Annotated in this window: 124 protein-coding genes, 1 tRNA gene, 4 pseudogenes, 1 riboswitch and 1 other annotated feature (2 of these 131 running past the window's edge); of the genes and pseudogenes, 24 read left to right on the plus strand and 105 right to left on the minus strand. The window is 43.3% G+C overall.

Translation table 11 applies throughout. The features are described from left to right. Positions 1–366, minus strand: the start of a protein-coding gene (locus SC79_RS06840; RefSeq protein WP_039074422.1) for a sigma-54 interaction domain-containing protein. Its footprint begins 1,713 nt before the window's first position; the window shows 366 of its 2,079 coding nt (coding positions 1–366); the start codon lies at positions 364–366; its stop codon lies off the left edge, out of view. 151 nt (positions 367–517) lie between these two features. On the opposite strand from SC79_RS06840, the gene SC79_RS06845 reads away from it, so the two are divergent. Beyond that, the gene (locus SC79_RS06845) at positions 518–754 is read left to right on the plus strand and encodes a DUF2627 domain-containing protein (protein ID WP_039074423.1); all 237 of its coding nucleotides are present in this window, start codon (positions 518–520) and stop codon (positions 752–754) included. Positions 755–997: 243 nt separating this feature from the next. Here SC79_RS06845 and prpB read toward each other — a convergent pair whose 3' ends face one another. The 7 genes from prpB to SC79_RS06880 form a co-directional block, all read right to left on the minus strand. After that, positions 998–1,903 (minus strand): methylisocitrate lyase, encoded by a 906-nt coding sequence (prpB, locus tag SC79_RS06850; RefSeq protein WP_039074424.1) that lies wholly within the window; start codon positions 1,901–1,903, stop codon positions 998–1,000. A gap of 15 nt (positions 1,904–1,918) precedes the next feature. Then, positions 1,919–3,337, minus strand: a complete 1,419-nt coding sequence (locus SC79_RS06855) for a bifunctional 2-methylcitrate dehydratase/aconitate hydratase (RefSeq protein WP_082022590.1) — start codon at positions 3,335–3,337, stop codon at positions 1,919–1,921. 21 nt (positions 3,338–3,358) lie between these two features. After that, complete coding sequence (mmgD, locus tag SC79_RS06860) at positions 3,359–4,477, minus strand: citrate synthase (RefSeq protein ID WP_039074554.1); 1,119 nt, start codon at positions 4,475–4,477, stop codon at positions 3,359–3,361. 35 nt (positions 4,478–4,512) lie between these two features. Continuing rightward, positions 4,513–5,652 (minus strand): acyl-CoA dehydrogenase, encoded by a 1,140-nt coding sequence (locus tag SC79_RS06865; RefSeq protein ID WP_039074426.1) that lies wholly within the window; start codon positions 5,650–5,652, stop codon positions 4,513–4,515. A gap of 27 nt (positions 5,653–5,679) precedes the next feature. Next, the gene (locus SC79_RS06870) at positions 5,680–6,540 is read right to left on the minus strand and encodes a 3-hydroxybutyryl-CoA dehydrogenase (RefSeq protein ID WP_039074427.1); all 861 of its coding nucleotides are present in this window, start codon (positions 6,538–6,540) and stop codon (positions 5,680–5,682) included. 25 nt (positions 6,541–6,565) lie between these two features. Continuing rightward, a complete protein-coding gene (locus tag SC79_RS06875; RefSeq protein WP_039074428.1) occupies positions 6,566–7,747 on the minus strand; it encodes an acetyl-CoA C-acetyltransferase in 1,182 nt (393 codons plus the stop codon). A gap of 128 nt (positions 7,748–7,875) precedes the next feature. Next, positions 7,876–8,607 carry a glycerophosphodiester phosphodiesterase gene (locus SC79_RS06880; protein WP_039074429.1) on the minus strand — a complete coding sequence of 244 codons (732 nt, stop codon included), beginning with the start codon at positions 8,605–8,607 and terminating at the stop codon, positions 7,876–7,878. 492 nt (positions 8,608–9,099) lie between these two features. On the opposite strand from SC79_RS06880, the gene SC79_RS06890 reads away from it, so the two are divergent. Continuing rightward, positions 9,100–10,218 carry an NADH-dependent flavin oxidoreductase gene (locus tag SC79_RS06890; protein WP_039074431.1) on the plus strand — a complete coding sequence of 373 codons (1,119 nt, stop codon included), beginning with the start codon at positions 9,100–9,102 and terminating at the stop codon, positions 10,216–10,218. A gap of 529 nt (positions 10,219–10,747) precedes the next feature. On the opposite strand, the gene spo0A is transcribed toward SC79_RS06890, so the two are convergent. The 27 genes and pseudogenes from spo0A to SC79_RS07030 all read right to left on the minus strand — a co-directional run bounded on the left by spo0A (position 10,748) and on the right by SC79_RS07030 (position 33,564). Further along, complete coding sequence (spo0A, locus tag SC79_RS06900; RefSeq protein WP_039074432.1) at positions 10,748–11,551, minus strand: sporulation transcription factor Spo0A; 804 nt, start codon at positions 11,549–11,551, stop codon at positions 10,748–10,750. A 276-nt stretch (positions 11,552–11,827) separates the two neighbouring features. Further along, the gene (gene spoIVB / locus SC79_RS06905) at positions 11,828–13,108 is read right to left on the minus strand and encodes a SpoIVB peptidase (RefSeq protein ID WP_010328296.1); all 1,281 of its coding nucleotides are present in this window, start codon (positions 13,106–13,108) and stop codon (positions 11,828–11,830) included. A gap of 174 nt (positions 13,109–13,282) precedes the next feature. Further along, the gene (recN, locus tag SC79_RS06910) at positions 13,283–15,013 is read right to left on the minus strand and encodes a DNA repair protein RecN (protein WP_039074433.1); all 1,731 of its coding nucleotides are present in this window, start codon (positions 15,011–15,013) and stop codon (positions 13,283–13,285) included. Between the two features lie 34 nt (positions 15,014–15,047). Further along, positions 15,048–15,497: an arginine repressor ArgR gene (gene argR, locus SC79_RS06915; protein WP_010328294.1), complete on the minus strand. Its 450-nt coding sequence runs from the start codon at positions 15,495–15,497 to the stop codon at positions 15,048–15,050. 96 nt (positions 15,498–15,593) lie between these two features. Continuing rightward, positions 15,594–16,438, minus strand: a pseudogene (locus tag SC79_RS06920) (TlyA family RNA methyltransferase). Further along, positions 16,435–18,336 (minus strand): 1-deoxy-D-xylulose-5-phosphate synthase, encoded by a 1,902-nt coding sequence (dxs, locus tag SC79_RS06925; protein ID WP_039074435.1) that lies wholly within the window; start codon positions 18,334–18,336, stop codon positions 16,435–16,437. Before dxs ends, SC79_RS06920 begins: the two are co-directional and overlap by 4 nt. A 180-nt stretch (positions 18,337–18,516) precedes the next feature. Then, on the minus strand, positions 18,517–19,407 hold the full coding sequence (locus tag SC79_RS06930) for a polyprenyl synthetase family protein (RefSeq protein ID WP_039074436.1): 891 nt from the start codon (positions 19,405–19,407) through the stop codon (positions 18,517–18,519). Further along, entirely contained in the window at positions 19,397–19,651 is a 255-nt protein-coding gene (locus SC79_RS06935; RefSeq protein WP_039074437.1) for an exodeoxyribonuclease VII small subunit, read from the minus strand. Before SC79_RS06935 ends, SC79_RS06930 begins: the two co-directional genes overlap by 11 nt. Beyond that, positions 19,648–20,994 carry an exodeoxyribonuclease VII large subunit gene (xseA, locus tag SC79_RS06940; RefSeq protein ID WP_039074438.1) on the minus strand — a complete coding sequence of 449 codons (1,347 nt, stop codon included), beginning with the start codon at positions 20,992–20,994 and terminating at the stop codon, positions 19,648–19,650. Before xseA ends, SC79_RS06935 begins: the two co-directional genes overlap by 4 nt. Before the next feature lie 137 nt (positions 20,995–21,131). Beyond that, entirely contained in the window at positions 21,132–21,983 is an 852-nt protein-coding gene (gene folD / locus SC79_RS06945; RefSeq protein WP_039074439.1) for a bifunctional methylenetetrahydrofolate dehydrogenase/methenyltetrahydrofolate cyclohydrolase FolD, read from the minus strand. Between the two features lie 11 nt (positions 21,984–21,994). Then, complete coding sequence (gene nusB, locus SC79_RS06950; RefSeq protein WP_039074440.1) at positions 21,995–22,390, minus strand: transcription antitermination factor NusB; 396 nt, start codon at positions 22,388–22,390, stop codon at positions 21,995–21,997. 264 nt (positions 22,391–22,654) lie between these two features. Next, positions 22,655–23,062, minus strand: a complete 408-nt coding sequence (gene yqhY / locus SC79_RS06955; RefSeq protein WP_010328286.1) for a fatty acid biosynthesis protein YqhY — start codon at positions 23,060–23,062, stop codon at positions 22,655–22,657. A gap of 20 nt (positions 23,063–23,082) precedes the next feature. After that, entirely contained in the window at positions 23,083–24,435 is a 1,353-nt protein-coding gene (gene accC / locus SC79_RS06960) for an acetyl-CoA carboxylase biotin carboxylase subunit (protein WP_010328285.1), read from the minus strand. Positions 24,436–24,446: 11 nt separating this feature from the next. Continuing rightward, the gene (gene accB / locus SC79_RS06965) at positions 24,447–24,929 is read right to left on the minus strand and encodes an acetyl-CoA carboxylase biotin carboxyl carrier protein (RefSeq protein WP_039074441.1); all 483 of its coding nucleotides are present in this window, start codon (positions 24,927–24,929) and stop codon (positions 24,447–24,449) included. 155 nt (positions 24,930–25,084) lie between these two features. After that, complete coding sequence (gene spoIIIAH, locus SC79_RS06970) at positions 25,085–25,747, minus strand: stage III sporulation ratchet engulfment protein SpoIIIAH (protein WP_039074442.1); 663 nt, start codon at positions 25,745–25,747, stop codon at positions 25,085–25,087. After that, positions 25,748–26,437 (minus strand): stage III sporulation protein AG, encoded by a 690-nt coding sequence (gene spoIIIAG / locus SC79_RS06975; RefSeq protein WP_039074443.1) that lies wholly within the window; start codon positions 26,435–26,437, stop codon positions 25,748–25,750. Beyond that, the gene (spoIIIAF, locus tag SC79_RS06980; RefSeq protein ID WP_039074444.1) at positions 26,430–27,050 is read right to left on the minus strand and encodes a stage III sporulation protein AF; all 621 of its coding nucleotides are present in this window, start codon (positions 27,048–27,050) and stop codon (positions 26,430–26,432) included. The genes spoIIIAG and spoIIIAF overlap by 8 nt, the downstream gene beginning before the upstream one ends. Before the next feature lie 13 nt (positions 27,051–27,063). Next, on the minus strand, positions 27,064–28,263 hold the full coding sequence (spoIIIAE, locus tag SC79_RS06985; RefSeq protein ID WP_039074445.1) for a stage III sporulation protein AE: 1,200 nt from the start codon (positions 28,261–28,263) through the stop codon (positions 27,064–27,066). An 18-nt stretch (positions 28,264–28,281) separates the two neighbouring features. Beyond that, positions 28,282–28,683: a stage III sporulation protein AD gene (spoIIIAD, locus tag SC79_RS06990; protein ID WP_003230228.1), complete on the minus strand. Its 402-nt coding sequence runs from the start codon at positions 28,681–28,683 to the stop codon at positions 28,282–28,284. 6 nt (positions 28,684–28,689) lie between these two features. Further along, positions 28,690–28,896 carry a stage III sporulation protein AC gene (gene spoIIIAC / locus SC79_RS06995; protein WP_003153142.1) on the minus strand — a complete coding sequence of 69 codons (207 nt, stop codon included), beginning with the start codon at positions 28,894–28,896 and terminating at the stop codon, positions 28,690–28,692. A 22-nt stretch (positions 28,897–28,918) separates the two neighbouring features. Continuing rightward, on the minus strand, positions 28,919–29,434 hold the full coding sequence (gene spoIIIAB, locus SC79_RS07000; protein WP_039074446.1) for a stage III sporulation protein SpoIIIAB: 516 nt from the start codon (positions 29,432–29,434) through the stop codon (positions 28,919–28,921). Continuing rightward, entirely contained in the window at positions 29,428–30,351 is a 924-nt protein-coding gene (gene spoIIIAA, locus SC79_RS07005; protein WP_039074447.1) for a stage III sporulation protein AA, read from the minus strand. Before spoIIIAA ends, spoIIIAB begins: the two co-directional genes overlap by 7 nt. Before the next feature lie 75 nt (positions 30,352–30,426). Further along, positions 30,427–30,708, minus strand: a complete 282-nt coding sequence (locus SC79_RS07010) for a YqhV family protein (RefSeq protein ID WP_010328278.1) — start codon at positions 30,706–30,708, stop codon at positions 30,427–30,429. 141 nt (positions 30,709–30,849) lie between these two features. Further along, entirely contained in the window at positions 30,850–31,407 is a 558-nt protein-coding gene (gene efp / locus SC79_RS07015; protein WP_010328277.1) for an elongation factor P, read from the minus strand. Positions 31,408–31,431: 24 nt separating this feature from the next. Next, positions 31,432–32,493, minus strand: coding sequence for an aminopeptidase PapA (gene papA / locus SC79_RS07020; protein ID WP_039074448.1), 1,062 nt, complete (start codon positions 32,491–32,493; stop codon positions 31,432–31,434). A gap of 2 nt (positions 32,494–32,495) precedes the next feature. Then, on the minus strand, positions 32,496–32,936 hold the full coding sequence (aroQ, locus tag SC79_RS07025; protein WP_039074449.1) for a type II 3-dehydroquinate dehydratase: 441 nt from the start codon (positions 32,934–32,936) through the stop codon (positions 32,496–32,498). A gap of 88 nt (positions 32,937–33,024) precedes the next feature. Continuing rightward, positions 33,025–33,564, minus strand: coding sequence for a YqhR family membrane protein (locus SC79_RS07030; RefSeq protein WP_082022592.1), 540 nt, complete (start codon positions 33,562–33,564; stop codon positions 33,025–33,027). A 224-nt stretch (positions 33,565–33,788) separates the two neighbouring features. On the opposite strand from SC79_RS07030, the gene SC79_RS07035 reads away from it, so the two are divergent. Together SC79_RS07035 and SC79_RS07040 are read left to right on the plus strand one after the other, a co-directional pair. After that, positions 33,789–34,745, plus strand: coding sequence for a DUF1385 domain-containing protein (locus tag SC79_RS07035; RefSeq protein ID WP_010328273.1), 957 nt, complete (start codon positions 33,789–33,791; stop codon positions 34,743–34,745). A 39-nt stretch (positions 34,746–34,784) separates the two neighbouring features. Next, positions 34,785–35,195 carry an SA1362 family protein gene (locus SC79_RS07040; protein ID WP_039074450.1) on the plus strand — a complete coding sequence of 137 codons (411 nt, stop codon included), beginning with the start codon at positions 34,785–34,787 and terminating at the stop codon, positions 35,193–35,195. Here the strand turns inward: SC79_RS07040 and SC79_RS07045 are convergent. The 3 genes and pseudogenes from SC79_RS07045 to lipM all read right to left on the minus strand — a co-directional run bounded on the left by SC79_RS07045 (position 35,175) and on the right by lipM (position 37,539). Then, positions 35,175–36,050 carry a patatin-like phospholipase family protein gene (locus SC79_RS07045; protein ID WP_039074451.1) on the minus strand — a complete coding sequence of 292 codons (876 nt, stop codon included), beginning with the start codon at positions 36,048–36,050 and terminating at the stop codon, positions 35,175–35,177. The genes SC79_RS07040 and SC79_RS07045 overlap by 21 nt on opposite strands. 125 nt (positions 36,051–36,175) lie before the next feature. Then, positions 36,176–36,604: a transcriptional regulator MntR gene (gene mntR, locus SC79_RS07050; RefSeq protein ID WP_039074452.1), complete on the minus strand. Its 429-nt coding sequence runs from the start codon at positions 36,602–36,604 to the stop codon at positions 36,176–36,178. Between the two features lie 99 nt (positions 36,605–36,703). Continuing rightward, positions 36,704–37,539 (minus strand): annotated as a pseudogene (gene lipM / locus SC79_RS07055) (octanoyltransferase LipM). Positions 37,540–37,728: 189 nt separating this feature from the next. Here lipM and SC79_RS07060 point away from each other — a divergent pair. After that, the gene (locus tag SC79_RS07060) at positions 37,729–38,109 is read left to right on the plus strand and encodes a rhodanese-like domain-containing protein (RefSeq protein ID WP_010328268.1); all 381 of its coding nucleotides are present in this window, start codon (positions 37,729–37,731) and stop codon (positions 38,107–38,109) included. Positions 38,110–38,507: 398 nt separating this feature from the next. Here SC79_RS07060 and SC79_RS07070 read toward each other — a convergent pair whose 3' ends face one another. The 4 genes from SC79_RS07070 to SC79_RS07085 form a co-directional block, all read right to left on the minus strand. Continuing rightward, positions 38,508–39,713, minus strand: a complete 1,206-nt coding sequence (locus SC79_RS07070) for an MFS transporter (protein WP_039074454.1) — start codon at positions 39,711–39,713, stop codon at positions 38,508–38,510. A gap of 82 nt (positions 39,714–39,795) precedes the next feature. Further along, a complete protein-coding gene (locus SC79_RS07075) occupies positions 39,796–40,836 on the minus strand; it encodes a Gfo/Idh/MocA family protein (RefSeq protein ID WP_039074455.1) in 1,041 nt (346 codons plus the stop codon). Positions 40,837–40,852: 16 nt separating this feature from the next. Further along, positions 40,853–41,698, minus strand: a complete 846-nt coding sequence (locus tag SC79_RS07080) for an HAD-IIB family hydrolase (RefSeq protein ID WP_039074456.1) — start codon at positions 41,696–41,698, stop codon at positions 40,853–40,855. Then, positions 41,670–42,995 carry a DegT/DnrJ/EryC1/StrS family aminotransferase gene (locus SC79_RS07085; protein WP_039074457.1) on the minus strand — a complete coding sequence of 442 codons (1,326 nt, stop codon included), beginning with the start codon at positions 42,993–42,995 and terminating at the stop codon, positions 41,670–41,672. Before SC79_RS07085 ends, SC79_RS07080 begins: the two co-directional genes overlap by 29 nt. Positions 42,996–43,098: 103 nt before the next feature. On the opposite strand from SC79_RS07085, the gene SC79_RS07090 reads away from it, so the two are divergent. Beyond that, positions 43,099–44,088, plus strand: a complete 990-nt coding sequence (locus SC79_RS07090) for a LacI family DNA-binding transcriptional regulator (RefSeq protein ID WP_039074458.1) — start codon at positions 43,099–43,101, stop codon at positions 44,086–44,088. A gap of 435 nt (positions 44,089–44,523) precedes the next feature. On the opposite strand, the gene gcvPB is transcribed toward SC79_RS07090, so the two are convergent. The 3 genes from gcvPB to gcvT are packed head-to-tail and all read right to left on the minus strand — an operon-like array spanning position 44,524 to position 48,436. Beyond that, on the minus strand, positions 44,524–45,978 hold the full coding sequence (gene gcvPB / locus SC79_RS07095; protein ID WP_039074459.1) for an aminomethyl-transferring glycine dehydrogenase subunit GcvPB: 1,455 nt from the start codon (positions 45,976–45,978) through the stop codon (positions 44,524–44,526). Beyond that, positions 45,971–47,317, minus strand: a complete 1,347-nt coding sequence (gcvPA, locus tag SC79_RS07100) for an aminomethyl-transferring glycine dehydrogenase subunit GcvPA (protein ID WP_039074460.1) — start codon at positions 47,315–47,317, stop codon at positions 45,971–45,973. The genes gcvPB and gcvPA overlap by 8 nt, the downstream gene beginning before the upstream one ends. Positions 47,318–47,347: 30 nt before the next feature. Further along, positions 47,348–48,436: a glycine cleavage system aminomethyltransferase GcvT gene (gene gcvT / locus SC79_RS07105; protein WP_039074461.1), complete on the minus strand. Its 1,089-nt coding sequence runs from the start codon at positions 48,434–48,436 to the stop codon at positions 47,348–47,350. Positions 48,437–48,608: 172 nt separating this feature from the next. Beyond that, positions 48,609–48,710, minus strand: a riboswitch (glycine riboswitch). A 168-nt stretch (positions 48,711–48,878) separates the two neighbouring features. Here gcvT and SC79_RS07110 point away from each other — a divergent pair. The 4 genes from SC79_RS07110 (at position 48,879) to sinR (ending at position 52,092) form a co-directional block, all read left to right on the plus strand. After that, complete coding sequence (locus SC79_RS07110; protein ID WP_039074462.1) at positions 48,879–50,552, plus strand: DEAD/DEAH box helicase; 1,674 nt, start codon at positions 48,879–48,881, stop codon at positions 50,550–50,552. A gap of 20 nt (positions 50,553–50,572) precedes the next feature. Further along, positions 50,573–51,367: a YqhG family protein gene (locus SC79_RS07115; protein WP_039074463.1), complete on the plus strand. Its 795-nt coding sequence runs from the start codon at positions 50,573–50,575 to the stop codon at positions 51,365–51,367. A gap of 182 nt (positions 51,368–51,549) precedes the next feature. After that, positions 51,550–51,723, plus strand: a complete 174-nt coding sequence (gene sinI / locus SC79_RS07120; RefSeq protein WP_039074464.1) for an anti-repressor SinI — start codon at positions 51,550–51,552, stop codon at positions 51,721–51,723. A 33-nt stretch (positions 51,724–51,756) separates the two neighbouring features. Then, the gene (gene sinR / locus SC79_RS07125) at positions 51,757–52,092 is read left to right on the plus strand and encodes a transcriptional regulator SinR (protein ID WP_003226345.1); all 336 of its coding nucleotides are present in this window, start codon (positions 51,757–51,759) and stop codon (positions 52,090–52,092) included. 84 nt (positions 52,093–52,176) lie between these two features. Here the strand turns inward: sinR and tasA are convergent, their stop codons facing one another. The 3 genes from tasA to tapA form a co-directional block, all read right to left on the minus strand. Beyond that, complete coding sequence (tasA, locus tag SC79_RS07130; RefSeq protein ID WP_010328256.1) at positions 52,177–52,962, minus strand: biofilm matrix protein TasA; 786 nt, start codon at positions 52,960–52,962, stop codon at positions 52,177–52,179. Positions 52,963–53,024: 62 nt separating this feature from the next. Beyond that, a complete protein-coding gene (gene sipW, locus SC79_RS07135; RefSeq protein WP_082022606.1) occupies positions 53,025–53,597 on the minus strand; it encodes a signal peptidase I SipW in 573 nt (190 codons plus the stop codon). Continuing rightward, complete coding sequence (gene tapA / locus SC79_RS07140) at positions 53,581–54,342, minus strand: amyloid fiber anchoring/assembly protein TapA (RefSeq protein WP_039074465.1); 762 nt, start codon at positions 54,340–54,342, stop codon at positions 53,581–53,583. Before tapA ends, sipW begins: the two co-directional genes overlap by 17 nt. A gap of 268 nt (positions 54,343–54,610) precedes the next feature. Between tapA and SC79_RS07145 the strand changes: the two genes are divergently transcribed. Next, on the plus strand, positions 54,611–54,937 hold the full coding sequence (locus tag SC79_RS07145) for a YqzG/YhdC family protein (RefSeq protein ID WP_026014435.1): 327 nt from the start codon (positions 54,611–54,613) through the stop codon (positions 54,935–54,937). A 43-nt stretch (positions 54,938–54,980) separates the two neighbouring features. Here the strand turns inward: SC79_RS07145 and SC79_RS07150 are convergent, their stop codons facing one another. The 10 genes from SC79_RS07150 to SC79_RS07195 all read right to left on the minus strand — a co-directional run bounded on the left by SC79_RS07150 (position 54,981) and on the right by SC79_RS07195 (position 60,809). Continuing rightward, positions 54,981–55,160, minus strand: coding sequence for a YqzE family protein (locus SC79_RS07150; protein ID WP_039074466.1), 180 nt, complete (start codon positions 55,158–55,160; stop codon positions 54,981–54,983). Positions 55,161–55,231: 71 nt separating this feature from the next. After that, the gene (comGG, locus tag SC79_RS07155) at positions 55,232–55,606 is read right to left on the minus strand and encodes a competence type IV pilus minor pilin ComGG (protein WP_039074467.1); all 375 of its coding nucleotides are present in this window, start codon (positions 55,604–55,606) and stop codon (positions 55,232–55,234) included. Then, on the minus strand, positions 55,607–55,990 hold the full coding sequence (gene comGF / locus SC79_RS07160) for a competence type IV pilus minor pilin ComGF (protein WP_039074468.1): 384 nt from the start codon (positions 55,988–55,990) through the stop codon (positions 55,607–55,609). A 25-nt stretch (positions 55,991–56,015) separates the two neighbouring features. Further along, positions 56,016–56,363, minus strand: a complete 348-nt coding sequence (comGE, locus tag SC79_RS07165) for a competence type IV pilus minor pilin ComGE (RefSeq protein ID WP_039074469.1) — start codon at positions 56,361–56,363, stop codon at positions 56,016–56,018. Continuing rightward, a complete protein-coding gene (comGD, locus tag SC79_RS07170) occupies positions 56,347–56,775 on the minus strand; it encodes a competence type IV pilus minor pilin ComGD (RefSeq protein WP_039074470.1) in 429 nt (142 codons plus the stop codon). The genes comGE and comGD overlap by 17 nt, the downstream gene beginning before the upstream one ends. Further along, positions 56,765–57,061: a comG operon protein ComGC gene (gene comGC, locus SC79_RS07175; protein ID WP_014114400.1), complete on the minus strand. Its 297-nt coding sequence runs from the start codon at positions 57,059–57,061 to the stop codon at positions 56,765–56,767. Before comGC ends, comGD begins: the two co-directional genes overlap by 11 nt. 13 nt (positions 57,062–57,074) lie before the next feature. Continuing rightward, the gene (gene comGB, locus SC79_RS07180; protein ID WP_039074471.1) at positions 57,075–58,112 is read right to left on the minus strand and encodes a competence type IV pilus assembly protein ComGB; all 1,038 of its coding nucleotides are present in this window, start codon (positions 58,110–58,112) and stop codon (positions 57,075–57,077) included. Next, complete coding sequence (comGA, locus tag SC79_RS07185) at positions 58,099–59,169, minus strand: competence protein ComGA (RefSeq protein WP_039074472.1); 1,071 nt, start codon at positions 59,167–59,169, stop codon at positions 58,099–58,101. Before comGA ends, comGB begins: the two co-directional genes overlap by 14 nt. Positions 59,170–59,380: 211 nt before the next feature. Continuing rightward, complete coding sequence (locus SC79_RS07190; protein ID WP_039074473.1) at positions 59,381–59,791, minus strand: CBS domain-containing protein; 411 nt, start codon at positions 59,789–59,791, stop codon at positions 59,381–59,383. A 64-nt stretch (positions 59,792–59,855) separates the two neighbouring features. Continuing rightward, positions 59,856–60,809, minus strand: a complete 954-nt coding sequence (locus SC79_RS07195; RefSeq protein WP_039074474.1) for a magnesium transporter CorA family protein — start codon at positions 60,807–60,809, stop codon at positions 59,856–59,858. Positions 60,810–60,951: 142 nt separating this feature from the next. Between SC79_RS07195 and SC79_RS07200 the strand changes: the two genes are divergently transcribed. Further along, positions 60,952–62,280 (plus strand): hemolysin family protein, encoded by a 1,329-nt coding sequence (locus SC79_RS07200; protein ID WP_039074475.1) that lies wholly within the window; start codon positions 60,952–60,954, stop codon positions 62,278–62,280. A gap of 58 nt (positions 62,281–62,338) precedes the next feature. Here SC79_RS07200 and SC79_RS07205 read toward each other — a convergent pair whose 3' ends face one another. Further along, positions 62,339–63,175 carry an STAS domain-containing protein gene (locus SC79_RS07205; protein WP_039074476.1) on the minus strand — a complete coding sequence of 279 codons (837 nt, stop codon included), beginning with the start codon at positions 63,173–63,175 and terminating at the stop codon, positions 62,339–62,341. Positions 63,176–63,262: 87 nt separating this feature from the next. Between SC79_RS07205 and SC79_RS07210 the strand changes: the two genes are divergently transcribed. Continuing rightward, positions 63,263–63,333, plus strand: a tRNA-Gln gene (locus tag SC79_RS07210). A gap of 66 nt (positions 63,334–63,399) precedes the next feature. On the opposite strand, the gene mgsR is transcribed toward SC79_RS07210, so the two are convergent. Next, positions 63,400–63,777: a transcriptional regulator MgsR gene (gene mgsR, locus SC79_RS07215; RefSeq protein WP_039074477.1), complete on the minus strand. Its 378-nt coding sequence runs from the start codon at positions 63,775–63,777 to the stop codon at positions 63,400–63,402. 229 nt (positions 63,778–64,006) lie between these two features. Here mgsR and SC79_RS07220 point away from each other — a divergent pair, with 229 nt between their 5' ends. After that, complete coding sequence (locus SC79_RS07220) at positions 64,007–64,252, plus strand: DUF2626 domain-containing protein (protein WP_003226300.1); 246 nt, start codon at positions 64,007–64,009, stop codon at positions 64,250–64,252. A 37-nt stretch (positions 64,253–64,289) separates the two neighbouring features. On the opposite strand, the gene SC79_RS07225 is transcribed toward SC79_RS07220, so the two are convergent. Further along, positions 64,290–64,925 (minus strand): MBL fold metallo-hydrolase, encoded by a 636-nt coding sequence (locus tag SC79_RS07225; RefSeq protein WP_039074478.1) that lies wholly within the window; start codon positions 64,923–64,925, stop codon positions 64,290–64,292. Positions 64,926–65,080: 155 nt separating this feature from the next. Here SC79_RS07225 and SC79_RS07230 point away from each other — a divergent pair, with 155 nt between their 5' ends. Next, positions 65,081–65,254, plus strand: coding sequence for a DUF2759 domain-containing protein (locus SC79_RS07230; protein ID WP_003236980.1), 174 nt, complete (start codon positions 65,081–65,083; stop codon positions 65,252–65,254). A gap of 31 nt (positions 65,255–65,285) precedes the next feature. Here the strand turns inward: SC79_RS07230 and SC79_RS07235 are convergent, their stop codons facing one another. The 12 genes and pseudogenes from SC79_RS07235 to SC79_RS07280 all read right to left on the minus strand — a co-directional run bounded on the left by SC79_RS07235 (position 65,286) and on the right by SC79_RS07280 (position 74,873). After that, positions 65,286–65,600 carry an MTH1187 family thiamine-binding protein gene (locus tag SC79_RS07235; protein ID WP_039074479.1) on the minus strand — a complete coding sequence of 105 codons (315 nt, stop codon included), beginning with the start codon at positions 65,598–65,600 and terminating at the stop codon, positions 65,286–65,288. A 2-nt stretch (positions 65,601–65,602) separates the two neighbouring features. Then, positions 65,603–66,658, minus strand: coding sequence for a hypothetical protein (locus SC79_RS07240; RefSeq protein WP_039074480.1), 1,056 nt, complete (start codon positions 66,656–66,658; stop codon positions 65,603–65,605). A 68-nt stretch (positions 66,659–66,726) separates the two neighbouring features. Then, positions 66,727–67,857, minus strand: a complete 1,131-nt coding sequence (locus SC79_RS07245; RefSeq protein WP_082022594.1) for a M14 family metallopeptidase — start codon at positions 67,855–67,857, stop codon at positions 66,727–66,729. Between the two features lie 81 nt (positions 67,858–67,938). Beyond that, positions 67,939–69,855, minus strand: a complete 1,917-nt coding sequence (locus SC79_RS07250; protein ID WP_039074482.1) for an LTA synthase family protein — start codon at positions 69,853–69,855, stop codon at positions 67,939–67,941. Positions 69,856–69,969: 114 nt separating this feature from the next. Next, a complete protein-coding gene (glcK, locus tag SC79_RS07255; RefSeq protein WP_039074483.1) occupies positions 69,970–70,935 on the minus strand; it encodes a glucose kinase GlcK in 966 nt (321 codons plus the stop codon). Positions 70,936–70,944: 9 nt separating this feature from the next. Continuing rightward, positions 70,945–71,158: pseudogene (locus SC79_RS07260) on the minus strand (YqgQ family protein). 108 nt (positions 71,159–71,266) lie between these two features. Further along, positions 71,267–72,790, minus strand: a complete 1,524-nt coding sequence (gene yqgP / locus SC79_RS07265; RefSeq protein WP_039074484.1) for a rhomboid protease YqgP — start codon at positions 72,788–72,790, stop codon at positions 71,267–71,269. Between the two features lie 88 nt (positions 72,791–72,878). After that, the gene (locus SC79_RS19930; protein ID WP_052245576.1) at positions 72,879–73,052 is read right to left on the minus strand and encodes a hypothetical protein; all 174 of its coding nucleotides are present in this window, start codon (positions 73,050–73,052) and stop codon (positions 72,879–72,881) included. 66 nt (positions 73,053–73,118) lie between these two features. Next, the gene (locus SC79_RS07270; RefSeq protein WP_039074485.1) at positions 73,119–73,682 is read right to left on the minus strand and encodes a 5-formyltetrahydrofolate cyclo-ligase; all 564 of its coding nucleotides are present in this window, start codon (positions 73,680–73,682) and stop codon (positions 73,119–73,121) included. Positions 73,683–73,766: 84 nt separating this feature from the next. After that, entirely contained in the window at positions 73,767–73,916 is a 150-nt protein-coding gene (gene rpmG, locus SC79_RS19935; RefSeq protein WP_003153056.1) for a 50S ribosomal protein L33, read from the minus strand. Between the two features lie 83 nt (positions 73,917–73,999). After that, positions 74,000–74,296 (minus strand): annotated as a pseudogene (locus SC79_RS07275) (glycosyltransferase); the annotation flags it as partial. A gap of 106 nt (positions 74,297–74,402) precedes the next feature. Further along, complete coding sequence (locus SC79_RS07280) at positions 74,403–74,873, minus strand: hypothetical protein (protein ID WP_039074486.1); 471 nt, start codon at positions 74,871–74,873, stop codon at positions 74,403–74,405. Positions 74,874–75,052: 179 nt separating this feature from the next. Between SC79_RS07280 and SC79_RS07285 the strand changes: the two genes are divergently transcribed. Next, complete coding sequence (locus tag SC79_RS07285; protein WP_003226272.1) at positions 75,053–75,406, plus strand: hypothetical protein; 354 nt, start codon at positions 75,053–75,055, stop codon at positions 75,404–75,406. After that, positions 75,403–75,867 (plus strand): endolytic transglycosylase MltG, encoded by a 465-nt coding sequence (locus SC79_RS07290; RefSeq protein ID WP_039074487.1) that lies wholly within the window; start codon positions 75,403–75,405, stop codon positions 75,865–75,867. The genes SC79_RS07285 and SC79_RS07290 overlap by 4 nt, the downstream gene beginning before the upstream one ends. Positions 75,868–75,896: 29 nt before the next feature. Here SC79_RS07290 and pstB (SC79_RS07295) read toward each other — a convergent pair whose 3' ends face one another. The 9 genes from pstB (SC79_RS07295) to SC79_RS07335 all read right to left on the minus strand — a co-directional run bounded on the left by pstB (SC79_RS07295) (position 75,897) and on the right by SC79_RS07335 (position 85,381). After that, positions 75,897–76,679, minus strand: coding sequence for a phosphate ABC transporter ATP-binding protein PstB (pstB, locus tag SC79_RS07295; RefSeq protein ID WP_039074488.1), 783 nt, complete (start codon positions 76,677–76,679; stop codon positions 75,897–75,899). Between the two features lie 10 nt (positions 76,680–76,689). Beyond that, a complete protein-coding gene (gene pstB, locus SC79_RS07300) occupies positions 76,690–77,499 on the minus strand; it encodes a phosphate ABC transporter ATP-binding protein PstB (protein WP_039074489.1) in 810 nt (269 codons plus the stop codon). Positions 77,500–77,519: 20 nt separating this feature from the next. Beyond that, positions 77,520–78,404 (minus strand): phosphate ABC transporter permease PstA, encoded by an 885-nt coding sequence (pstA, locus tag SC79_RS07305; RefSeq protein ID WP_010328221.1) that lies wholly within the window; start codon positions 78,402–78,404, stop codon positions 77,520–77,522. Continuing rightward, positions 78,404–79,333, minus strand: a complete 930-nt coding sequence (gene pstC / locus SC79_RS07310; RefSeq protein WP_039074490.1) for a phosphate ABC transporter permease subunit PstC — start codon at positions 79,331–79,333, stop codon at positions 78,404–78,406. Before pstC ends, pstA begins: the two co-directional genes overlap by 1 nt. 68 nt (positions 79,334–79,401) lie before the next feature. Continuing rightward, positions 79,402–80,304, minus strand: a complete 903-nt coding sequence (locus SC79_RS07315) for a phosphate ABC transporter substrate-binding protein (protein WP_039074558.1) — start codon at positions 80,302–80,304, stop codon at positions 79,402–79,404. Between the two features lie 151 nt (positions 80,305–80,455). Beyond that, positions 80,456–82,597 (minus strand): penicillin-binding protein 2A, encoded by a 2,142-nt coding sequence (pbpA, locus tag SC79_RS07320; RefSeq protein WP_039074491.1) that lies wholly within the window; start codon positions 82,595–82,597, stop codon positions 80,456–80,458. A gap of 113 nt (positions 82,598–82,710) precedes the next feature. Further along, entirely contained in the window at positions 82,711–84,126 is a 1,416-nt protein-coding gene (locus tag SC79_RS07325) for an MFS transporter (protein ID WP_420977116.1), read from the minus strand. Further along, complete coding sequence (gene sodA, locus SC79_RS07330; RefSeq protein ID WP_014114427.1) at positions 84,110–84,718, minus strand: superoxide dismutase SodA; 609 nt, start codon at positions 84,716–84,718, stop codon at positions 84,110–84,112. Before sodA ends, SC79_RS07325 begins: the two co-directional genes overlap by 17 nt. Positions 84,719–84,898: 180 nt before the next feature. After that, entirely contained in the window at positions 84,899–85,381 is a 483-nt protein-coding gene (locus SC79_RS07335; protein WP_039074493.1) for a DUF456 domain-containing protein, read from the minus strand. Between the two features lie 109 nt (positions 85,382–85,490). Between SC79_RS07335 and SC79_RS07340 the strand changes: the two genes are divergently transcribed. The 3 genes from SC79_RS07340 to ispG all read left to right on the plus strand — a co-directional run bounded on the left by SC79_RS07340 (position 85,491) and on the right by ispG (position 87,901). Beyond that, the gene (locus tag SC79_RS07340; RefSeq protein WP_039074494.1) at positions 85,491–86,252 is read left to right on the plus strand and encodes a DUF1189 domain-containing protein; all 762 of its coding nucleotides are present in this window, start codon (positions 85,491–85,493) and stop codon (positions 86,250–86,252) included. Between the two features lie 94 nt (positions 86,253–86,346). Beyond that, positions 86,347–86,646 (plus strand): LysM peptidoglycan-binding domain-containing protein, encoded by a 300-nt coding sequence (locus SC79_RS07345; protein WP_039074495.1) that lies wholly within the window; start codon positions 86,347–86,349, stop codon positions 86,644–86,646. Between the two features lie 121 nt (positions 86,647–86,767). Further along, a complete protein-coding gene (gene ispG, locus SC79_RS07350; RefSeq protein ID WP_082022596.1) occupies positions 86,768–87,901 on the plus strand; it encodes a flavodoxin-dependent (E)-4-hydroxy-3-methylbut-2-enyl-diphosphate synthase in 1,134 nt (377 codons plus the stop codon). Between the two features lie 24 nt (positions 87,902–87,925). Here ispG and SC79_RS07355 read toward each other — a convergent pair whose 3' ends face one another. Beyond that, entirely contained in the window at positions 87,926–88,312 is a 387-nt protein-coding gene (locus SC79_RS07355; RefSeq protein WP_039074497.1) for a hypothetical protein, read from the minus strand. Positions 88,313–88,444: 132 nt separating this feature from the next. On the opposite strand from SC79_RS07355, the gene SC79_RS07360 reads away from it, so the two are divergent. Then, complete coding sequence (locus SC79_RS07360) at positions 88,445–89,026, plus strand: nucleotidase (RefSeq protein WP_039074498.1); 582 nt, start codon at positions 88,445–88,447, stop codon at positions 89,024–89,026. A gap of 38 nt (positions 89,027–89,064) precedes the next feature. Here SC79_RS07360 and zur read toward each other — a convergent pair whose 3' ends face one another. Both zur and SC79_RS07370 read right to left on the minus strand, forming a co-directional pair. Continuing rightward, on the minus strand, positions 89,065–89,502 hold the full coding sequence (gene zur, locus SC79_RS07365) for a zinc uptake transcriptional repressor Zur (protein WP_039074499.1): 438 nt from the start codon (positions 89,500–89,502) through the stop codon (positions 89,065–89,067). Positions 89,503–89,635: 133 nt separating this feature from the next. Next, on the minus strand, positions 89,636–90,517 hold the full coding sequence (locus tag SC79_RS07370; RefSeq protein WP_039074500.1) for a YitT family protein: 882 nt from the start codon (positions 90,515–90,517) through the stop codon (positions 89,636–89,638). 113 nt (positions 90,518–90,630) lie between these two features. Between SC79_RS07370 and SC79_RS07375 the strand changes: the two genes are divergently transcribed. Then, on the plus strand, positions 90,631–90,885 hold the full coding sequence (locus SC79_RS07375) for a DUF2624 domain-containing protein (RefSeq protein ID WP_010330680.1): 255 nt from the start codon (positions 90,631–90,633) through the stop codon (positions 90,883–90,885). A gap of 26 nt (positions 90,886–90,911) precedes the next feature. Here SC79_RS07375 and SC79_RS07380 read toward each other — a convergent pair whose 3' ends face one another. Together SC79_RS07380 and cshB are read right to left on the minus strand one after the other, a co-directional pair. Next, complete coding sequence (locus tag SC79_RS07380) at positions 90,912–91,805, minus strand: deoxyribonuclease IV (protein WP_039074501.1); 894 nt, start codon at positions 91,803–91,805, stop codon at positions 90,912–90,914. Positions 91,806–91,814: 9 nt separating this feature from the next. Next, positions 91,815–93,131 carry a DEAD-box ATP-dependent RNA helicase CshB gene (gene cshB / locus SC79_RS07385; protein WP_039074502.1) on the minus strand — a complete coding sequence of 439 codons (1,317 nt, stop codon included), beginning with the start codon at positions 93,129–93,131 and terminating at the stop codon, positions 91,815–91,817. A 167-nt stretch (positions 93,132–93,298) separates the two neighbouring features. On the opposite strand from cshB, the gene vrrA reads away from it, so the two are divergent. Together vrrA and SC79_RS07395 are read left to right on the plus strand one after the other, a co-directional pair. After that, entirely contained in the window at positions 93,299–94,021 is a 723-nt protein-coding gene (gene vrrA / locus SC79_RS07390; protein ID WP_039074503.1) for a VrrA/YqfQ family protein, read from the plus strand. A gap of 122 nt (positions 94,022–94,143) precedes the next feature. Further along, on the plus strand, positions 94,144–95,088 hold the full coding sequence (locus SC79_RS07395; RefSeq protein WP_039074504.1) for a 4-hydroxy-3-methylbut-2-enyl diphosphate reductase: 945 nt from the start codon (positions 94,144–94,146) through the stop codon (positions 95,086–95,088). 22 nt (positions 95,089–95,110) lie between these two features. Here SC79_RS07395 and SC79_RS07400 read toward each other — a convergent pair whose 3' ends face one another. The 18 genes from SC79_RS07400 to SC79_RS07480 form a co-directional block, all read right to left on the minus strand. Then, positions 95,111–96,232: a Nif3-like dinuclear metal center hexameric protein gene (locus SC79_RS07400; RefSeq protein WP_039074505.1), complete on the minus strand. Its 1,122-nt coding sequence runs from the start codon at positions 96,230–96,232 to the stop codon at positions 95,111–95,113. Beyond that, positions 96,225–96,875, minus strand: coding sequence for a tRNA (adenine(22)-N(1))-methyltransferase TrmK (gene trmK, locus SC79_RS07405; protein WP_039074506.1), 651 nt, complete (start codon positions 96,873–96,875; stop codon positions 96,225–96,227). The genes SC79_RS07400 and trmK overlap by 8 nt, the downstream gene beginning before the upstream one ends. A 244-nt stretch (positions 96,876–97,119) precedes the next feature. After that, positions 97,120–97,482 (minus strand): cytochrome c550, encoded by a 363-nt coding sequence (cccA, locus tag SC79_RS07410; RefSeq protein ID WP_010330689.1) that lies wholly within the window; start codon positions 97,480–97,482, stop codon positions 97,120–97,122. A 329-nt stretch (positions 97,483–97,811) separates the two neighbouring features. Further along, positions 97,812–98,927, minus strand: coding sequence for an RNA polymerase sigma factor RpoD (gene rpoD, locus SC79_RS07415; RefSeq protein ID WP_039074507.1), 1,116 nt, complete (start codon positions 98,925–98,927; stop codon positions 97,812–97,814). Between the two features lie 198 nt (positions 98,928–99,125). Next, positions 99,126–100,937, minus strand: a complete 1,812-nt coding sequence (dnaG, locus tag SC79_RS07420; protein ID WP_039074508.1) for a DNA primase — start codon at positions 100,935–100,937, stop codon at positions 99,126–99,128. A 33-nt stretch (positions 100,938–100,970) separates the two neighbouring features. Further along, complete coding sequence (locus SC79_RS07425; RefSeq protein WP_039074509.1) at positions 100,971–101,465, minus strand: YaiI/YqxD family protein; 495 nt, start codon at positions 101,463–101,465, stop codon at positions 100,971–100,973. 255 nt (positions 101,466–101,720) lie between these two features. After that, positions 101,721–102,533, minus strand: coding sequence for a pyruvate, water dikinase regulatory protein (locus SC79_RS07430; RefSeq protein ID WP_039074510.1), 813 nt, complete (start codon positions 102,531–102,533; stop codon positions 101,721–101,723). A gap of 25 nt (positions 102,534–102,558) precedes the next feature. Then, positions 102,559–103,197, minus strand: coding sequence for a transcriptional regulator CcpN (gene ccpN, locus SC79_RS07435; RefSeq protein ID WP_039074559.1), 639 nt, complete (start codon positions 103,195–103,197; stop codon positions 102,559–102,561). Positions 103,198–103,329: 132 nt separating this feature from the next. After that, positions 103,330–105,369 (minus strand): glycine--tRNA ligase subunit beta, encoded by a 2,040-nt coding sequence (gene glyS / locus SC79_RS07440; RefSeq protein WP_039074511.1) that lies wholly within the window; start codon positions 105,367–105,369, stop codon positions 103,330–103,332. Beyond that, positions 105,362–106,249, minus strand: a complete 888-nt coding sequence (gene glyQ / locus SC79_RS07445; RefSeq protein WP_003226213.1) for a glycine--tRNA ligase subunit alpha — start codon at positions 106,247–106,249, stop codon at positions 105,362–105,364. Before glyQ ends, glyS begins: the two co-directional genes overlap by 8 nt. A gap of 82 nt (positions 106,250–106,331) precedes the next feature. Next, positions 106,332–106,507: a binding site (T-box leader), on the minus strand. A gap of 39 nt (positions 106,508–106,546) precedes the next feature. Continuing rightward, the gene (recO, locus tag SC79_RS07450; RefSeq protein WP_039074512.1) at positions 106,547–107,314 is read right to left on the minus strand and encodes a DNA repair protein RecO; all 768 of its coding nucleotides are present in this window, start codon (positions 107,312–107,314) and stop codon (positions 106,547–106,549) included. Between the two features lie 36 nt (positions 107,315–107,350). Continuing rightward, a complete protein-coding gene (locus SC79_RS19940; protein WP_010330697.1) occupies positions 107,351–107,494 on the minus strand; it encodes a YqzL family protein in 144 nt (47 codons plus the stop codon). Positions 107,495–107,637: 143 nt separating this feature from the next. Next, positions 107,638–108,543, minus strand: a complete 906-nt coding sequence (era, locus tag SC79_RS07455; protein ID WP_010330698.1) for a GTPase Era — start codon at positions 108,541–108,543, stop codon at positions 107,638–107,640. Beyond that, positions 108,524–108,934 (minus strand): cytidine deaminase, encoded by a 411-nt coding sequence (locus SC79_RS07460; RefSeq protein ID WP_039074513.1) that lies wholly within the window; start codon positions 108,932–108,934, stop codon positions 108,524–108,526. The genes era and SC79_RS07460 overlap by 20 nt, the downstream gene beginning before the upstream one ends. A 120-nt stretch (positions 108,935–109,054) precedes the next feature. Continuing rightward, entirely contained in the window at positions 109,055–109,426 is a 372-nt protein-coding gene (locus SC79_RS07465; RefSeq protein ID WP_039074514.1) for a diacylglycerol kinase family protein, read from the minus strand. Beyond that, complete coding sequence (gene ybeY, locus SC79_RS07470) at positions 109,407–109,880, minus strand: rRNA maturation RNase YbeY (protein ID WP_010330701.1); 474 nt, start codon at positions 109,878–109,880, stop codon at positions 109,407–109,409. The genes SC79_RS07465 and ybeY overlap by 20 nt, the downstream gene beginning before the upstream one ends. After that, on the minus strand, positions 109,881–112,013 hold the full coding sequence (pgpH, locus tag SC79_RS07475) for a cyclic-di-AMP phosphodiesterase PgpH (RefSeq protein ID WP_082022598.1): 2,133 nt from the start codon (positions 112,011–112,013) through the stop codon (positions 109,881–109,883). It lies immediately after the preceding gene. Positions 112,014–112,091: 78 nt separating this feature from the next. Further along, positions 112,092–112,726: the 3' portion of a PhoH family protein gene (locus SC79_RS07480; protein ID WP_010330704.1), read on the minus strand. The gene runs 325 nt beyond the window's last position; only the last 635 of its 960 coding nucleotides appear in the window; the start codon falls outside the window, past its right edge; the stop codon is at positions 112,092–112,094.

Genomic DNA, 112,726 nt, shown 5'->3' on the forward strand with positions numbered 1-112,726 from the left:
AATTCGGTCGTGTTTGTATGTTTGCTCTTTCAGCATTTGAATCAGGTGCTGCTTTTCTTCCATCAGCTGAAAAACGATGTACGCCATTTTTCCCGGCATGACAATGGTCTCTTTATGCTTTTCCTTAAGGAGTTCGTCCAACACGGCTTGATCGCCGGTCGTATGAATAACGATATCCGGTTTTTGTTGTATGTAAGGTTTCCAATCAGATGAAACGGCGATCCCATACTGTTCTGCTTCTTTCAATCCCGGTGCCTCTGGGTTTTTGTCAACTACGGCAACGATCTCTATGATGGCTGTTTTAATCAAAATATGTAATAACGCCGTTCCCCTTTTGCCGGCACCTACAATCAGTACCTTTTGCATCCCGCTACCCCTTTGTATGAAAAATTTTGCATACCTATTTATTCCGTTGCAATAATTTGCACAACCCTATGTTACCACGTTTTCTTCTCTTGACAAAATATTTTTCCCGCTGGACAATAAAGAAAATGAAAGATAAAGGGGTTTTCTGAGGATGAGCCGACTTCTTGCGCTTTTGATATTAGTCACCCCCGGCGCCATTTCCGCCCTAGGCATTAAACTGATGAGGGATACACTTTTCGGCCACACTGTAAAGCCTTTTGCAGTTCTTTGGCTCCAAGGCTTGTCAGGATTCATCTTTTTTGCATTCGGCCTTTTTGTGCTGGCCGGGTTCGTTTTATACAGAGACAGAAAACGCAATCAAGTCAGCCCGCGATTCAGAAAACGATAGCTGCAAAAAAAGCCGGAGAACACTCCGGCTTTCAGATTATTGACAAAGTCATAAAACGGTTTTCGTTTTATGACTTTGTCATCTTTTCAGCGTGATTGAAAACCCTTGAAGTCTAGGAAGGGCGAGCATTGGAGCACAGCGAATGTAGCAATTCGTGAGCACCAACGCGCAGGCCTGACAACGAATGCGAGGGTTTATCGACACGCTGAAAACCGGAGAACACTCCGGCTTTTTTGATCGAAACTATTCGTCAGGCAAAACGGTCTTTTCAATCGTTTTATCTAATGCTTCATAGTCATAATAGGAAATCGTATCATACAGTTCTTTTCGTGTCTGCATATGATGAAGCCCTTCTTTTTGTGAGCCGCGTTCCTTTATCAAATCAAACATCCGCTCATAAGCTTTTGCCGCCGCTCGTAGCGATGTGACAGGGTAAATCACCATGCCAAACCCCATATCTTCGAATTCATCGGCGTGATAATACGGCGTTTTCCCAAACTCGGTCATATTCGCAAGGAGCGGAACAGAGATGCGCTCAGCAAACTGGCGGAATTCGCTCTCCTCCTGAAGCGCTTCCGGAAAAATTGCATCCGCTCCGGCCTCCATGTAAGCCTCTGACCGTTTTATTGCGGCATCTAGCCCTTCCTGCGCCCTGGCATCAGTACGGGCAACAACGACAAGGGCGGGTGCCGCTTGTTTGATCGCTTTTATTTTTTGCGCCATTTCCTTTATCGGAACAAGCTGTTTGCCATTTAAATGACCGCATTTTTTCGGAAGCTGCTGGTCTTCAATTTGAACGGCCGCTACCCTGGCTTCAAGCATCTCACGGGCGGTTCGGGCGGCATTTAACACACCGCCAAATCCCGTATCGATATCCACAAGCAGAGGCAGGTCAGCTGCACGCACAAGATCTTTGGCCCGTTCAGCCATCTCTGCCGATGTGATAAGCCCTAAATCAGGCAGCCCCCTGCTGGCTGTATATGCAGCACCGGACAAATAAATAGCGGAAAACCCAGCCTCTTTCGCAAGCAAAGCGGCCATTCCGTCATGAGCGCCGGGAATTTGCAGAATGTCCGGCGCTGACATCAGCTTTTTGAAACGCCCGGCAAGCTCTTCTTGCGACGATTGCTTATTGACGATCCACGACATGACGCAAACCTCCTTTTACATGCAGAACATATCTACAAATTCATTTACGCGCATTGTTTGCAATGTCTCATAGCTGGCACAGCGCCCATAAATGTGTTTGTGCTGTTTCTCAGAGAAATGGGATTTGAGATTGGCAGAAAACTTTTCTAAAAGCTTCGGCACTGCTTCGTCTCTTCGAAAACGATGGCCGAGCGGAAATTCACATTCCACCATTTCCGTGCTTGTTCCGTCATTAAAATATACTTGAACGGCATTTGAGATAGAGCGCTTGTCGGGTTTTAGGTAATCCTCGGTATATGTTTTATGTTCAGTCACTTCCATTTTGTCCCGCAGTTTATCTATTCTCGGATCGCTCGCTGTTTCAGCTTCATAATGCCGCGCGGTGATATCACCAAAAAGCAAACCGATCGCTGTGATGTATTGGAGGCAGTGATCGCGATCCGCCGGATTGTGAAGCGGGCCCTTCTTATCAATGATTCGGATAGCGGATTCGTGCGTTCTGATGACAACACGGTCAATGTCATCAATCCGTCCTTTTATCTGAGGATGAAGTATGACAGCGCACTCTGCGGCTGTCTGGGCGTGAAATTCTGCAGGATAAGACACTTTAAATAACACGTTTTCCATGACGTAAGCGTCGAGCGGACGAGCGAGTTTGATCTCTTGTTTATTGAATAAAACGTCTTGGAATCCCCATCCCGGTGCGCTCAAAGCTGTCGAATAGCCCATTTCCCCTTTTAACGCCAGCAGCGCCAAATGAACACCTCGGCTCGTTGCATCTCCTGCAGCCCACGATTTGCGCGAACCGGTATTCGGTGAATGCCGGTATGTCCTCAAGGCTGCATTGTCAATCCATGCATTCGAAAGCGCATTTTTGATTTCTTCTTTTCCGCCGCCCAAAAGCTTTGCCACAACAGCGGCTGTCGCGACTTTGACAAACAGCACATGATCAAGCCCAACTCGGTTTAAGCTGTTTTCTAACGCCAGCACGCCTTGAATTTCGTGTGCTTTGATCATCATTTCAAGTACGTCATGTACCGTTAAAGGCTCTTTTCCTTCAGACAATCTTCCTCTCGATACATAATCGGCAACGGCAAGGATTCCTCCCAAATTATCGGACGGATGCCCCCACTCCGCCGCCAGCCATGTATCGTTGTAATCAAGCCAGCGGATCATGCAGCCGATATTAAACGATGCTCTCACCGGATCGAGCACATATGACGTTCCCGGCACTTTGCTTCCATTCGGCACAATTGTTCCGGGCACAATCGGGCCGAGCAGTTTGGCACATTCAGGATACCGGAGCGCCAAAATTCCGCAGCCGAGCGTATCCAACAGCACATGTCCCGCTGTTGTGTACGCCTCGGAGCTCGTAATCTCTTTCTCTAGCACATAGTCTGTAATTTCTTCAATGACATGATCCGTTTTCAGCATTCTATCAGTTCCTTTCATGAATTAAGATTCAGCCTGATGCCGCGGGCCCAAATAACTGACACGCGGACGGAAGAGACGGTTATTGGCATGCTGCTCGATCACGTGGGCGCATAAACCGGACGTTCTCGCACTGAAAAAGACAGGCGTATACAAAGGTATTGGTATGCCGAGCATCCAATACACCGGGGCAGCGTAGTAATCCAAATTCGGGTAAAGCCCTTTTTCCTTCTCCATCAGCCGCTCGCCTGCTTCACACATCTCATATAAACGATCGTCACCAGCTTTATCGCATAATTGCTGAAGCGCCTCTTTCATCATGAGTGCTCTCGGGTCCATTTTTTTCATATACACCCGGTGGCCGAAGCCCATGATTTTTTCTTTTCTTTTCAATTTTGTTTGCAGAAGCTTCTCAAAATCGGCCGGTGTTTCCGCCTCCAAAAGCATATGCATCACGGCTTCGTTTGCTCCGCCGTGAAGATTTCCTTTCAGGGAGGCGACAGCTCCTGTTAAGGCGCCATAAAGATCTGAATGTGTAGAAGCGATGACTCTCGCGGCAAAGGTTGAATTCGGCATCTCATGTTCACTGTACAGGACGAGGGACCAGTCAAAAATGCGTTCTTCCAGTGAGGACGGCATTTTCCCTGTCATCATGTAGAGGAAATTCGCACTGTAGGATAAGGTTTGAAGCGGGAGAATCGGCTCTTTCTTATTAATGATCCTGTAGCTGGCAGCAGTGAGGGCAGGCATTTTCCCGAGAAGCTGATAGGCGCGTTCTTTGTTCGCAGAAGGAGACCGATCATCTATTTGCCGGTCATATCCGGAAAGAGCAGACAGTCCGGTTCGCAGGCTATCCATCGGATGAGTATGCTTAGGGAGCAGCTCAAGCAGACGGAGATGATTTGCCGGCAGGTTGGATGCGCTGTTTATATTTTTTTTCAGTGTTTCCATTTCATTTTCTTCCGGCAGCCTGCCCTCCAGCAATAAATGAACAAGCTCCAAATAGCTTTTTGTTTTAGAAAGAACGATTAAATCATAGCCTCGTATCAAAATCTGGCTGGACCGCGTGTCAAGATAAGAAATTTGAGTTTCCGCCGCGATCACACCGTCCAAACCCGGAGAATAATCTTGTTTCTCCTCCATATCATCTTCAACCTCCGTTTTGCGTTTTTTGTCTATCAATTTCCGCCAAGAAGATACTTGGAAATAATCAGTCTTTGAATCTCGTTTGTCCCTTCATAGATTTGCGTCACCTTTGCATCACGAAGCAGCCGCTCGACCGGGTAATCCTTCATATAACCGTATCCCCCGTAAATTTGCACGGCGTCTAACGCCGCCTTCACCGCGGTATCCGAAGCAAACTGTTTAGCCATAGACGCTTCTTTTCCGCAGGCCAAGCCGCGGTGATGAAGATCTGCCGCGTTGTAGACAAGATGCCTTGCCGCCTCAGCCCTTGTCGCCATGTCAGCCAGCTTAAATGATATGCCTTGATTGGCGGCGATCGGCCTTCCAAATTGCATTCTCTGTTTCGCGTAACTAATCGCATGCTCAAGAGCCGCCTCTGCAATCCCAAGCGCCTGTGCCGCAATGCCGATCCGGCCGACATTTAAATTTGCCATGGCAATGTGAAAGCCATCCCCCTCTTTCCCAAGCAAATTTTCTTCCGGCACTTCCGCATGATCAAACATCAGTTCCGTAGTATTCGATCCATAGAGCCCAAGCTTTCTTTCTTTTTTTCCAACAGTAAAACCGGGTGTGTTTTTTTCAACGATAAAAGCTGAAATCCCGTGCCTGCCTTGATCTGGATCTGTTAATGCAAAAGTGATATAGATATCGGCGGCTCCGCCGTTCGTAATGAAGATTTTCGATCCATTTAATAGGTATTTGCCGTTCTTTTTGTTGGCTGTCGTGCGGAGGCTTCCGGCATCCGACCCTGAGTGAGGCTCCGTCAGTGCAAATGCGCCCAAATGGTCTCCTGAAGCGAGCTTCGGTATATATTTCATCTTCTGTTCTTCGTTGCCGAAGGACAGAATCGGATTTGTGCCGACCGAGGTATGCACGGAAAGAATGACACCGACAGCCGCACTGATTTTAGAAATCTCATGAATCGCCAAAATATAAGAAATAACATCCGCCCCAGCGCCGCCGTATCGTTCAGGCACCGGTATGCCCATCAGGCCGTGTTCACCCATTTTTTTGATCAGCTGAAACGGAAATTCGTCTGTTTCCTCCATGATTTTCGCAGCGGGCGCAATTTCTTTGCGGGCAAAATCACGCACCATTTTTCGCATCATGACCTGCTCTTGCGTTTCATGCAACTCGGCCACCCCCGGATGAAATGAGCTTTAGGAACTCTCCTCATATTGATAAAAGCCGCGTCCGCTCTTTTTGCCAAGCCAGCCCGCTTTGACATATTTGCGGAGCAGCGGACAAGGACGGTATTTGGAATCACCAAGGCCGGAATGAAGAACTTCCATAATTGATAAACACGTATCAAGCCCGATAAAATCCGCTAATGCAAGCGGGCCCATCGGATGATTCATGCCTAGCTTCATCACCTCGTCTATCGCCTCCGGCTTCGCCACCCCCTCATACACGCAATAAATGGCTTCATTAATCATTGGAAGAAGCACGCGGTTGGATACAAAACCCGGAAAATCATTGACTTCTACCGGTGTTTTCCCCATCTTTTCTGCTAATCCCATCACTTCTGAGGCGGTTTCTGCCGACGTAGCCAATCCGCGAATCACTTCAACCAGCTTCATCACAGGGACGGGATTCATAAAATGCATGCCAATGACTCGTTCAGGCCGGTTTGTCACAGCAGCGATTTCTGTAATAGGCAAGGAAGATGTATTGCTGGCCAAAATCGTATGAGGCGGGCATATGTGATCAAGTCTCTTAAACAGCTCAGTTTTCGCGGCCATGTTTTCAGCGATAGCCTCAATGACAATGTCCGTATGTTTTGCCTCTTCAAGCGTTCGAGAGAGCGAAATGCGGCTGAAAACATCCTTCACTTCCGCTTCGGTCTTTCTCCCTTTCTCAGCATCTCGGGCCAGCTGTTTCTTCAACCGCTTCAATCCTGCCTCCGCAGCCTCCGGGTTCACATCGTATATCCGCACATAAAAGCCTGCGTCGGCAGCTGTTTGAGCGATCCCGCTTCCCATCTGTCCCGCACCGGCCACCATGATATGTTTCATCTCCATTTAAATCCCCTTTTTCGTCATTGTTTTAATGAACCTGCACTAATACGGCGTCTCCCTGAGCGGCACCGCTGCAAATGGCGGCAACTCCCAGCCCCCCTCCCCGGCGCTTTAATTCATAAACAAGCGTCATGAGAATTCTCGCACCGCTTGCGCCGATCGGGTGGCCGAACGCGATCGCACCGCCGTTCACATTGACTTTTTCAAGATCGAAACCGACGATTTTTTCACATGTCAAAACAACAGAAGCAAACGCTTCATTTACTTCAAACAAGTCAATATCTTGAACGGTTAAACCGTTCTTTTTCAGGAGCTTATTGATTGCAAACCCGGGTGCTGCGGCTAGCTCATGCGCTTGCATTCCCATTGTCGAAAAACCAAGAATAGTAGCCAGCGGCCGGGCGCCAAGCTCTGCAGCTTTGTCCTCAGACATCAGCACAAACGCGCCTGCTCCGTCATTGACCCCGGGCGCATTGCCGGCTGTGATGGAACCGTCATTTGTATAAATCGGAGAAAGTGCCGCAAGCTGATCCAGGCTCGTGTCACGGCGAATCGCTTCATCTTGGTCAACAACGCCTGTTTTTCCTTTTCTGTTGGTCCAGCTGACGGGAACGATTTCATCATGGAACTTTCCTTTATCAGCTGCCTTAGCTGCCCGCGCATGACTTCTTAACGCCCATTCATCCTGCTCCTCTCGTGAGATTCTATATTCCTTGGCAGCTGTATTTCCGTGAACAGCCATGTGCACCTTGTCAAACGCGCATGTTAACCCGTCATAAACCATTAAGTCCCTAAGCTCGCCATCACCCATCCGCGCTCCCCAGCGCCCGGCGGGAACGGCATACGGAATATTGCTCATGCTTTCCATTCCCCCAGCAACAAGAATATCCGTATCTTGCGCCCGAATCATTTGATCACCTAAGGTGACCGCGCGCAGTCCGGATGCGCAGACTTTATTTAGCGTTTCTGACGGCACACTCCAAGGCATTCCAGCCAGACGGGCAGCTTGGCGGGAAGGAATCTGCCCTGAGCCGGCTTGGACAACCATGCCCATCACAGTTCCTTCCACCTCATCTCCAGATACTCCAGCGCGATGTAACGCCTCCTTCATCACAATGCCCCCAAGCTCAGCTGCCTTTACTTCTTTTAATGCCCCGCCAAACTTGCCAAATGGTGTTCTTGCGGCACTTACAATGACTGTTTTCCTCATGGTTTCACCTCATTCAGAAGATAGACAGCGCTTACAATTTCTAGTTGTCTTCTATGAATGTATGCTTTGTAACGATCTTGAATGAATGAAAAAAAGAAGACTGCGCCAACAGCCTCCTTCTATAACAACTATTTATCTTTTAGCAATGCCAAAGCCTTTGCAGGAAAATCGGTGAAAATGCCGTCTGCCCCCGCATCAAAGAGACGCTTCATATCTTCCGGCCGATTGACTGTATATGGCCTTACCTTGATCGAACTGTTCCTCATTTTCTTCACTACTTCATCCGCCGCCCCCGGGCTGTTCAGCTTCGGGTGATAGCCGGAAGCTGGTATCGATTTGATATAATGGTCAGCCTGATAAAGCACATCTGAAGTCAACACCGCCCGTTCAATATGGGGAGCGAGCCGGCCGCATAGCGCCAAGCTTTCATGATTAAATGTTGACAGGATCACTCTTTCCTCTAATTTGAATCGTTTCACTACCTCCAGCACTTTATCTTCCATTCCTTCATAGCGGATCACACTGTTTTTTAATTCAATATTGATGAGAAACTCCTTTTTTTCCGCATACTCGAGAACGTGTTCCAGCAGCGGCACTTTGACATCACTGTATGCTCGATCACGGCCGGCAGCCGCACTCGCAGTCTTTAGCACATCATACGCTGTATCCTTGACGAATCCTTTGAGCGATGTCGTCCGATCCAGTCTTTCATCATGGATCACAACAATACGCCCATCTTTTGTGAGCTGCACATCAAGCTCAATTCCATCCGCTCCGGCTTCCATTCCTTTTTCAAATGCAAGCATTGTATTTTCGGGAAATTGACCAGATGCCCCCCGATGGGCAAAAATTTTTGTCATCGTTCCACCTCAACCCTTAAAGTTTCCTGTTTTCTCCATTATACAGTTTGTAGCGCTACCACTCTAGGATGAAGGCCCATCTCATCAACCTCATCGAAAATGCTTCTGCGGCCTTTTGCCAATATTACGCGAAAAACAGCATGAGAATTCCATGTTTTTTAAAGAAAACAGTCGTGTCTATGAGGACGGTTCTATATATGAAGAACACATTAAACATGTGAAGAATGAGAGGAGCGAATCGTTTGACGGTGGAGTGGCGAGGCGTAATCTTCTTAAGTGATGTTCATTTTACAGACAGAAGTTGCAGCCATAAAAATTCACGCTCTTCCTTTGACCATAGCGATTTTGATGTCAATCTTCAAGAAGCTCGAAAAAAAGCGGCGAAAATATCAAGCTGTATTCAAGATATTCAGCCGGTAAAGCAGATCAATTGCATTAATTTTCACATATAGGCTAGAATATGTGCGAATCCAAACGAAAGAAGATGATCACATGAACCCTACGTATAAACCGCTGTTTGAACCATTTACGTTTAAAAGCGGCGTTACAATCGATAACCGGATCACAGTGGCACCAATGACGCATTACGCTTCTAATGAAGACGGTTCGATCTCTGAAGCAGAACTTGACTACATCACCCCACGCTCAAAAGAGATGGGAATGGTGATTACAGCCTGCGCCAACGTCACGCCGGACGGAAAAGCATTTCCCGGGCAGCCGGCCATCCATGACGACTCCAACATCTCTGGTTTGAAAAAATTAGCGCAAGCCATTCAGTCACAAGGCGCTAAAGCCGTTGTGCAAATTCACCACGGCGGCGTTGAATGCCCGTCTGAGCTCGTTCCGCAACAAGATGTTGTTGCGCCAAGTGACGTATTTGATAACGGTAAGCAAATGGCCCGCGCCTTAACAGAAGAAGAAACAGAAAACATTGTAAAGGCATTTGGAGAAGCGACAAGACGCGCTATTGAAGCCGGCTTTGACGGTGTCGAGATTCACGGCGCGAACGGCTACTTGATTCAGCAGTTTTATTCTCCGAAAACAAATCAGCGTACAGACCGCTGGGGAGGAAGCGATGAAAAACGGTTAGCCTTCCCGCTCGCTATTGTCGATGAAGTGAAAAAAGCTGCTGCAGAACATGCGAAGGGTGCGTTTTTAGTCGGCTACCGCCTGTCTCCGGAAGAACCTGAGACACCAGGATTAACAATGACAGAAACCTTCACGCTTGTTGATGCTTTAGCGGATAAAGAGTTGGATTACCTTCACATCTCACTGATGGACGTGAACTCAAAAGCGCGCCGCGGTGCAGATCCGACTCGCACACGCATGGAGTTATTGAATGAACGTGTCGGCAACAAAGTGCCGCTGATCGCCGTCGGTTCCATCCATTCCGCAGATGACGCGCTGGCCGTCATCGAGAACGGCATTCCGCTTGTCGCAATGGGACGAGAAATTTTAGTTGACCCTGACTGGACTGTGAAAGTAAAAGAAGGACGGGAAAAACAAATCGAAACCGTCATCAAAGGCACAGATAAAGAAAAATACCATTTGCCTGAACCGCTATGGCAAGCGATTGTGAACTCGTCTGGCTGGGTGCCTTATAAAGATTAATGTACAGAGACTGCCGAAACGATTTCGGCAGTCTTTTTCAACTTTAAATCAATAGTTTATGTAAACATCTAAACAGCAAGAGAAGAAGTTCGCCCGCCGCTTGGGAAGCAATTCTAGGAGTAGCCCGTCACGCTTTCTTGCTTTTTTCTGTTTCATTCGTTACGTCTCCTTTGTTCATGTATGCTTCCTTACTTACGATTTTACAGGTGAAAGGTTTCAATTTGATTCTGAATTTTCGGTTTTGATTCTCCAAGCAAAGAAAACACAAGAAATCATGGCTGTAAATGAGATAAAGTCGATCAAGGTGCCTAGTATGCGTGATTCTATAATGATGTTCGAAATGACGCAAAGCGCAAGAATAAATAGCGCCATCAACAAGCCATACTTTTCAAACACATGCATCACTCCTTGCGGAAAAAAATCCTTCCTATCATGACGATATTTCCCCAAAACAAAACGCCTCTTATTTATCAGCGCAAACCAATAAATAAAAGACGTTTGATTTAATCATCCGCTACTTTTCTCATGCCTAAGAAGCCTTATGCTCTAATCTCAGCTTATCCGCAACCATCGCAATGAACTCTGAATTTGTCGGCTTAGCTTTTGTCATGCTGACGGTATAGCCGAACAACGAGGAAATGGAATCAATGTTCCCTCTGCTCCATGCCACTTCAATCGCATGGCGGATCGCTCTTTCTACACGGCTTGCGGTTGTGTTGAATTTTTTGGCGATGTCCGGATAGAGAACTTTAGTAATGCTGCCGAGCAATTCAATGTCATTGTATACCATTGAGATGGCTTCGCGCAGATAGAGATAGCCCTTAATATGTGCTGGGACGCCGATTTCATGGATAATGCTTGTGATGCTCGCGTCGAGATTTTTCTTCTTTGGTTCTGGCTGGGCGCTGCGTATAATGCTGCTTTGTGATGATGGCGCGCGATGCGTCACGCTGCTTGCATTCCCGCTGACCTGGCGGATATGCCCGACAAGGTTTTCCATATCAAACGGTTTCAGAATAAAGTAGGACGCGCCTAAATCGACGGCCTTTTTCGTGACATCTTCCTGTCCAAAGGCTGTCAGCATAATGACATTCGGCTGTTTTTTCAGGTCTGATTCCCGCAGCCGCTCTAAAACCGCAAGTCCGTCCAAATGCGGCATAATAATATCCAATACGAGCACATCGGGATCTTTTTCTTTAAACAACGACAGGCATTCCTGTCCGTTATAAGCAACACCGATGACTTCCATGTCTTCCTGTCCTTCTATATATTCACTCAACAGGCTTACCAGCTCTCGATTATCGTCAGCAACACAAACTTTAATTTTCTCCACGTTTCTTCCTCCCCAAATGTAGTTAACCAGGATTCACCCTTGCTACATGTTTACATTCGACAAAACCGCTATATACCCTCTAAAAAAAATCATAATCACCAATATTAGTGGCATATCTTTGTTATTCTATGTTTTTCTCCGTTTTTCGACTAAAAATGAAATTTGACAAACAAGGAAACGTGAATTTGTCGAAAAATCTTCTTTTGTATATTTTACCTTATGTATTCTGAGAAGTGAAGAGGGGTCAAAACAAAAAAACTGCCGGAATTCCGGCAGTCAGCTTGCTTTTTCTTTTCCGTCAATATCGATTCCTGCTTCTGACAGCATCCATTCTATATGAACGCCATATCCGCTTGTCGGGTCATTTACAAACACATGGGTAACAGCGCCGATCACTTTTCCATTTTGGATGATCGGGCTTCCGCTCATCCCCTGGACGATGCCGCCAGTTTCTTTCAACAGCCTTGGATCGGTTATTTTTAAGACCATCCCTTTTGTCGCCGGGAATTTTTGCGGGGTTGTGCTGATGATTTCAATATCAAATTTTTCTACCTTGTCATTATTAATGACCGTTAAAATTTCAGCCGGCCCTTTTTTGACTTCAGTAGAAAACGCAACCGGCAGTGCTCGATCTGAAATGTTGTTTTGAATCGGCTGATGAAGTGTGCCGAATATCCCAAACGGGCTGTTTCTGTTAATATCCCCGATCGTTTTGCGTTCTGAGGAAAATCGCGCCAGTTTTTCGCCCGGATTTCCGCCTGTCCCTTTTTCAATTGATGTTACAGTTGATTTAACGATTTCTCCATTCTCCACGACAATCGGTTTCTTTGTGTCCATATCGGAAATCACGTGGCCAAGTGCTCCGTATTTTTTTGACTTTGGTTCATAAAAAGTCATTGTACCGATGCCAGCGGCAGAATCCCTGATATATAACCCAATTCTGTACTTGCCTTCTGCATCATCTTTTTCCGGAATGAGCTTTGTTTTGATTTTCTGTTTATCACGTTTAATGAGCAAATCTAACGATTCTCCGGTTTTTCCGGCATGCTGGATATATGGGGCTACATCATTCATTTTTTCAATTTTCTGTCCATTCATTTCAATAATGATATCGCCCGCTTCAATCCCGGCCGTTTCTCCCGGCGATTTTTTGCCTTCACTCGTGTTGATTTGATGAAAACCGACGACAAGAACACCGACGGAGTGAAGTTTAACACCGATCGATTGTCCGCCAGGTATAACTTTTAAATCAGGAAGAACTTGTACTTTTGTTTTTTTGATTGGAAATCCTGCAAGATCGTATACTAACTCTGATTCACCTGATTTTTTGCCTGTCACTTTGATTTCATGCGGGTCTTTCTTTACTGTAAACGCTTCTGAAGATTCTTGTGAATGAGCGTTTACCGATAAACCCGTTTCAATCGCTTGTGTTTGGGTTTCAAATACTCTCATTTGCGTTGGAATCAGTAAATACTCTTTTAGCGGTTTGCACAAACCTACACTTAATAACGAAACAAGGAGAATTAAACCTACTGCTTTTCTGATGTTATCGGGCATTTACTACTTCACTCTCCTCGCTCCTATCCCACACCTTCTTTATGACTTGCTGCTACATCATTTAATTTTGCCTTTTGACGGCTTATTTATAACTGTCATATAAAGAAAAACATTGGATATACTGATGAACGAATGGATGTGCTCGAAAAAAATAAGCTGCGCTTTTCGCGCAGCTTACCCGGTTGTTTTGACTTGATCCGCTTGTCTTAAAAGTTCTTTTGCATGGCGTTTCGTTACGTCTGTTACTTCGACGCCGGCAATCATGCGTCCGATTTCTGTTACCTTTTCCTGCTTAGACAGCGGCTTGACATGTGTTGTCGTTCTGCCATCTTTTAACTCCTTCGCAATATAAAGGTGCGTATCTGCCATGGCGGCCACCTGAGGCAAATGTGTTATGCACAGCACTTGCGAGCCTATTGATACTTTATGGATCTTCTCAGCGATTGCCTGTGCGACTCTGCCGCTTACTCCGGTATCAACCTCATCGAATATAATCGACGTCACATCCTGTTGGGAGGAAAAAATGCTTTTCATAGCAAGCATCACTCGTGACAGCTCTCCTCCAGAAGCGACTTTCGAAAGAGATTTGAGCGGTTCGCCTGTATTGGTTGAAATGAAAAACTTCACCAAATCAATCCCTTGTTCAGTCAGTTGGACAGGCTGTCCGTTAACAATTGGCGCCTCTTCATTTCGGGGCGCTGTTCTGACCTTAAATTCCGTATCAAAAGTTGTTTTTTCCATATAGAGGCTTTTTAATTCCCTGTGAATCTCATCAGCCAGCTTTTTCGCCCATTGTTTGCGGATTTTTGAAACATTTTCCGCTTCCACTGCGACATCTTTGCCGACTGAATCAAGCTCCTTCTTCACACTTTGTAGGTGGCTGTCTCTATTTTCTATTTGGTCAATCTCTTCTTCAATTTTAGAAGCGTATTCTAAAATATCCTCAACAGATACACCGTATTTTCGTTTCAGCTGTTTGATTTCATTAAGACGCGTCTCAATATCATTTAGGCGTTCCGGGTCATATTCAAGCTCATCCAGCATATTTCTCATCTGAAATGTAGCGTCCTCCAAAAGATAGTAGGAGTTCGACACATTTTCAGACAGCTTTTTCAGCGGTTCGTTAATATCGGATATATCTTCAAGCTGCGCTGAAGCCATTCCGACCCAATCCAGTCCGCCCTGCTCGCTGCGAAGCGCATTATATGCATTTTGCAGCGATTCATAGATCTTTTCAAAATTTGAAAATTGCTGGCGCTCTTCCTGGAGCTGTTCATCTTCATTAAGCTCGAGCTTGGCCGATTCAATTTCTTCAAGCTGAAATTGAATGAGATCAAGACGGTGGGCCATTTCCTGTTCGCTTTCAGAAAGCTGCTTTAGCTTACTAAGCAGCTTCATATATCGTTGATACCCTTCCTGATACGCTTGAAGCGCGCTTTCCGCTTCGGCTCCGGCAAACTTGTCCAACAGCTGGAGATGATTTTCGTCTTCCATTAACAGCTGATTATCGTGCTGCCCGTGAATATCTAATAAAAGCCTGCCGATCTCTCTCAGCGAGGCAATCGTAACAAGCTTGCCATTAATGCGGCAAACGCTTTTTCCGCTCGTGCTGATATCCCTCCTCATGATGATCATTTCGTCTGACACGTCAATTCCCTGCTCAGCGCATACTTCAAAAACAGGATGCCCGCTCTCCAATAGAAACAGCCCTTCAAGCTCGGCTTTTGCCTCTCCATATCTGACAAATTCAGATGAGCCGCGGCCTCCGACTAATAGAGAAATGGCATCTATGATGATGGACTTGCCGGCTCCGGTTTCTCCTGTTAAAACCGTGAGCCCTCGTTCAAAAGAAACCGTCAGTTCCTCAATAATGGCAAAGTTTTTAATGGATAGTTCAGCTAACAAACAGCATTACACCTCTTATCTTGTTAGATTTCTGTTACAGCAGCTCAAGCAGCCTGTTTTTTACGCCGTCTGTGTCTTCAGGAGTCCGGCAAATCATTAAAATCGTGTCATCTCCGCAAATGGTTCCCATTATTTCATCCCAGTCCAAATTATCCATCAGTGCCCCGATTGCCTGGGCGTTGCCGGGCATTGTTTTCAGCACGATCATATGGCTTGCTGAGTCTATTTTCACAAATGCGTCCATCAGCGCCCGCTTCAGCTTGGACAGTGGATTAAATCGCTGGTCTGCCGGAAGACTGTATTTGTAAGTGCCATTATTCGTAGGCACTTTTACAAGGTGCAGCTCTTTAATGTCGCGTGAAACCGTGGCTTGCGTCACTTTATATCCATCCTGCTTCAGCATGTCGACCAATTCGTCCTGCGTTTCGATTTCATTGCTTGTAATGATCTCTCTGATTTTAATATGCCTCTGGCCTTTGTTCATGTAAGCACCTCTATTTCCAGCTTATCTGTTCTTTTATGTTATATGATTCTCTACAAAATGTACATGAATGCAGAAAAAAGGAATAATAGCGCCCTATTATTCCGGTACATCTGCTTTTTTTCTTTTAACGTCTTATGCGCCTCTTCTACAATGCGATTGATCTCCTCTTCTGACAGCTCCTGTCCTTCCTGTCCCTCTCCCGGCCAATGCAAATGAAGGAGAAATTCAATGTTGCCGTCTCCTCCCGTGATCGGAGAAAATGACAGGCCTTTGCAGATATAGCCTTCTGCAGCAGAGAAACTGACCATACGCTTGAGAACATCAGCATGCACTTTAGGATCTCTGACAATCCCTTTTTTGCCGACGGATTCCCGTCCTGCTTCAAACTGCGGCTTAACAAGAGCCATGCAGTCACTGCCGGGCACAAGCAATGTTTTGAGGACAGGCAGGATGAGCCGCAGTGAAATAAAGGACACATCAATCGTGGCGAACTCGGGCATGCCCTTTGTAAAGTCTGCCGGTGTGGCGTAACGGAAGTTTGTCCGTTCCATCACGACAACCCGTTCATCCTGTCTAAGCTTCCACGCAAGCTGATTGTAGCCTACATCCACCGCGTATGACTGTTTAGCACCGTTTTGCAACGCGCAGTCCGTAAAACCGCCGGTGGAGGAGCCGATATCAATCATGATTTTATCCTTAACAGAGACGGGAAACTCCTTTAGCGCTTTTTCAAGCTTTAAGCCGCCTCTGCTCACATATTTCAGCGGATTTCCTTTGACGGTTAGCGGAAGATCGCGGTCAATTTTTTCTCCCGGCTTGTCCAAGCGGTTTTCGTTTGAATAGACGATCCCCGCCATAATGGCTCTCTTGGCTTTTTCCCGCGTATCCGCCAGCCCTCTTTCTACTAGTAAAACATCTAATCGTTCTTTCTTTGACGTCATGATCCAATTCCTTTGTGTGTCTTCGGCGGCATCAGTAATCGAATGCGGTTTGCCGCCTGCTGTTTTGTCAGTCCTATTTCTTCAAGAAGCGCAGTTACGCTGCCGTGTTCAATAAACCGATCCGGGATACCCATTCTGTCGATCGGTGTAAGAAATTCACCTTGATCATGAGCGAATTCTAAAATCGAGCTTCCGAAGCCGCCTTCTAAGACCGCTTCTTCAATCGTTAAAATCGGCAAGCCTTCGTTTAGGATATCCTTCATCATCTTTTCATCAATCGGCTTAATATAACGGGCATTCACAACGCGCACGGAAAGGCCTTCTTTTTGCAGCTCTTCAGCTGCTTCAAGCGCCATTTCGATTGTTGTTCCAAATGTTAAGATAACGGCATCGTTCCCCGGTCGCAGCACTTCCCACGTGCCGATCGGAATTGTTTTCAGCTGTTCATCCATTTTGACGCCGAGACCGTTTCCGCGCGGAAAACGCATCGCAATCGGGCCTTCGTCATAATTGAGTGCTGTATGAACCATATGCTGTCCTTCATTTTCATCTTTCGGCATCATTAAGACCATGTTTGGAATGTGGCGCATAAACGCAATATCAAACACACCTTGATGTGTCTCTCCGTCAGCACCCACCAGCCCTGCTCGGTCAATTCCGATAAACACATTGGCGTTTTGGCGGCATATGTCATGAACCACTTGGTCATACGCCCTTTGCAGGAAGGTTGAATAAATCGCTAAAAACGGCTTCATCCCCTGCATAGCCATAGCTGCCGCCATCGTTGCCGCATGCTGTTCGGCGATTCCTACGTCGAACATGCGATCAGGGAATTCGTTTGCAAAGCCTTCAAGCTTTGAGCCAACAGGCATAGCCGGCGTAATGGCGACAATGCGTCCGTCCTCTCGCGCCATTCGCTGTACAGTGCCGCTGACAAGACCGCTCCATGAAGGGGCTGCTGCTTTCGGTTTTACGAAGTCACCGGTATTGATTTTATATGGGCCGGTACCGTGCCATGTTCCGATTGTATCGGTCTCAGCCGGTTTGTACCCCTTCCCTTTTTTCGTGATGACATGCAGGAGAACAGGGCCTTTCGTTTTTTTCGCGTATTGAAGATTCTCAATCAACTCATGATAAGAATGTCCATCCACCGGGCCTAAATACGTAAAGCCAAGCTCTTCAAAAAACATGCCCGAGACGAGCATGTATTTCAGGCTGTCTTTTAATCGTTCCGCCGTGGCGGCAAGTTTGCCCCCAACTGCCGGAATCTTTTTAAACAAGTATTCAAGCTCATCTTTCACCCACTGGTATTTACCAGCAGTTCGCAGCCGCCCAAGCATAGAATGAATGGCGCCCACATTCGGGGCTATACTCATTTCATTATCATTTAGGATGACAATCATGTCTTTTTTCTCGTCGCCGATGTGGTTCAGCGCTTCAAGCGCCATTCCGCCGGTCAGTGCGCCGTCGCCAATGATCGGAATAATAAATTCATCCGTTCCTTTAATATCACGGGCAGCCGCCATTCCCATCGCCCCTGACAAGGAGGTTGAGCTGTGCCCGGTTTCCCAAACATCATGCTCGCTTTCACTCCGCTTTGGGAATCCGCAGAGCCCTTTGTACTGGCGAAGCGTGGCAAATTCTTTTCCGCGCCCCGTCAGCAGCTTGTGGACATACGACTGATGGCCAACGTCCCACAAAAATTTATCTTTCGGGCTGTTAAATTCTTTATGCAGTGCAACAGTAAGTTCTACGACACCTAAGTTTGGGCCGATGTGGCCGCCCGAAGCGGATAACGTTGTAATTAAAAATTGACGGATTTCCTCACTTAATTTTTCTAATTCATCAATGGACTTGTTTTTTAAAAATGACGGGTCCTGTATTGATAAAAGATCCAAAGCGGATCAACTCACTTTCAGCATGAATTTCTGCAATGATACATGTCTTCCTCATGCCGAGCCGGACAATGGCCAGTTCTCAAACATAAAAAAAGACAAACGCGCTCTTCCATTTCATTTTTCATATAAACTGCTTACATTTTACCATATCTCGTGCAGCCGCTTCAAATCAGGATCGGTTTAGTGATCTCTTGCCGCAATTAAATCACAAAGCTCATATAAAAGCTCTTTTTGAAGAGAGAGTCCACTGATCAAACGCTTCGCCTCATTGATGTGAACATCTAATTTATGTTTGGCCCCTTCCAATGACAGAAGTGACGGGTAAGTCGATTTTTCGTTTGTTGTATCCGAACCGACACGTTTGCCGATTTTCTCTTCACTGCCTTCTACATCTAAAATATCGTCTCTGATTTGAAAACCGATTCCAATGTGACTGCTGAAGGTACGCAGTGTTGCAATATCATCCTCCGGCGCATCCGCCAAAAGCGCACCCGCGGTTACACAAAAACCGAGAAGCTTGGCGGTTTTCCGCTCATGAATGGACTCAAGTTCTTCTAATGTGACCTGGCGATTTTCCGCTTCCATATCAGCTACTTGTCCCCCGACCATGCCTTCAGTGCCCGCCGCTGAAATCAGTTCATTCACAAGCCGAAGGCGCTTTTCTGCTGACACCTCGTCTGACAAGTGGGAGGTGATCAGCTTAAAGCTTTCCGTGAGCAGCCCGTCACCCGCTAATACTGCTGTCGCTTCACCGAACACTTTATGGTTTGTCGGCTTCCCGCGGCGCAAATCATCATCATCCATACAAGGAAGGTCATCGTGAATTAACGAATACGTGTGAATCATTTCGACAGCACAGCCAACCGGAATGCCGTCCTTTTCACTTTTCCCATATGCGTTTAAAACGGCCAGTACAATGAGAGGCCGCAGCCGTTTTCCGCCAGCCTCAAGGGAATACAGCATAGATTTTTTTAATGAGTCCGGCATATCGAGCTTTTCTGTATAGACAGAAAGCTGATTTTCAATCGTTTTTTTCCGCTCTGCCAGAAAACTCGTTAATTTATTTGTCACCTTCGTCTTCCTCCTGAACACTAAAAGGTGTCAGCTCACCGTCTTCTTTTAAAATGAAGTCCATCTGTTTTTCGACTTTTTGCAGCTTTTCGTGGCACATTTTTGAAAGAGCCATGCCCTCTTGGAAATAGTTAATCGCTTGCTCTAAAGGCACATCGCCCTCTTCAAGCTTGGACACAATGCTCTCAAGCCCTTTCATCGCTTCTTCAAATGTCATGTTTTCATTTTTTTTCACGTCTGTCATTTTTCTTCCCCTCTCTTTTCTAATACTTCACAGGTCAGCACGCCATCCTTTAGCTTGACCTCAAGCTGGTCCTTCTCTTCTATCTGACTGACACTTTTAATGAGTTCGTCTTCTTTATACGCTAAGCTGTATCCTCTTTCCATCACTTGAAGAGGGCTTAACGCATTCAGCTTGCCTAGTACAGTTTGAAATTGGGAATGCAGCTGATTCATTTGGATATTCATATTTTTTCTCAGCTGATTTGTTTGTTCCTTATACTTTGTTCTCGCTTGCTTCAGCTGTTCATGAGGATGCAGCGCCTCTAATCTGTACGTTTCACGTTCCAGCTGTCTGCTTTTTCGATCTAAAAGAGCGGTTAACTGTGATTGAAACTGCTGATAGGCAAGGTCAAACTGCTGCTCTTTTTGCGCATACAAACGCTTTGGAAAACGGAAGGCATACGAGGATTGCAGCGTTTGAATCCGTTCTTTTTTCTGGCCGAGATGCTGCTGCATCGCTCTTGTCATTCTGACTTCAGCTGTTTTTATGCGTTCGATTAAATCTGTGGTATGCGGGACGGCAATCTCAGCTGCCCCTGTCGGTGTTGCGGCTCTGATATCAGCGACAAAATCACTGATCGTAAAGTCCGTTTCATGCCCGACTGCTGATATAACCGGAATGGTAGAAGCAAAGATCGCGCGTGCTACAATTTCTTCATTAAATGCCCACAGTTCTTCTATCGAACCGCCGCCTCTCCCGACAATTAATACGTCGCAAACCTCTTTTTCATTTGCCTCTTCAATGCGCGTAACGATGGATCTGCTCGCATTTTCGCCTTGTACGAGCGCTGGAAGAACAATGACTTTTACAAGGGGATATCTTCTTTTTAGAGTTGTAATGACGTCTCTGACAGCGGCACCCGTTGGAGATGTCACAACCCCGATTGTGGCTGGAAATGCGGGGATTTGTTTTTTGTAGCGGTCGTCAAATAAACCTTCTCCGGCAAGTTTCTTTTTTAATTCTTCGTACGCTAAATAAAGCGCTCCGACCCCGTCAGGCTGCATTTCTTTGGCATATAATTGGTAGTTTCCGCTCGGTTCATATACGGAAATTCCCCCTCTGACCAGCACCTTCATGCCATTTTCAGGTTTAAATGGCAGACGCTCGCTCTGTCTCGCGAACATCACCGACTGCATTCTGGCGTTTTCGTCTTTCAATGTGAAATAAATGTGGCCTCTAGTGTGAATTTTTACATTCGATAATTCGCCTTTAATCCAAATATTTTCAAGGTGAGGATCTACATCGAATTTTCGTTTTATATACTTTGTCAGCGCTGAGACGGTAACATACGCTGTTTCACCCATGTCTCAAACTCCTCTCATAAGCATTCCTGCACCATAACTAAAGAAAACCCGCCCTGGCTTTAGGAGCCTGAAGAAGCGGGTATCGTGCTCATATTCACGGCGGGCAAACGTTGCCGGCTGTGAATATCTCCAATTATCTATGATAACGTACGTTTCGCAGATTTAACAGTATTATGTGCTAGCATCGTGATGGTCATCGGACCTACTCCGCCCGGCACCGGCGTGATGAAGGACGCTTTTTCTTTTGCTCCTTCAAATTCAACGTCTCCGCAAAGCTTGCCGCTTTCCAGACGGTTAACACCGACGTCAATGACAACAGCGCCCTCTTTGATCTGGTCTGCACTGATGAAATTGGCTCTGCCGACTGCCACCACCAGGATGTCCGCTTTTTTCGTATGTTCGGTCATATTTTCTGTTCGTGAGTGACAGTAAGTAACTGTCGCGTTCTCATTTAATAATAGCTGGCCGACAGGTTTGCCGACAATATTGCTTCGGCCGACTACAACAACCTCTTTACCGGAAAGATCGATTTTGGTTTTCTTCAAAAGCTCAACAATCCCGTGAGGCGTGCAAGGAAGAAACGTATCTTCACCAAGCAGCATTTTCCCTACGTTTAACGGATGGAAGCCGTCTACATCTTTATCAGGAGAGATACGCTCGATCACCGCTTTTTCAGAAATATGGTCTGGAAGCGGAAGCTGAACGAGAATGCCGTGTAACTCAGGGTCTTGATTATATTGATCGATGATGGAAAGCAGTTCAGCTTCTGTGAGACTGCTGTCAAATTGATCAAGCTTAAAATTCATCCCCATTGTTTCAGCTGCTTTTTTCTTTCCGCGCACGTAAGAGTGAGAAGCAGGATCATCTCCAATCAAAATAACCGCCAGCCCGGGAGTGACGCCTTGCTTTTTAAGCTCTTCTACCTCTTTTGCCAATTGTTCGCGTTTTTCTCTAGCCGTTTCTTTTCCATCGATGATTGTTGCAGTCATTTTCTTTCCTCCTATGATTGTTCAATATCAGATTTAATGTTAGAAAGAACCCCGTTTACAAACTTTGTCGCTTTGTCATCACCAAACCGTTTTGCCAGCTCAATCGCTTCGTTCATGGAGACATTCACCGGAATGTCTTCGACATATGCCATTTCGTATGCTCCCAGGCGCAAAATCGCGCGGTCTACATTAGCAATCCGATCGAGCTTCCAATTCACCAGATGCTTGGAGATCATTTCATCCAGCTGGACTTGGTGTTCCAATACCCCGTGAACAAGCTGTTCAAAGAAAGGATCTGTTTTTTCTTCATCCAATGCGTGTTCTATGGCTTCATTTACTGCAATATCGCTGACATCAATTTGAAATAGTGCCTGCAAAGCTTTTTCTCTTGCTGTTCTTCTTTTCATTTTCTTTCTCCTTTGATCCTCTTTATCCGCTTGTCGTTAAGCCATAAAGAGATCATAACATATTTTTTTCGTATCCGCATATTGAAATCAAGGTTTTTTCACCCTATTGCCGAATATTTTCACACACCTTGATATGATCATTCGGATTTCACGATCATGAAGAAACTCGGCTGCCTTGAGCCGGCTTTCTTCATGCTTTGAAATATAGGGTAACGTGTAAAAAAACCAAAGGGCCGCCCTCCCCTTGGTTTCTTGTAAAGCCATTTACATTTCTTCGTCGATTTGGACTTCCTGGGCTTTTGTGTCAAATTGAATGCCGACGATGTGAATATTGATTTCGTTAATCGAAAGAGACGTCATATTTAATAAGGTTTGACGAATGTTTTCCTGAACGGACGCTGCAACTTTCGGAATCGAAACGCCAAATGTGACGACGCAATATACATCGATCGTAATGCCGTCATCCGCCAAGTCGACTTTGACACCTTTGCCATGATTCACTTTACCGAAGCGTTCAACGACACCTGTCGCAAAGTTTCCGCGCATTTCGGCAACACCGTCAACTTCTGAAGCCGCTATACCGGCAATAACCTCGATGACTTCAGGTGCAATCTCAACCTTACCCAAATGCGTATCTTCTTGATTCATTTTAAGCAAGCTGTTGTCTTTCATTCAATTCACCTCCGTAAAAATTATGAGCCCATTACATCATATGTTTCTAAAAATTTCGTATTAAACTCTCCGCTAACAAATGTTTCATGTTCAAGCAGTTTTAAGTGGAACGGGATTGTTGTCTCAACGCCTTCGATGACGAATTCGCTCAATGCGCGCTTCATGCGGGCAATCGCTTCATCTCTCGTTTTTCCATACGTGATCACTTTCGCAATCATGCTGTCGTAGTACGGAGGGATGGAATAGCCCGGGTAAGCAGCTGAATCGACACGGACACCAAGTCCGCCTGGAGGCAGGTACATTTTAATTTCACCAGGTGACGGCATGAAATTTTTACTTGGGTTTTCAGCGTTGATTCGGCATTCAATCGCCCAGCCTTGAAATTCAACATCTTCTTGCGTGAGGCTCAGTTCCATTCCTGATGCCACTTTGATTTGTTCCTTAATCAAGTCCGTTCCCGTCACCATTTCTGTGACTGGGTGTTCTACCTGGATTCTCGTGTTCATTTCCATGAAGTAGTAGCGCTGTTCGTTGTAATCATAAATAAATTCAACGGTTCCCGCGCCTGTATAGCCAACTGCTTTTGCAGCCTTAACCGCTGCATCTCCCATCTGCTCCCTGATTTCTGAATCGAGCGCCGGAGACGGCGTTTCTTCCAAAAGCTTTTGCAAGCGTCTTTGAATCGAGCAGTCACGTTCACCTAAATGGATCGTATTTCCATAGTTGTCGGCAAGCACTTGGATTTCAACATGACGAAAATCTTCTATGTATTTTTCGATGTAAACACCTGGATTTCCAAATGCTGTTGCAGCTTCCTGCTGTGTGATCTTAATGCCTTTGATCAGTTCCTCTTCGGTGCGGGCAACCCTGATTCCTTTTCCGCCTCCGCCTGCGGTGGCCTTTATAATTACAGGATACCCAATTTCATTCGCAAGCGAAACCGCTTCTTCCACATTTTCTATAATTCCTTGTGAACCCGGTACAATCGGAACGCCGGCCTGTTTCATCGTTTCCCGCGCAACGTCTTTTGTTCCCATTTTTGAAATGGCTTCGGCACTCGGACCGACAAATGTGACGTTAACTTCTTCACATAATTCAGCAAAATCAGCATTTTCAGCTAAGAATCCATATCCCGGATGAATAGCGTCCGTGCCTGTCAGCTTCGCAACACTCACAATATTTGTAACGTTTAAATAGCTGTCTTTTGATGCTTTTGGTCCAATACAAAAAGCTTCATCAGCCATTTGAACATGAAGGGCATCTTTATCAGCTTCTGAATAAACAGCGACAGTCTCAATTCCAAGCTCTTTGCAGGCTCTGATGATTCTGACAGCAATTTCTCCTCGGTTAGCGATTAATAGCTTTTTAATCATGTTATGTCTCCTTACTCTGCTTTTACAAGAAATAGAGGTTGTCCGTATTCGACCAGCTGGCCGTTTTCTACTAATACTTCAACGATTTCACCGTTTACTTCCGCTTCGATTTCGTTGAAAAGCTTCATCGCTTCTACAATGCAGACAATTGTGCCTTCATTTACTTTTGAACCAGCCGTTACATACGGGCCAGCTTCCGGTGATGAAGAAGCATAAAACGTTCCTACCATTGGTGAAGTGATTTTATGCAGATTTTCATCCTGCTTTGGCGCTTCTTCGGCAGGTGCCGGCGCTGCTTGCTGCGCTTGCGGTTGAACTGCCTGCGGAGCCTGTGCCTGCACTGGTGCTGCCGGCGCCTGCTGCATCACTTGAACAGTGCCCGCTTCATGTTTTTTCAGTTTTAGGGAAACACCTTCATTTTCATATACGAATTCATCAATTGAAGACTCGTCAATCGCTTTAATCAGCTCGTGGATTTCTTTACTATTTAACATTCAATCGCACTCCTAAGTAAGAAATTTCTTTTTTTATAGGTTACTACTAAAAGTACATACTATGTTTATCTTACAGGAGCGGACTTTTGAATTCAACTCTAATATGAATGGCACCAAAAAGCCCGCTTGATAAGCGGGCGTGTTTTTCATCTTATTTACTTGGATGGCTCGAATGTGACGGCGACGTCTTTCATTGTTTTGATTTCTTTTGCCACAAGGTCTATAATGGCGATCGCCTTAGAGTTTGAGTGTTTGTCTGATTTGACTGTAATGTTGATTTTATCTCCTTCAGCATTGACGAGCGCGTCTTTGTAACCTTGTGTTTTAATCAGGGTTTCCAGCTGTTTTTCTGTCCCTTCCACTTCACTGAGAGCCGTCATTTTATCATAGGCTTCGCTCTTTTCCTTTGCTGTCGCATCATCGCTTGACACAATGGCATTCAGCTCTTCTCTTTCCTTGCTTCTGGCATCTTCTAAATCGAGACGGTACGTAGTAAACAGATCATCATCGGCTGTTTCTGTTACAACAGTTCCTTTTTCACTGGCTTCAGCGGATGTTTCCTTGTCTGCTGATGAATCTTTCTTACCTTTTGTTCCATCTTCTTTATCCGTTTCTGTTTCAGTTTCCGGTCCGCTTTTTTCCTTCGTTTCTTCCTTGGCAGGCGCTTTTTCAGTCGCGACCTCCCCTGAGTCAGACGCGCTTTGTTCACTTTTCATTTGCACGGCATTTTTGCTTTCTGGAGACATGATATAGTAGACGCTTAACACCACGACAAGACTGAGCATTGTTAATAGCCAAACCGTTTGTTTTTTGAGCATTTATGAATCCTCCTTTATTTTTTTAGGGGCAACCGCAACCCGGTGGCTTGGAACATCCAGGACTCGTGTCACCGCTTCAATAATCGTTTGTTTTATTTGAACGTTGTCCACTCCTTGAGCAACAACGAGTACACCGCGTATATCAGGTTTCTTCGTTTGGACGACAACGGGCGTTTCTTTATCGCCGTTTTTGATCATCACGATTTCTTCTTCCGATGTTTGGTCTGTGACGCTTCTTGTTCCGCCTTCTTTATCGGTTTCTTCAGTGGCTGTATTTTTGTTTGATTTGTTTTTTTCGTATACTTTCAGCGACGTTGCGTCAACATTCACAACAACCGAAACATCATCCACACCAATGATCGTTTCAAGAATTTCTTTCAGCTGATTTTCGTATTCTTTTTCATAATCGTCGATGGAGTCTTTCGGTTTATCAGATTTTGAGGCTTTAAATACTTCGGCTGCTTTCTCTTTGCCGGCTCCGGTATCCTGTGATGATACTGCCGTTATCGGTTTGGCGTTTTCCGTTTTCTCCGGCGAAGAAAACAGCTGGCTGACGAGCATGAAGGAAACTCCGAGAACAAAAACGAACAGAAAGTAATGATATTTGGTCAGCTTCGGCTTTTCGCCGCCCTTCGTCTGCCCCGGAAGAAACTGCTTTTTCAATACATTCCATAATCCGCTTTTATTCATTGCCGACACTCTCCCCGCCTTCCATGTGAACCGTAATTTTCTCACTTCCGATTTCCCAAATGTCCGCAAGCTGCGACTGGATTTGTTTTGCTTCTTTTTGTTCGGCTGCTTCTTTTGTTACGTACGCATGATCTGTGTCAATGCGAACAGGCGCGACCGTTTGGACCGTGTTTTCAGAAGACGGGGCCATATACACGCTGATTGTTTGAATATCCTCTTCTGAATCTACCTTTTCTCCTGCCGTGAGTTTGATATGGTCTACTTTGAATTCATCATGACTGAATCTCTCCTCCGCTTTCTTTTTTAGTTGGACAGCCATTTCTTCTAAAATATATGCACGCTGAGAAGCTTGTATTTCTATTTTTTTTGAATTGATTTGATTTTTTATATCGGCGGACTCTGACTGCCCGTTTTTTGTGAGGTATTCAAAGATGACTGCAGGATCTGTGTTGAAAAGCTTAAAGATCGGCGTAAGCATGACGACGATTAAAAGCAGGCTGACTACCATTTTTGCGTACTTTTGCATGCTGGAGCTTGGCAGCAGCATATCAATCACAATAGCAAATAGGATAAACAACACGATGGTGGTAAGCCATTCAGTTAGAAAACTCATCCGCCAGCCTCCTTTATTTCATCATCATCGTGAGGTTTCCGGCTGTGATGATGACCGTTAGGCTTAAAAAAAACATGAGGGACACAATGGCGAGTGCTGCAAAAATATAAATGACGCTTTTGCTGATGACATCGAGGCAAGTAATGACGGGCCCGCCTCCAAGCGGCTGAAGAATCGCGGCTGCCAGCTTATAAATAAAAGCGAGGGAAAGCACTTTGATTGCCGGAAAGGCCGCTATACAAATCAATATAGCAACACCGAGAATCCCTACTGTGTTTTTCAGCAATAAGGAAGCGCTGATCACTGTATCTGTCGCGTCTGTAAACATTCGGCCAAGAACAGGAATAAAATTTCCGGTTATAAATTTAGCCGTCCTGAGTGTAATGCCGTCTGTCACTGCAGCTGAGGCTCCCTGAACAGAGATGACGCCGAGAAAGATGGTGAGAAAGACAGCAAGCGCCCCGATGGCGATATTTCTGAGCAGGTTGGCCAGCTGCGTTACTTTGTATTGTTCAGTCATGGTACTGACAATGCTTAGAATCGCTGATAAGAAAATCAGCGGCATGACGATATTCTGAATTAATAGACCGCTCGTATTCATCAGAAAGAGGATAACAGGATGAAAGAAGGCTGCAGATACAGCTCCGCCTGAGGAAGCCAAAAGCGCCAAGAGGAGCGGAATAAGCGCCAATATAAAGCTCGTCATCGTCTGAATGGCTTCTGTGGCATAATTGATTGCCACATGAAAACTGTTCAGTGCAAGGATAATCAGCACCATGTATACAATTGAGTAGGCGACCTTGCTGACGGTGCTTTGTTGAAACGCATTTTGCAGAAGCTGCAGGATGACGCAAAAAATGGTGAGTAAAATTAATGTGCCCAGCAGCTTGCCATTAGCCAGCACTTCATGAAACAAATAGGAAAAGAGAGCTTTCAGCCATTCTTGCGGTGAAAATGATTTATCACCATTGATAAACTCTAGTAAGCTGCCTTTTTGGCTTTCCGGCAGCAGTCCGCCATATTCTGTCATAATGTCATTCCAAAAATCACCGATCTTGTCTGTTTCAAGCGTGGCCGCTGTCCTTTCCGCTAATTGCTCAGCCGTTTCAGCATGTTCTTCCGCTTGATCAGCATTATCGGCTGCTTGTGCCATTTCTGCACGGCCCGCTATGATCAGCACGGCCAGAACCAAAGCCCAGTGGAAACGCTTCAATCTACCGCCTCCTTTCGGTTATGACATAGAAGGTATAAGTCCGAGAATCGTTTCAATAATGACGGTTAAAATAGGCACAGCCATCACAAGAATTAAAATTTTCCCCGCTAATTCTATTTTCGAAGCGATGGCCCCCTGACCGGCGTCTTTTGTGAGCTGCGCTCCGAATTCAGCGATATAGGCGATTCCGATAATCTTTAAAATGGTTTCAACATAAACCATGTTGACGTTTGCATTGATTGCAATTTTTTCTATCATTCGAATAATGTCGTAGATTTGGTCTACCAAATAAAGAAAAATGGCACAGCCAGCAAACACGACGATTAAAAACGCAAAAGTCGGCTTTTGTTCTTTCACAATCAAAGAAAGGAAGGTGGCGATCAGCCCTAAACCTACAATTTGAACGATGTCAATCTGCAAGCCCCCCTATCCTTGGAATAAAAACACGGCTTTTATCTTTTTAAATAGGTCATCTACAATGGTGGCGACCATAAATAAAATATAGATAAAACCTAACAGTGTCACCCATTGGGCGTATTCTTTTTTGCCCATCTGATCCAAAATCGTGTGCAAAAAAGCCACCACGATTCCCACTCCGGCGATTTGAAATATCACATTCACGTCTACTCCCATTTTATTTTTGCTCCCCTCACGTTTACATCAATAGAAGAATGAGTAACAAGCCCGCTAAAAAGCCCAAACTTTTTATCATCTTTTCATTTTTCGCCTGTGCCTGCTCAGCATCCGCTTCGGAGGCTTCCAAGTGTGTAAGGGCCAGCTTGATATGCTTTTGCTGCGAGATTCGGTCATGAATCCCGAGCGTCTCGCCAAATTGCTTCAGCACTTCATATTCGCTTTTTTTCAAAGACATGGTGTCCCACACCTTCTTTAAGCTTTGCTCCCACGCCGTTTTCGCGGAATCGCTTCCCTTGTCCAGCTGATTACTGAATGTGGTGAAAAGAGCCGAAACAGGCTGTGCCAGCTGCTTTGCAATCTGCTGTGAAGCGAGATGAAGCGGCGTATGGCCGTACATGATTTCAGCCTCGAGGGATTGGAGCGCCGCACGCAGCTGGCGGATTTGACGAGACCGTTCCGTATACATTTTCGCCATCTCAAAACCTGTCCATGTTGTCGCCACCACAATGAATACAGCGCCCAGCAGCTTCAGCATGTCTTCACGCCCATCGAGCCAGACAGCACATTTCCATCTTTATCGTAAATGCGGCTTATTGTGCCCGGCCCCTTCGCTCTCGATAATTCCAAATAGCGGTCAAAGGCTCTTTCTTCCCACAAACGCTTTAATGAAGGGCGCTTCATCAGATCAGATATACTCCAGCCATGCGCCGATACGATGACTGAAACCCCTGCATGCAGCGCCTCAAGAAGGGCATCTGTATCTTCTATACGTCCAATTTCATCGACGATGATCACCTCAGGGCTCATAGACCGAATCATCATCATCAGGCCCTCAGCCTTTGGACAGGCGTCTAACACGTCAATCCTCTGTCCGAATTGATGCTGGGGAATGCCGCGCAGGCATCCGGCAATTTCTGAACGTTCATCGACAATTCCTGTTTTCGCGGGTGACATGCCGTTTTTGCCGGTGCTCGAGAGTCTCGCAAGATCTCGAAGAAGTGTCGTTTTACCAGTTTGCGGCGGACCGATAATCAGCGTATTCAGCCAGCTGTCTTGAAATAAGTATGGAAGCAGCGGCTCCGCAATCCCCAGTTTTTGCCGGGCAATTCGTATATTAAAAGATGCGATGTCACGGAGGCCTTTCACACCTCCGTTTTCCGTAATGACTCTGCCTGCCAATCCGACTCTGTGGCCGCCTCTGATCGTGACATACCCTTTCTTCAGCTCTTCTTCGAGCGTATACATACTATAGTTGCTAAGCCGGCTGAGGATCAGATGGGCATCCTCAGCCGTGCCCGAATAGGACAAAAAAACAGGTTGTCCTTTCCGAATCAATTCAACAGGGCGGTTGACCCGAATTCTGATTTCTTCGATTTCCAGCCATTGATGTTCCGGCATTTCAGAAAGGGCGTTTTTCATGGATTCAGGGAGAACCTCAGCGATTTCATTCAACAGAGCCTCCTCCTTTCTGCCGATTGGCTTCTTTAAAATGTATGATGTGAGACAGACTTTATGACAAGCCTCTCTTTATTTATGAACACCCGCCAGAATCAAAATCACACCGGTGAAAATCAGAATCAGCTTTGCATACGACAGCTGCCCGGCAATTTGGTAGATTCCGACAGTCATGGTGATGATAAAAATCAGCGGACCGACAATAGCGAGAATGCTGTTAACCACAACCGCCTTCCGAACATCATTTGTCACAAGCATGATAATCGCTGCCGTCAGCTCAATCATAGAGGATAAAACTCGCAACCCGGCCATTGTTAAAACAGTAGAATTGATATTTCCAAGTAAAAATTTCATAGCACTCTTCCAACCTCCCATTTTTTTATATGATATGCTCTATCTGGCGGAAGTAGTCTTGTCATTTTCGTATAAAAGAAAGATTCTGTTTTTGCACACAAAAAAAGCCTGCTCCCATTTGGGAACAGACTCCGTTTTTCTCTATGCTCTTGAAACGTATGAACCGTCAGATGTGTTGACAACAAGTGTGTCGCCTTCATTCACAAAGAACGGCACGTTTACAATAAGGCCGGTTTCCGTTTTCGCAGGTTTTGTACCGCCAGATGCTGTATCACCTTTAATGCCAGGTTCAGTTTCAACAACTTTCAGTTCAACTGTGTTTGGAAGTTCGATACCGAGCGTTTCATCTTGGTACATCATGATATGCACAGACATGTTTTCAAGCAGGTATTTTAATTCCTCTTCGATTTGAGTCTCGCTTAGTTCAAGCTGTTCATAAGAAGAAGTATCCATAAATACATGCTGATCTCCGTTTGCATAGAGGTATTGCATTGTTTTTGTTTCGATTTGCGCCTTCGCTACTTTTTCACCTGCGCGGAATGTTTTTTCCTGAATCGCGCCAGTGCGAAGGTTGCGGAGTTTAGAGCGGACAAACGCCGCGCCTTTGCCAGGTTTTACGTGCTGGAAGTCAACGACGCGCCAAATGCCGCCGTCTACTTCGATTGTTAATCCTGTACGGAAATCGTTAACTGAAATCATGTTTAATGTCCTCCTATATTCCAATCACAAAATAATAAGTTCTTTTGGGGAATGGGTGATTGTCCGGTTGCCGTTTTCTGTAATCACGATGTCATCTTCTATGCGGACACCGCCTGTTTCTGGTATGTAAATGCCCGGCTCCACTGTGACCACCATGCCCGGTTCAAGGATAGCTGAAGATCTGACGGACAATCCCGGCGATTCATGCACTTCCATGCCGAGCCCGTGTCCGGTTGAATGGCCGAAATATTTACCGTAGCCTTTTGCCGCAATGTGATCCCTTGTGAGGGCATCGGCTTCTTTCCCTGTCATTCCCGGCTTCATATGTGCGACGCCTAGTGCCTGAGCATCAAATACGACCTGATAAATCTCCTTTAACCGATCACTGGGCTGACCTACAGCGACCGTTCGGGTCATATCAGAACAATATCCTTTATAATAAGCGCCAAAATCAAGCGTAACAAGGTCTCCGCTTTCAATCAGTTTGTCACTGGCCACACCATGCGGAAGGCTTGACCGAAGGCCCGAGGCGACAATCATATCAAAAGAAGAGCTGTCAGCTCCTTGGCTTCTCATATAAAACTCCAGCTCATTGGCAACAGCGATTTCAGAAATGCCGGGTTTCATAAACGTCAAGATATGTTTGAAGGCATCATCTGCAATCTTCGCAGCTTCCTCTAATATCTTAATCTCTTCACTAGACTTAATCAAGCGCAACTTTTCCACGGATTCAGCCACGGGCACTAATTCAGCCTCGCTGATAACCGCGCTGTACGACGCATATGTGCCGTATGTCATGCTGTTTTGCTCAAAGCCAAGGCGCTTGATGCCGAACGCTTCAACCGTGTCGGCGGTGGTCTGAATCAGGCTTCCGCCATGCTCAATGATTTCAAAGCCCTTTACCTGAACCTTCGCCTGCTCTGTATAACGAAAATCCGTAATAAACGCTGCCCTGTCACCTGATATCACAGCGAGGCCTGCCGAACCTGTAAATCCTGTCATATAGCGTACATTCGTGCTGCTTGTAATCAGCATTCCATCAATCCCGAGCTGTCCAAACTGGTCTCTTAATTTCTCTAGTTTCATCTTTATTCTCCCCCTTGCTGGCTTAATAAGTAGCGAATCGCAAGCTTATAGCCTTCAGCTCCAAGTCCGACAATCTGTCCTTTCGCTACTGGAGCAATGACCGACTGATGTCTGAATTCCTCCCTTGCATATAAGTTTGATACATGCACCTCAACCACAGGAAGGCCGATGCTCGAGACAGCATCCCTGATTGCATAGCTGTAATGGCACAGCGCGCCAGGGTTCAGAACAATGCCGTCGTATTGCTCCGCTGCCTCATGGATGGCATCTATCAAATCACCTTCGTGATTAGACTGGAAGAAAGTGAGCTGGATATGTAAAGCTTCAGCAAATCGAAAAAGATCTGTTTCAATGTCGGTCAGTGTCCGGCGGCCGAATACCTCCGGCTCACGCTTCCCCAGCCGATTGACATTCGGCCCGTTTAAAATCAAAAAATGAGGCACATAAATCTCTCCTTTTCGCGAGGGTTTCCCATGTAAAAAAATGTTCACTTCTCGTGAACATTTTATCATAATGAAAAGGGATAATACACTATTCTCTATGCGCTGTTCCCAGCGCACGTGCAAGCTTTTCCGAATTCAGCTCATTGTATTCAAATGAGATGGAATAACCGACAAACAGCCCGTAAAGCAAATAGATGCAAATGGTCGTCATAACTGTATCTGCTTTCAGTTCGGTCACCGCGCGAACATCAGGAAAAATGGGATTGAAAACAAAAAACACGAGCAGCCAAAGCAGCAAGCCGTATAAAATGCCCGGCCACATTGTTTTCAGCCGTTTCAAAAGAAGAAAATATAGAAATGCTGCACCGATTGATAGAATGCCGATTAAAATGATGCTGACTACTGTTCCCAGTCCATGTTTTTTCCACTCTCCGAGTACAAATGGCTGTAAAATCATATTCGGGCTGACTTCAGAAAAATGAAACAAATACGCAATATAAGCGATAAAACTCCATAATACGCCTCCGAAAAAACCTGTTGCCGCCACCCTTCCGGCCATCGGAACAGGCGGCCCCTGCTTCTCATTCGATTGTTCATGTTGTTCTGTGTTTTTTTCGCTTGTCATCATGGCACCTCCAGTTAAAGTGTGCCCAAAAAATGAAATGTCAATAAAAAAGCTCACACTTTTTAACAGCTGCGAGTAAAATTTGAAATTAACGGGTATAATGCTTGTAGAAAAGCATGGCTATGACAATTTTTCAGCCTGTCAATCTAGAGGTTTAGCGCTGTTTCCTGTACAATAGAGTGAAAGGAAATGGTTAGCAATCCTAAAAAAATAGGCAGGTTGATAATATGTCAAAACATAAAATTCCTCCCGCTTACGGCGGGCAGGCAGTTGTAGAAGGCGTTATGTTTGGCGGAAAGCATCATTACGTTACAGCAATCAGAAGAACGGATGGAAGCATCGACTTTTTTAAGCTTCCCCGCAAACGCAACCCGAAACTGAACATCGTGAAAAAGATTCCGTTTTTACGAGGGATCGCGGCCATTATTGAAGCGAGCGCAAACGGCACCAAGCATTTGAATTTTTCTAGCGAACGTTACGGGCTTGATCCATCTGAAGACGAGACACTTGAGCAGGAAGAAAAAAAAGCCTCCGGGCTGTCTATGTATCTCAGCCTCGCGGTTATCGGCGTCTTATCATTTTTGTTCAGTAAATTCGTATTTACATTGGTTCCTGTTTTTTTAGCTGAACTGACAAGGCCGATTTTTTCATCAGACACAGCGCAAATCGCGGTTGAAAGCCTGTTTAAGTTGATTTTGCTGCTCGGTTACATTTATTTTTTATCCATGACACCGCTCATTAAAAGAGTGTTTCAATATCATGGAGCCGAACATAAAGTCATAAACTGTTATGAACAGAATTTGCCAATTACAGTAGAGAATGTTCAAAACCAATCTCGGCTTCATTACCGCTGCGGATCAAGCTTTATTTTATTTACGATTATTGTCGGCATGTTTGTCTATTTGCTCGTTCCGACAGATCCGCTTTGGCTGCGTGTAATAGATCGTGTCGCACTGATACCGGTCGTACTCGGCATATCCTTTGAAGTTCTGCAGCTGACAAACAAAGTGCGTGATATTGCCGGACTGAAATGGCTTGGGTACCCGGGTCTCTGGCTTCAGCTGTTAACAACAAAAGAACCTGCGGATGACCAGGTTGAAGTTGCCATTGAAAGCTTTAACGAGCTTCTCAGACTCGAAGAAATGTCTGAACAAAATCAAAAGCCTTCTCACAACGTCATCTAATATCCGTTGCCCTGCTATTACTTTCGGAGGTGGACAGTTATGAATCATCGTGTACAACCTATTATTGCTGTATTAATTGCGCTGGGAGCGTTCGGTTTTCTCTATGTGCTGATAACCGATCCCGGAGAAATGGCAAAAATGGCGGTAACCATCATCGTGGCAGGCATCATTATTTATTTTATTGTAAAATATGTAATGAAACGAAATGCGGGCAGCGAAGGAGCGGCCTTCAAAAAAGCGGCGAAACAATCCCGGCGCCGGATGAAAGAACAAAAAGCGAAACACCGCGCCGGACATAAGGGACGTGTCAGCCACCTGCGAAGCGTTCCGAGCGCCAGCAAGCCTAAGCCGATGATTCTCAAGAAAAAAAGCCAGACTCAGCTGACTGTTATAGAAGGGAAAAAAACAAAAGAAAAACAGAGCGCTTTTTTAATAGGTCCACTGTTTTAAAAACTGCTCTGTCCGTCTTTTTCCTAGCTCAATCAGGGCTAGTTTTTTTTGTTGTGTTAATTGAAAATCGGTTGCCATTACGTCGTCAACCGGGAGAAATATGATGTTTTGTTCATAGCGTGACGCAATGTGCCTTGCGTCATGCGCATCCTTCATCGTTTCAAACAGGGCGCCGAACAGTTCGAAAGCGTTGCGGATATTTTTTCTCGGACGCTCCCTTTCCCGCGGGGCAAGCGTTACACCAATCACAGGGCGTTTTCTTTCCTTTGAAAACAGCCAGATGGGAAAGTTGCTTAACACCCCTCCGTCAACAACCGTGGCGGTGTCTGTATCCGTTTTTAATTTTATCGGCTCAAAGAAATACGGTATGCTGCAGCTCATTCTTACCGCTCTGGCCACCGGAAACATATCGGGATTTAACCCGTAACGGACCAAATCGTCCGGCAAAATGATCATGGTGCCGTTTGTCAGATCAGAAGCGATAAGGCGAAGAGACCCTTTCTGCAAATCACCGAAAACCCGTATGCCTTTCGCTCTTAACAAATCAGCAATCCACTTTTCTAACGTATCTCCTTTATATAAGCCAAGGCGCCAGTAAATGGACACCCATTGGAGCAGTTTTAAGGGGAGAAATGAGTACCGCTGGTCCAGCAGTTTCTCTCCGTCCACTTCTTCAATTAAAGCGTTGATTTCCTTACTGGTGTAACCAGATGCAATGAAAGCGGCAATAATTGCGCCCGCGCTTGTACCCGCAAGCCTTTTAAAGCGAAAGCCTTTTTCCTCAAGCGCTTCATAAGCGCCTGCAAGGGCAATGCCTTTTACTCCTCCGCCGGAAAATACACAGTCAATATACATTTCATTTCCCTCCCCCTCCATCCGATCGTTTATTACCATTTTAAGAAAACACGCGAAGAAATAGACCAACGAATGACGCGCGGCGCAGCGCATCAAAAAAGACGGCCTCCTTCGAGACCGCCTTTTTACTGATTATGATCTTCTGTTTTCTTTTGGATTGATTTCAGATCTTTTTTACGGGCATCATCTTCTTCAAAATATTGAACAAGATCCCCGATGCGATCAATGCTGTTCCAGCTTAAGTGATGTTCGATTCCTTCGACATCGTTATATATTTTCTCTTCTTCAACACCAATGATTCTTAAAAACTGCTCAAGCAATTCATGTCTGTAAACCAGCCGTTTGCCTATTTTTTTCCCTTTAGACGTTAACACGAGACCGCGATATTTTTCATAAATTAAATATTCGTCTTTATCTAGTTTTTGAACCATTTTCGTTACAGAGGAGGGGTGGACTGCCAATGCTTCCGCAATATCGGAAACCCGCGCATATCCTTTTTCTTCAATCAGCATATAAATCTGTTCAATATAATCTTCCATACTTGGTGTTGTCATCGAAACCCTCCCAAAAAGCACCTTAACTTTATAAACCATTACAAGTTTACACTAATGAACATGAAAAAACAAGGACGCTTCGCGGGTCAAAAGCCCTGTTTACCGCTTGTAATTCCATTCATCTGAAGCGTACTTTGTTTCTGCCAAGTGTTGTACAAAATCAAGCTCTTCCTGAGACAGTTCGTATGGCTCCAAATGAATGTTAAGGCCTGTTTCAAACCCTTCTTTAAAGGCTTTACGGGCCTCGTCCATCGTTACCCGCTTTTCAGTGAGTTCGTTAATGGCAACCGCTTTATTTTTGAAATTGCGCTGCATCCGCTCTCTGACTCTTTCACTCGGATACAAAAACAAATCAAACAGCTTGTCCTCATCCAAATCAAGGAGAATAGAACCATGCTGAAGAATCACGCCTTTTTGTCTTGTTTGCGCGCTTCCCGCCACCTTGCGTCCCTCGACGACAAGCTCATACCACGAAGGCGCGTCAAAACAAACAGATGACCGCGGATTTTTTAAGCTTTCTTTTTCTTTTTCAGTTCTCGGGATGGCAAAGTAAGCGTCCAGACCGAGATTTCTAAAGCCTTGGAGGATGCCTTCAGAAATGACTCGGTATGCCTCAGTGACCGTCGCCGGCATTTCGGGGTGTTCTTCTGAAACAATCACGCTGTATGTCAATTCTTGATCGTGCAGCACACCTCTCCCGCCGGTTGGGCGTCTGACGAATCCAAGATGATACTTATGTACTGCTTCAAAATTAATTTCCTTTTTAATATTTTGAAAATACCCTACAGAAAGAGTCGCCGGATTCCAGCCGTAAAAACGGATAACCGGGGGTATTTTTTTTCGCTGTGCCAATATAAAAGCGCTTCATCAAGCGCCATATTAAATGCAGGATTTGCATTGCCTGAGTCTATAAACCGCCACGTTTCTTTTTCCATTTTGAGACCTTCCTTACCGTTTTAATAGAATCAGTTTATCAAACTGCCGGGAAAATGAAAAATATTTTCGTTCCATTATGGATGACAATCGCGCTATGCTTTACTATAATAGAACTTGTCGAAAACGGCTCTATCACCTTGTTTTATGAACAGGGTTTTGATTTTATATGCTAAAGGAGTAGAACCACATTGTCTAATATGATCGTTTTGATTATTTTTGCTGCGTTTCTCGTGTATATGATTGCTTCATATGTCTATCAGCAGCGAATTATGAAAACACTTACGGAAGAAGAATTCCGCGCGGGTTACCGAAAAGCGCAGCTGATTGATGTTCGTGAGCCTAATGAGTTTGAGGGCGGGCATATTTTAGGCGCCCGCAACATTCCGCTCTCCCAGCTGAAACAGAGAAAAAATGAAATCCGTCCGGACAAGCCTGTTTATCTGTACTGCCAAAACAGCGTCCGCAGCGGACGCGCGGCACAAACCCTGCGCAAAAACGGCTGCACTGAAATTTACAACCTAAAAGGCGGCTTTAAAAAATGGGGCGGAAAGATTAAAGCAAAGAAATAAAGCTAAACAGCTGCCTATTGGCTTTTAATGTATTTTCCGCTTTTCCTTTTCTTATATTTTTTTCGCCTGAGCATTAAAAAATCCTTCTTTCGTTCAACGAGAACGTTTGAAGGATTTTTTTTACTGCCCACATGAAAAGACTCAAAGGACAGAACACTAGTTAACACTGCCACTGCCCATATATCCCGATTAAGTGCTCTTTTAGAAATGGCCATCAGCAGAGCCTTTTCGCCTGATCTTTACAAAAAAGTTTGGCGCCAAAACGCTGATCATTCGCCTTTTTAGATGAATGAATGCTTTTTTTCATACTGCCGAGAAAACACTCGACAGCCTGAGAGGACACTACATCCTCTTCTTACTTACGATAGGACTATTCGTATCTTTCATGTACACGTGTGTTACTGCGTTTTTGAAGCTTTGCTTTCAATCGAAATAGGGTCTTCTGTTTTCGTTCTCCTAATCTTTACAGATATACCCACTAAAATCATCGCCATCGTTGTAAATATCCCCATGGTTAATAAGATCGTATCCTGATTTAAACTCCATCCGATTAAGAAAGAAATGATTGCTCCTCCGAAACTTGCCGAAGCAATAAATAAACTTGTCACTTCGTCAACGTACTTTTGAATCATGATGGAGGCTAGTGTTAATGCAATGGGAAATATGCCCGCTATACACAGACCAATCAAAAATGTACCACCCAATTGAATGATTGGGTTGCTTATATAAGAGAAGGCAATCAACAAAACAATTAAACAACTGCAACTAAATAGAAGATACTTCGAAAAATCAAGCCTTCTGCTTACTAAACCAATCAGGATTCTTCCTATGATGATCCCCACCCAGAAAAAGGAGACACTTATAAGGCTAATTTGTGCATTGTCTTGGTTTATCATGATGGAAGGTAAAAAGTTGGCAAAATTCGTTTCAATTCCAGCATATAGGAAAGCAAAAAATACAAAAAAGCCTAACTGCTTTGATTTTTTTCTATCTCCTATAAAGTATTGAAAGGCTCCTGCATCTGGCAGGGACACTTGCTGGTTAGCGTTCTTAGTGTACTTTCTGTTCTTGGATAAGAACATTATCCACCCTGCTAATAGGACAAACAAAAAGGTGAATATGCAGTAATATGGTACATACCAGTTATTGATATTAATGAAGGAATTAATGAATAATGGAAAAGATAAAGCGCCTAATCCGAAAAGGACTTCCAACTTACTCATTTTTTCTGCATTACTTGCAAAATTAGCAATGACAAAGGAACCAACTGTTGTTTCTAATGTACCTGCCCCATATCCTAAAAGAAAAGCCATTACAACAATATAATACCAATCTTTGGTTAGAAAAAAGAGACTTAACGCCACAAGCATGATGGTTAAAGCGAACGTCAGTGTCCTAAAGTGACTGTATTTCTTAATCATTAACGGCGCCATTAATACGCCGCTTAGGAAACCGGTAAACTGAAAGAAAATGATGACCGAAATGTCGTCTGTTGTCTTGTTAAAAGACTCTAATAAAAATGGTGTCAAACTCCCTGTTGAGATATGGATAATGCCCACTGTAAAAAAGAAAGCATATCCAAATAAGTATGTCCCTCTTACCATTCCTTACACCCCTATATGAAAAAGCAGGAAAATGAATTCCTGCTTTTTTAGTAGCTTACCTTTTCGAATCACTAATTGACTGCTAAACAGACATTTTTTGAAAGTTGCTATCCTTCTCAAAGAACATTTCCAATACTTCCTGAGATCTAAAACCATCGATAAAAGAAGGAATCTCAACCCAATCTTTCTGAGTTGCTTCAATCCAATTGATTAACTCGCTTCTAAAAGAATCAGCCCAACCATAAAATTCGTTTGGCGGATCGTTTAACAAACTTTGCGGCACTGGGCAGTCTACCGCGTACAAGCCATCAATGAGCTTGTACTCGTGAGGATTACCTGTGTGGTATTTAAACTCTTTTTTGTGCCCCACTACCTCGATGCTAAAACCACAGTCTTCAGGTACAGAGCTTTTTGATGTGATGATATTGACAAATACCTTGTTCTTCAGTTGACCATAAATTTCTGCATAGTCATCTACAAGCACCTGTTTTTCCTCTTTTGTTTTTACATTTGTGTTCATCTTTGCCCTTACTGATTCTGGGAGGAAATCACTCTCAAACAAGTACCATACCATGTCGATAAGATGAATACCCAGATCCCCCAATGATCCACTAGTCTTCTTACTATTAGCGTCATCTCTCCAAGTAAACTTCTTACGTCTAATTGCACTATTTTTCTTGAAATGTACTTTTACGGACAGAATGTTGCCTAATTCATTATTGATGATTAAACTTTTTAAGATATTTACGTAAGGCAAATATCTATAATTAAATCCCATACAAGCTCTGACGTCTAACCTTTCAGCAGTATCTTTCATTATGCTTGCTTCCTCAAGAGAAATGGCCATAGGCTTTTCACACAATACATGCTTATGTTTTGCTAATGCTTGCAAAGCATGTTCTTTATGGCAAAAGTTTGGGGATGCTACAATGATACCTTCTGAGACATCAATTAGTTCATCTACATGTTCATATGTCTTCCCACCGAACGTTTTAACAAAGCTTGCCGCCTGCTGTTGATTTATGTCATACACCCCTGCCAACTCTGCATTTTTTATTGTAGATAAAGCCGTTGCATGCGCCCTTGCAATACCACCTGCACCTATGATTCCAATCTTCTTCATATCTATTTCCTCCTCATTATCCAATTAATTTTTTCAAGGTATTTGTAATTCCTTTTGAGTACTCACTATCAGATATAAGGTGGTGCAAGTTTTTGGCTTCTTGTGTTGCATTTTTTAAGAGATAGCCATTCCCTACCGCCTGTAGCATACGAACGTCATTTCCACTATCTCCAAACGCGATCGCATTTTCGGCATTTAGGTTGTATTTCTCTAACATAAACTTTACAATCTCGTGTTTTCCTGTTCTCATGGGTATAAAATCTACATCATAGCTGCCTTCAGGGTCACCTGCTAAGGGATTACACCGATTTATATTAACTGAAACACCGTATTCCTCGCAGATCTTTTCAATGGCCGACAGGTTTTTCTTGTCGTTTATTTCATCTTGTTCCTGATAATAAAAATTATGCTTATACCGTGACTTTCCTAATTGAGTTTGTGGATCCAAAAAAATGTTCTCATTTTCACGTAACTGTTTCACAAGCATTTCAATTTTTTCTTTACTAAACGATTCATTTATACGACTGTTCCACTCATGATCTTGCTGTCCGAAGTTATGCTCTGAAAAGTACGTAATTTCTGTTCCCAGATCACTAGCTATAAAATGCGGGAAACATCTAAATTTTCCCCGTCCCATTTTATCGAGTATAGACTCTATACTACTCCCAGTAACCCATCCGATTAGCAGTTCTCCATCTTTGCTTTTTTGTTCTAGATAGTCTTCGAGTTCATATATGTGTTGTTGTTTCTGTTCATCGATTGTATGCGGAAAATACGTTTCATCAAAATCACAAAAAACAATGTACTTAGGATGTTCAACCTTGGATAATGTTTTATACTCCGATTTCTTGCTTAATAACATCAAACAGTCCCTCCAACACTCTGTCTTGTTCTTCTAATGTAAATGACGGATATAAAGGCAAGTGCAGTACCTGACGATGAGCCTTTTCCGTATGAACCAATTGGAGTTTTGCATACTTGTCCTGCACTAAAGGAGTTTTTTGCATATGTGACAGTACTGGATAATACACATCTGTTTGAACGCCAAAATCATCCTTTAATGCAGTCATAATGTTTGTCCTATCTTCTGTTCTTACCTTTATAGGAAACAGATGCCACACATGATCTTCACTTAATTCTGGCAATTCAATAAGGCCTTTATTCTGTAATTCTGCTAATTGAGTCATGTATCTATCCGCCAAGAATAGTCTTTTGAAGTTGTTTAATGAGAGATACTTTATTCTCTCTAAACCGATCGCTGCCTGTATATTGTCCATTTTTGAATTAAAACCAAAATTGATGGCTTTCTTATTTTTCACATTTACTTCAAAACCATGATAACTAAATTGAATGCATTTTTCAGCGAGCTCTTCATTATCAGTCGCTATCGCCCCAGCCTTGCCGCATACACCAACATTCTTATATGGATTAAAGCTTAATGTAGTAATGTCTGCATACTTTCCTAAGTCTGTCAGTCCAATCCCTTGGCAAGCATCCTCAATCACTTTCAATTGATAACGATTTGCTATTTGACGGATATGCTCCATTTCTGAATGTTTTCCGTATAAGTGCACAGGCAGAATAAACTTTGTATAAGGAGTTATTGCTTCCTCAATTTTGTTAGGATCGATGCAGAATGTTTGCGGGTTAATATCCGCATAGACAGGAACGCCTCCCAAAGCTAATACAGCATTTTCAGTAGCTGAAAAGCTATTAGCCGGCATGATTACTTCATCCCCCCGGTTTAATCCTAAAGCCAATAACCCTATCATGATCGCATCGGTTCCGCTGCTAGTTGCAATTACATACCTTTTATGTAAATATGTAGATAAAACCTTTTCGAATTGGTCTACATAGGAACCACTTGTAAATTTTCCAGTTGGCAAAACTTTAGTTAACGTTTTTAAAATATCATCCACTTCATCATTGGTTATTAATCTATCTACAGGCAAAAAAGGGACATTACTTATTTCACGATGCTTTTGGTAGTTGAAAAGATCATTTTCAATATCTGTATTTTCTTTTAATACGTGTCTCCAGCGCTCGTTTACAATACTGTCTTCAATAACAAGTTCTTTTCCTTGCACGTCACCTTTTAAATGTTTTAGCAGAAACATGTTTTCTTTACTTTTACCTGTAACTTTAACCTGTTTTTGCATGAACAGTACCTCCAATGATTTGTAATCTGGAAAATTTGATACAAATTTATCCTAATTTCTGAAACCGATAACATGTCAATAACTTTTTTAAGGAAGGGAAAATATGCCTACAATCGATGAGATAGCAAAATTGTGCAATGTGTCTAAAACCACAGTATCAAGAGTATTGAATAATCATCCTTATGTGTCGAAAGAAAAAAGAGATATGATCTTAAAAACGATTAGCGAACTTGACTACACGCCCAATTATTTAGCACGGAATTTCAGAAGAAATAAGACGCAAACGATAGCTTTATCGGTTCCGAGTATCGACCATCCATTTTTCACTCAATTAATAAAAGGGGTCTCTCATGAAGCGCTGTCTCAACATTACAAGGTCATTGTATTTCAAACCTTTTATGACCAACAGACAGAACTAGAGCTATTAGAGTTATTGAAACACAAAGAAGTTGACGGTATTATTCTTGGAACGTTAGAAAATGAATGGGAGAAGATATCCCCTTTCCTGAAGTATGGGCCTATCTTATTATGTAATGAGTATCATCACTCAGCGGACATAACGATCATTGGGTATGATGAATTTGAAGCCGCATACATGGGAGTAGCACATTTAATTGAAAGAGGACATAAAAAAATTGGATTTTGTTTTGATACTCCATATAGCGAAGCTCAACGTCAGAGGAAAGAGGGTTATTTGAAAGCTCTACAAGATTACAATTTACATCATAAAAATGAATGGATATTCGGGGAATTGTTTAATATCGAGGATGGCTTTCGCGTTTTTGATAAGATAAAAGATTTAAAAGACAGGCCCTCAGCAATATTTACAGGGAATGATCAAGTCGCCGCAGGGATTATTAAGCAGGCGATAAAAAGTGGCTTTCATGTTCCAGAAGACTTAGCTGTCATTGGTTTTGACAACCAACTGATCTGCCAAGTCGTCACTCCGACCATAACAACGATTGATATTCCGATAATAGAATTAGGTCAGCAGGCTGTTTTGAAACTCATCGAGAATATTTCGGGTAACACTTCTTTAAACAGAAGAATTATTAAACTACCAACAAAACTTATGATCAGAGAGTCAACTTAACGATAGATTTTCGCTTCGTTATTATTTTATATTTTTGTATAGAAAAAGAGGTTATTCTGCTCAACCTCTTTTTCAATCAGAAAGCCTGTTTTTTTAAATTCTCATCAATGCTCCCATACCAAAGCCGCAATGATTTCTTCACCTTTCATTACGCCCACTGGCAGCATCACTTCAAATCTCATGCAATGAACCCCATTTTTTAAAAAATTCTTAAGAGGGCTAACAATGGATTGGTAAAGATTCCTTTGGATAGAGAGGCAGCTGCATTAAAAAATCCTTCAAACGTTCTCATTGAACGGATGAAGGATTTTTCATGCTCACCAGTTGCACGCCAAAAGAGGCGAAGAAATACAAAAACACCTTACAAACCAGTTTAATGACCGCATTGAACCCACATACAATCTATTAAGCAGCTGTTGTTATTTATCTTTTTGCCTACTCATACCTGAGCACCGGGTGTCTCGCCGCTTTTGTTTCATCCATTCTTTTTACAATTGTCGTATGCGGCGCCTCTTGAACGAGCTCAGGATTCTCCTCCGCTTCTCTTGCGATTTGAATCATAGCGTCGATAAACGCATCCAGCGTTTCCTTTGATTCCGTCTCTGTCGGCTCAATCATGATGCATTCTTCAACATTAAGCGGGAAATAAATCGTAGGCGGATGATAGCCGAAATCAAGCAGCCGTTTTGCTATATCAAGCGTACGGACTCCCAGCTTTTTCTGCCGCTTGCCTGACAATACAAATTCATGCTTGCAATGACGGTCAAACGGAAGATCGTAATAAGGCGCGAGCTTTCTCATCATATAGTTGGCGTTTAACACTGCGTTCTCAGTAACAGCCTGTAAGCCGTCAGGCCCCATAGAGCGGATATACGTATACGCTCTGACATTGATGCCGAAGTTGCCGTAATACGGCTTGACGCGGCCGATCGAGTGTGGGCGGTCATCATCAAATGTAAAGCGCCCTTCCTTTTTGATTAAAACTGGCTTTGGCAAATAAGGAATCAGCTCTTTTTTTACACCGACAGGGCCTGAACCGGGACCGCCGCCGCCATGAGGGCCGGTGAATGTTTTATGCAGGTTGAGATGCACCACGTCAAATCCCATATCTCCCGGTCTCGCTTTGCTTAAAACCGCATTTAAATTGGCGCCGTCATAGTACAGTTTTCCGCCCGCTTGGTGAACGATTGCCGCCATCTCGGTGATCTGCTCCTCAAACAGGCCAAGCGTATTCGGATTCGTCAGCATCAGAGCAGCAGTTTCTTCATTCACCGCTCTTTTTAAATCTTCCAGATCGACAAGCCCATTTTCATTCGATTTCACCGTAACCGTTTCAAAGCCGGCTACTGTCGCTGAAGCAGGATTTGTCCCATGCGCGGAATCAGGAACAATGACCCTCGTCCGCTTGAAATCCCCGCGCGCTTCATGATAGGCGCGGATCATCATCAGCCCTGTCCATTCACCATGCGCCCCGGCAGCGGGCTGAAGTGTGACCTCATCCATTCCCGTAATGTCCTCGAGGTGCTCGCTTAAATCATATAAAAGCTCTAAAGCGCCTTGCACCGTATCTTCATCTTGAAGAGGATGAATTGCAGCAAAACCGGGAATTCGCGCAATCTTTTCATTGATTTTCGGATTGTATTTCATTGTGCAGGAACCAAGCGGGTAAAAGCCCGAATCCACCCCGTGATTCCGTTTGGACAACGCTGTATAATGGCGCATGATATCCAGTTCGGACACCTCAGGCAGCTCTGCGTCCACGTCACGGATGTAGGTGTCTGATAAGAGGTCCTCCAATTCGATTTCCGGTACATCGAGCTCTGGCAGGCTGTAGCCGATACGGCCTTCTCTGGATAGCTCAAATATAAGTGCCTGGTCCTGATTACTCATGGCGATCCCCCAATTCCTGAATGAGTCCGTCAATTTCTTCTTTTGTTCTCAGCTCCGTTACAGCAATCAGCATATGACAGTCCATCCCTGGATACGTCAGCCCAAGATCATATCCGCCGATGATGCCTTTTGCCAGCAAACGCTGGTTCACAGCTTTCACCGGTTCAACCAGTTTGATGACAAATTCATTAAACATCGGGCCGTCAAATATAATGGGGAGGCCCGCTTTTTTCACTTCTTGCTTTGCATAGTTTGCTTTTAGGATATTTTGGCGGGCGATTTCTTTTACGCCGTTTTTCCCGAGAGCTGTCATGGCGACAGAAGCTGCCAGTGCATTTAAAGCTTGATTCGAGCATATATTTGATGTCGCTTTATCCCGGCGGATATGCTGTTCTCTGGCTTGTAATGTAAGCACAAAGCCTCTTTTGCCGTTTTCGTCTTCCGTTTGTCCGACGAGACGGCCCGGCACCTTTCTCATTAACTTTTTCGTGACGGCGAAAAAGCCGCAATGCGGGCCGCCGTATGCTGAAGGAATGCCGAAAGGCTGCGCATCGCCGACGACGATATCAGCCTGAAACTTGCCCGGCGGAGTGAGGAGGCCTAACGCAAGCGGGTTGGCTGACACAATGAACATGGATTTCCCTTGATGAGCGATAGGCTCAATATCCTTTAACGGCTCGATCCGTCCAAAAAAATTCGGGTACTGAACGATCACTGCGGCTGTATCCTCGCAAACGGTTTGGCGCAAAGCGTCAAGATCTGTGACACCATCCGCACTGGGAACTTCAACAACTTCAATATACTGGCCTTTTGCGTACGTTTTCAGCACTTCTCTCGATTCTGGATGCACGGTTTTTGACACAACGATTTTTTTCTTTTTCGTATGGCCGGAAGCAAGCATTGCCGCTTCTGCCAAGGCTGTTCCGCCGTCATACATAGAGGAGTTGGCGATATCCATTCCTGTCAGCTCACAGATCATCGTTTGGAATTCGAAAATAGCCTGAAGCTCCCCTTGCGAAATTTCCGGCTGATAAGGCGTATATGCCGTATAAAACTCAGAGCGTGAAATAACATGATCCACGATCACAGGCTGGTAGTGGTCATATACACCCGCTCCCAAAAAAGAGGCGTGTTGTACGGTATCGCTATTTTTAGAGGCCAGCTTTGCCAGCTCTCTTGTGAGCTCGGTTTCTGATTTCGCTTTTTTGATTTGATACTCTTTTTTATATCTGACGTTTTCCGGTATATCGGCAAATAGTTCATCGACGCCGCTTACGCCGATCGCGGCAAGCATTTCCTGTTTATCCTTTTCTGTTGCGGGCAAATAACGGTGCTTCATGTGTTGACTCCTCTCCCCAAAGAAAAAATATTAGCGTTTATAAAATGGTGTTTTAACAACCTTTGCTTTCACTAATTTTTTGCGAATCTCTACCTCAACTACAGTCCCGATTTCACTCGCTTCCGCAGCAATTAAGGCAAGGCCGACGTTTTTCCCTAATGTCGGTGACTGCGTGCCGGTTGTCACCTTTCCGACGGACTTGCCATTATGGAACACTTCATACCCGTGCCGCGGTATCCCTTTTTCAATCATTTCGAGTCCGACAAGCTTTCGCTTCGCCCCTTTTTCTTTCTGTTCACTCAATACTGACTTGCCAAAAAAGTCAGACTGTTTTTTGTGCTTTACGGCAAAGCCTATACCTGCTTCAATCGGTGTAATATCCCGGGTCAGCTCCTGGCCGTAAAGGGGGAGCTTCGCTTCAAACCGGAGCGTATCACGTGCGCCGAGGCCGCATGGAATCAGCCCGTATGCTTCTCCTGCATCAATGATTTTCTCCCATATCTCCACAGCGTCATCCGTGCGGCAGTAAATTTCAAATCCGTCCTCACCCGTATAACCGGTGCGCGAAATAAGCGCTTTGCAGCCGCTGATATCAGCCTCATCAATAAATGCAAACGGCTGTAATGCAGATAAATCTGAAGACGTCAGCGTTTTTAAGATTGTTTCTGCTTTTGGCCCCTGTAGAGCTAAGAGCGCGATCTGATCAGACAAATGATCAATCTGCACATCACCTGCGGCATGTTCTTTCATCCAAGCCAAATCTTTATCTATATTAGAAGCATTAATGACCAGCAAATAATGGTTCTCACCTTTTTGATAGACAAGTAAATCATCGACGGTTCCGCCGTCGGAATAGCACATTGCGGTGTATTGTGCCCGGCCCGGTGTTAACGCGGAAATATCATTGGTCATCAGCCTTTGCAAAAAAGGCAGACTGTCATTTCCTGACACTTCGATTTCTCCCATATGAGAGACATCAAACAGCCCGGCTGCAGTTCGGACAGCTTCGTGTTCCTTTTTGATAGAAGAAAATTGAACAGGCAGCTCCCAGCCTCCGAAATCAATCGTTTTCCCTCCATATTTTTTATACAGGTCAAATAACGGCGTTCTTTTCAGCATCGAATTCCTCCCCTTTTTCAACGGCGCAGCTAAAAAAACATAGAAAAAAGGACAGAGAAACACCTCATGTAAAATGAAGGTTCTCTGTCCTGGCACCTGAAAGTTTACTTTGCATACGCAAAGACGTCCCCTTTGGTGGTTTGCGCATCCGCGCAAACACTCTCCAGAGTTGCGTCGAGCAAGAGTTCTTTTGCCTGAGAGATTCACTCCGCAGTTTGCTCCTTCGGCGCCTGAATCCCGAGATTCTCGGTCAGGTCTCTCCCCTTGCTGTCATTCGCTCATATTTTCATTCTGTTATGGACATACTATAGCAATATCTTACATCAAATACATACTCATATCCTACCACCATCACTATATGCTGGGCAACAGCAATTTGGGCAGATTTTTCTGATATTGTTCATTTTAAGAATCGAAGAATAAGAAAGGCGGTTTCAACGCAATGGACGCAGAATTGATCTACGATACAAAATGGCCTGAAGAATTCGCGGAAAGGCTTCAACATGATGGCCCTTGGGCGAACTGGGAACTGTACAAGCTCTCTGCAGAAATCCAGGAAACATTAGCTATACCTGAATTCAAAGGCTTACGGGCCCCTTTATACCTGCCTTCCTTTACACCGCTCCCGCACCAGCTTGAGGTTGCGCAAAAAGTGGTTGAAAAAATGAACGGAAAAGCGATTTTAGCAGATGAGGTGGGTCTCGGGAAAACGGTTGAAGCGGGGCTGATTCTAAAAGAATATATGATTCGCGGATTAGCCAAGAAAATTTTGATCCTTGTGCCCGCGTCCCTTGTGTCGCAGTGGGTCAAAGAGCTTCAGGAAAAATTTTTGATCCCAGCCGTTGAACAAAAGAAAAGCTACGTGTGGGAGCAGAGCGATATTGTCGTCTCATCAATCGATACCGCAAAGCGTTCGCCCCACCGGGAAATCGTGCTGTCTATTCCATATGATCTCGTTATTATTGATGAGGCACACAAACTGAAAAATAGCAAAACGAAGAACTATGAATTTGTCCGGAATCTCGTAAAAAAATATTGCCTGCTTCTTACAGCGACGCCAATTCAAAACCGTATCGAAGAAATATTCAATTTGGTGTCCTTATTAAAACCCGGCCATTTAGGCAGTCAAAATCACTTTCAAGAAGAGTTTGCCAATAAGAAATCCAGTTTAGAAACGCATGAGCATTTAAAAGATCTTGTAAATAAAGTCATGATCCGAAACAGGCGGCGTGATACCGGACTGACTTGGAAACAGCGGCATGTTGAAACAGTGCCGATTGAATTTTCTCCATCAGAACAAGCGCTTTACGATGACATTTCCAGTCTGAAGGAGGGCATCAATAAGCCGGCCAGCATGTTCTCGATTATGACATTGCAAAGAGAGTGCTGTTCAAGCAGAGAAGCGGTTTATATGACGCTGAAAAAAATGCTCGATCAAAAAGAAAAACAAGCACCGGCGATTGATGAAAACACCATTTCGGTTTTAATAGACCGCATCAACCAAGTCACACAAAACTCTAAAGCGCTGCAAGTCGTTGATCTGATCAAGAAGATAGACGATAAGGTCATTATTTTTACAGAATATCGGGCAACCCAGATTTACCTCCAATGGTTCCTTCAGCAAAACGGCATCAGCTCCGTGCCCTTCAGAGGCGGATTTAAGCGCGGAAAAAAAGACTGGATGAAGGATCTTTTTCGAGGAAAGGTCCAGGTTCTGATTGCAACTGAAGCCGGCGGAGAAGGAATTAACCTGCAATTTTGCAATCACATGATCAACTATGACCTGCCATGGAATCCGATGCGCCTTGAGCAAAGAATCGGAAGAATTCACAGGCTCGGCCAGGAGCGTGACGTGCATATTTACAACATGGCGACAAAACATACGGTGGAAGAACATATTTTAAAGCTGCTATATGAAAAAATTCATTTATTTGAAAAAGTGGTCGGTGAACTTGACGATATATTAACGAAAATTCAAGTAAACAATTTCGAAGAACACCTGCACGACATTTTGTACCATTCCGCAACAGAAGAAGAAATGAAAATCAAAATGGACAACTTAACCTCATTTTTGTCTTATAAAAAACAGCAGCCTGCTGAAAAAAGAGGATCTTAGCCTGTAAGGAGGTTTTATAAGTGAGACAGCAAGAGGTTCACGATTTTCTGCTTCGTTTTTTTCAGGCAAACAGCTGCCAAATCATCGATCAAGGTTCCGGCTATATGACAGTGCAGCTTACCGTTGAAATGGACAAACAGATCATGAACCGCCCTTTCTACTGGCACTGGCGCGAGAAGACAGGCGGCGATCCGAAACCGATGAAAATCACTTTTATAACAGATAAAGAAACCGCTCCAAAAGACCTAGATGGCGAATTTATTTATTTTGGAGCCCCCCGCCTTTTTCAAATGTTCAAAGCTGTTAAACAAAATGGGAGATTTACCAGAATGTATGAGAAAATTGAGTCAACTGGAGCTAAAGTCCCACTCCAGCCTTGGCTTGGTATAAATGTCACGATTTCATACCAGTCCGACATGAAAAAGGATAAGCTATTGTCACTAGGTCTTCACCTAGTCTCTGGAACCATCATTGAACATTTTCAAAGCAAGCTCACACATCTTTCACTGACGTCTCACATCTGTGACTATTGCTTCACCATATCGCCTATGATCAAACCGGCAAGCGGCCTTAAGCGGATGGAAAACTATATTGCCAAATCCGCTATGCAGGAGCCGTCAGACTGGGCAGAACAGGCGGTGAACAGGTGGAAGAATGATCTGTCATTGCTTGATAAGTTTTATGAGCATACAGAAGAAAAACCAGAAGAGTATCATCTAGAAAAACAGGCGCTGAAATCCCTGTATCAACCGAAGATATCAATAGAAATTGAAAATGGCGGTTTATTTTATTTGCAAAATAATATTTCAAGCTAACTTTTTTGCCATTCGACATCGTTCTCGTTTTTTTTGAAAAAATGCGATTATAATAAAGGTGTATTGGAAAAAAATTCTGGTAATTTCAATGGCAAATGACTTCCAGAGACGCTGAAGGCACACAAGAGTCATGGCCGGGCTGGCTGAAATACATAAACAAGTATTTTAGGAGGAGAGTCTGCATGAAAAATGCAAAACAAGAGCACTTCGAATTAGATCAAGAATGGGTTGAATTGATGTTGAAAGCCAAAGAGGCAAATATCAGCCCGGAAGAAATACGAAAATATTTACTTTTAAACAAAAAGTCTGCTCATCCTGGTCCGGCAGCCAGAAGTCATACCATAAATCCTTTCTGAATGTGCTATAATATCACAAGGAAGGTGATGACATTGATTGGCCAGCGTATTAAACAATACCGTAAAGAAAAAGGCTACTCACTATCAGAACTAGCTGAAAAAGCTGGGGTAGCGAAGTCTTATTTAAGCTCAATAGAACGAAATCTACAAACGAACCCCTCCATTCAATTTCTCGAAAAAGTCTCCGCTGTTCTGGACGTCTCGGTTCATACTTTGCTCGATGAGAAACATGAAACCGAATACGATGGTCAATTAGATAGTGAATGGGAGAAATTAGTTCGCGATGCAATGACATCCGGGGTATCGAAAAAACAATTTCGTGAATTTTTAGATTATCAAAAATGGAGAAAGTCCCAAAAAGAGGAGTAGTGCCTGAGCAGAGGCACTGACTCCTCTTTTGTCAATACACATCAAGAAGGCCCAGTATATCAATACTGGGCCTTCACGATGTTATTAATTTTTATCCTCACTGTGCGCTTTTTCATTTTCTTTAATGTAACCGTCTTTTTCAGTATGTTCCTTTTTGACTGTCAAGCCGTTCCACTGTGTTGCTTCAAACGAGAATTGAAGCTGTACTGAGTTGCCTTGGTATTTATTTTGAACCATTAGGCCGTTTTCGTCTTTTGTTTTGTCATCTTTGAATTGGATCTCCATTTGAACCTGATCAAAATCAATCGGTGTTTTTGGAACACCATCATATTCTGGAGCGGTTGTACCGTCAATTGTGGCTACATTGACTTTACCGCTTGCATGTAAGAATTTAGGGTCAATTTGTTTTTTGATTTTTTCAGCAGCCTTTGCATCATTTTTAGCAGACATCAAATACAAGTCCTTGAGGTTGGCATCATCTAAGATAATATTTTTAGGGTATCCATTGCCGCCCTCTTTTCCTACTGTCAATACTGTCACTTCAAACTGGCTGAGAAAATCTTCTGCTGATGTATTACTGCCGCCGTTTGCTTTAAATTCACCGTAATTCAGCGCCATTAATACTTCTTTAATCGCAAGTGTGCCGTTATTTTCAAATTGGAAGTCTTTCGTCAATTTGTCTCCCGGCTTTAAATTTGATAAATTGACACTTGCTGAATTTTCCTTAGCAGATAAATCAAGTGTACCTGACGCAAAAGTAGCATCCGTTGATTTAATGTCATTAAAAGCTGCCCATGTTCCTCCTCCTACTAAAGCTAATCCTAGTGCTGCGGAAGCAACTCCTAAACTTAATTTCTTTTTCATGCCCATGGCAAACTCCCCTTTTATTGAATGATTTATATCGAAACCTGTTTCCAGGTTTACAACTGAAGTTAAGTGGACATCGTGCTGTCCTTTCTATCTGTTTCCAAAGCTTTTGTCTTTCTTTCAATTTCTCTAAAGGCGCTAGTGATCGTCACAAAAGCGTACACCAGCAGCATCACGCCGGGAACAATCAGTAAAACAGCTGTTCCGATTGGCTGGCTGGCAAAATGAAGCATATAGCCGGCATATGGGAGCTGAAAACCCGTATATTGCGCTCGGACATTTTCGTCCGATACAAGCGCTGAATCAGCTGCGGCGTTATTGTCCCCTTTTGTTTTAAATAACAAATGGTCTCCTTGCTTTGTCACATCAACAATCCTGTGGGTGACCGCCGTATGTTCATCCTGCATAAATGTAATGACGTCACCCTTTTGAAGCTCTTTCACATCGGTGATTTCTTTGACCAATATTAAAGAACCTGTGTTGAACTCGGGCTCCATTGAACCCGAGAGAACTGATTTGAGCGTGTATCCAAACACTGCCGGTTCTCCCCCGGATGAACGAGTTGATATCACGACAAGCGTAAGTACAATAATGAGAGTAAAGATGATCACGTAGAGAATATTACTGATCATCTTCATTGCTTTTTTCATCCTCATCCCCGCTTTCCTTCTCAACTGATTGAGTATCTTTTTCTTTCGTTACCGCTTCTTGAGATCCGTCCTCTTCATTTGTTTTTTCTTGCATATCCTTTTGTGATGTTTCCTTCGCCTTTTTGACGGCAGCCTTCGTTTCTTTTTTCGGGACTGTCGGTTTTTCATCGCACCTTGCAAGCGTCATTGGCTCCGACCACTCAAAAGTACTGCCGTCTGCAGGGTATCCGGCCGGTTTAAATACTTTAAATGCATAAATACCGGGTTTCATTTTTTTCTTCGTTTCGATTTTATATAGTGAATCGCCAATTTGCTCGGAAATAAACCCTTTTTCGATCACGTTCCCATCCTTTAATGGCTTTCGGGCGTTTTCCAGCTTATGAAGCTCCCACTTCCATTTTGATTTCTTCAGTTTCTCACCTGTATTTTCGAACTTAGCAAATAGAGTAACAGGTGAGCATACAGTGCCTTTCGTATTCGTTTGATCTGACAAGTGCAAATCACTTTGGTCCCAGCGTTTATCGTAATGGCAGTTTTTATCTGTATGCTGAAAGTCTTTACACGTTTGAAGTGACATACTCAATGTTTCTGTATCATGAAAAGCAGCGCTTGTGTCACCGGAAATTTGTAAGCAAATCGCGGCAGTCAGACTGAAAATGACTGAAAGCTGAAAAAAAAGCAGCACTTTCAGTTTCGTCATCGCTTTTAGCTGATTGCGGAACAATCGAAACATCTCTTACCTCCTGTAGAACACTGTAACGTAATATGACATTCGTTCTTTTTAAAGAACTATACATAGAGTATATTCAACGTTTAATGGTTTGAAAAACATCAAAATCGACCATTTTGTTCGTTTAAAAGAATGTTTTCGCCATCTTACAAAGTCTTACTCAGTATTGCTCATCTTTTTATATTTTTGAAATTTTTGGGATTGCTTTGTAAGAAAGCAGATGCATATCCAATTATGATTTGGTAAACATAAACAAGGAAAGGGTGACAGCATCATGATCAAACCGTGTGTGATTTGTCTTTCTCTTCTCGTTTTCGGCACCTCTGCCGCTCACGCAGAAGAAATGCCGCTTATGGCCGCCCGCCACATATCTAAATGGGAAGAGCTTGCAGTGAAAGAAGCAAAAAAAAGGTACCCGCTCGCACAGGTACTGTTCAAACAAAAAGTATGGGACCGCAAAAGAAAAGATGAGGCAGTGAAGCAATACCATTTGACCCTAAAGGAAGGATCAAAGGAATTTGGCGTATTTGTCACAATTTCATTCAATCCGTATAGCCAAAAGGTTCATAAAATTGCCATATTAGAAGAATATCAATAAGGTCCTCCATTTAAGAAGGACCTTATTCACTATATCTATGCAATTATTTTTTTCTCTTCAGCCATAACTTGAAACCATAGGGGAAAATACCGAACCACTGCTGTGAAGCAGGTATTTTTGTTTCTTTCCGTACCTCTTTTCGTTCTTTTCGCTCATCTTTTGGGGTATCTATATATTTGACAAGTTGTTGAGTCATGTATTTGACATAATCATTCGTTTTCACGTGATCACCTCATCATTCAATTATTATGAGTGTTGGCTCACAGGACTTTTTTTATACCTCCTTTCTTCGCTTCATTCCGTCCAGCTCAGCAGTTGTTTCTGTTTTTGATCAAACACTAGTTGTGCAGTTCTTTCGGTTCCTGACTCTGTCATGGCTTTTAAATTAATTTCTTTTTGCTCTTTTATCGATGTCTCATGAATGTCATAAGACACCTGCCCATTTGTAAACTGCTGTGAACCCTTTTGGCCTTTCCGTTGCTCAAGGATATGCCGTATGGACAAAAGCGCGCCATTCTGAAGTAAATTTTCTCCTATATATAACTCTTTTGTTTCCTTTTCAAACATGCAGCGCGAAATATACTGAGCAGCAGTAAAGTTCACGACCAGCAGCACAAGTGCGGATATAAAAAGAACAGCGGGATATATAAAACCTCTCGTGCGATACATTCACCCTCCTCCTAAATACGGGTAAACGGGAAATGCAGTTTGATACACTTCTTGATTCTCACTTTCAACTTTCATCAAAACAATCCCGTTTTCAATTTCAGCTTTCATCGCTGTGATATGATCTAGAATCGGAACATGCCCTTTGCCATCCACCCTTTTTCGTATCATGGAGTGATAGGCTTCAAAACGGATATCTTGCCCAGAAGAAGTAGTACAGATCAACACGCTCCCACTCTCAGCTGTCTTGACTTCGCGTGACTGCTTGCACTCGTTCATCAATTGCTCCATCGAAACCATCCATTCTTGCTCTGTGAAACCCTCATGTTCCTGCTGGCGCAACAAAAACAGATGGAAGATCATAGCTAACGATCCTGATATGAGCAAAAAGACGGAAAGCGAAAATAGTACGTTAAGAAGCGTAAAGCCAGTCTGTTCGCATAATGCTGAGGCAAAATGGTTTTTTCTTATAAGCTGCTGCTGAGATGCATACGGTTTGATAATCCCCCTCCTCCTCCCACTTCAGCGCATAGATATTATTGTGTTTCGCAACTGTTTTTGAAGCAGTTCCTTCACCAGTCATCATATATTCGCTTATGTTTTCATTCATGATCTGATACCCGATCTCTCGTGATTTCGCCATATCTTCATCAGCTATCAGTTTGCTCCACAAGGGCACGACTGTCAGCAATAAAAACAGCCACAGGCTTAGCGCAGACATTGTTTCTATTGTAGAAAAACCTTTATTTTCTCTCCACATTAACTCTTCCGCTCCCTAAATAAACTGTGATATCATAAGCGGCATGTCCTTTTACGCGTAATTTCCCGCCTGTATTCGGATGCCCTTTCTCATTAAATTCCAAACGGTCTTTGAGTGTCAGCAGCTCTATAGAAAGTCCTGTCGGATAGGATCTTTCAATCACCGTTTCATCCGTGACTAACTGATACTCTTTTCTGTGAAAGAGAATTTTTGTTCTTTGATGACTGGACATTGCAGTCTGCTGCGCAAGCAAAATATCGTTTTTCAGCTGCCATGCCGCCTGACGAACGGCTGTATTCCCATAAACAGGAGGAAGTGCGGTAAACACCGCAATTAAGAGGATAGAGGCGAGACTTAACACAAGCAAACTTTCTAAAAGAGTAAATCCCTCCTCCTTTAATTTAATGTTCAACCTTAACTTCTCCGCCAGTGATGATAATGTGCTTCCCATTTGGACAAACTGCATCCTTTTTCACATAGCCCTCTGACTGTAAATCAGCAAGGCTCGGTGTCTGCCCTTCATGATCGAGTTCAAATGCAGTCATTTGCGCCTTAATCATATTTTGCAGGCCCTCGCACCCTTTTTTCTGAATGGTTTGATTATGTTTCGTGACGTTCGGTATCGTAATTAAAAGCAAGATTGAAATAATAAAGAGCACAATTAGCATTTCAACAAGTGTAAATCCTTTCTCATTCATCGGCCTCTTCCTTTCATATTTGATTCATCATCTGATACATAGGCAAGAGCATAGACAAATACACAAATAAGATCATCGCAGCAACAAACCCATAAATCACAGGCTGAAGGATGCCTGTCCATTTTTGCGCCTTGTGTTCCAGCCGCTGCAATATGAACTGGCTGTATGTGAAAAGCTCCCGATCCAGGCGGCCGCTCAGCTGGCCGTGAGATATGACTTTTGAAAAATCCTTTTCATAAAAAGGGCTGTCACAAATAGCGGCTTCAATTGATTCACCAGCTTTTAACCGTTCAATCACTTGCTCAGCCTCGCATCGGTAAAAAGGGAGAAACGTTTGTTGTTTAAATGCATTTAGGCTGTCATAAATGGAGAGGCCTGATTGTAAAAGGCTGCTTAGCTGCAAAGAAAAAAAGTAGCTGTTAAACAGTTTGACTAGATTTCCAACGAAAGGGATCCTGACACAAATAAGCATTTGCCGGGCAGGCGGTTTTTTCTTAAACACAACCCAATAATAAAGCCCGATACTTGCTGCAAAAAAAGCCATCAGAATGACCATCAGATCAATATGCTGAAAAAAAGCGAAAAGCATATCAGTAAAACGTGAGGTTTTCATATTCATCGATTGATAAATGCCGGAAAACTGAGGAATGATGATGGACTGTAACATATAAAACATGACAGCGACTGTAAAGATGAGGAAAAGCGGATAGCGCAGCACCCTCTTCAGCTCGTCTGCCTGTGCCAGTTTTCGTTCCAGAAGCTCTCCGCTCTGGATCATGGCAGAAGGCAATTCACCATGTGTTACAGCAAAATAACAAATGCCTATAGCTTCCTTATGAAATGACAAACTCTTTAATACTTGATAAAACGGAGCCCCTTCCCTCAAACGAGTGACCGCGTCAGCCAAGGCGGCCGCCTGCCTTTTATTCAACTGAAGTTCCATCAGGCGTAATCCATCCATAAGCGTATATCCGCTTGCCATCATTTCACCAAGCCGCTTCAATAACAAGGCTTGATCCTTTAACGGCCAAGTTTTTCTAATCTGTTTCATGATAAACCCACCGGTCATAGTTATTTGTGGTCAAGTAGCCGAGTGCAATTCCTTTTCTAATAATTTGACGCAGTGTTTGATATTGATAATTTGCATGATTTCCTTTTGCCTCCTGAATGCATTGCTGAAGGTTTTTACCGTAAAGCAGTTCATAAACGCTTGCTCTTCTGGTGTTTCGTGACTGGCGGCAATACAACGATGAACATCCGTTTTCACAAAACGGGCAAGTTAAATCAACCAAACGCTGAGCCGCTACCGCAATGACAGTCTGTTCGATTTCATTCATATTAATGCCGAATTCAAGCAGCCTGTAAATCGCGCCCTTCGCATCTCTCGTATGAAGGCTCGTCAGCACCAAATGCCCCGTCATCGCTGCCCGTACTGCGATTTCAGCTGTTTCCGCGTCTCTGATCTCACCTAAAATAATCATATCCGGATCATGGCGCAAAATAGCCTTCAGACCTGCCGAATATGTCACACCCGCTTTTTCATTCACCTGCACCTGCAAAACATCCTCATCCCTTGTTTCAACAGGGTCTTCCAGTGTGACGATATTTCGATTAAAATGTTTTTTTGCATATTGAACGAGAGAGTATAATGTTGTCGTCTTCCCTGAGCCAGTCGGCCCTGTAAAAATGAGCATGCCGTGTGAATGTTTTAAAAATGAGAGTAAGGTGGCTCCCGTCTTCGGAAATAATGACAGTTTATCGATCGAAGGGATATTGTATTGAGGCATCACTCTAATCACGAGGCTTTCTTCATTAATTGTGGGGAGTGTCGACATTCTTAAATGAACATGTCCCTCCTCTAGCTTTAACGTCAGCGAACCATTTTGCGGTTTTCGTCTTTCCCCTATGTCCATCGCTGAGAGAAATTTAAAATGCGAAATCAGTCTTACACATTCTTCTTTTTTCATGTTCCTTTTTTTCAACAAGGCATCATCTACCCGGAAATGAATGACGGCGTCTCGCTCCCTCGGCACAATGTGAATGTCAGAAGCCTTTGTTGAATACGCCTCTTCAATTAAGGTTCTGCTTGTCATTTCTATTGAATCCAATTTGATTCCCTCTCCTTTCCATGCGTATTGTAGAAAAATAAGGACTGGTAATCAAATGGAGAAAAAGTGATTTTCCCGGGATGTTATATGTAGAAAAATCAATTCCTGCTGGCAAAAAAGGTTGTTTCAGCTGAATATACCGCAGTGATTTCATTATTTTCTCAATAAAAAAGCAGACATGATCACCATGTCTGCTTCACTTCATCTTTCATTATGCTGGTTTAGAAATTTCACTTAATGCTTCTCCGGCATTTTGATCAGTACCCTTCTCAACGGAAAGATCGCCTAATGCCACAATACCGGTAATTCGTTCGTTTTCAAGAATCGGTAAACGGCGGATTTGGTGCTCTGCCATAAGCTGACTCGCTTCTTCAGCAGACATATCTGGATGGCCGGATACGGTGTCAGCGCTCATGATGTCACTCGCTTTTGCATCCACCTGATTTTCAGCTAAGCATCTCGTCACAATATCACGATCAGAAACAATCCCCTTAAGTGTGCCATTTTCACAGATTGGAATAGAACCGACATTGGAGTCTCTCATCTGTTTCGCTAGTTCCGTGATTGAAGCGGTTGGTTCACAGCATTCCACATTTTTTGTCATGATGTCTCTTATTTTCATTTCCATTCCTCCTTTACCGTGTTCTATTTATTGTTTATCCGCTGCACAAAAAATGAAACATCTCCTACAATGTCCGCCTTTTTCGAGATTTTTTTTTCTTCTTCCCCTCCTGCAGCATATCTCCCGTCCAGCCTTTTTTCATCAAATACAGATAGATCAAGACCGTAGACGTGATAATCAATAGGAGTGAAATAAGATATCCGTACTTCCAATTCAGCTCTGGCATCACCGAAAAGTTCATTCCCCAGAGAGCCCCCAGTCCTGTAACCGGCGTAAAAAGCGTCGTAAAAATGGTCAGCGCTTTTACAATTTCATTTCCTCTGTGAGAGGTAATGACTTCCTCTGAATGCAGCAAACTATTAAGCTCCTTTTCAAATTCCCTAATATATGTAACCCCCCTGTCAATTTTGAGGTGTACCCGATGATAATCCTTTTCTCCTTTATTATGCGGCAAAAAGGTTTCCTTCAACGCCATTTCGATTTTCTTGGCGCTTAGAATTAAGTTTTTCCAGGTCATCAGCTCATGGTGCAGAAGATGAACGCGGTTTAAAATGCTTTTGCTATTGTCGTCTTTGATTTGCCATCTAAGCTTTCTCAGCTTTACTTCAAATTCATCTACACCGATTAGATAGGCATTCATTAATTCACCGAGAAGGATTAAAAATCCCTCTATGGCATTGTCCGCTCTTTCCATTTGCTGGACCACTTGTTTTCCCTTAATCCCCTTCAAAATCGAAAAATCAAAGTTTATTGTAAAAAAATATTGCCTGGTAATATAAAAGTGAAAAACAGTATGGTCGTTTTCCTCATCCACTCCCTGATCATATACAATTGAGCCAAATACCGCTTCATTTTCCGTTTCATTTGTGTCTACGCGCAAAAAGTTGATATGGTAATTATTTTCAAACCACTTTTCACATTGAGGCCAGTGAGAAAAATGGATCAAATCTCTTGCCTTATCTCTTTCCTGAGGCCCCATTTGGTACCAAAACCAATCCTTTCCCGTATGCGCCTTCATGACAAGCTCCTCCAAACTTTATTCTTTTATTTCTTAATTGCCCAGGAAAGGCATCACTAAACCAGTCAGCCGCTTCCACACATGTTTTATGTGCATTTTCCGGTGGTATGGATCTAGAAAGACATCGGAAAAAGGGAGGTGCATGCCTTCCTTGGAGAAGGCAGTTATTTTGGAATTAATCAGTTTACTGGCAGTCGCTATTCTCATTTTGTTAACAGGATTTTTTGTCGCCGCAGAATTTTCAATTGTAAAAGTGCGGCGATCCAGAATTGACCAGCTTGTCGCAAAGGGAAAAAAAGGTTCTAAAGCAGCAAAGCACGTCATCACTCACCTTGATGAATATTTATCTGCCTGCCAGCTGGGCATTACAGTGGCAGCTTTAGGACTGGGTTGGCTAGGGGAACCGACCGTGCAAACCCTGCTTCGTCCCCTTTTTCATAAAGCGGGGTTAAATGAATCGCTCACCCACCTTCTTTCCCTTGTCATTGCCTTTTTAGCGGTGACGTATTTAAATGTCGTCATCGGGGAGCTGGCGCCAAAGAGTTTCGCCATTCAAAAAGCAGAAAGCATTACCTTAATGCTCGCCAAACCGCTGATTTGGTTTTATAAAATCATGTTTCCATTCATTTGGCTGCTGAACCACTCTGCCAGGTTGATTACAGGGTTGTTTGGGCTGAAGCCGGCATCAGAGCATGAACTGGCGTATACAGAGGAAGAACTGCGGGTTCTTTTGGCTGAAAGCTATAAAAGCGGCGAAATCAGAAAAAGTGAATTAAAATACGTGGATAACATCTTCACCTTTGATAAACGAATGGCAAAGGAAATCATGGTTCCGCGAAATGAAATGGTTAGTTTGTCACTTGATGAAGACGCAATCCCAAGTCTGCAACAAACAGTAAAAGAAACGAAATATACACGGTACCCCGTGGTAAGAGAGGATAAAGATAACGTCATTGGCGTCATCAATATGAAAGAAGTGCTGTTTACAATGCTGACGACAAATTTTTCACTCAACAAGCAGCAAATTGAACCTTTCATTCAGCCCGTTATTCATGTTATTGAGACAATTCCGATTTATCAATTACTGCTGAAAATGCAAAAGGAACGCACCCATATGGCGATTCTTATTGATGAGTACGGAGGGACTTCCGGTTTGGTCACTGTCGAGGACATAATCGAAGAAATTGTAGGAGAAATTCGCGATGAATTTGACGCGGATGAGGTGCCTCATATCCGCGAGCTCGGAAAGAATCACTATTTATTAAATGCAAAATTATTAATCAGCGATGTAAACAACCTGCTTGGAACAGATTTATCAGAAGCAGAAGTGGACACGTTGGGCGGCTGGTTTCTGACCCGAAATATAGACGCCAAGGCTGAAAGTGTGATTGAATATGATGGCTACACTTTTAAGGTGAAAGACATCGACAACCATCACATTTTATTTATAGAAGTTAAAAAAGCTGAATAGCGCAAGGGAGGCTGTTCAGCTTTTTCCAGAATGAACATGATCATGATGGTTCAGGATATCATGACTCTTCTATTTTAAATCCTTTATTCGCCAGGGCTTTAGCAAGACTTTGCTCGGTTTTCACATTCGAAAAATCAAGACCAAGCTTTACCACAGTCTGGGCAATCTCCGGCCTGATTCCTGAAATAATCGTCTCAATTCCGAGCAGTTTGGTGCTGTCAATCACTTTAAAAATTTGATAAGCCACCATTGTGTCAACGATGGGAACGCCCGAAATATCTAAAAATAAATAGGAAAGTTTTAACGCGGAGCATTGCTGCAGCACCGACTCCAAAATCGTCTTTGCCCTGTACGTATCAATTTCACCGACAAGCGGAAGAATCCCTATCCCGGCAGATATCGGCATTATTGGCGCACTCAATTCATTAATCATTTCTTTTTGCGCGTTTAATTGTATCATTGTCACTTGTGAATATTCTCCAGTAAACACTTCGATGATCTCATCAATGGTTTGATTCAAGATCCGGCCCCACTCATAAATATCCTGAATACCGATTTCTTGAGAAAAGGCTTCGCTGAACGTCTGGATCCATTCAAACATGATGTGCCTGAAGGCGTTAAACTGGCCGACACTTTCTGTTACACTCACTTCATGAACAACTCGGTCTCTGGCGCATTGAAGAGACCATCGATTGAGCTCATCCTTTACGTCTTCTTTTCTAAGGGATTTCGCCACGATGGTCACTAATGATGCATGCTGGTCTTTTAACTTTTGTTCTAACTTTTTTTGATCCTTAGCGGAATGCAGCCAACTTCCTTTTGATGCGCAAGTTTCCAGCCATTGTTTGATAATATCTTCTTTGTGCTCTGTTACATGCTGATCAAGAGCTATCATCTTAATGAGCTACCTCCTGTTTTTTTGGAAAATGATGTTTCATATGTATAATGCGTCTCTCTCTACACATACTATGTTTACATTCGATGGGCTATAGCCAAGCGGTAAGGCAATGGACTTTGACTCCGTGATCGTTGGTTCGAATCCAGCTAGCCCAGTTGCTGAACAGGTGAAAAACCGAAGATAAGCTGATTCAAATAAATCAGCGGATCTTCGGTTTTTCATCATGCAGATTGATGAACCGTTTTCTTCTTCGATAACTTCAACAGTTCTCCCGGATTATACCCGATCACCAGCTTTTTGTTGTCTATAAGAATCGGACGTCGCAAAAGCTTCGGCTTCTCGATTAAAAGTTCCAGCACCTCATTTACGGTCATCTCTTCGATGTTTAGATTTAAATTTTTGAAGGTCTGGCTTCTTGTCGCTAAAATTTCATCAATACCTTCTGTCGTTAACGATAAAATGTACTTTAATTCTTCTACGGTCGGGGTTTCTCTGAATAAGTGCCGTTCATTAAATTCGACTTGATGTGCTTTAAGCCAATGTTTTGTTTTTCGGCATGACGTGCAGCTTGGATATGAGTAAAAAATGATTTGTTCCATTTCTTTTTCCTCCTCAGTTAACCATCTCTTTGTAGAATAACTACCCGGATCATTTTTTATTTAAACCATTAAAAGAACTTTTTTTCGAATTATTTTTTAAAAACCATTCATATAATAAAAACACAATCATAGGAACAAATTCCATTTGTATAACAATAATGAAAATGTTTACATTTCTAGGTGTGATCTATTATAATAACAGCAGAGGGACTCTCGGGAGGGGATAAAAATGAATCGCATGTTCCGGGTGTTAGGATTTTGGACGGGAATTTTTGCAGTCATGTTTTATTTAGGTGATATGAAAGATGCTTCCCTATTATTTTTTGGACAGACGATCTTATTTGTATTTCTATCGTATTTGAACTTAACTGAACGCATGTATATCTATATTTTTGGCGCTTATTTAACGATTTTCTTTGCCGGCTTTACATATTACTCAATTTTTATTATGGTACCCGGCGGAGGAGGCCATTAAATGCCAAAGAGACAAACCTTATCGGTTTGTCTCTTTTTTACAATGAAAATCCATTTAAAAACGGATTTTGATCCTGCTCAGTCTGCACGTCTGTTTCAGGGCCATGGCCGCTTAACACCAGCGTGTGCTCCGGCAGCGTAAGCAGTTTTTCATGAATGGACGTCAGCAGCGTCTCTTGATCGCCTCCTATTAAATCCGTACGCCCTATCCCGCCTTGAAACAGGACATCTCCGGAGATCACCAAGTCAGCATCCTTCGCATAGTAAGAAACACTGCCTGGTGAGTGTCCCGGTGTAAATAATGTTTCCAAATGAAACGGCCCGATGTTCAGCTCACCGTCCCCTTCAATGAAATGATCGGCAGGTTTGGCTGTGACTTCTATTCCCCGCAGCATGCCGGAGCCGTTTAAAGAGGCATCCGTAAGCCAATTCTTCTCATTTTGATGCAGATATACAGGAATATTCCACTTTTCTCTCACTTCATCAAGCCCCCCAATATGGTCAAAATGGGCATGTGTAAGCAAAATGGCTAAAGGCGTCAGCCCTTTTTCTTTTATGTATTGATTGATTTTATTTCCTTCGCCGCCCGGATCAAAAATCAGGCATTGATTATCATTGATGAGAAAATATGCGTTCGCTTGAATCGGCCCAACTGGCATTCGTCTCCATTTCACTATCATCACCTCTTTCTTTTTATGCTCCTATTATGAGGGTTTTTGAAAAAAGATTCAAACAATCGCAATGAAAACGCTATCGACAAACCTATAAAAAACAGGTAGAATAAAAATGGAAAGAATTGCAGGTTTTTCAATGTAAAGGGGGCTGCGTAATGTTACTAGTCGTGATTTTCGGCCTTGTCGCTCTTTTCGCTTTATGGGGAGTCTTGCGTTCTGTTAAAAATAAAAACATACTTGGATTTTTATTGGCCGGAGCCACCTTATTTGTCTTTGGCTGGTTTACCGTGATGACCGTGATAAACAGCGGCTATCCAACCGCACATTAAAACCTGTATCCAATCGGATACAGGTTTGTTTTTATTGCTCTAAATGTTTATTGACACTTTCTATTTTGCTTTCAAGCGTTGTTTTTTTGTCACGCCTGTCATCAATTCGGATGTTCGTCGCCACTCTGTGGAGCCCTTTTTGAAATGGGGCTTCGTGAATTTCCTGAATGACTGTGAAAAGGTCACTAAGTTCTCCCTCGATCAGCGTATTCATCGGTGTCAGCTGATATTTGATTTTCCCTTTTGCTTGATATCCTTCTAAAATCTTTTGCACATCGGCCACGTAAGCACTCACACTAGGTGTTTCCGTTCCGATTGGGATAATGGTTACATCTGCGATAGCCATTGTTATTCCATCTCCTTTTGATCAATAATGAGTTGCTTCATTTTATGTGATGTTAATGAAATGATCTGCTCAAAATGAAAGCCGTATAACGCATATTTTCCATTCGGAGAAATTTGAATCGGCTCCATCTCCTGCAGAGAGAACATATCTTTTGCCATTCCTGATGACACATTGACAGCTGCGAGCTTATATGCGTCGCCGCTTTTTTTAAACGTGTAAAACAGGCCTTTTGTTTCATCATAATCATATTCCATCGGAGCCAAACTTGTATATTTCGTTTGAAGCGGCAATTCTGCTGTAACTGGCGATTTTGATTGCGGCGTAGTAAACTGATACGTCCCTTTTTGTCCGGAAGCTGATTTGACAGTAAAACTCATTTGATGAAAAGAATCATAGAAAAGAACGTCATCCCCGAGCTTCTGTTCCGTTTTCGAGGCCGTATCAAACGAGTATAAAGACCCTGACTTATCGTCTTTTCCCTCTCTTACATAATCAAATGTGCTTTTGGATGTCCAATGAATAAACGGAACCTGTACCGGACTTAAGGTAGAATCGTCTTTTTTGGCATTCACCTGATATGTATGAAAGTCCCAGTTTTCAGAGAATACCGTAATCATCATTTGATATGGATCATACTGATTCCAAGCAGTCTCGAGCTCATATGTTTCATATTCTTTTTGATAAAGCGTCTCACCTTTTGCATTAAGCAATACCACTGCTGTCTCATGGCTGTGCGTAATTTGGAGAAGAATCATCTGCTTCCTTGAATTTATTTGAACATCAACGATTTGTCCATCCGTCCGATAAAGCTTTTTCTCTTTGCCGGTAAAGATGCTGTACGAAAAAAGCTCTGTTTTCGTCGGATCGGACGCGGTATATAAAATTGTGCTGTTCGTAAGCCAGCCCTCTGCTCCATCCGCTTTTTCCGCGGAAAGCGGAATAATATCTTTTTCCTCATCTTTTGCCGCCGATGCCTGTTTTTGCTGCTGATGAGATGGTTCGCATGCCATTAAACTAAACAGCAAAGCCGACAGCAGCATGAAACAAACTAATCTCATCAGCCTTCCCCTCCGATCATCTTTATTGTCGCATATTTGCTGCGGCAGAAAAAAGAAAAAGTTTTCAGTTATTCATGAAAACATAGCGACCTCCACAAAATGCCGCTTGTCGCGTGATAAATATGTGAAAACTGTTGAAACGGCAAAGGGTTTTGACCTTTTCCAAGTTCCACCGTATACCCTTCTTTAAAATAATGGTGAATAAACCAATCGCGAAACCCCGCATAGCTGTCTATATCTCTTATCCCTTTATAAATGTTCCCGCTTACCTTCTCAAAATCCTTTATGACTGCAGCAGATTCTTCAGGCTCAAGGCCTTTGTAACCCCAATAAATTTCCTCTCCCTGAGTATGAAGTGCCAGCAGTCTGTCAGGCGGATTCTCCGTTACCAGACGGTACATCGCGGTGGATTCCGGTTCCGTAAGCGGAGTGGTTCCCGGGTAATCGCGGTAGCTGGGTGCTGTCGGCTTGCGGTGTCTCTCAATTTCCCATAATGACGGAAATTGTTTATTTAAATCAACCCCGTTTATGTTTGCCTTCCATTCATTAAAATTCGGGCGATGGCCATTTAGCCGTTCGAGCTCCTCTTTTCTGGTTCCCATGCCTTCTGATCCATTCAAGACTAAATCAACCCCATCCGGATTGACGAGAGGAACGAGAGACAAAGAAGTGCTGCTGAACAGCTTCATAGGAGAAAAGCCAAAGAAAGGCGAGTTGCAGCATAATGACATGCAGTATTCCTTAAACCATTTCAGCAGAACAGATGTGGTGATCCATTCATTCGCATGAAATGAGGCGTTCATATGAACCTTTTTTTCCGCATGCTCCCCGCCAGCCTTCAGCTCCCAGATTGGTCTGCCAAGTACAGAACGGCCGATTTCCCTGCATGAAACAAAAGGAAACACATGAATGATCTTCTTTACTTCCTTTTCAACCGCTGCACCATCATAGATTTTTTCTTGTTTGATCCAGTTATCAGAAAGATCAAGCTGCCGAGGCTGTAAAAAGTTCTTGATCTCCTGAATGGTTTGAAGTTCCTTATCGTGATTCTCTTGAATCATATAACCAGGACAGTACAATTGGTGCTTCTGTGCGGAACGATTTGCACTTTTCAGCAGTTCCTCGTCTATCTTCAGCTCTCTCGCCACTCTGGCCAAATTGTGCTTGATCTCAGGTTTCACCGTAATAAACGCCATCATCATCCCCCTTTTTTGTTACTATATGACAGCGTGTGTAAAAAAAGAAAGCCTCCCGCCACTTTGATGGGGGAGACATTGTAATTACGATGCCTGATCAAGCATTTGTTTTTCTTTACGTTTTGACGAATTGTCCAGCCTTTTCTGATCGTAAAATCGCAACAAATCCCCATAGATGATTTCATCAGAAAGTGATAGCTCCTGTTTCGCTTTATCAGCGAACGCTTCACACTGTTCTGCCTCTTTTAGCGGCTTACCGGTCTCTTTGTCATAACAAACACCGTCAGTGTATACAACCTGATCCGTGATAAAGCTCCCGTCTCGGAGTACGGCAAAGTCCAGTTTTTCCCCTGAAAGCAAATCGTTGCCAAATTGAATTTGATCTTTCGTTTCAATCCCCAAAAGATTCATCAGCGTCGGTCTGATATCAATCTGCCCGCCTACTGTTTCAATGGTTTGCGGCTTTTTATCGGTAATGCCGGGAATATGAATGACAAGAGGCACCTTTTGGAGCTGCACTTCTTCAAATGGTGTAATCTCTTTCCCTAAAAATTGCCCCATCGCTTCATTGTGGTTTTCCGATATTCCGTAATGGTCACCGTATAGTACAATAATAGAGTTGTCGTATAACCCGTCTTCTTTCAGCTTCTCGATAAACCGTTTCAGCGCCTCATCTTGATAACGTACAGTAGGGAAGTATTTATTTAGCGTCTTGCTGCTTGAATCATATTCATCAATCAATTTGTCCTCTTCATTAAGATCAAACGGGAAGTGGTTCGTCAGTGTAATCAGCCTCGAATAAAACGGCTGAGGCAGATTTTTCATCAGCTCTGAAGACTGCTCAAAAAATTCTTTATCCTTCAGTCCCCAGCCAACTGAATTTTTGTCAGTCACATCGTAAGAGTTGATATCTAAAAACGAATCATATCCAAGCGATTCGTACATTAAATCCCGATTCCAAAAGCTTTTATTATTAGCGTGAAGGACAGCTGAATAGTAACCGCTGTTTTTCAAAATCTCAGGCGCGGCCCTGTATTCGTTGCCTGCATTTGTAAAAAACACGGCGCCTCGTCCAAGCGGATACAGTGAATTATCCACGATAAATTCAGAATCCGATGTTTTCCCTTGGCCGGTTTGGTGGTAAACATTACTAAAGTTGTAGCTCTGTTTGATAAAGTCATTCAGAAAAGGGGTAATTTCTTGCCCATTCACCTTTTCATTAACCACAAAGCTTTGCGTTGATTCTAAGGATACAAGAATGACGTTTCTTCCTTTTGCAGCGCCGAATAAGCTTTTGTTGGCATCTTTCGCATTAGCGGTTACATAGTTTTCAATTTCCGTGAGGCTGTTGCTGTCAGCTAAGGCTCTTTGGGCCGACTGCTTTGATTGAAGAACACCGTCGTAAACATGAAAATTAAACAAACTGATGTTTTTAACAAGCATTTCCCTGTCAAATGAACGTGTCAATAGCTGAGGTCTTTCCGCTTCAGACAAGCCCAAATTGAAGAAATAAACAGAAGCAACAAACAGAAAATATGCCGCACGTTCATTTTTCGTGGAGGGAATGTCCGATCGAAAAGCTTTTTGCCGGGAGTGAAGCCATATTAAAACCGCAATATCTACCGCCAATAGGAGGTCTGTCGGCTCTAGAAGTGTTCCGATGCTGCTTCCGAGATCACCCATATTGCTCGTTTGAAAAAGAACAGGGATCGTTAAGAAATCATTGTAAAAACGGTAAAAAACCATATTCGCCAGCAATACAAATGTGACAAGACAGCTCATCGCAATAATGTAACGATTTCTGATTTTACCTTTTAAAAACAGGCTGAAGCCAAAAATGAGCAGTAAAAAGCTTAATGGATTGATAAACAGAATAAATTCCTGCGTTAGATTGTCGATTTTAATATGAAAACTGGTTTTGTAAACAGCATACGTTTTCAGCCACATCAATAAAATGGCAATCAGCATAAATGAAATCTTCGAAAAAAACGTTTTTCGCATTTCAACCTCCTATGCAGCACGCTCAAAAATCAGTCTATTCCTAACATTCTCATTAACACATCAAATTAAATCTTAACCTGAGCATAACAAAAAATCAATTTCATTTACACAAGTTTAACAATTTTGGTGTTTCAGCCATTCGTTTTTAGCGATCCAAGCCCCGCCGATGACGCCGGCATCATTCCCAAGTGTGGCAATAGAAATATCAGCCGCTTCGGCTGCCCGTGGAAACGCACATTTGCGGAATGTTTTCTCGACTTTTGACCTCAGCATTTCACCGGCTCTCGAAACACCGCCGCCAAGAACGATTTTTGATGGATTAAGCGAGCTTGCCAAATTTCCAAGCACCAAACCAAGGTGCTTGGCTACATACTCAACGACCTCAAGGGCAATTTCGTCATGTTCACCCGCCGCTTCAAATACATCTCGCGCTGACAAGTGTTCAGTAGCTTGTAAACGTGTCGTCTTTTTAGCATTTGCTATTTTCTCTTTTGCAATTCTTACAATCCCGGTTGCCGACGCTATCGTTTCGATACAGCCCGTTTTCCCGCAGTTGCAAGGCGCTCCGCCTTCAGGAATGCTGCAAATATGACCGATTTCCCCGCCTGCGCCATTTATGCCATGTACAATTGCACCATTTACAATGATGCCGCCGCCAACTCCTGTGCCAAGCGTCACGAGAATGACATCTTTTGCGCCGTCACCCGCTCCCTTCCACATTTCCCCGAGCGCGGCAATATTCGCATCATTTTCTATGACAGCCGGAATACCGGTCTCTGTCTCCAGGTGGTTCTTTAAAGCGTAGTTTTTCCATCCGAGATTTACCGTTTCATAAACGACTCCTGCCGCCATATCTACAGGACCTGGTGCGCCCATTCCGATGTATTTGATGATATGCTTCGGCTTTTGCAGCTCATCCAGCTTGCTGTCGATTGTTTTTGCAATTGTAACCGTAATGGTGTCACCGGTTTTATCAGTCGGGACTTCCCACTTATGCTGTATTTCACCATATTGGTTAATCAAAGCTAGTTTAATTGTTGTTCCTCCCAGATCGATGCCTGCAAACCATATCTCGTCCATTTTATCACCTTAGCCTTTACATAAATCTTTTCCGTTTTGCTTGTTCCAATTCTTTTCGAAGGACAGATGCCGCTTTGGCCCACTGCTCCTTCTCAATCATGTGGTTCATGTATAATTCCTTTAATTCATCCAGCATAAACTCTATTTCAAGCTCTCTGTCTCCAAAATAAACAATGTGGCCAAACGTTTTTAACAGCTGCTGCACATCATAAAATGTATTCATTTTTCATCACCATTCTTACCTATCATAAGCGTATTCATATAGATGAGCCAGTCAAGAAGAAAACGCTGACAATGAGCCAGCCTCCCTCTTTGGCATATATGCCATTCCTTATGATACTTTATTGTTCTCAATATGCTGCTGCAGCTCTTTGTAGCGCTGCTCCTTCGGCTTCAGTTTTATAGCCGACTCGATAGCCTTTTCCGCTTGACCAAGCTCATTTTTTTCCGCATACAGCAAGGCTAAGTAGTAATAAGAGGCATGGTCTTTAGGTTCTTTTTTCACTGCTCTTTCCAACAGGGAAGTGGCCTGATCATATTCGCCGATGTGAATGTCAGAAACAGCCAGAATTTTCAATAAATCGGCCGAGACATCTTTTTGTTCCGCTTCACCATTCAGCAATTCCGTTACTTCTTTATACTTCCCTTCCTGATACAGCTCGTTTGCCTGCTGAATCAGCGCTGACTCCTGATGAGAAGGCGAATGCAATCCGTAATATAAAAACCCAGCCGCCAAAGCAACCAAGAAAACCGCTGACAATAGTCTTCTTCCCAATGCTCCGGCTTTGGGCAATCCTAATGCGGCAGCTGCGAAAAAGCCGCCAATCAAGCCGCCGATATGCCCGGAATTGTCAATATGAGAAACTGCAAAACCAAAGCCCAAATTGATGATAATGATGACAATAATATTGGTTCCAATGGTTCTAAAAAACATTTTCCGATTTGACAAAGCTACATACAGCAGTGCTCCTAAGCATCCGAATATGGCTCCTGAAGCGCCAGCTGAAGGATACGGGCTGAACACAAAGCTTGCGATCGAACCCGTAATGCCTGCCGCCAGATAAATCAGGAGAAATCTGCCCGATCCGTACATCCGCTCAACCGCTGTGCCGACCGACCATAAAGCCAGCGTATTAAACGCTAAATGCACAATGCCGATGTGAAGCACAATCGGCGTCAAGAGCCGCCACCATTCACCCGCTGCAATCAGGCTGTTTTCTTTTGCTCCAAAAGCGACAAGCGTCTCCGTATTTGTGCTGCCTCCCTTTATTTCAAGCAAGAAAAACATCAAGACCTGAAGCGCGATGAATAAATAAGTAAAGAACGGTTTTCCGTTTTGAAACACCGCTGCTTCATTTTTTCTTTGTTCTTCTTGTTTCAGAATCAGCGAAAGAAAACGCTCTCTCGCCATTTGCGCGTCTTCGAACGAAGCGCGGGCTTCTGTATATTCTTCTGCTCGATATGATGGAAAAACAGCTTGAAGATCATCATGAAGCATGGTTCCCCTCACGATCGCCGGCTCAACTGATACAGGCCCCATCTCAAAAGGCTTTTCGGCGATCTCTTCCCAGTCATCGACAGGGGCTTCCGCTGAAAAAAATACATTCAGCAGCTTCATCCGACGTTTGCCCACTGACGTTCTGATTCGTTCTACTCGTTCAGCCTGCTCTTCTATGTCCCTCGCCATTTCCTCACGAAAATCAATATCATGTTTATAAAGGCGAACCAGATCATAAGAGGACTTGTCCGGTGCTTCCAGCCATATTTCATCTGACTCACCGGCTTGTATGACGCCATACCCGTTTTTCACAAAGTGCGCCGCGATTTTCCAATATGTATACTCCAGTAAATACATGTGTACCGCTCCAATGGTTTTTTTTCATTATAACAGCTGGCGGCTCCGAACGCCTACTGAAAGCAAAAAATCCCGTTTTCACGGGATTTCAGAAAGCTTGCTGGATAAATTTATTGCGGATAAACGGAATTCTTAAAAAGAAATGGATAAAAGACCGCCTGATTCTCGGCTGGCTTAGTACGGTATTCATAAGACGATAGCGGTTTTGATAAAACATGACAGCTGAAACAGCGAAAATGGCATAAATCATAAGTTTTTTCATCATATCCCTCCTGCCAATAGGGTTTGTCATTCTTTCTTATTTATTCTTGGATAAGGAGCAGGAAAGTTATGAAAAACAAGAAATGATCTGATCTTCTGTTATCAGCTTATGTACCGGGATGTCATGCGGTTGACGGGGAACATGCGCAAACAACTGGCACTCCAAAAGCAAAGAGACTGTCTTCCCTTTATAATCGCTTAAAAAACGGTCATAATAGCCGCCGCCAAAGCCGATCCTAAACCCGTCAGTATCGAAACAAACACCTGGAACGATTATCAAGTCAATTTGTGATGGTTTCACTGCTTTTGTTTTTTCAATCATCGGCTCAAGAAGTCCGGCGTAAACGGTTTCGAGCTGATCATCGGTCTGATATGTGCGGAATTGCATTTTTTTCGTACCAGAGTCGCATTTTGGAATACAAACTTGTTTTCCTTCTTCCCAAGCCTGCTCAATGACTGGACGCGTCGGTATTTCCAGCTCTCTGGAGATGGTGACGGCAATGGTGCTGGCATTTTGCCACTCCGGCAGTGAAAACAAATGCTTGTACATACGTGCTGTTTTTTGAATAAGTTCTTCACTTGATACAGCAGATAGTGCCTCTATCGTCTTTTTTCTTAATTGTGATTTCATCTCTCATCCCCCTCGGAATAGAAAAAAAGCCAGAACCTTTTTCAAAGCTCTGGCTTTTTTCTCACACCTTAAACAGCTAGGCTGTTATTTTGTTTCACGGTGTAACGTAGATTTTTTATCACGTGGGCAATATTTTTTAAATTCAACGCGGTCTGGATTGTTGCGTTTGTTCTTTTTAGAAATATAGTTACGCTCACCACATTCAGTGCAAGCCAAAGTAATATTAACGCGCATTATTTTCCCTCCAAACTAAAATCATTTACTTATTCAGACTTATATATAATACCACTATAATGGACGGAATGCTAGGCTGTTTTTCAATGAATTACTGAATTATTCATGATACGCTCATAAAGCTGTAAATATGATGTCGTAAGGAGCCGTGGATGGTGTTGTTTGAGTACTTGTTCTCTGCCTGCTTCTTTGATCCGGCGGGCTCTTTCCCGGTCTTTTAATAACCTGTCCAGCAGGTCAGCCGCTTCCTGCGTGCGCTTGAAATCAATGGTGTATGCCGTTTTGCCGTGAAGGGCAAAGTCACAAAAACCGCCCGACGGAGAAACGGCAGTCAGCACACCTTGTTCCATGCTTTCCTGCGCGGCAAGTCCAAACGGCAAACGGTTATGTTGATATACGGTTTTAAATAGGAGATGAGTCGGTTTAAATGGACACCAATCCCGCTTTTCGGCTCTTGAGGATGTTCGAGAGCCAGCATGAGAACGTTCATTGTTCTTCTTCCCCTTTCCCATAACAGGTATAAGCAGCAAATTGCTTCTCCCACCTGATATCCGCATTCTGAGTCTGAAAGCTGTTCAGGTTACTAACTCCATTTTCCGCAAGATAGATGTCCTCTGTATCGGCGAGTTTGAGAGAGACATTCATTGAGTTAACGATTCTGTACTCAGCCCGATAAATAGCATTACCAGCCGCCTGTCCAAGCGTCCACTCCCCTTTATGATACGCTGTGCCTATTGTTCTGACAGCTTCGATATCTTTCCTTTTGAGAACGATGCGCAATTCTTTTATCATATCCTGCGGACTTTCGAAAAGCACAGCTTCAGCCAGCTGCATTGTTTCTTCTGAGAGTTCCCAGCTTACAGTCAAGGAATGAGCGTTTTGAATAATCATGTCGAATGTGTCCCTAAAAAAAGAAAGCTTATGTCGTATATTATAGGGAAATGGGTATTTATCCATGGACTGCTGACATTCTCCTTTCCTCTCGTTCACTCGGTGTTCCTATTAACCCATTACATAGAGTGGAAGCAAAGAAAGATTTGTCGACAAAATCTCGTTTTTTTTGCGAATACCTTTAGAAACGATTGGTTTTATGGTATAAAAAAGAAGGATAAAAAAAGAATAGAAGGTGATGAAACGTGGAAATTGCTATTATTGCGTTGTTTATCGTCAGTATAGCGCTAATTGCATTCTCATATTCTCAAAGAGATCCTATGAAAGATGTAGAGCAAGAGCTCGAAACACTGCAGCTTTCTGCGATGCAGGAAATTTACAAGCTCAAAAAGAAAATGACAGTGCTTGAGGAAGAATTGCTGGAAACAAACCTTGTCATCCGCAAATCAAAGCATAGCGATATCAATCAAAAGATCGCTAAACAAATACTTTCAAAATATAATAACGGCATGTCCGCTGAGGCCATCGCTAAAGCTGAGCATGTATCAGTGGAAGACGTCAATACGATTATCAAAGATAACGAGAAGGTGCTCGTATGACAAAACGGGGCATTCAGGCATTTGCTGGCGGCATTATTTTAGCGACAGCCGTTCTTGCAGCTGTTTTTTATCTGACAAACGAAGACCAGGCGGCCGCTGTAAAAGAACATAAAACAGTAACCGAACAAGACATGAACAATTACCTTGATTCTAAAAAAATGGTTTCTGTTAACCGTGATGAATATCAAAAACTTCTCGATTCAAAAGAGAAATCCTTGAACGACGACAGCAGCCCGGACACGAAAACAAACAAAGTAAAAACGTACAAGCTCAACATTAAAGACGGCATGAGCACCGCTGATGTATCTGCTATTCTTGAAAAAGAAGGCATTATCTCCTCGGCTCAAGATTTTAACGACTATGTCATTGATGCCGGGTATCACAAAGAAATTCGCGCCGGCGAGTTTAAAGTGAAATCAGACATGAGTTTCAAAAAGATTGTAAAAACGTTAACACGATAAAAAAACAGGCTGACTGTCAGCCTGTTTTTTTATCCAAACTTCCCTGTGATGTAATCAAAAGTTCTTTGATCCTGCGGATTAGAAAACATTTGATTGGTATTGTCACATTCAACAAGCTCACCCATATAGAAAAAGGCTGTTTGATCAGAAACCCTTGCTGCCTGCTGCATGTTATGCGTAACGATGACAATGGTATATTGATGTTTCAGCTCAAGAATGAGCTCTTCAATCTTTCTTGTTGAAATTGGATCTAGTGCAGATGTCGGTTCATCCATCAGCAAAATATCAGGATTTGTCGCAAGCGCTCTGGCGATACAAAGACGCTGCTGCTGCCCTCCTGATAACGAGAGTGCAGATGAATGCAAACGATCCTTCACCTCATCCCATAACGCCACATCTTTTAATGACTTTTCCACAATGTCTTGAAGCTTCTTTTTATTTTTAGTGCCGTGGACTCTCGGTCCGTAAGCGACATTATCAAAGATCGATTGCGGAAACGGGTTTCCTTTTTGGAATACCATGCCGATATTTTTTCGTAAATCGACGATATCCACTTTATCCCTTAAAATATTGGCGCCATTATAATGAAGCTCCCCTGCAAGCTTTACATTCGGCGTCATTTGAATCATCAAATTCAATGTTTTAATGAAGGTCGATTTCCCGCATCCTGACGGCCCGATAATCGCCGTGACCTCGTTTTCATGAATGCTCAAATTGATATTTTTCAAGGCATGATGCTGTCCATACCATAAGTCCATTCCATTGACTTGATAGACTTCCTGTTTCATTACAGCTTTGGTAGCAATACTCATTGCCGCCCTCCTATCCGAATTTCCCGTTAATATAATCCTCTGTCTTTTCCTGCTTCGGACTAGTAAAAATCTGCTCAGTCTGTCCGTATTCGACAAGCTCTCCGTTTAAAAAGAATGCTGTCCGGTCAGAAACCCGCAGCGCCTGCTGCATATTGTGCGTGACAATAATAATTGAGTATTCCCTTTTCAGTTGTGTTATTAATTCTTCTATTTTTGCATTTGAAATCGGATCTAGCGCTGAAGCTGGTTCATCCAGCAGAAGAACAGCCGGCTTCATCGCAAGCGTTCTCGCGATACATAAACGCTGCTGCTGCCCTCCTGATAATGAGAGTGCAGACGAATGCAAACGATCCTTCACCTCATCCCAGAGCGCTGCTTTTGTTAAGCTTTCTTCCACAATCTCATCTAGAACAGCTTTATTCCGCTCTCCGGCATATTTCAATGCGTGTGTGATATTCGCATAGATCGATTTCGGAAAAGGATTCGGTTTTTGAAAAACCATTCCGATTTCTCTTCTTAAGCTGACAACGTTAATATTGCCACCCAGTATATTTAATCCTTCATAAAGGATTTCGCCTTCAGCTCTTGCCGAAGGAATTAAGTCATTCATTCGGTTAATGTTTCTCAAAAAAGTAGACTTTCCGCATCCTGACGGCCCAATCAAAGCGGTGACCGCATTCTTTTCAATATCCATATTCACATGGTGAACCGCTTGTTTCGTTCCGTAAAAAATAGACAGATCTTTCACTTCGATCACGTGGTTCTGTTTTGGAACGAAAACAGCACGTTCAGGCTTTTCTTTTACCATTTGTTCAGACATGTTTTTCGCCTCTTTCCGTTCTAATTTGCCGTAAGCTTTTTGTAGATCATCGTGCCAAGCCATCTCGCTGCGAGATTAAACACAAGAACAGAAATGACCAGCACCGCAGAACCTCCGTTGGCAATCGCTTCAGCATCCGGAATGATTCCTTGCGTATTTACGTTCCAAATGTGAACGGCAAGTGTTTCAGCGGGCCTGAAAATATTAAATGGCGATGTTTCAGAAAACGGGTTCCATTCTGTAAAATTAAGGCGCGGTGTTGTCAGACCGGCTGTAAATAATAATGCCGCAGCTTCTCCGAATACCCTTCCTGACGCTAAAATCGCTCCTGTAATGATAGAAGGGATTGCACTCGGAATTAAAACCGTTTTTACGGTATGCCAACGTGATACACCTAAAGCGAGAGAGGCTTCCTTCAGATCTTTAGGGACTGAACGAATTGCGTCTTCTGTCACTCGCACCATGACAGGAAGGTTAAAAACAGTTAACGCAAGCGCCCCGCCTATGATCGTATATCCCCAGCCTGTTAAGTTAACAAACATCAGTAATCCAAACATCCCAATCACAATTGACGGAAGTGATGAAAGCACCTCTATACATGTTCTGATAAAATCAGTCACCTTGTTATTAGGCGCGTACTCAGCCATGAACACTCCGCCGCCCACACCGAGCGGGATTGTAATCAGCATCGTGATAAACAAAATATAAAAGGAGTTAAACAGCTGGTCGCGTATTCCTCCTCCAGCTGCTATGGCGCTTGATTTTGTCGTAATAAAGTCAAAGCTGATCTGGGAAACACCGTTTATAATAATATAGGAAAACAAGCCTGCTAGAATGGCTGTGATAATGGCTGCGCACAAACCAAACATTCCGGTAGCCAGTTTATCTGTTATTTTGCGGTTCATTACACTTTCCTCCTAGATGACAAGTAGCGAATAAGCAGGATGAACAAGAATGACATCGCCAGAAGCACCAGTCCCATTGACCACAGCGTATTGTTTTCAACGCTGCCGTACGTGGTATGGCCCATATTTAACGTGATGATCGTTGTCAGTGTTCCTGCAGTGTCAAACAGGCTTTCCGGCAATACTCTTGTATTTCCAATGACCATCTGAACAGCCAAAGCTTCTCCGAATGCCCGTGCCATACCAAGCACAACAGCCGTCATTAATGTCGGAAAAGCCGCGGGCACAAGTACTTTTCTGATTGTCTGCCATCTTGTCGCACCAAGCGCGTAAGAACCTTCTCTTAAACTCTTTGGAAGAGAAGCCATCGCATCAGCTGAGATCGATGTGATGGTCGGCAGAATCATAATCGAAAGGACAATCGTTCCCGCCAATAAACTGTGCCCTGTTCCGCTCGATTTGAACTGAGCGATAAACGGCACTAACACTGTAAGACCTATGAATCCATAAACAACAGATGGTATGCCGACTAAAAGCTCGATCACCGGCTGCAGCACTTTCTTTCCCCAATTCGGCGCAATTTCCGTCATAAAAATCGCACCTGCAATGCCGAGCGGCGCAGCAATGAGTGCAGAAAGAATCGTTACTGCAAATGATCCAAAAATAAATGGCAGCACTCCATATTTCGGATCCGTATCTGTAGGGTTCCAATTTAGGCTCGTTAAGAATTCAATTGGGCTTACACCATTTACCAGAAAAGATTGCAGCCCCTTAACGCCGAGGAAAATGGTGATCGCAACAGATGCCGCAATCATAATAAGCGCACAAGCTGTCACAATCATTCTTCCCCGAACTTCATCCAATTGCCGATTTTGCCTTGAGCTGATTAAACGCTCGCTCACAGACATATTTTCTCTATTGTTTATCATTGTTTTACACTCCTATGAATGTGTTAAGAGGAGAAACGGCTGTCACCGCACTCCTCTTTTTATTAAGATCAGCTTTGCTTCCCTTCGGCATCGCGTGTCACTTTCATATCAGTAACCGGGATGTACCCTTGGTCAGTAACAATGCTTTTTTGAATGTCTTCACTCTTTAAATAATCAAGAAATTCTTTAGCCAAATCTGTCGCTTCACCTTTTGTGTAAGAATGCTGGTAAGCCCAGATCGGATACTCGCCAGCCGCAACATTTTTCGCTTCAGGTTTTACGCCGTCAATAGATAGTGCTGTGACTTTGTCATCTGTTAAATATGAGAATGCAAGATACCCAATCGCTCCAGGAGTATCAGCAATGATTTTTTTCACTGTGTTAGATGAATCTTCAGTAATGCCTTCTGCAGGCTCTTCTCCGTCAAGCGCATATTTCACAAATGTAGCACGTGTACCAGAAGAATCAGGACGGTTTACAAGTGTGATCTTTTGGTCTTTGCCGCCAAGCTCTTTCCAGTTTTTGATTTTGCCAGTGAAGATTTTTTTCAATTCATCCTTTGAAATGTCTTTCACACCAGCATCAGGGTGTACAGCTGCTGCCATACCAACTACTGCGACTTGATGATCGACAAGCGCTTTTGCATCGATTCCTTCTTTTTCTTCAGCAAAAACGTCTGAATTTCCGATCTGAACAGCTCCTTCAGAAACTTGAGAAAGCCCTGTTCCAGAACCGCCAGCTTGTACTTGTATATCTGCATCAGGGTTTTCTTCCATAAACTTTTCTGCGGCAGCGAGTACTAATGGCTGCATAGCCGATGAACCAGAAATGGTTAAAGATCCTGATGCCTTTTCTTCTCCTTTTGCAGAATCGCTTTTTGATTTTTCACTTTCCCCTGCATTTCCGCATGCAGCTGCAATCATCATAAAAGCAGCCATCAGAAGCATAAGCACCCATTTGTTTTTTTTCATTTCCTGAATTCCCCCTGCGTATAATGTGTAATTTGTCCTACACGTATAGAGTAAAGGTTCTGTGTAAAAAGGGTTTGTATTGAATGTTAAGGTTTTGTAAATCAATGCGTTTTTTGTATAAAAAAACGCCCACATAATGTGAGCGTTCCTTTTAGTGATTAGAAGACGTTGCGTTTTCTTCAATTTTGTCTTTATTCTTTTGCTGAGTATCTTCTTTGTCCTGCTTCGATTTCAGCTCAAAATATTTATCCAATACTTCTCTGCCGATATCATTTGTAATGGTATATTTAGCGCCATAATCTATATAAGCCCAAGGCACTACGACAGAGATCGCAATTTCCGGATTATCAGCCGGGGCATAAGCGACAAGTGTCGTATTATAAGTCCCAGTACCTGTTTTTGATTTATCAGGCCCATCATAGAAGGACTGCGCTGTTCCTGTTTTGCCGGCAGGCTGATAGGATGCTGAAGCAAATTGGCTGGCTGCTGTCCCTTTTGTCATCACTCGTCTGAACCCAGCTTGTACTTCTTTAATGTACTCGCTTTTCATATCAATTTTATTCAGCACTTCAGGCTGAACAGATTGGACAACTGCCCCAATCCCTTTTTCAGCATTGGGTTCTCTGACTTCTTTTACAAGTTGCGGCTTCAAGCGATAGCCGCCGTTTGCAATCGTAGATACGTATTGCGCCAGTTCCAGCGGTGTATACGTATCATACTGGCCGATCGCATAGTCAAGCAAGAATCCTGTTAGTCTGTTTGTTCCTTTATAGCCTGTCATTTCATTCGGAAGATCAATTCCCGTTTTGACACCCAATCCAAATTGGCTAAAGTGATTACGGAATGTATCAAAGGCCGCAGTATCTATTGGTAAAGCTTGATGCGGTTTATACTCGCCTTTACCGATTGCGATCGCCGTTTTAAACATAAATACGTTGGAAGACTGCTCTAACGCTCTTTGAATATTAACCGAACCTAAATTCTTCCATGATTTTTTGCCATTTTTATCTTGACCGATATATAACGGCTCATCTTGAAAAACCGTATTTAAGTTAATCGCGCCAGTTTGAAGACCCGTTAGTACGGTTGCACCTTTAACAGCTGACCCCATGGCATAGGATGAAGTCATATTTCCCAAAGCATAATCATCAAACTTGTATGTTCCATTTTCTTGTTTAATCTGCTTGCCTGCCATTGTCAGCACTTCACCGTTTCTTGGATCCATCATGACAACGAAAGCGCGGTCTAACAATTGAGTGCTTGCTCTTGTTTTAGCTGATTTTAAATTCTTCTCAATGATTTTTTCAACGGATTTTTGCAAATCAATATCAATTGTAAGCACGAGATCCTTACCGGCTTTGCCTTCAGAAACGGTTTTTGTTCCCGTGACATTGCCGTTTGCATCTGTGATGTTTTCGACTTTAGCTTTTTGTCCTTGCAGAAGGCTTTCGTATTGGTATTCCAAATAGCTTTTCCCGACTCTGTCATTTCGGCTGTAGCCAAGCGACAGATAATGGTCGAGCAAGTTGGACGGCAAGCCTTCATCAGAGCTGGAAACACTTCCGAGCACTGAACGAAGAAGATTTTTATACGGATATTCACGTTCCCAATCGGACGTGACATCAACACCCGGCAGTTCGTTTAAATGTTCACTCACCACTGCCATTTCCTTCGCTGATACATCTTCATTTTTGATATATTGAGGAGTCAATGCGTATCCTGAATCCATCTGTCTTTTGATGGCGAGGATCTGCATGTCTTTATCCGTCAGGTCATTCATCTGCTTATCGGTAATCCGTTTCAGCTGAAGCTGATATAAATCGGCATCGGATAATTTTTTGTCTTCTGCCTGCTGTCTTTCTTTAGAGGTAATCAACTTTTTGGCTTCATTTGGCCTAGTCAATATCCAATAATCCTTCTTATCCCGTTCTGTTACTTTTTTCGTATCGACTTTAATCATCTCGGACAGCTTTTTTGCGATCTTTAACCGCTGCTCTTGCGAGGTTGATTTAGATCTAGTGTATGTGATTGCATTTAAAGCCTTATTTGTCACGATGGCATTAAAGTTGCGATCATAAATTTTCCCGCGCGGCACCGCCGAGCTGACTTCACTTTGTTCCTGCTTATTCGCTTGATTTTTGTAGTCATCGCCTTGCACGATCTGCTTGATGCCAAGTTCCACAATGATCCAGGTAAAGATAACGAAGGCAGCTAAGAATAAAATATTCAGCCGGATCGGAAGCGACTTCTTTTTCTCTTTATGATTTTGTTTTTTTGGTTGATTTCTCCTCATAACATCACCTTTTTCTATTTACAGAAAGAAAAGACACTCAAGTAAGAGTGCCAATTTACATTTTAAAGGTTTTTTCGACTTTTTTCTACAGATAACCCCTTTTTGACAAAAAATTATCTTTCGCCTTTTAAAAGATTCGGTTCCGTGACCCGTTTTTGGCCGTCTTCTTCCATCGTTTGATTTTCCTCTTCTTTATCCTTAAAACGGATGTCCTTGACAAAATAATAAATCAGCGGATGTCCTACGCCCAAGATCGCGAGTGACAAAGGAATTCCCACGTCCTCCTTCAGAAGGGCCACGATCAGGAGAAAAGATAAAATGGAGACGATCCTGCCGGCGTTTAAAAACAATTCCCTCAGCACGATATATTCGATTCTTGCTTTTCTGGCATGTCTCGCCCGGCCTATCACATCATATGTAAGTGATACATATGGCACGAGCAAAAGAGGATAGCCAATCGCAATAAAAACGCCGTATGTCAATAATGTTGTAAAGCTCATATGAAACAGAATCAAAAACAGCGCTCCATACAGAATAAGACCGCCCAGCAAAATCGATTTTTTCCTGGCCTTTTTCTTAATCAGCCTGGACGCAAAGTAATAGGCAAAGAAAGAGACAGCTGAGTTGACAAAGCCGAATGTGCCAAGGGCCAGTTCGCTATTTGTTTCAATAAATACAAAAACACTGATTAAAAAAATGAAAATGCCTTCTCTCAAGCCTTGAAAAAAATGCGCATTTGTAATTCTGCGCCAATTCATATTGCTATGGCGCTCTCCAAACACTTTGCTAAGCATAAATCGGCCCTTTGATTCTCTTCGTTTTAAAAAAAAGCTCATCACAACAGCCAATGCAAACAAACTGAGAGAGAGGCTGAAAATCACTGTGTAACCCGTATTATTTTCAAGCCTTGAGATGACAAATCCCGCTACAATCGGACCGATCATTCCTGCAGAGGAAGACAGAATGCCCATAAATCCGTTGAAAAAGTCTCGCGTATCTGGCTCTGTGATTTCAAAGGTCAGCACGTTAAACGCAAGCCAATAAAAGCCATAGCCCACTCCGAGCACTGCGCCAATCAGCACAAGCCGGCTGGCTGCTGTTTCTCCGGCTAAAAGCACACTTAAATAAAAGGCAGCTAAAAAAATGACGCCGAATCTTAAAATGAACACCCTGTCTATTTTTTTGGCTAACCGTCCAGCCAAATAAAAGGTTATCGGCTGCATTGTCACAATGGATAAATTATATATCGCCAAATCAATAAACTTCCCTGACTGCTTCCAGAGATACACATTAACAAATGTATTGGACAGGGCAATTCCCAGTGAGTAAAGCCCGCCAATGGTCAATAGAAAAAGTAACCCTTTGTTTACGTCTACATCGCCAATCACTTTTTTTAGTTTGCTCATTACTGACTCCCCTTTACTATCCCTTAGTCTGTCTCTCTCAAACCGAGATATGTAAAAAGAAGACATAAAAAAACAAGGCCCTCTATTGAGGACCTTGCTAGTGTCATTATTTTGCTTCGCTATATAGACGAGCCACTTCGTCCCAGTTTACAACATTCCAGAATGCTGAAATGTAATCAGGACGGCGGTTTTGATAGTTAAGGTAGTATGCATGCTCCCAAACATCAAGGCCTAAGATAGGCGTTTTGCCTTCAGAAAGCGGAGAATCTTGGTTTGGCGTGCTTGTGATTTCAAGTTTGCCGTTGTTCACAACAAGCCATGCCCAGCCAGAACCGAAGCGTCCAGCTGCCGCAGCTGCGAATTGCTCTTTGAATTTGTCAAAGCTTCCAAATACACTGTTGATCTCATCAGCAAGCGCGCCAGTCGGCTCGCCTCCGCCGTTTGGAGATAAAAGTGTCCAGAATAATTTGTGGTTCGCGTGTCCGCCGCCGTTGTTGCGGACTGCAGTGCGGATGTTTTCCGGAACAGAATTAAGATCTGCAACAAGCTCTTCAACTGATTTGTTAGCAAGAGCAGTGTTTCCTTCAACCGCTTTGTTTAAATTTGTAACGTATGTGTTGTGGTGTTTCGTATGGTGAATAGTCATAGTTTCCTTGTCGATATGCGGTTCTAAAGCATCGTACGCATAAGGTAATTCTGGAAGTTCGTAAGCCATGATAATTCCTCCTTTAATATATATATGTACTGAAATGCCGCTTCACAGCGAGCCTTTCTTCATTCAATGTAACAAAAGAATGCTGCGTAAGCAATGAAAAAGCTCACTTCTTGGCTCATTTCAGCGGATATATTTCACTTTAACCGATAATTCGCCTCATTAAACATCCGCCCGCCATTCTTATAGAACCGTCCATAAAAAATATCCGATCATCAACAGCTGTATCATGCCCTTTGCAATAACGCCTGTTAAAAAGCCGATGAGTGAGCCGAGCCCGATTTTAAACGCTGACTTGACGTCCTTTTGGTGGACGATAAGTTCTGCACAAACAGCCCCGATAAACGGACCTAATATGATCCCTGCAACCGGAATGATGAATGGCCCAATTAATAAACCGATTGTGCTTCCCCATATGGCAGCTTTGCTTCCGCCGAACCTTTTTACTCCAAGCAGATTAGACACATAATCCGCGGCGAATAATACTGCGGCAAAAACAGCTTCCACGAGCCAGAACATATAAGAATACGGACTGAAAGAAAACAAAAATCCATACAATACAAATCCGGCAACGATAAATATGACACTCGGAATAATGGGATACACCAGGCCAATAAAGGCGATGATAAATACCGCCGCAATCAACAACCAATACAACATATCCATAGCATCCTTCCTCCCTTTTACACCTGTCTTCTTCATGTCTTCCTTGTATTCACACGCAGGCAACGATACAATAAGCAACATATATTAGTTTAGCTAGGAAGTGAAGATAGTGAATGTATTTCAGCTTTTCATCAAAAGTACATACTCCCCCCGTGATATTGCAAAAACAAGATTTCAAGGAATCGGAAAAGCGATTCTTTATGTATTTTTACTTTCTGTCCTTTTTGCAATTCCTACCGCTTATTATGTAAGCTCAGGGACCGTCAAATCAATGAATGCCTTTAAAACCGTGTTAAACAAAGATTTCCCTGATTTCACAATTTCAAACGGCAAACTTCAAACGGATACGAAAAAAGCCACGGAATCACAGGCAAATGGTTTCGTTATCGTATTTGATCCGACCGACGCCTACGGCACCAAGCAAATTGAAGCAAAGCAAAACGCGATCGGCATCCTCCAGAACAAATTTGTTTTGTCCATTGACGGACAAGCCCAGGAGATGCCTTACTCTATGATGCCGTCAGAGATAAAGAAGAAAGATGTCATTACAGGTTTAAACCAAAATAAAACGATGGTCGTCGTTGTTCTCTCAGCTCTCATTTTCCTCGTAACTGCCGCAGGAAAATGTATTGAAGTATCATTCTTGGCGCTTATCGGGGTCATCATTAAGAATTCGCAGAGAAAGCAACTGTCCTACCATCAGCTCTGGAAGCTTTCCGCCTATTCCATCACCCTTTCGACCGTATTCTTTACGATCATGCGTGCATTAGAAGCGACCGTCCCAAGTGAATTTTTACTGAACTGGTTTGTCAACTTTGTCATCCTGTTTCTCGTGTTGAAAGAGATTCCATCCAAAAAAGCTGCTGTATAATCCGAGACTGCATTCGCAGTCTCTTTTCTTTTGTCATGAATCTAAACGGACAAGCATACTATAGTATAAAATTTCGTATGCGGGGGAAAAAGTGATGAAGCGTCTTACCTTTGTATGCAGCATTGTTTTTATTCTTTTTATTCTTTTTTATGATCTTAAAATTGGAACAATACCCATGCAGGACCTTCCTGTGTATGAAGCATCAGCAGAAACGGCTGCACAAAGACCGGTTTATAAAACCGTTAAGGTACAGCCGGGTGACACGGTTATGTCAATTGTCGGACAAGCAGGTTCGTCAGACGACATTGTAAAGGATTTTGAAGCACTGAATCCGAATGTGAGGGCGAATGCCATTCAAGCCGGAACAGCGTACAAATTCCCTGTCTACCCTTAATTAACGTTAATTTCTTGTCAGTTTGGCGAAGACACTGTTACAATGTAATTTGTAAAATAAATTCACATACACCATACTAGAATTGTTACATCTAGAAGCGGCAACTACAATTAAGGAGCGATTGCAAGTGAGTGAAATCACACATCGTACAAAAACGCGTCCCGTAAAAGTGGGACCTTTAACAATAGGCGGCAACAATGAAGTTGTCATCCAAAGCATGACAACAACAAAAACACATGATGTAGAAGCAACGGTTGCGGAGATTAACCGTTTGGCTGAAGCCGGATGCCAAGTCGTTCGGGTAGCATGTCCGGATGAACGGGCGGCAAACGCCATTGCAGATATTAAAAAACGGATTACCATTCCGCTCGTTGTAGACATCCATTTCGATTATAAACTTGCGTTAAAAGCCATTGAAGGCGGCGCTGATAAAATCCGAATCAACCCTGGCAACATCGGCCGCCGAGAAAAAGTCGAAGCGGTCGTTAAAGCGGCGAAAGAAAAAGGGATTCCGATCAGAATCGGAGTAAACGCTGGTTCACTCGAAAAGCGGATTTTAGAAAAATACGGTTACCCGACTGCCGATGGAATGGTAGAAAGCGCACTTCATCACATTAAAATTCTTGAAGATCTTGACTTCCACGATATTATCGTCAGCATGAAGGCATCGGACGTCAACCTTGCGATCGAGGCTTATGAAAAAGCGTCAAAAGCATTTGATTACCCGCTGCACCTCGGGATTACCGAATCGGGAACGCTGTTTGCCGGAACAGTAAAGAGCGCAGCAGGACTCGGCGCAATTTTAAGCAAGGGCATCGGAAACACCTTGCGTATTTCTTTAAGCGCAGATCCTGTGGAAGAAGTAAAAGTAGCAAGGGAGCTTCTGAAATCTTTCGGCTTAGCCTCCAATGCTGCCACACTCATCTCATGTCCGACTTGCGGCCGTATTGAGATTGACCTCATCAGCATCGCCAACGAAGTGGAAGAGTATATTTCCAAAATTAAAGCACCGATCAAAGTTGCTGTTCTAGGCTGTGCTGTAAACGGACCTGGTGAAGCAAGAGAAGCCGATATCGGGATTGCCGGTGCACGTGGAGAAGGGCTGTTGTTCCGGAAAGGAAAGATTGTTCGTAAAGTTCCAGAAGAAACAATGGTAGAGGAACTTAAGAAAGAAATCGACATTCTAGCTGAGGAACACTACGCAAAACTTGAAGCTGAAAAAGCAAAATTAAAAGAAGAGACACAAAAAGCTTGACGGGAACCCGTCAAGCTTTTTATGTTAAAAAAACGGAATAATAAATATTCCCAGCACTAACGAGACGACACCGATACCCATCGCCCAAGCTCCCAGGCCCTGGGCACCTCTTCTTCTTGCGATATAGCCGACAATAATACCGGCAGCTCCCAATAAAACAGGCAGTACAAACAAAGAAATAATGGACAAGGCTAACGCAATATATCCCATTCCCCGTCCTTCATTAACATTGCCGCCGGTGCGGTTATTGTCTCGATCATTGTTGCGATCACTAGCACGGTAAGGTTCTGCGATTTCAGCAGCCGTTTCCTCAAAAAAACCATCATTGTCGCGGGTAATATTTGTGCCTTCAGAACCATGATCAACATAGTAGCTGTTGTTGTCACGTTTTTCGTAATCTGCCACCTTCAATTCCCCCTTCTGTTTTATTAAAGGAGCTTTTATAGTTTGAACCAATTTACCCGTTTCATGTTTGCTAAACTTTTCTGGTAATGTTAATTGTTTATGTTACACTTGAAAGGATGAAACTGAAGGAGTGTGGGCATGTTACACTTAGGAATAGATATTGACGGCACAATAACAGCTCAGGATACATTCGTCCCTTATTTGAACCGCTCGTTTAATCTTTCCATTTCATTAGACGATATGACGGATTATGATTTGACAAAGCTGTTACATATTACGCAGGAAGAATTTTGGGATTGGATGAATCACAATGAAGCGATGATATATAAGGAAGCAATGCTTGCGCAGCACGCAAAACAGTCACTTGACCTCCTTAAAGAGGAACACAAGCTTATTTTTATTACAGCCAGACGAACTCATCTCACTACTATTACCTATGAATGGTTTGACAGACAAAACATTCATTACGACCACATCGAACTCGTTGGCGGCCATCATAAAGTGGATGCAGTCAAAAATCACAACATCGATTTATTTTTTGAAGATCATCACGGAAATGCAATGATGATCGCGAAAGAAGCCGGGATTCCGGTGATTTTATTCAATTCCCCTTATAATCAGCTTCCCATTGATTCGAATATCATCAGAGTGAGCAACTGGCTAGAAGCCGTTCAATGGATAAACAAAAACAAGCATCATTTGATACGTGTCAATAACTAAAAAAGGAGCCCTTGGCCCCTTTTTTCATATCTATACAATTACACAGTTGTGCTTTCTTGGTTTTCCGCTGCACAACCAGGGCAGGTGCCGTAAATCTCAAATTTATGCCCGCTGACCTGATAGCCATCCAAATCATCATAAAGCTTGTCCATTGGACATGACTCAATTTCCTTAGTTTTGCCGCAGGCAAGACAAATAAAGTGATGGTGATGATGGGTAAACGAACATTTAAATCGGAAGAGCTTTTCACCGGACAGCTCAGTTGTTTCCAAAATACCTAGTTCTTCATATAAAGAAAGGTTTCTGTAGATTGTATCAAAGCTTAATCCGGGATAATCATCATTTAATGCGGACAGTACGTTTTTAGCGGTAAGATACTTGTCTGAATCAGCAAAAAGCTGCAGCATATCTTCCCGTTTATTTGTATATTTATATCCGTTTTCTTTCAGTAGGTTCAACGCTTCTTGTACGTTCATGAAGGGTCCCCCTTTTCTTTGCTTACGAACGTATCACATGTATGAAAAAGAAAATGGCAGCTGTCTGACCAGCAAGCCATTTTTTTACCGCAGATAAATTATACCCATAAAATGAATAAAAGTAAATGAAAGCCTAGTGAATTGCGTTTTTGAATTTTCCGCCTCTCGTTTCATGAGTATTCATAATGGTAATGAAGGCGTTATGATCTACTTCAAACACAATCGCCTTCAGCTTTGTCACTTCCAGTCTAGTGACAACCGCATAAATCACGTCCTTTTCTTCGTCAGTATATCCGCCTTTTCCCTTCAGCTTGGTTGTTCCTCGACCAAGACGGTGCAAAATCGCATCGGAAATTTCGTCATACTGATCTGACACAATAATGACAGCTTTTGTTTCATCAAGCCCCTGAATCACGGCATCAATGGTTTTCATCGCAATATAATAAGTCATGAAAGAGTACATCGCTTGCTCAGGGCCGAACACAAAACCAGCCCAAATGAAAATGAATACATTGATGAGCATAACAAACTCACCTACTGAAAAGGGCAGTTTTTTCGTCAGCAAAATCCCGAGAATTTCTGTGCCGTCCATTGAACCTCCGTTTCGAATAACGAGCCCGACACCAAAGCCGAGTAAAAGACCTCCGAACACAGTTGCCAAAATAGGCTGAGTTGTAATGGCTTCTACATGGTGAAGCGAAGATTCAATAACGGCAAGCCCCACAATCCCAATCATCGTCGAGACAAGGAAGGTCTTACCGATATATTTATACCCGAAGATCATAAAAGGAATATTTAAAATGACAACAAATATAGCAAAATTCAGAACGGGCGTTGACATAAAGAGGTAGTCTAAAATAAGTGATACACCAATAATTCCGCCATCAATAAAATTGTTGGGGATTAAAAATAATTCAATGCTAACAGCCGCAGATGCAGCTCCTGCGAGAATCATGAAGACCCTGAACATAAAGCGGGAAAATGTTTCTCTCTTATGTTGTTTGGTTGGGGTCATAAAATCTCCTTTCCTGAAATATTGATATTAAATAATTATAAATCTATTTTACCATTAAACACTGACACATTTTGCTGATTTGCCATACATTAAGTCTGGAGGTGGAACGATCGATGATTTTATTTCAAAGAATTATTTTGCAGCGCCTTAATCAGGCTACTGCTGACGATTTGCTGAAGTACTCAAAACAATACGGAATCAGTTTGACAAGACCGCAAGCCATTGAAGTAGCAAACCTGCTATACGGGAAAAATGTGAACATTTTTAATGAGAATGAACGAATGCGGCTGCTGAAACAGGTAGAGGCCATTACATCAAAAGAAACAGCTCAAACCGTTAATGAATTATTCAAACAATTCACAAGCTAAAAAATGGGGGACCTATCCCCCATTTTTTATTGCTGTATAATTTTTTCGAGCAAATTGTCATCAAATTGTTTTTCTTTCAGCATGTCAATCTCAAAGCGGTATGGCGGCTTCTTATTCTTTTTATCTTCACCGACATACGGTGTTTCAAGGATTTTTGGAATGTCTTTTAACTGCTCATGGTGAACCACATACTGCAGTGCCTCAAATCCGATTTCACCAAAGCCGATGTTTTCATGGCGGTCTTTTCTCGCGCCTTTGACATTTTTGCTGTCATTAATATGGAGCACTTTTATACGGTCAATGCCGACGATTTTATCGAACTCATTTAGCACGCCGTCAAAGTCTTCAACAATCTGATATCCGGCATCATGTGTATGGCACGTGTCAAAGCATACCGACAGAAGCTCATTGTGTGTAACGCCATCGATAATCTGTGCAAGCTCCTCAAAGCTTCTGCCGCACTCTGATCCTTTTCCTGCCATTGTTTCTAATGCAATCTGGACATTTTGATTCGGATCAATTACTTCGTTTAATCCTTCAATAATTTTTTTGATGCCTGCCTCGGCTCCCGCTCCTACGTGAGCGCCTGGGTGAAGGACAATCTGCTTCGCTCCAATGGCCGCTGTCCGCTCAATTTCAGAACGAAGAAAATCAACACCCAACTCAAAAGTGGACGGATTTGTCGTGTTGCCTATATTAATAATATAAGGCGCATGTACGATAATCTCGTCAATGCCGTTTTCTTGCATGTGTGCCCGGCCAGCTTCTATATTTAAGTCTTCAATTTTCTTTCGGCGCGTATTTTGCGGTGCGCCAGTATAGATCATAAACGTGTTCGCCCCATAAGAGGCCGCTTCCTGGCTTGCAGCCAGAAGCATATGTTTCCCGCTCATAGAGACGTGTGAGCCTATTCTCAACAACAGGTTCCCCTACTTTCTTTTTTTAGATTGGTTTCTTCTCTGTTTTTTCTTGATTTTCTCCATCTCATAGCTCATTTTCTTTTTATATCCAGGCTTTACCTTCTTCGGTTTTTTCACAAGACGATGCGCCATTTCATCCGCTTCGTTTGGCGTTTTTTTGCGCTTCTTGCGGCGCTGGCGGTCATCGCCTTTTTTCCACTCGCCCTTTTCAAGCTCTAAATAATCAAATTCGATGCCCATTTTCTCGAGTCTGGCTAATGCATCCTCATCAGAAATCTCATAAATAGTCATCGCTTGTCCTGATGAGCCGGCGCGAGCGGTTCTGCCCACACGGTGGACATAAAAATCAAGGTCCTCCGGCAGCTCATAGTTGATCACATGGCTGACACCTTTAATATCAATGCCTCTTGCAGCAAGGTCAGTTGCAATGACATAAGTGAATTCCAAATCATTAATCTGTTTCATGACTTTTTTCCGCTCACGAGGCGTTAATCCGCCATGCAGCAGGCCGATTTTCATGCCCTTGCCAGTCAGATATTGAGCAATATGGTCAGCCGTGTTTTTCGTATTGGCAAACACAATGCCCAGGTAAGGATTCAAATGGGACATGATGTCAAAAAGGAGCTTGTCCTTGTCACGATGTTTCGAGGGAATGAGAATATGCTCGATTTTCGCGGCAGTCACCTGTTTTGGCTCCACGTGGGCGTATTTCGGATTTTCCATATACTTTTTCAAAAATGGTTTCAGCTTTTCCGGAATGGTCGCTGAGAACACAAGCATCTGCAAATCCTCAGGCATGCGGGAACCAATGTAATCCACATCTGCAATGAACCCCATGTCCAGCATCAAATCCGCTTCATCAATGACGAGCGATTCCGCTTTATGAACACTTAACGCCTGTTCTTTGATTAAATCGGCAATCCGGCCGGGTGTGCCGACGACAAGGTGCGGCTGTGTCTTCAGTTTATCAATCGATTTTTGTTTATCTGTGCCTCCGATAAAACATTTCGAGCGAATCTGGACGCCTTCTTCACCTTGAGTAATTTTAAGCGCTTCCTGATGAATCTGGTTGGCAAGCTCTCTTGTCGGAGCGGTGACGACAACCTGAACGACATCTTTAGCAGGATCGATTTTGTTTAATAAAGGCAGTAAATAAGCGTGCGTCTTTCCGGTTCCCGTCTGTGACTGGCCGATGACGCTTTCTTTTTTTAACACTGCAGGAATCAGCCTTTTCTGAATATCTGTCGGTTCGTAAAAACCAAGGCGATGTACTGCATCTATAATAAACGGTTTCAATTCATATAGTTCAAATTTTGTTTCTTTCATTTTTCCCAGCTCCTTAAAGCGGACATTATGTATCCATCATTACATTATACCCGATTTCGCTTAAAAACACCACGGTTGCAAGGCTTTTGTTTTATTCGGTTATGTTAAGCAAATGCCGAAGCACATGCATATTCTAATAGCAGAGAGAGCTGAAAGGAGGTACAAGTATGTTTTCACCACAGCAGCCGATGAGAAATTATCAACAGCCCGGACCGCCCCGCCCCATGCCAAATCAGCAAATGATGGGCAGGAGACCGCCTAATATGCGCAGACCTTCATTTGGACAGCAGCAAGGTTTTCAGCAATCAGGACCATTTCTTCCTCAGGCAAATGCCGGGGCAAGAAATAGTGCAGGTTCAGGCGGGGGCTTAAAAGGAATGCTGTCAAGGTTTTTGCCCGGCGGAGGAGGCGCTGGCGGCGGAGGAGGCGCTGGCGGCGCAGCAGCGAGCGGAGGAGCAGGTCTCCAAGGGATTCAAAATATCGCCAACCCTTCATCTTTATCCAGCATGCTCGGGAATGTGCAAAAAGTGCTTGGCATGGCGCAGCAAGTCACGCCTATGATCCAGCAGTACGGCCCGTTAGTCCGTAACCTGCCGGCAATGATGAAGCTGTACAGCCAATTAAGTAAAAGTGATGATACAGAGAGCAACGAGGATCATGAAAAACAAACAGATGCGGAAGATACCCCAGAAACAGAGAACAAGGCTGAAGCAAAGACCTCAGATGATGACAAAAAATCAAAGCAAAAAGGTTCTTCTCTCCCCATGAAATCTAAAAAACCTGACAGTGAAAAGCAAGAATCAAAAACATCTGCCCCGAAGAAAAATAAAACTGCCCCTCCTTCTTCAAAAAGAAGATCAGGCAGTTCAAAGCCGAGATTATATATTTAACATTCTTTGATATCTGAAGTGAGATTGGCTATAATGAGATCAGAAGAATGCAAGAATAGAGCCGTTTGATTACGGCTTTTTATATTGCTTTTACCCACTTCAGTATTGGAGGATAACCAAAAATGGACGTAATTAAAATATCGCCGCGCGGCTATTGCTATGGCGTTGTTGATGCTATGGTCATTGCCAAAAACGCGTCACTTGATAAGAGCTTGCCAAGACCCATCTATATCCTCGGGATGATTGTTCATAATAAACACGTCACTGATGCGTTTGAAGAGGAAGGAATCTTTACATTAGACGGCTCTAATCGTCTGGATATCCTGAAACAGGTTGACAAAGGCACTGTGATTTTCACTGCTCACGGTGTTTCTCCTGAGGTCAGAAAAATCGCCGAAGAAAAAGGATTGGTCGCAATTGATGCTACATGTCCGGATGTGACGAAAACCCACAATTTAATTCTAGATATGAAAGACAAAGGTTATCACGTCATCTATGTCGGCAAAAAAGGGCATCCAGAGCCTGAAGGAGCGGTTGGTGTAGCGCCTGAGATCGTTCACTTAGTTGAAACCGAAGAAGATGTGAAAAATCTTGATATCCAAGCAGAAAAATTGATCGTGACCAATCAAACAACAATGTCTCAATGGGATGTTCACGACATTATGGAGCTTGTCAAAGAGAAATATCCTCATGTCGAATATCACCAAGAGATTTGCCTGGCTACCCAGGTACGGCAGGAAGCTGTATCAGAACAGGCGAAAAAAGCGGACCTAACAATCGTTGTCGGCGACCCGAAAAGCAACAATTCAAATAGGCTCGCTCAAGTGTCAGAGGAAATAGCCGGCACAAAAGCATACCGAATCGGCGATTTGAGCGAATTAAAGCTCGAATGGCTGAAAGGCGTTCATACCGTCGCCGTTACTGCGGGGGCTTCAACACCAACGCCGATTACAAAGGAAGTCATTCGCTTTTTGGAGCAGTTTGATCATGAAGATCCATTAACTTGGACAACTGAACACAATATACCGCTCAAAAAAATACTCCCGAAAGTAAAAGCAAAAAACTGAGGCTGAATAAGCCTCAGTTTTTTTATAGAAATGCAAATGGATTTGTATCTGTTTCAGAAACAAAGATATTCACGTTCAGCTTTTGATCTTTGCACATTGATGTTAGTTTTCTCGTGACGCCTTCTTTCATAACTTTTTCCGCGTAATGGCCCGGATCAACAACATTCAGGCCAAGCATCATCGCATCATGAGCCACATGGAAGTATAAATCTCCTGTGACGTAAACATCGGCGCCCTTTCGTTTCGCATGATGAATATACTTGTTGCCATCTCCGCCAAGAACAGCCACCTTCTTCACCATGCTGTCCGCTTCACCCACCATTCTGACGCCATTGACGTCAAGCTTGTTTTTCACGAATAAAGCGAATTCCTTAAGCGTCATCTCATTTTTAAGTGTTCCGACACGGCCAAGCCCTTTTTCAGCAGGAGACTGCTCGACAGGATAGATATCGTAAGCGACTTCTTCATATGGATGGCTTTTTATCATTGCTTTTATAACAGCTTTTTCGATGCTTTTAGGAAACACAGTCTCCAGTCTAACTTCATGAACAAGCTCAAGCTCTCCCACCTCACCGATAAAAGGCTCAGCGCCGTCCAGTGGCTTAAAGCTGCCGATTCCTTCAGACGAAAATGCACAATGGCTGTATTCGCCGATATGGCCGGCTCCCGCGTTTCCGAGCGCCGCTCTGACCTGCTCTTCATATTCCTTCGGCACATATACGGCCAGCTTTTTTTGAGGATCAGTATAAGTAGGCGCCAGTACCTCCGTCTCTTTCAGCTCTAATGCTTCAGCAAGCAAATCATTCACGCCGCCGTCCGCAACGTCTAAATTTGTATGAGCTGCGTAAACAGCGATATCATGCTTCAAACACTTTTCAATTAACCTTCCGGCCGGCTGGTCTGTTGATATATGTTTTAGCGGCCTGAAAATAGGAGGATGGTGAGCAATAATCAAATCAACATCTTTTTCAATGGCTTCATCTATAACGCTCTCCAACACATCAAGCGTAACCATCACATTTTTAATCGGTTTGTTTAAGGTGCCGATTTGCAAGCCGATTTTATCGCCTTCAACTGCATAGGCTTTCGGGGAAAATTGTTCAAACAGCTGGATGACCCGCTGCCCATTTACCGTTTTATCCATGATTAATAACCTCCTTTAGCAGCTCCATTCGATCGGTGAGCTCCTTTAATTTTTGTTTATTTTGCTCTGTTGCTGCAGCTCGGCTGATCTGCTCATAAATGCCTTGTGTGTGCTGAAGCTCTTGTGTCCATTTTTTCAAAAAGACAGCATTCTTTTCTTTAGCCAAGAAAGGGCCGACGAGCATTCCGGCTGATAAAGAAATACCGCCATAAGCCGCATCCCGGTCACCCGCATCGGCGACAAGCACCTCATAGCACTTTCCATCCTCTTCAAGGATCACCTCATCTATCAGCGCATACCCTTCTTTATAAAGCCACTCCCTGATATGAACAGCATGAATATTCGGCTGTAAAATAAGCCGTTCTTTTCCCGTTAATTTGTCTTTACCCGCTTCTAAGATCTGCGCGATCAAAGATCCGCCCATTCCGGCAATCGTAATCGCATCGGCTTCACCTTTTTTAATCACTTCCAGGCCGTCTCCCCGCCTTACAGAAATGTGCGAGGCTAAGCCTGATTTTTCAACCTGCCGCTTGGCGGACAAAAACGGGCCGTCTGTTATTTCTCCGGCAATTGCCCCGCTGGCTTTATGATTCAGCACCGCATAACAAGGAAGGTAAGCATGGTCAGACCCGATATCGGCCATCACCGCCCCATGCGGTATGTACTCGGCTACTGTTTGCAATCGTTTCGATAATTTTAATTCGTTCACTTGTCATCACAACTTTTCTCAATCATTTTTTCCTTTTCTATCATATAAAAAATCAGCCCGGAATCCAAGCTGAGTGAATGATTTTCAGTTGTTTTCTTTTGATGCGGCACATAAAAAAATAAAAGGCTGTCGAGAACATCTCGGCGGCCTGAGAACTATAAGGAGAAAAATAGATCTTTTATTTAATTTTAGATACCCACTCTGCCATATCATCCAGCTTATCGGGCGGAACAAGACCGGATGGCATTCCGTTACCGCCTTTTTCGATCTTGGTTTTTATCTCAGCGACATCTTTCTTATCGCCTATCCCTTTTAAGCTCGGGCCTGAAACACCTTCATAATTTTCACCGTGGCACGTGATACAGTTTGCCTTGTAAATATCCTCAGGTGAAGCGTTTGCATGTTCTTTTTCAGCAGATTTGCTTTCTCCTCCGCTTGCAATCTCTCTGGAATCATCAAGCCCTTTTACTGCTAAAAAGAAAGTCAGACCAATACCTAAAACAGCGATCAGTAAAAATGGAATAAGCGGATTCCATTTCATTTCCCTTCCCCCTTTTTGTTCCTTCCCCTATGTAAACACTTCTAATTCTAACTTATTTTAACAAAAAGTAAATGGATTGCTCTGCAAAAGTTTTTAATTCACACTTTATACAAAATTAAATAGAAGCATGTCTATTTCTCTGATATCCTTTTTATTCTATTGTATAATTTATTGTATACGCTTACAATAGAAAATATGGATTCATATTTTGAAATTTTTCCTCACAATGTTCATTTGCAAATGACATCAATTTTCAGTAAAATAAAGGCATATTATCCATATATCTTTTTGATAAAAAAGAAGAACGGATCTGCAAGACCCGTTCCATCTTATTCGAGGAAATCTTTCAAACGTTTACTTCTGCTAGGATGTCTTAGTTTCCGCAACGCTTTAGCTTCGATTTGTCGAATACGCTCTCTCGTTACTCCAAATACCTTGCCGACCTCTTCTAATGTTCTTGTACGGCCGTCATCAAGACCGAATCGAAGACGCAATACATTTTCTTCACGATCAGTTAACGTATCAAGCACATCTTCCAGCTGCTCTTTCAACAGCTCATATGCGGCATGGTCTGAAGGTGAAGTTGCTTCTTGGTCTTCAATAAAATCACCAAGATGTGAGTCATCCTCTTCACCGATCGGTGTTTCCAGCGATACCGGCTCTTGTGCGATCTTTAAGATTTCGCGTACTTTTTCAGGTGTTAAATCCATATCTTCCGCAATTTCTTCAGGTGTTGGTTCTCTGCCTAAATCTTGCAGCAATTGACGCTGCACACGGATTAATTTGTTAATGGTTTCAACCATATGAACGGGAATCCGGATCGTTCTCGCCTGATCGGCAATGGCGCGTGTAATCGCCTGTCTGATCCACCACGTAGCATACGTACTGAATTTATAACCTTTGCGGTAATCAAATTTTTCAACGGCTTTCATCAGACCCATGTTGCCTTCCTGAATTAAGTCAAGGAAAAGCATTCCACGTCCGACATACCGTTTTGCGATACTGACAACAAGCCGCAGGTTCGCTTCAGCCAATCTGCGTTTAGATTCTTCGTCACCCTCTTCAATCTTTTGAGCGAAGGCGATTTCTTCTTTTGCAGATAGAAGGTTAACCCGGCCGATTTCCTTTAGATACATCCGAACTGGGTCATTGATTTTGACACCAGGGGGTACACTTAGGTCATTAAGGTCAAATTCTTCTTCGGCTTTGGCAAGCTGCTGAATATTAGGATCTTCTGTTTCTTCATTCTCACTAATTAATTCAACACCTTGTTCACCTAAAAATTCATAATACTCATCCATTTGGTCTGATTCAATTTCAAAGCTGGACATACGCTCGGCAATTTCTTCATATGTCAAAACGCCACGTTTTTTACCAGACTCTGTTAATTGCTCTTTTACTTGATCGAATGTTAATTCTGTCTCGTGGGTTTGTTTATCAGCCATTATGGATCCCTCCTTCCAAAGCTTGCAACGAATTCTATAAGCGGTATGATTCTTATTCGGTCCATTCAGGCGTTTTCTATAGGATCTGCCTTTAATAATGTGCGAATAATGAAATGACAATTCATGATGAGGTCAAGCGATCTATTTGCTCCTCCGCAAGGAATCATTGCCAATACATGCTTCTCATCGGTTTTCCAGTTATTTTAAAGATCGGTTCAAGGTAACGATTTCTTGAGCAAGAGAAGCAGCTCTTAAAAAATCTTTTTGCCTTTCGGCTTCGGCTCTTTCCGCTTCTTTTTCTTTTATCATTGACCAATTTCTGTGATTCAACACTTTTTTTACATAATCTGATAACTCGGCTTCACTGAGTTCTTGATTCATCTGAAGCATTAAAATATCAGACAACAGCTGGCTTATATGATCATCCGTCACCCTTGCCATCAGATGCTGCGGCGTCAGCTCGGCTCCCTCTTCATAAAAAGCGTAAAGATAGGCGGCTAATGCGCGGTGCTCATCAATATTAAATTGAAAGCCTACCCGGTCAATCACTTTTTTAATGACGCTCCGATCTCGAAGCATATGGGCGAGTAACAGCCTTTCTGCATTTTCATACGCCGGACGCAGGCGTTTTTGCCTCGCCTTTGTCGTTAGATGCGCTCGCCGTGTTTTCGTCTCACCGCCATTGTCAGCAGGTTTGCTTTGCTTGCTGAAAACAGCCAGCTGCTCGGTTAAAGACTCCTGTGAAAGCGAAAACTCTGAAGCAAGCTGTTTGACATAGACTTCCTGCTCAAGCGATCCTGAAAGCGTGCTGATTTCTTTCAGTACATCTTTAATGTAAGCTAAGCGATCACCTTCATCGGACAGGTTCTTTCCTTTTCGGAAGTATTGCATTTTGAACGCCATCACGGTGACACTGGCGTCGATAATGTCGTTTTTAAATTTTTCCCCGCCGAACTTTTTGATGTAATCGTCGGGGTCCAATCCGTCAGGAATCATTGCAACTCTGACTTTGCATCCTTTACTCTGCAGAAGTTCAGAAGCTTTTAAGGTGGCTTCATATCCGGCTTTATCGGAGTCATAACAAAGAATGATTTCCTCGACATTTCTTCTAAGAATCTTGACATGCTCATCTGTCAGAGACGTTCCCATCGTGGCTATACTCTCTTTCACACCAGAGTCTACGGCCGATATGACATCGGCAAAGCCCTCAAATAAGACCGCTCTTTCCTGCTTTCTGATATGAAGGCGGGCCTTATAAAAATTGTAAAGCAGTTTACTTTTATGAAAAAGCGGTGTTTCAGGACTGTTCATATACTTAGGCTGCTGACTGCCAAGAGCCCTGCCTGAGAACGCAACAACAGCCCCGTGATGATCATGAATCGGAAACATGACACGGTTTCGGAAACGGTCAAAAAATCCGCTTCCGTCCTCGCGTCTGATCAATAGACCCGCTCTTTCCATTTCCGTTTCACTATAGCCCCTCTTCACGAGAAACTTCGTGATGAAGTCCCAGGAATCAAGAGCATAGCCGATCTGAAATTCATCAATCAGCTCTTTCGTAAAGCCCCTTGAAAGCAGATAATCCAGTGCCTCTTGACCTTCTTTTGTATTTATTAACAAATGATGGTAAAATTTCTTCAAGAGCTCATGAGCCTCAGCCATTTTTTGTTCTACGGACGATTCTGGTCGGGCTCCGGAATGGACTGTGATATCATCCGGAAAATCAATCTGGTATTTGGCAGCAAGGTGAGAAACCGACTCAGCAAATGAATAACCTTCCATCTGCCTTAAAAAAGAGAAAACATTGCCGCCCGCTCCGCAGCCAAAGCAATGAAAAATCTGTTTGTCGGGCGATACGGAAAACGAAGGTGTGCTTTCTCCATGAAAAGGACAGAGTCCAAAGTAGTTTCGGCCTTGCTTCTTTAATTGAACATAATCACCTATGACTTCAACGATATCTGCCGACTTTTGCACCTGATCCACAATTTCATCTGGTATCCGATTTCCCATCCTATAACACTCCGTCGTACATTATTCGATGCTTTAGTGCAAAATCCCTTCATCGTTCGACAGGATTTTTTGCAGTAGTGTAATAAATCGTTCTCGATCTTCTTTATTCAATTTTTTAGGACCTTTGGCGTATATGCCTTTTCTCCTTTGTTTACCGGAAAAATGACGGCTCTCAAGAGCAAAATCAATCGAATCTTCTTTGTAAAGACGCCCTCTTTCCGACATAACTGAGACATTTCTGTTCAACAGCAGGGACGCTAATCCGATGTCCTGCGTCACAACAACATCTCCCGGTTTTACATGATTTGCGATATATAAATCAGCAGCTTCTTTATGAGGATCAACATACTTCCATATTTCTTCCTTGCTTCTGGAAAGCTGATAATGTTCAAATGAAGCGACAAAAAGAACTTGAACGTCATAATCGGATGCTGTTTGCAAAATTTCATCTTTTACCGGACAAGCGTCAGCATCGACAAAAATCGTCTTTTCTTGTTCATTAAGAAGAGTAATTCTCCATCCCTCCATTAAACTCCTGCATAAAAGCAAGCAAAATCGCACATCCTTTAGATCATTGCGGATGTATATGAATTTGTCGAAAAATTTCCGGGAGAAATTCTTGACATCTTACCCATAATAGTTTATTCGTATCACACGAACCTTAAACCTAAAATTAATCATTTTATCACAATTTTTTATTATAATACAAACTTCTCAAAGATGCTATTGTTTTTCATTATTCCCTTTTGGCATCGCCAAAAACCCAGGATAGAGCGTCCTGAGTTACATGTTTTTTGTTTTGAGATGATGGATAATATTCGCTGTTTCTTCAACCGCTTTATTTGAAACATCAACAACCTGGCACCCGATCCGATCCACAATCTTTTCGAAATATTCGAGTTCTTCTTTGATTCTGTTGATATTTGCATAGATCGCTTTGTCATTTAGCCCGAGTGATTTCAACCGTTCTTTTCTAATGTGATTCAGTTTATCCGGGCTAATCTTTAAGCCGATGCATTTTTTCGGATCAACGTTAAAGATTTCTTCCGGCGGGTCAACTTCAGGTACAATCGGAACATTGGCTACCTTCAGGCGCTTGTGGGCGAGATATTGAGACAGCGGTGTTTTAGACGTTCTCGATACGCCGATCAAAACGATATCCGCTTTTAAAATCCCTCTTGGGTCCCGTCCATCATCATATTTCACTGCAAACTCGATGGCCTCCACTTTTTTGAAATAGTCTTCATCAAGCTGGCGCACCCGCCCCGGTTCGTATTTCGCTGTTAAACCGTAGGCTGTTTCCATTTTATCAATTAACGGGCCGATAATATCATAATATAAAACATTTGCTTTATCCGCTTCGGCAATCAAATATTCTCTTATTTCCGGCACCACGAGTGTAAAACAGATAATGCCGCCGTCTGCCTTCGCAAGTGAAATCACTTCATTGATCGTGCCTATATCTTCAACATAAGGAATTCTTCTGACATGTGTATCGTCCGCTGATCCGTTAAATTGGCTAAGGGCTGCTTTTACTACCAATTCAGCCGTTTCACCGACAGAATCCGATACGACATAGATGATGCGGTTATTCATATTATCCCCCCGTTAGTTTGCGATGTTATAGGATTTCATTTTCTGATAAACTCACAAGTATTTTTGTCATATTCGTTTTTGTCACTCTGCCGATCACTTCAAAGCCTTTATCGGTATCTTTGATAACAGGCAGTGCATCAATTTGTTTTTCTATCAAATGCTTTGCAATGTCCATCACATAATCCTCACGTCTGCACACTGTAATGTTCGGCATCCTTGTCATGATGATGTGAACAGGGACAGTTGTAAGCTCCTGCTGGCCAATGCTCGCTCTCAGCAGGTCTTTTCGTGAAAGCACCCCGACTAAAACAGCATCGCGGTCCACCACAAACAGAGTACCTACATCTTCTAAAAACATGGTGCAAATCGCATCGTACACAGAAACGTTTTCATGAATCACAACGGGGATAGATTGAAAGTCTTTCACCTGAAGCTTTTTGAGTTTATCTGCCAAAAGCTGGGTGCCGCTTTTCCCAGTGTAGAAATAACCGACTCTCGGGCGCGCCTCGAGGAATCCTGACATGGTGAGTATGGCTAAATCCGGACGCAACGTTGCCCTTGTTAGGTTCAGCTTTTCTGCAATATGCTCCCCTGTAATTGGCCCGTTTTCTTTTACAATCTGCAAAATATGTTCTTGCCGTTTATTTAGTTCGATCGTACTCACCACCTTTTCACTTCATGTCTATGTAAAGAAATAATAATCCATATTATATCGTAATTATCTTGCAATCAAACAAAAAACATATAAATGGAGAAAAGACGATTACCGATCACACAGCAACCGCCTTTTCTCTCTCTATTTTACAATAAGGGCATTCATATTCGCAAAGGACTTGATCTCATCCGCCAAGCTTACCATTTGCGCTAAACGGTTTGCCTTTAAGGTCTCGCTATCTGCTATCACCATTGTATGATCGAAGTAAGCATCGATCGGTTCTTTTAAGGCTGCAAGTGAATCAAGCGCCGCCTCGTAATCTTTTTCGCTGAAGTTTTGCTGAAGGTTTTGCTTCGCTGTTTGGTAGGCATCAAACAGGTTTGCTTCGTATTCATTTTCAAACAGATCAGGCTGAATGTCTCCGCGAACTCCTTTTTTGCTGATAGAGATGACTCGGCCTAAAGCTTCTGCTGTTTCCTTAAAGCCTGGTGCACCGAGCTTTTGTTCCAGCACTTGTGCTTTATGCAGCGCTGAGTACGGCTCAAGCTGAGAGCTTTCCAGCACGGCGTCGATGACATCGTGTCTGATTTGCTCAGCATTCAAGACATATTTCAGACGCTGAGTGAAGAAATCCAGCAGTTCTTTTTCTTTTTCGGTTTGTACGAAAGTAAGCAGCTCTTCAAACGAAATTCCCCAGTTGCGGTCAAGAAGAATCGCAACAATACCGCTCGCTTGGCGGCGCAGGCCGTAAGGATCCTGAGAACCAGTCGGAATAACGCCGATAGAGAAGAATGAAGCGATTGTATCCAGCTTATCGGCCATTGCTACAACAGCCCCGGTGAAAGTAGAAGGCGTTTCTCCGCCTGCTGATCTAGGCATATAGTGTTCGTTGACTGCCGCAGCCACAGCTTCTTCTTCTCCAAGCATTCTCGCATACTTTTCACCCATAATTCCTTGAAGCTCAGGGAATTCGTATATCATATGTGTGACAAGATCGAATTTTGAAATTTCAGCAGCCCGCTTCACATGTTTTAATGTATCTTCATCAGCCTGAAGACGGCCGGCAAGCTTCTCTGCGATTGAAGTGACTCTTCTGACCTTATCAGCAAGAGAACCAAGCTCTTCATGGAAAACAATGTTTTCAAGCTTCTTCACATTTGCATCAATGTTTAATTTTTGATCTTCCTTGTAGAAGAATGAAGCATCAGATAAACGCGCGCGCAGCACTTTTTCATTGCCTCGTGCCACATTTTCGATCGCGTGGCTGTTTCCGTTTCGGACTGTGATAAAGTAAGGCAGTAAATCGCCGTTTTTGTCTTTGACAGGGAAGTAGCGTTGATGCTCTTTCATTGTCGTGACCAGCACTTCCTCAGGAATTGACAGAAACTCAGATTCAAATGAACCGTAAAGAGCTGTCGGATATTCTACTAAGTGATTCACTTCATTAAGAAGGTCTTCGTCAACTGGAATGTTCCAATTGTTGTCTGCAGCCATCGCTTCGAGCTGAGATTGAATCATCTGTTTCCGGATATGAGGGTCGGCGATGACGTGCTGTTCTTTCAGCTGCTCTTCATAAGCGGAAGGGGAATCAATTGACACTTCATGTCCGAGAAAACGGTGTCCTTGTGTTGTCCGGCCAGACTCAACGTTTGTGATAGAAAATGGAATGACATCCTGTCCAAATAAAGCGACAATCCATTTGATTGGCCGGATATAACGCAAATCTTCATTTCCCCAACGCATGTTTTTCGGGAAGTTCAAGCTCGTAACCAAGCCACTTAGTTCCGGCAGAAGCGATTTCGTTTCTTGGCCGGCTTGGAATTTTTGCACAAATACATACTCTGTGCCTTTTACTTCTTTGATGTACAGGTCATTCACGTCTGCACCTTGGCCCTTTGAAAAGCCAATTGCCGCTTTTGTCCAGTTCCCGTCTCCATCAAGGGCAATTTTTTTCGCAGGCCCTTTCGCTTCTTCTTTAATATCATCCTGTTTTTCTGCTACATCCTTTACGAATACAGCAAGGCGTCTAGGTGTATTGAAGAGCTTCACTTCACCGTGAGTGATATTTTTTTCTTTCAGCCAGCCTGTCAACTTTTCGCCAAGCTGAACCATACTGTCATGTAAAAAGCGCGCCGGCATTTCCTCTAATCCGATCTCTAAAAGTAAATCCTGTTTACTCATGAGAAGAACCCTCCCCTTTAAGCATTGGGAACCCTAGCTTTTCTCGTTCCTCATAATAGGTTTTTGCTACTTTTCTCGCTAAATTCCGCACTCTTGCGATATAGCCTGTCCGCTCGGTAACAGAGATCGCGCCTTTGGCGTCAAGCAGGTTGAAAGTATGCGAGCATTTTAGCACATAATCATATGCCGGATGAACAAGCCCGTTATCCATTTGCTTAATCGCTTCTTTTTCATACGTGCTGAATAATTGGAACAGCATATCAACGTCTGACGTTTCAAACGTATAGACGGAATGCTCGTATTCTGCCATCATGAATAAATCTTTTACTGTAAACCCTGATGTCCACTCCAAGTCGAAAACATTCTCTTTATCCTGGATATAAGACGCGAGGCGCTCAATTCCGTACGTAATCTCTACAGAAACTGGTTTACACTCTAGTCCTCCGACCTGCTGGAAATACGTAAATTGAGTGATTTCCATTCCATCAAGCCATACTTCCCAGCCAAGACCCGCGCAGCCTAATGACGGATTCTCCCAGTTGTCTTCAACAAAGCGAATATCATGCTCAAGCGGATCAATTCCAAGCGCGCGCAAGGAATCTAAATACAGCTCTTGAATATTATCAGGAGACGGTTTAATGATGACCTGGAATTGATGATGCTGATACAGTCTGTTCGGGTTCTCCCCGTAACGGCCGTCTGCAGGGCGTCTTGAAGGCTCTACATAAGCCACTTTCCACGGCTCAGGGCCTATACTGCGCAAAAATGTATACGGGCTCATCGTGCCGGCCCCTTTTTCTACATCGTATGCCTGCATAAGCACACAGCCCTGACTGGACCAATGCTTTTGCAAGGTTAGAATCATGTCTTGAATATTCATGTCAAGCACCTCCACTTTTCCTTCATAAAATGACTGCGGCGGCAACCAAAAAACTCCCGTCTCTATGCTTGCCAGCCGCAAACATAGGGACGAGAGTTCTCCCGCGGTTCCACCCTAGTTGCTGAGAACAAAATCCCAGCCTCTTTTTTAAAAATTGCTCAAGAATGCCTTTCGTTGCGTGCTCATCCTTAGCTTACACCGCCCTAAGGTCGCTTTTATGAGGTAAACGCAAGTACTTCTTTCTCTCACTGCAACATATTTTATAATAAATGATCATATAAAAAGATGGACCAGATGTCAACTTTTGTTTTCGCCCATAAGATGTTTCATGCTCTCCATTTGATCTAAAAAGCGCTTTGATTTTAAATATACCCCTGAGTATTCTTCATAATATAAATCAATCACTTGCTTCAATTCAGCTTTTGTTTCCTGTTTTAAGGACACATTGCCCAGCCTCGATAAATCAAAGTAATAAAACAGTCTCAACAGCCTTGCTGTTTGCGGTTTAATCGGAACCCTGTAAGGATCTTTTTCAAAACAGCGGTGGCAAATAAAACCATTATCACGGATAGAAAAATGAAAGGTCCCATCCTGGCTTTTACAATGCACACAGTGATTGAGCTCGGGATACAGCCCCATGACACCGAGCATTTTCATTTGAACGATAAAGGTGATAACGTCCGGGTCAGTTCCTTCATTTAGCTGTTTGAGCGATTCTAAAATGAATTCAAACAAATAAGGGTTCGGCTTTTTTTCTTCTGTGCCTCTGTCGACTAACTCGGTGATATATGCAGCATATGCTGTTAAAAACAGATCTTCCCTGATACCTCTCAAGCTGAGGATCATTTCCCCCTGCTGAAGCGTTCCGAGGCCGGATGTTTTTTGCATTAAGAACGAGCCATACAAAAAGGGCTGGCTGACTGCTGATAAACGGCTGTTCGGTTTTTTGGCGCCTCTGGCCATCACACCTACTTTGCCGTGTTCTCTTGTCAGTAAAGTAACGATTTTATTCGTCTCTCCGTAATCATTTGTGCGAAGAACGATTCCTTCACATTTTGTCAGCATTTCCGCACCTTCCTAAAGCAGGAGCGGCCAAGAGGTTTATAAAATTGGATAATCAAATCGGGCTAGCTCATCTTCTAGTTCTTCGGGTCTATCCATGTTCTCTTTTTCCAGTTCTTTAAAAAGAAGATACGTATCAACATTTCCTGTTTGAGAAAATACGTTCCAGGTAAAATTCAACACAAGAAACCCACCTTTCTGTAGTTAAACTAGCTTACCTAAACTCCAAATTCTTACCTTTATCTTGACCAGATGTCCTCCATTTCATGTTAAACAAAATTTGCTAATGTATCCCTGTTCCTGTGAGATCATGACACAGCGAGAGATTAATATTCATCCTCTTTAAAGCCAAAATCGCGAAGCTGGGACATTTTATTACGCCAGTCTTTCTGCACTTTGACCCATAATTCAAGGTAGACACGGGAGCCTAACAACGCTTCAATATCCGCTCTCGCTCTTTTTCCGACTTCTTTTAGCAGGCTTCCTTTTTTCCCGATTACAATGCCTTTTTGGGAGTCCCGTTCGACCACAATCGTGGCCGCCACGTGAACAGAACCATTGTCCTGCCCTTTGATTGATTCGATGGCTACCGCAATGCTATGCGGAATCTCTTCTCTCGTCAAATGCAGCACTTTTTCCCTGATAAGTTCAGAAATGATAAAGCGCTCCGGATGGTCGGTTACTTGGTCACTCGGATAGAATTGCGGCCCTTCCGGCAAATATGCTTCAATCTGGGTGAGCAATGTTTCGATATTATTTCCCTCTAGAGCAGAAATTGGAACAATTTCCTTAAAAGGATAACGTCCGCGGTATTCGTCAATTAACAGAAGCAATTGATCGGGATGAATTTTGTCAATTTTGTTTACGATTAAAAATACAGGCGTGGACAGATTCTGCAATTTCTCAATAATGAATTCGTCGCCCTTCCCGTAGCCTTCCTCGGCATTGATCATAAACAAGATCATATCGACTTCTTTTAATGTATTTTGCGCCACTTTCATCATAAAGTCCCCAAGCTTATGCTTAGGCTTATGAATCCCGGGTGTGTCAATAAAAATGGTTTGTGATGTACCTGTCGTCAGAACTCCTTGCACCTTGTTTCTCGTCGTTTGGGGCTTATCGCTCATAATTGCGATTTTTTGTCCAATGACTCTGTTCAAAAATGTGGACTTTCCCACGTTTGGTCTTCCGATAATAGATACAAATCCTGATTTAAAGCTTTCGTTCGTCATGTAAATCCTCCGATGAAAATGCGCCTGGCAATAATTCTTCCACAGTCATTTCTTTTATTTGTCCTTGTAAATTTGTCATTACGACAATAACATCCTTTGTGCAAAGCTCAGAAATCACCTGGCGGCATGCTCCGCACGGAGATACCGGTCCAGGGGTGTCTGCCGCAACAGCCATCATCTGAAACTCTGTATCCCCTTCAGAAACAGCTTTAAATAAAGCGGTACGCTCGGCGCAATTGCACATGCTGTATGCCGCGTTCTCGATGTTGCAGCCTCTGTACACTTTTCCATCCTTGGTAAGAAGAGCGGCTCCGACTTGAAACTTGGAATACGGCACATACGCCATATCACGTGCTTTTAATGCTTCTGTTATTAATTCCTGTCTGTTCATGTGTACATGTTCCTCTCTTACCTATAATGGTACCGCTATCACTTTATATTTTACATAATCGCGCGCTTTTTTTCACGCCCATTTCTAAAAATGTAAAATAAATGTAAGAATCTTCAGCGATTACAGCTTTGGCAAAAAAATAAGTAAACCAATGATACACGAAATGACGGCAAAAACGCAAACAGCCCCAGCGGCAGCGTCCTTAGCCGCTTTAGCAAGCGGGTGTTGTTTGTCTGTTATTAAATCAACCGTATGTTCAATGGCTGTATTTAAAAGCTCTAGCGAAAGCATTCCGCCGATCAAAAGGAAAATAATCGCCCACTCGATCAGGCTGAGCCCCACGAGGAAGCCGCAAATGAGAACAGCACACGCGGCTGCGGAATGAAACTGGAAATTCCGCTCCGTCCGCGCTGTTTCCCGGATGCCCCTGCCTGCATGCACGAAGCTTTTGAAGAATCGCTTCAGCTCATTTCTATGATCTCTTGAGTCCATAGGCGTCCAGCAAATCCTTTTGCTTAGTAAACATCTCCTCTTCTTCCTCTTTCGTCATATGGTCATATCCTAAAAGATGCAGGAATCCATGCACGGCTAGAAATCCGAGCTCTCTTTTAAAAGAATGATTATATTCTTCGGCCTGCTCTCTTGTACGGTCCGCACTAATGATAATATCACCTAAAACAGGCGGTATTTCCGCGCCCACAATTTCCACTTCGCCCTCTCCTTCCTCTTCAAGAGCAAATGAGATGACATCTGTCGGCGCATCCTTCCCTCGGTACTCTTTATTAATCTGCTGTATGTCTTCATTGGTAACGATCGTGACCGAAACTTCAGCCTGATCCTGAACGCCTTCACGCTCAGCGGCAAATTGAAGCAGATTCTCTACTTCTTTGAGCATCTCTTCAGAGACACTCCCCGTTTCATCAACAATATCAATCAGTAAACTCATCTATTTCACCTTCTTAGTAGCCTCCGGATATTCAATCCGGGAGTGGAAAATTCCTTTTAATGTTGCACAGAGTGTTTTGGCGATTGTATCCAGCTCTTTAAATGTCAAATCGCATTCGCTGAATTGTCCGTCCTGCAGCTTATCGGATATGATACCCCGGACAAGCTTTTCAATTCGCTCTGGATTTGGATTATGCATGGATCTGACAGCTGCTTCAACACTGTCAGCCACTGATATAATCGCGGCTTCCTTTGACTGCGGCTTTGGCCCCGGATAACGGAACTCTTCTTCTGTAATCTGGTCGCCTTTTTCCTTCGCTTTATAATAAAAGAACTTTAACAGCGAGGTTCCATGATGCTGCTCAGCAATGTCGACAAGCTCTTTCGGAAATTTATAGCTTCTCAGCATCTTCGCACCATCAGTCGTGTGAGAGATGATAATATTTTTACTCAGCTGAGGAGAGAGCTTGTCATGCGGATTGTCAATATTCATTTGGTTTTCAATAAAATACTGCGGCCGCTTTGTTTTTCCGAGATCGTGGTAATACGCGCCAACTCTGGCAAGCAAACCATTCGCCCCAACCGCCTCGCAGGCTGCCTCTGACAAATTGGCAACCATTACACTGTGATGATATGTACCCGGTGTTTCCGTTAATATTTTGCGCAAAAGCGGATGATTAGGATTAGACAGCTCAAGCAGCCTCATTGTGGATAAAATGCCAAAGCCTGTCTCAAAAAACGGCATCAGGCCGATGATCAATACTGACGAAGCAAACCCCGACACAACGCCCATCAGCATTAACGTGCCGATCTCAAGCCCCGAAAGCGCGGTGTTTTGGATCAATAATAAGGAAAGAACAACAATCATATTAATAAAGGCCACGAAAAGCCCGGTCTGCAAAATCTTTGATCTGGCATTGTGTTTTCCTAAAAATAAAACACCTGAAATTCCGCTGATCAAGTAATAAATTCCTATGACATAATTGAATGTTCCCGTCACACCCTGATTAAACATCATACTTCCGCAAATCGCAAGAATGATACTTCCCAAAATAGCGATGCGTTCGTTCATCAGCAGTTTGATTAAGATTGCGCCGGCCGCAATAGGAACAAGATACCCGATATTATTATATTCCATCTTTTGGAATAAACTAACAACCTCCATGATAACAAGCAAAAGCGTTGTGATAATGGAGAACAGCAGGACAGATTGGTTTTTGAATTTTAGGTTTTGGTTTTGCTTTTCAAAGTAGTATACAAGCGTTGCGATGAATAGTCCGATCATAATTAATAAGCCGCTAATCGGTTTAAAGAGATTTGAGTTATTTAATAACCCGGTCAGTTCGAGTTTTCTGTACACTTCCCGGTCAATGAGGTCGTTTTCTTCAACGAGCACCTGTCCCTGTTTAATCTGAACCTGCTGGACACTGTCTGACGCTTCCTGCCTTTTTGCCTCCGTTGCTTTCGGATCAAAAACGTAATTCGGAATAATAGCAAAACGCCCGATTTCTGTCGCCGCTCCCAAGTATTTTGATGGGATAGAATTGCTCTTTAGCTCTTTTTCTACTTTATCCTTTGCATCAGATAGTTTATCCGAAGAGATTTCACTGCTCATGACCGAATTCACTGCCGTAATGACCGTATCCCTGACAAAAGAAAAATCTTCACTGTCTGCTTTCAGCAATGTCTTGATGGAATCCTCTGATATGGAATCATTCACATCTGACGTTAATTTGTTCTTCACAGACTTCACCATTGATTTTTCCGATGGTGATTTGCTGTCTTCTGATGGTTTTTTCACTTCGCTGATACTTTCGAAAATAGATGATACAAGGTCAATCCGATTGTCTGTGTATTCTTTTTTTAATGTATATTGATCTTCAACCGCGTCCTCAGCGGCCTGTTTTTTTTCTTCTGTGGCTTTTTGATCTTCCACGGTTGCCGGAGCATAAATGGTCTTGTCGCTGACTGAAAATAGGTCTAAATCAAGTGTTTCCGGCTTAACATGTACAAAAAGCAAAGCAAACATAATGGCAGCCAGCAGAAGATACAGCAGTACATGCATAGAGCGGGCATTTGTAAAGCTGCTCCATTTTTTTGAGCTGCTTTTGGTCTTCCCCTTCTTTTTCAACACAAGAACCTCCTCTGGAAACATCAAGCCCATAAGCAATCATAAAAATGACCCGATAACGCGCGATCGGGTCATTCAGCATTAATTTTGCTTATCGTATGCTTCAATAATTTTCGCAACAAGCGGATGTCTGACCACGTCTGTCTGGTCTAGCTCAATCATAGAAATGCCGTCTATTCCTTTCAGCATCTCCTTCGCTACTGCAAGTCCCGATTTGACGCCTTTCGGCAGATCAATTTGGCTAACGTCACCTGTAATGATCATTTTAGAGCCAAAACCCAGTCTCGTCAAAAACATTTTCATTTGAGCAGGCGTGGTATTCTGTGCTTCATCAAGTATAACATAAGCATCATCAAGCGTCCGTCCCCTCATGTATGCAAGCGGGGCAATCTCAATGACGCCTCTTTCCATCAGACGTTCTGTATGGTCTGCCCCAAGCACATCATGAAGAGCGTCATATAGCGGGCGCAAATAAGGATCTACTTTCTCTTTAAGGTCACCCGGGAGAAACCCAAGGCTTTCACCGGCTTCCACGGCAGGTCTTGTCAAAATGATCTTTTTGATATGTCCGTTTTTCAAAGCGTGGACTGCTTTTACGACAGCCAGATACGTTTTCCCGGTTCCCGCCGGGCCAATGCCGAATACAAGGTCATTCCGCTTCATAGCGGCCACGTATTCCCGCTGTCCCATCGTTTTTACACGGATTGGTTTGCCTT

The organism is Bacillus sp. MSP13, assembly GCF_000815295.1.
Taxonomy (GTDB): domain Bacteria; phylum Bacillota; class Bacilli; order Bacillales; family Bacillaceae; genus Bacillus; species Bacillus vallismortis.

Excerpts from the sequence above, each read along its gene's own strand:
- SC79_RS06845 (WP_039074423.1), top strand. The coding sequence starts at position 518 with ATGAGCCGACTTCTTGCGCTTTTGATATTAGTCACCCCCGGCGCCATT.
- prpB (WP_039074424.1), bottom strand. The coding sequence starts at position 1,903 with ATGTCGTGGATCGTCAATAAGCAATCGTCGCAAGAAGAGCTTGCCGGG.
- SC79_RS06855 (WP_082022590.1), bottom strand. The coding sequence starts at position 3,337 with ATGCTGAAAACGGATCATGTCATTGAAGAAATTACAGACTATGTGCTA.
- mmgD (WP_039074554.1), bottom strand. The coding sequence starts at position 4,477 with ATGGAGGAGAAACAAGATTATTCTCCGGGTTTGGACGGTGTGATCGCG.
- SC79_RS06870 (WP_039074427.1), bottom strand. The coding sequence starts at position 6,540 with ATGGAGATGAAACATATCATGGTGGCCGGTGCGGGACAGATGGGAAGC.
- SC79_RS06875 (WP_039074428.1), bottom strand. The coding sequence starts at position 7,747 with ATGAGGAAAACAGTCATTGTAAGTGCCGCAAGAACACCATTTGGCAAG.
- SC79_RS06880 (WP_039074429.1), bottom strand. The coding sequence starts at position 8,607 with ATGACAAAAATTTTTGCCCATCGGGGGGCATCTGGTCAATTTCCCGAA.
- SC79_RS06890 (WP_039074431.1), top strand. The coding sequence starts at position 9,100 with ATGAACCCTACGTATAAACCGCTGTTTGAACCATTTACGTTTAAAAGC.
- spoIVB (WP_010328296.1), bottom strand. The coding sequence starts at position 13,108 with ATGCCCGATAACATCAGAAAAGCAGTAGGTTTAATTCTCCTTGTTTCG.
- argR (WP_010328294.1), bottom strand. The coding sequence starts at position 15,497 with ATGAACAAAGGCCAGAGGCATATTAAAATCAGAGAGATCATTACAAGC.
- SC79_RS06935 (WP_039074437.1), bottom strand. The coding sequence starts at position 19,651 with ATGACAGACGTGAAAAAAAATGAAAACATGACATTTGAAGAAGCGATG.
- xseA (WP_039074438.1), bottom strand. The coding sequence starts at position 20,994 with ATGGGTGAAACAGCGTATGTTACCGTCTCAGCGCTGACAAAGTATATA.
- folD (WP_039074439.1), bottom strand. The coding sequence starts at position 21,983 with ATGACTGCAACAATCATCGATGGAAAAGAAACGGCTAGAGAAAAACGC.
- nusB (WP_039074440.1), bottom strand. The coding sequence starts at position 22,390 with ATGAAAAGAAGAACAGCAAGAGAAAAAGCTTTGCAGGCACTATTTCAA.
- yqhY (WP_010328286.1), bottom strand. The coding sequence starts at position 23,062 with ATGAAAGACAACAGCTTGCTTAAAATGAATCAAGAAGATACGCATTTG.
- accC (WP_010328285.1), bottom strand. The coding sequence starts at position 24,435 with ATGATTAAAAAGCTATTAATCGCTAACCGAGGAGAAATTGCTGTCAGA.
- accB (WP_039074441.1), bottom strand. The coding sequence starts at position 24,929 with ATGTTAAATAGTAAAGAAATCCACGAGCTGATTAAAGCGATTGACGAG.
- spoIIIAH (WP_039074442.1), bottom strand. The coding sequence starts at position 25,747 with ATGCTCAAAAAACAAACGGTTTGGCTATTAACAATGCTCAGTCTTGTC.
- spoIIIAG (WP_039074443.1), bottom strand. The coding sequence starts at position 26,437 with ATGAATAAAAGCGGATTATGGAATGTATTGAAAAAGCAGTTTCTTCCG.
- spoIIIAF (WP_039074444.1), bottom strand. The coding sequence starts at position 27,050 with ATGAGTTTTCTAACTGAATGGCTTACCACCATCGTGTTGTTTATCCTA.
- spoIIIAC (WP_003153142.1), bottom strand. The coding sequence starts at position 28,896 with ATGGGAGTAGACGTGAATGTGATATTTCAAATCGCCGGAGTGGGAATC.
- spoIIIAB (WP_039074446.1), bottom strand. The coding sequence starts at position 29,434 with ATGCTGAAGCTGCTGGGCGCTGTATTCATTGTGGTGGCGACAACATGG.
- SC79_RS07010 (WP_010328278.1), bottom strand. The coding sequence starts at position 30,708 with ATGAAATTTTTACTTGGAAATATCAATTCTACTGTTTTAACAATGGCC.
- efp (WP_010328277.1), bottom strand. The coding sequence starts at position 31,407 with ATGATTTCAGTTAACGATTTCCGTACAGGATTAACAATCGAAGTAGAC.
- papA (WP_039074448.1), bottom strand. The coding sequence starts at position 32,493 with ATGAAACTAGAGAAATTAAGAGACCAGTTTGGACAGCTCGGGATTGAT.
- SC79_RS07030 (WP_082022592.1), bottom strand. The coding sequence starts at position 33,564 with ATGATGACAAGCGAAAAAAACACAGAACAACATGAACAATCGAATGAG.
- SC79_RS07035 (WP_010328273.1), top strand. The coding sequence starts at position 33,789 with ATGTCAAAACATAAAATTCCTCCCGCTTACGGCGGGCAGGCAGTTGTA.
- SC79_RS07040 (WP_039074450.1), top strand. The coding sequence starts at position 34,785 with ATGAATCATCGTGTACAACCTATTATTGCTGTATTAATTGCGCTGGGA.
- SC79_RS07045 (WP_039074451.1), bottom strand. The coding sequence starts at position 36,050 with ATGTATATTGACTGTGTATTTTCCGGCGGAGGAGTAAAAGGCATTGCC.
- mntR (WP_039074452.1), bottom strand. The coding sequence starts at position 36,604 with ATGACAACACCAAGTATGGAAGATTATATTGAACAGATTTATATGCTG.
- SC79_RS07070 (WP_039074454.1), bottom strand. The coding sequence starts at position 39,713 with ATGGTAAGAGGGACATACTTATTTGGATATGCTTTCTTTTTTACAGTG.
- SC79_RS07075 (WP_039074455.1), bottom strand. The coding sequence starts at position 40,836 with ATGAAGAAGATTGGAATCATAGGTGCAGGTGGTATTGCAAGGGCGCAT.
- SC79_RS07080 (WP_039074456.1), bottom strand. The coding sequence starts at position 41,698 with ATGTTATTAAGCAAGAAATCGGAGTATAAAACATTATCCAAGGTTGAA.
- SC79_RS07085 (WP_039074457.1), bottom strand. The coding sequence starts at position 42,995 with ATGCAAAAACAGGTTAAAGTTACAGGTAAAAGTAAAGAAAACATGTTT.
- SC79_RS07090 (WP_039074458.1), top strand. The coding sequence starts at position 43,099 with ATGCCTACAATCGATGAGATAGCAAAATTGTGCAATGTGTCTAAAACC.
- gcvPB (WP_039074459.1), bottom strand. The coding sequence starts at position 45,978 with ATGAGTAATCAGGACCAGGCACTTATATTTGAGCTATCCAGAGAAGGC.
- gcvPA (WP_039074460.1), bottom strand. The coding sequence starts at position 47,317 with ATGAAGCACCGTTATTTGCCCGCAACAGAAAAGGATAAACAGGAAATG.
- gcvT (WP_039074461.1), bottom strand. The coding sequence starts at position 48,436 with ATGCTGAAAAGAACGCCGTTATTTGACCTGTATAAAAAATATGGAGGG.
- SC79_RS07110 (WP_039074462.1), top strand. The coding sequence starts at position 48,879 with ATGGACGCAGAATTGATCTACGATACAAAATGGCCTGAAGAATTCGCG.
- sinI (WP_039074464.1), top strand. The coding sequence starts at position 51,550 with ATGAAAAATGCAAAACAAGAGCACTTCGAATTAGATCAAGAATGGGTT.
- tasA (WP_010328256.1), bottom strand. The coding sequence starts at position 52,962 with ATGGGCATGAAAAAGAAATTAAGTTTAGGAGTTGCTTCCGCAGCACTA.
- sipW (WP_082022606.1), bottom strand. The coding sequence starts at position 53,597 with ATGAAGATGATCAGTAATATTCTCTACGTGATCATCTTTACTCTCATT.
- tapA (WP_039074465.1), bottom strand. The coding sequence starts at position 54,342 with ATGTTTCGATTGTTCCGCAATCAGCTAAAAGCGATGACGAAACTGAAA.
- comGG (WP_039074467.1), bottom strand. The coding sequence starts at position 55,606 with ATGTATCGCACGAGAGGTTTTATATATCCCGCTGTTCTTTTTATATCC.
- comGE (WP_039074469.1), bottom strand. The coding sequence starts at position 56,363 with ATGTGGAGAGAAAATAAAGGTTTTTCTACAATAGAAACAATGTCTGCG.
- comGC (WP_014114400.1), bottom strand. The coding sequence starts at position 57,061 with ATGAATGAGAAAGGATTTACACTTGTTGAAATGCTAATTGTGCTCTTT.
- comGB (WP_039074471.1), bottom strand. The coding sequence starts at position 58,112 with ATGAAACAGATTAGAAAAACTTGGCCGTTAAAGGATCAAGCCTTGTTA.
- SC79_RS07190 (WP_039074473.1), bottom strand. The coding sequence starts at position 59,791 with ATGAAAATAAGAGACATCATGACAAAAAATGTGGAATGCTGTGAACCA.
- SC79_RS07195 (WP_039074474.1), bottom strand. The coding sequence starts at position 60,809 with ATGAAGGCGCATACGGGAAAGGATTGGTTTTGGTACCAAATGGGGCCT.
- SC79_RS07200 (WP_039074475.1), top strand. The coding sequence starts at position 60,952 with ATGCCTTCCTTGGAGAAGGCAGTTATTTTGGAATTAATCAGTTTACTG.
- SC79_RS07205 (WP_039074476.1), bottom strand. The coding sequence starts at position 63,175 with ATGATAGCTCTTGATCAGCATGTAACAGAGCACAAAGAAGATATTATC.
- mgsR (WP_039074477.1), bottom strand. The coding sequence starts at position 63,777 with ATGGAACAAATCATTTTTTACTCATATCCAAGCTGCACGTCATGCCGA.
- SC79_RS07220 (WP_003226300.1), top strand. The coding sequence starts at position 64,007 with ATGAATCGCATGTTCCGGGTGTTAGGATTTTGGACGGGAATTTTTGCA.
- SC79_RS07230 (WP_003236980.1), top strand. The coding sequence starts at position 65,081 with ATGTTACTAGTCGTGATTTTCGGCCTTGTCGCTCTTTTCGCTTTATGG.
- SC79_RS07235 (WP_039074479.1), bottom strand. The coding sequence starts at position 65,600 with ATGGCTATCGCAGATGTAACCATTATCCCAATCGGAACGGAAACACCT.
- SC79_RS07240 (WP_039074480.1), bottom strand. The coding sequence starts at position 66,658 with ATGAGATTAGTTTGTTTCATGCTGCTGTCGGCTTTGCTGTTTAGTTTA.
- SC79_RS07245 (WP_082022594.1), bottom strand. The coding sequence starts at position 67,857 with ATGATGGCGTTTATTACGGTGAAACCTGAGATCAAGCACAATTTGGCC.
- SC79_RS07250 (WP_039074482.1), bottom strand. The coding sequence starts at position 69,855 with ATGCGAAAAACGTTTTTTTCGAAGATTTCATTTATGCTGATTGCCATT.
- glcK (WP_039074483.1), bottom strand. The coding sequence starts at position 70,935 with ATGGACGAGATATGGTTTGCAGGCATCGATCTGGGAGGAACAACAATT.
- yqgP (WP_039074484.1), bottom strand. The coding sequence starts at position 72,790 with ATGTATTTACTGGAGTATACATATTGGAAAATCGCGGCGCACTTTGTG.
- SC79_RS19930 (WP_052245576.1), bottom strand. The coding sequence starts at position 73,052 with ATGAAAAAACTTATGATTTATGCCATTTTCGCTGTTTCAGCTGTCATG.
- SC79_RS07270 (WP_039074485.1), bottom strand. The coding sequence starts at position 73,682 with ATGAAATCACAATTAAGAAAAAAGACGATAGAGGCACTATCTGCTGTA.
- rpmG (WP_003153056.1), bottom strand. The coding sequence starts at position 73,916 with ATGCGCGTTAATATTACTTTGGCTTGCACTGAATGTGGTGAGCGTAAC.
- SC79_RS07280 (WP_039074486.1), bottom strand. The coding sequence starts at position 74,873 with ATGGATAAATACCCATTTCCCTATAATATACGACATAAGCTTTCTTTT.
- SC79_RS07290 (WP_039074487.1), top strand. The coding sequence starts at position 75,403 with ATGACAAAACGGGGCATTCAGGCATTTGCTGGCGGCATTATTTTAGCG.
- pstB (WP_039074488.1), bottom strand. The coding sequence starts at position 76,679 with ATGAGTATTGCTACCAAAGCTGTAATGAAACAGGAAGTCTATCAAGTC.
- pstB (WP_039074489.1), bottom strand. The coding sequence starts at position 77,499 with ATGTCTGAACAAATGGTAAAAGAAAAGCCTGAACGTGCTGTTTTCGTT.
- pstA (WP_010328221.1), bottom strand. The coding sequence starts at position 78,404 with ATGAACCGCAAAATAACAGATAAACTGGCTACCGGAATGTTTGGTTTG.
- pstC (WP_039074490.1), bottom strand. The coding sequence starts at position 79,333 with ATGATAAACAATAGAGAAAATATGTCTGTGAGCGAGCGTTTAATCAGC.
- SC79_RS07315 (WP_039074558.1), bottom strand. The coding sequence starts at position 80,304 with ATGAAAAAAAACAAATGGGTGCTTATGCTTCTGATGGCTGCTTTTATG.
- pbpA (WP_039074491.1), bottom strand. The coding sequence starts at position 82,597 with ATGAGGAGAAATCAACCAAAAAAACAAAATCATAAAGAGAAAAAGAAG.
- sodA (WP_014114427.1), bottom strand. The coding sequence starts at position 84,718 with ATGGCTTACGAACTTCCAGAATTACCTTATGCGTACGATGCTTTAGAA.
- SC79_RS07335 (WP_039074493.1), bottom strand. The coding sequence starts at position 85,381 with ATGGATATGTTGTATTGGTTGTTGATTGCGGCGGTATTTATCATCGCC.
- SC79_RS07345 (WP_039074495.1), top strand. The coding sequence starts at position 86,347 with ATGAAGCGTCTTACCTTTGTATGCAGCATTGTTTTTATTCTTTTTATT.
- SC79_RS07360 (WP_039074498.1), top strand. The coding sequence starts at position 88,445 with ATGTTACACTTAGGAATAGATATTGACGGCACAATAACAGCTCAGGAT.
- zur (WP_039074499.1), bottom strand. The coding sequence starts at position 89,502 with ATGAACGTACAAGAAGCGTTGAACCTACTGAAAGAAAACGGATATAAA.
- SC79_RS07370 (WP_039074500.1), bottom strand. The coding sequence starts at position 90,517 with ATGACCCCAACCAAACAACATAAGAGAGAAACATTTTCCCGCTTTATG.
- SC79_RS07375 (WP_010330680.1), top strand. The coding sequence starts at position 90,631 with ATGATTTTATTTCAAAGAATTATTTTGCAGCGCCTTAATCAGGCTACT.
- cshB (WP_039074502.1), bottom strand. The coding sequence starts at position 93,131 with ATGAAAGAAACAAAATTTGAACTATATGAATTGAAACCGTTTATTATA.
- vrrA (WP_039074503.1), top strand. The coding sequence starts at position 93,299 with ATGTTTTCACCACAGCAGCCGATGAGAAATTATCAACAGCCCGGACCG.
- SC79_RS07395 (WP_039074504.1), top strand. The coding sequence starts at position 94,144 with ATGGACGTAATTAAAATATCGCCGCGCGGCTATTGCTATGGCGTTGTT.
- SC79_RS07400 (WP_039074505.1), bottom strand. The coding sequence starts at position 96,232 with ATGGATAAAACGGTAAATGGGCAGCGGGTCATCCAGCTGTTTGAACAA.
- trmK (WP_039074506.1), bottom strand. The coding sequence starts at position 96,875 with ATGGCCGATATCGGGTCTGACCATGCTTACCTTCCTTGTTATGCGGTG.
- cccA (WP_010330689.1), bottom strand. The coding sequence starts at position 97,482 with ATGAAATGGAATCCGCTTATTCCATTTTTACTGATCGCTGTTTTAGGT.
- rpoD (WP_039074507.1), bottom strand. The coding sequence starts at position 98,927 with ATGGCTGATAAACAAACCCACGAGACAGAATTAACATTCGATCAAGTA.
- dnaG (WP_039074508.1), bottom strand. The coding sequence starts at position 100,937 with ATGGGAAATCGGATACCAGATGAAATTGTGGATCAGGTGCAAAAGTCG.
- SC79_RS07425 (WP_039074509.1), bottom strand. The coding sequence starts at position 101,465 with ATGGAGGGATGGAGAATTACTCTTCTTAATGAACAAGAAAAGACGATT.
- SC79_RS07430 (WP_039074510.1), bottom strand. The coding sequence starts at position 102,533 with ATGAATAACCGCATCATCTATGTCGTATCGGATTCTGTCGGTGAAACG.
- glyS (WP_039074511.1), bottom strand. The coding sequence starts at position 105,369 with ATGAGTAAACAGGATTTACTTTTAGAGATCGGATTAGAGGAAATGCCG.
- glyQ (WP_003226213.1), bottom strand. The coding sequence starts at position 106,249 with ATGAATATTCAAGACATGATTCTAACCTTGCAAAAGCATTGGTCCAGT.
- recO (WP_039074512.1), bottom strand. The coding sequence starts at position 107,314 with ATGCTGACAAAATGTGAAGGAATCGTTCTTCGCACAAATGATTACGGA.
- era (WP_010330698.1), bottom strand. The coding sequence starts at position 108,543 with ATGACGAACGAAAGCTTTAAATCAGGATTTGTATCTATTATCGGAAGA.
- SC79_RS07460 (WP_039074513.1), bottom strand. The coding sequence starts at position 108,934 with ATGAACAGACAGGAATTAATAACAGAAGCATTAAAAGCACGTGATATG.
- SC79_RS07465 (WP_039074514.1), bottom strand. The coding sequence starts at position 109,426 with ATGGACTCAAGAGATCATAGAAATGAGCTGAAGCGATTCTTCAAAAGC.
- ybeY (WP_010330701.1), bottom strand. The coding sequence starts at position 109,880 with ATGAGTTTACTGATTGATATTGTTGATGAAACGGGGAGTGTCTCTGAA.